Here is a 112998-nt window from a genome sequence, read left to right on the forward strand (position 1 = left end):
GTGGCGTGGCCGGGGTGAGCTTCTCGACGAGGTAGAGTCCGGATTCGTCGAGCTCCCCGGCTTCGCCGGGCTCCGGGAGCATCGGGCCCTTGGTGAACGCATGCGAACGCTGCGCAGCCAGGTACACGAGTGCGGTCTCTCCCGCGGTGATCAGTGGATCGAAAGGTTGCACCAGCACCCGATGGCCGTCGCGGTGCAGCGCCGCGGAATGAGCCAGCGCGCCGGCAGATTCGGTGAACCTGGCGGCGCCGCGACTACCACCGGCCACCGCCGGTTTGACGACCACCTCGCCGTCGGGGATTGTCACCGGGGCGCCCGGTGCGAACACCTCGGTGGGAACGATCGGGATCCCGGCGCGCTCGAGGTCGAGGAGGTAGGCCTTGTCGCAGTTCCATCTGACCACATCTGCCGGATTCATCAGTCTGCGAACGCTTTTGGTCCAGTCGAGGAATTCGTCCAACCTCTCGGGGTAGTCCCACGTGGCCCGCAGGATCACGGCGTCGGGGTCGTGGATTCCCGCGTCGTCCCACGGCAGCCACCTCGCATGGACACCGGCCCGCCCGAACGCTTCGACGAGCCCGTCGTCGTCACCGTCGCTGTTCGGAAGTTGTTGGCAGGAAGCGAGAACCACGCTGAGCCGCAGGTCGCCCGACTGATGGTGTCCGCTCACCGGTTCAGGCTAGCCGCGCCCCTGCCAGGGACGACAAAAACCCGATACCGGCGCCATGATCGGCGCTGGTATCGGGCTCTGGTGAAGCCGGACCCGCAGGTCGCTACTGACCTAGGCGGTCGGTGAGACCGTACCGCCGGTGAGGACGCGGTAGGCGTAGGTGCTGGAGATGACAACAATCGGTGCGGCCACCAGCAATCCGAGGCCACAGGTGATGACTCCCAGGACGATCAGTCCGGTGTTGGCGAGCGCCAGCAGGAACAGTGGGCCGACGTTCTTGGATGTCAGCTCGAAGCTCGCCTTGATCGCGGTCACCGCGTCCTGATCGCGATCGATTGCGAATGTGAGCGCAAACCAGGTCAGGAACATGATGATCAGGCCCGGGATGACCAGCAGGATGAAGCCGATCGAGGTGGCAATACCAACGACGATGGCGACGAGGAACACCGCGCCGAGGTTCCTGAAGTTGAAGAACGCGGCGACGTTCGGACGCCGACCGTCGAGTTCAGCAAGGGCGCCATTGGTGAGGGCGGCCTTGAAAAGTGTGCTGACGATGAACGACGCCAAGCTGCCGAGCAGGCTCATCACCACTGATTCGTCGTTGAAGCTGAAACCCGAGAATGCGAACGACACGAACAGGCTCACGACGAACGCCAGCAGGCAGATCGCGATCCAGGGACCGACATTCGCCTTGTACTTTTCCCAGCCGTAGCTGATCGCTGCGCCGACCGACAGTTGCGGAGGTCCGAAGCCGCCGACGGGGTAGCCGCCACCCTGCGGGGCGTACTGCCTGGGCGGAGGTGGTGGCGGGAAGCCACCTTGCGGGGGCTGATAGCCACCCTGCTGTGGGTACTGCCCACCTTGTGGGGGCTGGTAGCCACCCTGGGGAGGGTATTGACCGCCCTGTGGGGGCTGGTAGCCACCTTGCGGCGGATACTGGCCGCCCTGTGGGGGTTGGTAACTACCGGGTGGTGGGTACTGCCCACCTTGTGGGGGCTGGTATCCGCCCGGTGGCGGGTATTGGCCACCCTGCGGAGGTTCGGCCTGCCCCGGATCCTTTCCGAGGGGAACGTCTGGTTCGTTCCCGGGTGGGGGTGGGTTCTGCGTCATTTCGCAATCCTTCGACAATCCGTTGAGACTTCGGCACTAGTGTTCAACTGACCCAATCCCACCGGGTATGGGGTGTCAAGGACATCGGGGCCCGTTTGTCCAACGTGTGTCTGAACGTCACACGGCGACGATTGGGGACGTTTGGCGCCGGTGGTCGATGGGAACCCTGCTCGCATGACATTCACCGCACCTGGCCTCTCTGATGACGCTACAAAGAAACTGATCGCAGTAATGCAGGAACGACTCAGTGCGTTCAACGATTTGCATCTGACCCTCAAGCACATTCATTGGAATGTTGTCGGTCCAAACTTCATCGGTGTCCACGAGATGATCGATCCGCAGGTCGAGTTGGCTCGCGGATACGCAGACACTCTCGCCGAGAGAATTGCGACGCTGGGTGGATCGCCCAACGGCACCGCCAAGGCGATCGAGGAGGATCGCTCGTGGAAGGACTACTCGGTCGGTCGCGACACCGTCCAAGCCCACCTCGGTGCGCTTGATCTGGTGTACGTCGGTTTCATCACCTCGCAGCGCGAGGCGATCTCCATCGCCGGTGAGATCGATCCGGTCACCGAGGACATCTTCATCGGCCAGACCGCCGAACTCGAGAAGTTCCAGTGGTTCGTCCGGGCGCATCTGGAGAACGCGTCAGGCGAGTTGTCCAACGCAGGTGCGAAGACCGCCGCCGGGGCAGCGAAGAAGAGTCGCTGACCGCGTAGCCCGCACTCCGAACTCCTCAATCCCCGTCGGCACAGTGTGCCGGCGGGGTATTGTCCTGCCTCGAACTAGAACACGTTCTACATACTCGAGGGGAGACGCCAGAATGGCGAGTGTTGAGGAATTGCAGAAGGTTGTCGAGTCGTATGTCGACCTGGTTGCGAACGGAACGCCCGAACAGGTCGCCGACCTCTACGCCGACGGGGCGACCGTCGAAGACCCCATCGGGGCCGACATCCGGAACACCCGCGAGTCGCTGATCGAGTTCTACGGCGTGATCGCCGCGATGGACAAGGCCACCGCAGAAATCCATTGGACCAAGATCGCCGGTGACACCGCGGTGTTCGAGTTCACGTTGATCACCGAAACCGCCGGGATGTCGTTCAAGATCACCCCGGTCGACATCATGGTGTTCGACGACAACGGCAAGATCAAGACAATGCGCGCGGTCTGGCGGCCCGAGGACCTGCAGCAACTGTAGTTTCATGCGTTATCGGCAGATGTCTGTCGCCGGATTCGACTGGAACCTCATCGACGAGGGTTCCGGGCCGGCGATACTGCTCTGCCACGGTTTCCCCGGCCTTGCGTACAGCTGGCGTCATCAGGTCGAGCCGCTGGTGTCCGCCGGGTTCCGGGTGATCGCACCGGATATGCCGGGATACGGCGGCACCACCGCCCCGGCAGCCATCGGCGAGTACACATACACGTCCATCGGTACCCGTCTGATCGACTTGCTCGACGCCCTGTACGCCGAACGCGTGCTGGTGGTCGGCCACGACTTCGGTGCACCCACGACATGGACTTTGGCGCTCGAGCACCCGACTCGTGTTGCGGGACTGGTTCTGATGGCGATGCCGTACACGCCGGACCGGATTCCGATCAGGCCGTCCGATGCATTCACCGCCATGGCGCAGAAACACTTCTTCCACTTCGAATACTTCCTGCAGCCCGGACTCGCGGATGCCGAACTCGACGGCGCGCCCCGGGAGTTCTTGCACCGCATCCATCACGCGCTCTCGGGTTCGTACCGCTACCTCGACATCTGGCAGCACCCGGCTCATCACGACGACACCAGGCTCGGATACCTCGACGTCCTGCCGCAGGCTCCGCCCCTCCCGTGGTCGCGGCTGACGGCGGCCGAGATGGACGTCTATGAATGTGCTTATCGCCAAGCAGGTTTCACCGGCGGACTGAACTGGTACCGCGCCGCCGACCTCAACTGGGAACAGCAGGACATCGCTCCCCGGATGCTCGATGTACCCGCGATGTTTCTCTGCGGCGGCAACGACCCGGTTCTGACGATGGCGGGAACGGGAGCCATCACCCGGATGCGTCAGATGATGCCTCGGCTGCGGACGGTCGAAACATACGAGGGTGCCGGTCATTTCATCCAGATGGAACGTGCCGGGGAGGTCGGCGCGGCTTTGGTCCACTTCGCGAGGACTCTCGACTTCTGAAAAGCCAGGCCACCGATCAGATCGTGGGGTCGGGTCCAACTCGGCTACGACGAGGATCGGTGAAGATGCCACAGTGGGGGTCATGGATCTTGTCCGACACCTGAGGTTTTTTGTCGCGGTGGCCGAAGAGGGACATTTTGGTCACGCCGCCGCGCGTCTGGAGATGACACAACCCCCGGTGTCCCAGGGGCTGCGACGACTGGAAAAGGAACTCGGTGTCGAACTGATCCGCCGTGGACCGCAGGGAGCGGTACTGACCGGTGCGGGGCGCGAACTCCTGCCCCGTGCCCGGGTGTTGGTCGACGACGCGGAGCGGTTCGCCGGGGAGGCCCGGCGATTGCGGGAACACCGGGATGTCCTGCGATGGGGGTTGCCGTCGGATCTTGATCCGGCGATTGCTGCCCGGTGTTCGACGGCACTCGCCGCACTGGGCACCGATCGTGGGCATCGGATGGTCACGGGCACGGTAGTCGAGTTGATAGCGGATGTCCGGAAGGGACTGATCGATTTCGCCGTGGTCGAGCACCCCTGTGTCCGAGACGATCTGGAGGCGGGACAGGCCGTTCGCATCGAGCGGACGTTCGTGGTTCCGCAGGGCCATCCGGTGGCGTCGGCGGCGCGGCCATCTGTGCGGATGCTCGACGGGTTGGCGCTGGCGCATGTGCCGCGGGCCGCGAACCCGCCTGCCGTCGACCTGCTCCTGGACACACTCCACGTACGCGGGCTGGACGTCGAGGTCATGCCAGTCCGGACCTCGAGTGAGCTGATCGCCGCGGTGGCAGGTGGTCAGGCATTTGCGTTGGCGGTGGGTGTTGATCACCTCGGGCACATCGCCGGCATCGCGCCGGTTCCGATGATCCGCGAGGACGTGCCGCTACGACTGCTGGTGGTGCGGCGTGCGGGAGCCGATCACGACGCGATCGACGCGGTCGAATCCGCGTTGTGGAAGCTCTCCCGGTGATCTCCCGGGGTGCCGCGAGCGCCCGATCCCGGATCGGGGAGACCTTCGCCGATGCCGGTTGCGCGGGGTGGGTCCACGCCCGCACCATCGGCCGGGCACCGGCGCGCGAGTTCGCTTGGCAGGCAGACGATCCGGTGGTGATGGCATCGGTCTACAAGCTCCCACTCATGGTGGCGCTGTGCCGGAAGTCGGATCGCGAGGAGCTGGATCTGGGCGGGACGGTCACCGTCGATCCGCGTACATGTGCGGCCGGGCCGACGGGCATTGCCGCACTGCATGATCCGATCACGTTGAGTTGGCGTGATCTGGCGGTACAGATGATGGTGATCTCCGACAACGCCGCTGCCGATGTGATTCTCGCCGAGGTCGGTCTGCCCGCGGTTCGGGAGTTACTCCAGACGGCGGGTCTGGACGGGACGCGAGTGGTCGGTGGAATGGCGCAACTGCAGCAACAACTGGTGGCCGAGACCGGGGTGGACTCGGTCTCCGAGGCGTTTTCGGCGTTGGCGAACATCGACCGCGACGACACCATCAGCGCGTACGACCCGGCATTGGCCAGCGCCACCACACCTCGCGAGGCCACCCGATTACTCGAACTGATCTGGGACGACGGGGTGGCCTCACCGGTGATGTGCGACCTGATCCGCAAGACCATGCGTAAACAGGCGTGGCAGCAACGTATCTCGTCGGGTTTCCCGCTGGGGGTGGCAACCATTGCGGGCAAGACCGGAACACTCGGCGCCATCCGCAATGAGGTTGCGGTGGTCGAATACCCCGGCGAGCATCCGATCGCGGTCGCCGTGTTCACCCATGCCGCCCGATCGGAGATGTCACTCCCGACGGTGGAGGCCGCGATCGGACGGGCCGCCAGAATTGCGGTGACGGAGGTCCGGAGCCCACTTGTCTGACTGTCGCTGCGAGGCAAAGTGCCTGCTGCGCTGGTCAGCTCACGGCGAGGAGTTCGGCCATCTGCTCGTAGAATGCGGCAGGGTCTGTGGCCAGTGACGCCTTCACCATCGCGGTCCAGTCGTCGACGATCACCTCGATCGAGCCGTCGACCAGGCCTTCGAGTGAGCGACGGGGCACGTCGCGGGGATCGATCTTGGGCCCGTCGTAGCCGGCCGAGATGTCCGTGTCGGCAGCACCGAGGAGGACACCCTGTACGAGGGTGCCCTGAGCGGCGAGCTCGAGGCGCACGCCGTTAGTCATGTTCCATTCAGCTGCTTTGGCAGCGGAATACGAACCGGAACCGGGGGCGGCGAACCAGGACAGGGCAGACAGTACGTTCACGATTGCACCACCACCGTGTGCGGCGAGGACCGGGGCGAATTCCCGGATCACGCCCAGTGTTCCCCAAAAATGTGTGTCCATCTCCCGGCGAATCTCGGACAGGTCGCCCGTGACCAGCGGCGCGCCGGTCGAGATGCCGGCGTTGTTGACCAGGAGGGTTACATCCGGTGCGGCGGTCGCCGCCGTGACGACGGACTGATGGTCGGTCAGGTCGAGCCGCAACGGCACCACCCGGTTGTCGTCGAAATCGAGGGTCTCGATGCGGCGGGCCGTCGCGTACACCTTGCTTGCCCCACGCTCGAGCAGCTCGAGCACGAATTGACGGCCGATGCCACGGTTGGCTCCGGTAACGAGGGCGATCTGATCAGTGATGTCCATGGGGGCCTTGCTTTCTGAAAGAGTTCTGTGTGGTCGTCGGGTCGTATCCGGCCCGACTTCGGCTACTCTAAAACCTCACGTTGACGTCAAGGGCAAGTCGGCGAACGGGGATCACCCTTCAGAGAGGCGAACAGGATGCGGATAGGCGATGTCGCACACCGCGCAGGAGTCAGCACGAGAGCTCTCCGTTACTACGAGGAGCAGGGTCTTCTTGCTTCTGAACGTACTTCCAGTGGCCAGCGCACATATCCGGAGTCAGCCGTCGAGCGGGTGAAGTTGATCCAGCAGTTCTTTACCGCCGGTCTGTCGAGTCGAACGATCCTGCAGCTGCTGCCCTGTGTCGACACCGGCCTGGCCTCCCCCGAGGGCTTCGAGCTCCTCGCCGCAGAACGCGACCGCATCAGCGCCGCGATGGCAGATCTGGCTGCCGCACGCGATGCCCTCGACCGGATGATCGACATCGCGCACAACCCAACCCCTGAACATTGCCCCGCCCTCCGCGAGACCCCTTGGTTGCCATACGCCGCCGGCGCCACCACCGTTGTCTAGCTCCCGGATCGGGCGCGGCCAGTGGTCCTTGGCGACGCCGGGGGTGGGGCCGAACTGCGGTGATAGCAGAACGCTATCGCCCGGCGGAGTGTTGCGACCTTGTGGGCGGTGGGGCCGGGGTGGTTGAGTTCGCGGGCAATGAGTATTGATGAGCGCACCCGGCCCGGCCTTCGACGTGTGACCGCAGCGGTGCTGGTGGTCGTGGCGCTGGTTGCGGCGGCCTGCAGCTCGTCGGGGGACGATCCGGAAAGCAACTTCGAGGCTTTCGCGTCGGCGCTGCACGACAAAGACGTGGCCAAGGCGGCTGATCAGACCACCGATCCAGCTGTGGCCGGGGCGGCGATAGCGGACATGTTCGATCAACTCGGGGAAGAGGCCGAGGTCGATGTTGCGGTCGGCGACGTGGAAGCCGCCGGTGGTGATGGCCGATTGACCATGGCGTGGACATTCGGGCCGGGCAAAGACCTGACGTACGAGACGACCGGCCGATCCGTGGACACCGACGACGGCTGGCGACTGGAGTGGTCACCAACCCTGTTGCACAGCAACTTACGTCCGGCCACGCACTTTCAGTACTCCGACGACAAGGAACTTCTCACCCCGGTTGTCGACCGATCCGGCGCCGAACTGATGACATGGCAGACGGTCGGTGTGATCACGCTGGATCAGGCGGCAATCGGTGAGGGCTCGGCTGCGCTGGCCCGGATACTCGCCGGGATCGACCCCTCGATCACCGACGCGTCGATCCGGGCCGCGGCCGAACACCAGGGCGGTCCCACCGTCAACGTCGCAACACTGCGCGCCGATGATCTGGAAAGAGTTCGGGAACAGCTTGTTTCGGTAGACGGGGTCGAAGTCGCTGAGCAGGGGAAACTGCTCACCGCCGAGCGTGGGTTGAAGTCGCCGGTGCTGGCCGGTATGGAAGACCTATGGAATAAACGGATCTCGGCCGGGGCCGGGTGGTCGGTGCGGATCGTCGATGAAGACGGCAACAACGTCGATCAGCTCAAGACCGTTCGCCCGCAACAGGTGGAGCCGATCGGACTGACGCTGGACCTACGTTTACAGATATTGGCGCAGCGGGCCGTGTCGGCGCAGACCAAACCGGCAGTGCTGGTTGCCATCTCGCCGTCGACCGGCGGGATACTCGCGGTCGCGCAGAACGAGGCCGCGAACAAGGAGGGTCCGATAGCGCTTACCGGGCTGTACCCGCCCGGATCGACGTTCAAGACCGTGACAACCGCGGCGGCGTTGTCGTCGGGAACGGTGACGCCGCAGTCGCAGCTGCCCTGCCCGGGCCGCACGACCATCGAGGGCCGGACCATCCCGAACGAAGACGAGTTCGATCTGGGCTCGGTACCGCTGACCACCGCATTCTCACGCTCGTGCAACACGACGATGGCGACACTGTCGGACCGATTGGGAGCCGATGCGTTGCCTGCCGCTGCCGAACAGTTCGGAATCGGTGTGGACTTCGTTGTTCCCGGCATCACCACGGTCACCGGTCAGGTCGGCTCCGCGGATACTCCCGCGTTGCGGGTGGAGAACGGGATCGGCCAGGGAAGTGTCACCGTGTCGCCGTTCGGTCTGGCGGTGGCGGAGGCAAGCCTGGGCAACGGCTCGATGGTGCTGCCGGGCCTGGTGATCGGGGAGAGCACCACCGCCGACAAGACGCCATCGCCGCTGGATCCCGATGTGGTGGCGGCCTTGCGGACGATGATGCGTCAGACGGTGACGTCGGGAACCGCCGCGTCGCTGGCCGACATCGACGGTCTCGGCGGTAAGACCGGCACCGCGGAATACGGTGACAACACCCACGCGCACGGCTGGTTCGCGGGGATCAGCGGCGACATCGCCTTCGCGTCGCTGGTGGTGGGCGGTGACAGTTCGGGGCCTGCGGTGGCGGTGGCAGGCGACTTCCTGCGGCCGGCCGCCGAGGGCTGAGCCCCGTCAGCCCCGTCAGCCCTGTCAGTGACGGCCGGTGGGCTTGAGGACGATCTCTTGCGGATGGGCGTCGACCGGGGTGTTGATGGCGGCGACGACGGCCGCGGCCACGGTCTCGGGCCGCAGGTAGCGGGTCCCGTCGTAGTCGCCCCCGCTTTCCATGGCATTGAGTTCTTCCTGCATCTCGGTGTCGATCCGGCCTGGGAAGATCGACGTGACCCGCAGGGCGGGTTCCTCGAGACGGACCGCGTCGGCCAGTGCCCGCAGTCCGAACTTACTGGCCGCGTAGACCCCCCAACCGGCGTTGACCCGTTGGCCGGCACCGGAATTGATGAACACCACATGGCCACCGGCGTTGCGCAGGGCAGGCAGCAGCTGCCGGGTGAGTTCGGCGGCGGCGATAAGATTGACCTCGAGGACCCGGCGCCACTCGTCGGCGGGGGACTCCTCGACGGTGCCCCAGCTGATCACCCCGGCGCTGTGCACCAGCACGTCGAGTGAGCTGATCGCTTCGGTGGCGGCCTCGATCTCGTCGGGATCGGTCAGTTCGACCGGCCATGTGCTCGCACCGTCCAGAGACAACGCCATGTTGTCCAGGTCGGTGGAGGGCCTGCCGCCGAGCAGCAGGTCGTGGGTGGGGGCGAGTTGGCGGGCGATGGCCGCTCCCAGCCCGCGGCTGGCGCCGGTGATCAACGCGGTTGGCATGACCTCAACCTTAGTGCCGATGGACCAGACGCCCGGCGGGTCGGGCGACCAGGCCGGGCGCGAATGGAAGTCGGGGGTCAGAATGTGGAGCGTGGGATACTCCGGCTTCACGAACACACAGCTGTCCGCCCGCGCTGCGTATCTTCTGCGCGGCAACGATCTGGGGACGATGACCAGCGCGGCGCCGCGTCTTTATCCGCATATGTGGAGCTGGGATGCCGCCTTTGTCACGGTGGGTCTGGCACCGCTGAGTGTTGAGCGGGCCGTGGTCGAGATGGACACCTTGCTCTCGGCGCAGTGGGGCAACGGGATGATCCCGCACATCGTGTTCGCCAATGGTCGCGACGGTTACTTCCCCGGCCCGGCCCGCTGGGAATGCGCCGAACTCGCGTTCAATGCGCCGCGGGCACCACACACCTCGGGCATCACGCAGCCGCCCGTGCACGCGATCGCGGTGCAGCGGATCCTCGATCATTCCCGGCGGCAAGGTCGTACCACCCGGTCGATGGCCGAGGGGTTCCTCGATCGGCGCTGGGGTGATCTGGTGCGCTGGCACCGGTGGCTGGCGCATGCGCGGGATCCGAAGGGGCGCGGCCGGATCACGCTCTACCACGGCTGGGAGTCGGGGATGGACAATTCCCCGCGCTGGGATGCGGCCTACAACAACGTGATCCCGGGTCTCGATCTCCCGCCGTACACCCGAGCGGATCTGTCGCACGGCGCCGATGCGTCGATGCGTCCCACCGACATCGAATACGACCGATATCTGTGGCTGGTCGAGCAGATGAAGCGCGCCAATTACGACGACGCGATTCTTCCCGACGTGATGAGTTTCGCGATCGAAGACGTGTTCGTCAGCGCGATCTTCGCGGTCGCCTGTGACGTCCTGGCCACGATCGGCGAGGAGTATTCCAAACCGCTCGCCGATGTCCGCGACCTGCGGGCCTGGTCCGAACGCTTTCGCGCCGGGGTTGCGGCCTCGACGTCGGAACGCAACGGGGCGGCAAGGGATTTCGATCTTCGCGCGGATCGCTGGATCAACACCGAGACCATCGCGATGTTTGCGCCGCTGCTCTGCGGTGGTCTGCCCCGCGATCGCGAACGCGCTCTGTTGCGCCTGTTCGAGGGCCCACGCTTCTGCGGACACCCCGATCTGAAATATGCGGTGCCGCCGTCCACGTCACCCATTTCCGCGGACTTCAAACCACGGGAGTACTGGCGCGGGCCGGTCTGGCCGGTGATCACGTGGCTGTTCTCGTGGGCTTTTGCCCAGCGCGGCTGGCCCGAGCGGTCGGCACGTCTTCGAGAAGAAGGTCTGCGGCAGACGCAAGACGGGTCCTTTGCCGAGTACTACGAACCGTTCACCGGTGCGCCGCTGGGCAGCATGCAGCAATCATGGACCGCGGCAGCGGTCCTGGACTGGCTCGACTGAAACATCCCTCTGGGGTCTGGACACCACGGCCGCTGTCCGATTGAGTGGTTCAGATGACCTCTGAAGTCGACCCGCCTCCGGCGTCACCGGTAGCCGCGCCCGCCGGCGCCGAGGTGATCATCCTGGAATTGCCGACGGTCACGCTCAACGCCTTCGCGTGGGGGCCGTCCGACGGCCCACTTGCGCTGTGTCTGCATGGTTTTCCGGACACCGCCCACAGCTGGCGGCATCTGGGTCCACGGTTGGCGGCGGAGGGATACCGGGTCGTCGCACCGTTCACCAGGGGCTATGCGCCGTCGACGGTCGCGGCGGACGGCGACTATCACCTGGGTGCGCTGATGTACGACGCGGTCGAAATCCATCGGCTTCTCGAGGCCGACAACCGGGCGGTGGTCATCGGTCACGACTGGGGTGCCCTGACCTCCAGCGGGCTTGCCGCATACGGGGATTCCCCATTTGCCGCGGTGGTGTCGATGTCGGTGCCACTGGTCGGGGCCTTCACGTCCCTGTCGGACAACACGACACAGCTGATGAAACTGCTCGGCCGCCAGCTGTTCATGAGCTGGTACATGATGTTCGTCCAGCTGCCGCGTCTGTCGGAGCGCAGCCTGGACCGGCTGATCCCGCTGCTGTGGCGTCGCTGGTCACCAGGCCATGACGCAGGCAAGGATCTTCCGGCGGTCTTTGCCGCCTTACCGAATCGGCAGCACCGCAGCGCAGTGCTCGGCTACTACCGGGCGACGTTACGACCGGGTCGCAGCGCTGGCCGATATCACCGCATGCAGGCGGCCGCCTTCGGTGAGCCGCTGACACCGCTGCTGTATCTACACGGCGCCGACGACGGTTGCATGCAGGCCGGGTTTGCCGAGCGCGTCGAAAAGATCCTGCCACCGGGCAGTGAAGCCCGCATCGTGCCGGATGCCGGTCACTTTCTGCATCTCGAAAAGCCCGAAGTTGTGGGCGAGTTGATTGTCGACCATCTCCGCAGGATCTCTTGAAAGATTTGCGAGGAATTGTTTGACAGGTGGGCAGACAATTGATTGCCGAGGTCGCGCGGCCCTAGAATCCCTTGTGATGAGTACGCCTACGAAAAATCCGCGCGGTGATCGGCGTCCGGACAAGTTCGGCGATCGCCGCCGACAACTGGCGAAGTCGGCCTTACTGACACTTGCCCAACGCGGTTATGCCAACACGAGTTTGCGTGACATTGCAAATGATTCGGATTTCACCCACGGCGTCCTGCACTACTATTTCGCGGACAAAAACGAGCTCATGATCTTCGTTGTCCATGAATACAAGGTTGAATGCGTGACCCGATATGACGCAGCCACCGAGGGAGCCACCAGCGCCCCCGATCTGTGTATCCGGTTTGCCGCGGCGATGAAAGACTCTGTCGTCGAAGATGCGTCGATGCATCGGCTTTGGTACGACATGCGGGCACAGAGCCTCTTCGACGAGAGGTTCCGGCCGGCGGTCGGCGAGATCGAGCAGGGTCTGGAAGACATGACCTGGCGGGTTGTCACCCGCTACTGCGAGCTCGATCAGGCAATCCCGGCGTTGCAGTCACCGCAGGCCTACGCGCTGATCGACGGACTGTTTCAGCAGGCTCTGATTCGCTGGCTGGGCGGTGACGACACCGCCGGGGACTACCTGGCCGCCCAGGTGAGCGACGTGATGGAGAAACTCTTCACCTAGGGGTTTGTCGTGGGTTCGGTGTCGGGCTGGGGTGTGGGCGCAGGTGTGGCCGGGGGCGCCGCGGGTGCGGGCTTGATCTTCTGCTTCAGCTGGTAGGCCTTGATGAAGATCGCCCCGAGGATCTTCTGAATGCGGGTGGGTTCTTGCGGTTGTTCTGACACGTTGATTCGCTCCGTGGATAGTCGGCAATGGCGTGATCCGGTGCAGGGTGATGATTCACGCGTCGAACCCTGCCCCGGTCGACACACCAGGTACACGCCCCCACCCCGTAGATCCCTCCCCGTCGGATCCATGGAAAGGTAACCCATTCACGGCGCCGTGGATAGGCTTTCGCGTCCAGTTCTTCTGAAATGGGTCCCCGAGCGCGGGCCTGGTGTACGGCGTCAGATGCCGATCTGACCGCCGGTCTTCCAGACCGACACCACTGCCGGACGGGGCTGGCTGTCGCCACCGTCGGGCCAATGCGAATACGGTTTGTCGGCCGAGTAGTCGTCCTCTTCTCCCGGATGCTGGACGCACACGATGACCCGGTCGGTTCCGATGATCGGGCCACAGGTCTCGGAGCTGCGCGGGACGGTGAGGAATTGCTTTGTCTCACCCCGGTTCTCACCGGAGAGGGCGACGGCGAACAGGCCGTCGTTGTTGCCGAGGGCATTGCCGTCGGTGGACACCCACAGGTTGCCGTGCGGATCGAAGGCGACGTTGTCGGGGCAGGAGATCGGGCTGACCTTGGTTTTGTCGAAGCCACCGTAGTAGGTGTCGGCGGCTGCCGGATCGCCGCAGACCAGCAGCAGGTCCCAGGTGAAGTCGGTACCCGCGTGGTCGTCGGTGATCTCGATGATCTGGCCGTTCTTGTTCTTGTTGCGGGGGTTTGGTGTATCCGCTGCGGCCTTGCCATCGGTTCCGCGATCGCTGTTGTTGGTCAGCGCGCAGTACACCTTGCCGGTGACCGGATGCGCCTCGATGTCCTCGGGGCGATCCATCTTGGTCGGGTTGACCTTGTCGGCGGCCGCTCGTGTGAAGACCGCGACCTCTTCGGCGGTCATGCCGTCGACGCGCGACTGGGCGCCGTCGTCGGTCACCGTCAGCAGTGGGAACCATTTGCCGGTTCCGGCGAAAGAACCGGACGACGGTAGTGCGCCGCTGCCGTCGATCGACTTGGGTTCGTTGCCGCTCAACTGGGCGACGTACAGGGTGCCGGTCGACAGGATGCTCATGTTGTGGCGCATTGCCGCGGCACCGAGTCCGGGCTGAACCTTCTTGTCGGAGACGAACTTGTAGATGTACTCGAACTTCTGATCGTCACCGGTGTAGGCCACCACGGTGCCGTCGTCGGTGACAAAGATGTTGGCACCTTCGTGCTTGAGCCGTCCCATCGAGGAATGTTTGACCGGGGTGGACTCCGGATCGTGCGGGTTGACCTCCACGATGTAACCGAATCGGTTGCCCTCGTTGGGTTCTTGGGCCAGGTCGAATCGGGTTTCGTACCGGCCCCACTGGTGATAGTCGTCCTCGTCGTCGAATCCGTAGCGGTCCAGACGCTCTTTGGCGACCGGTTCGGTGACCGATGCCGCACCGGTGAAGTAGTTGTTGAAATTCTCTTCGCCGGAGACCATCGTGCCCCATGGGGTCAGGCCGCCGGAGCAGTTGCCGATCGTGCCGAGAATCGTTGTCCCGGTGGGATCTGCGACAGTCTTCACGAACTCGCTGCCTGCCGCCGGACCGGTGAGGGTGAACGGGCTCATCGCCGTGAGCCGTCGGTTGCGGTCGCCGACCACGGGTGTGAGTTTGCCCGAACCGCTTTCACTCTGGACCTCGACAACCGTGATCCCGTGGGCTGCCATCGAGATGCGGGCCTGCTGGTCGGTGGGTTCTTTCGGCTTGTAGCCCTTGAACATGAACTGTTCGGTTGTGTACTCCTGGTTGACCACCAGGTAGAAGTGACCGGCTTGGCCGTCGATGGGGATCAGCCCGGCAAAGTCGTTGTTGAATCCGAACTGCTTCTCCTGGGCTTCGGCGCTCTGGTTGTCGAAGTCGAACTCAGGGGCGCCGGGCAGCACCGGGTCACCCCACCGGATCACCACCGCCTGTTCATAGCCCTCCGGGATCACCAGGGCGTCTTCGACATTCGGTGCGACCGATGCGAAGTTCATTCCGGTGCTGCCGGTTTCCGCCGCGTTACCGACACCGGTTCCGGCGGCAGTGCTGCTGCTCGTGGCCGTCGACTTACCATCGTCGCCGCAGGCTGCCAGTGCCGAGGTGGCGCCGACCGCCACCACTGCGGCCGCTGAGCCACGCAGGATCGAACGCCGCGAGAGGGCTCCGCGGGCGATGTCACGGAAGTACGTGTTGTTGCTGGTGTTCGGGGGTTCATGCCAGCAGGCGTCACCACACTTGTAGTGGCAGGTCACCAGGGAACGCGCAGACGCCCCTTCGTGCTTGGTGGTGATTGTGAGCGGAATACGCACTGCGGGCTCCCCCAGATAGACAGACGTCGAGCAACCGGTCGAACGTTAGGCGGCGTAAACAACCGGTGTCCGAACCTGGGATGAATCAGTGGTTAAGTCTTGGCATCTGAGGTCTACCGTTGATGGACATGGGAGCAGATGGGTACGACGCCGTGGTTGTCGGATCGGGTCCGAACGGTTTGTCCGCGGCGCTGACCCTGGCCAAGACCGGCCGCAAAGTGCTGGTACTCGAGTCGCACCCCACGATCGGTGGCGGGACGCGGACGGCCGAACTGACCGAGCCCGGCTTTCACCACGACGTGTGTTCGGTGGTGCATCCGACCGGGATGGCTTCTCCGGCGTTCAATTCGATGGATCTGTCGCGGCACGGCCTGCAGTGGCTGGTGCCCGAAATCGGTCTGTCGCATGTGTTCGGTGACGGGACCGCTCTGCCGCTGTACACCGACCTCGCCCGGAGCAAGGAGTTCCTGGGCCGCGACGCTCGTGCCTGGTCGGCGACCCTGGGATACGCTGCCGCCCACTCGGAGGATCTGATCTCCGATTTCTTCGGCCCGTTCCGGATACCCCGGCACCTTCTGGCTGCCGCACATTTTGGTCCGCTGGCGCTGCTCAGCGCAGATGTGTTCAACCGGATCATGTTTCGGGATCCTCGGACGCGCACGGCATTCTCGGCGATCGCCACGCATGTGGTCAGACCGCCTGGTGAGGTCGCGACAGCGGCGGTGGGATTGCTGCTCGGGATGCTGGTGCATTCCGGCGGTTGGCCGTTGGCCCGCGGTGGTAGTCAGTCGATCGCCGATGCGCTTGCCGGTGCACTCCGCGAGCACGGCGGGCATATCGAGACCGACCATCCCGTCCACAAGTTCGACGACCTGCCGGATGCACCGCTGAAGCTCTTCGACATCGATCCTCGGCAGTTCGCCGGCATCATGGGTGACCGGTTGCCGACCCGCTATCGTCGTCGGCTTGCAAAGTTCCGGTTCGGGCCGGGCACTTTCAAGATCGACTACGCCCTGTCAGAGCCGATCCCGTGGACCGACCCCCACACCGGGTCGACGGTCACCTTCCACATCGCCGAAAACGAACAGCAGATCCGCGACAACGAGAAAGACGTGCAGGCCGGCCGGATCCCGAAGCGTCCGAACCTGATCGGTGGCACGCCGACCGTGCTGGATCCGACGAGGGCCCCCGCAGGCAAGCACGTGGCCTGGGCGTATTGCCACGTGCCGCACGGCAGCGACGTCGACATGACGGCGGCCGTGGAGGCAGAGATCGAGCGGTGCGCACCGGGTTTCCGAGACGTCGTACTGGCCCGGCACACCATGACCGCCAAACAGTATTCCGTCTACAACCCGAATTATGTAGGTGGCGACATGAATTCGGGCATTTCGGATCTTCGGCAGCAGTTCACCAGGCCGGTCGCTGCTCGGGTGCCCTACGCAACGCCGGTGAAGGGCGTGTTCCTGTGTTCGTCATCCACCCCTCCAGGCGGCGGTGTGCACGGAATGTGTGGGAAGTACGCCGCCGAAGCCGCGATCACCCAGGAGAATTCGGGCCGAAACTCAGGCAGACTGAATTCATGACCGCACCTATCCAGATCGCTGTTCAGCTGCAACCACAACATGCCCAGTACTCAGACATCCGCGACGCAGTTCTTCGGGCGGAGGATGCCGGGGTCGACATGGCATTCAACTGGGATCACTTCTTCCCGCTCTACGGTGAGCGCGACGGTGAGCACTTCGAGTGCTGGACGATGCTCGGCGCGTGGGCGGAGCAGACCTCGAACATCCAGATCGGTGCGCTGGTCACCTGTAACAGTTACCGGAATCCGGAGCTGCTCGCGGATATGGCCCGAACGGTCGACCACATCTCGGGTGGACGCTTGATCCTGGGAATCGGATCGGGCTGGTTCGAGCGCGACTACACCGAGTACGGATACGAGTTCGGCACCGCGGGTGGCCGGCTCGATGCGCTCGGCGAGGCCCTGCCGCGGATCAAGGACCGGTTCGGCAAACTCAACCCCGCACCGACCCGCGAGATCCCGATCCTGATCGGCGGGGGCGGCGAGAAGAAGACGCTCAAGTACGTGGCCGAGCACGCCCACATCTGGCATTCGTTCGTCGATGTGGAGATCTACCGCCACAAGGCGCAGGTCCTGGCCGGGCACTGCGCCGCGATCGGACGCGATCCGAACGAGATCGTCCGGTCGAGCGAGTTGTCCGCGGCCGAAAACCCCGAGGCCGCCATCGCGCTGGCCGAGAGCCTCGCCGATGAGGGCGTCACACTGTTCACCGTCGGAGTGAACGGCCCGGATTACGATCTGTCGCTGGTCACCGAGATGTGTGCGTGGCGAGATCGGCGCAACGGCGCGTAGCGTCGGCAACCGCGCAAGGTCGAACGCCCACCCCGGTCATACCGCGGGTGGGCATTCTTCGGCGATAATGGTCGCCAGACGTCAGATGAGCGTGTCGCCGCGGCATCTGGAGACGGATCCGGCGAGTCAGGTAGCGAGGTGAGATGCGGTGACCTACTGGTCGACATCGCACGCACGCCTGTTGCCCGAAGCCGAGTTCATCGCCGCCATCGGGCAGTCCGTCCAGGCTTCGGCGCCTCCCGGCGCCGTCGGCGCGAAGATCTGTTTCAGCTTCGCCGGAACCGCGACGCGGTACACGCTCACCTACTTCGGCCAGGTGCCGCCCACCCCGGTTCCGGCGCCGCCGGTTGCGCTGGAACTGGCCCGAGATCTGCGGGTGGGCCGCTACCAGGCCGGGCACGACGCCGCGCTCACCGTGGAGATCACGCTGAGCGCCGCACCACCGGTGGTTCACTACGATCACGGGGAGATGGGACCGATCGATGCGGGCCTGATCTTCGACCCGGACTCCTATCGGGATGACCTGCTCCGATACCCGAGGACCGCGCCGCAATGGCTGATCGACTACGTCGGTGGAATACCGTTGGCGCAGTTGCTGTCAGGGACGTACTTCCCGTTCCCGGGCCCGGGTTCGGTGCCCACGCATGCGACCGACCCGGCTTCGGCGGTGGCCATCGCACTCGACTTCATTCGCGTGCGGCGGGTGAACTTTGTCGGGCACAATCTGTATTCCCTGACCGCGCAACGTATTCAGGCCGGCTGGCGGGTCTTCACCCGGGCTCCCTCCGACCCGGCTCGGGCCGGTGGCCAGATGCGGTTGATCTTCCTCGTTGCCGACGACGGTGTTGTCGAGATACCCACGCCGGCAATGACTCCCGACGCGAACGAGTTGGCCTTCACCCAACGCGCTTTCCAGCGCGCACATGAGGCCAACCAGGTGCCCTCCGCCCCGACCCCGGTGCAGTACGGCGGTATTGCGGTCGCGAATCGAGGCGAACCCGAGTCCACCGCGGATGTACCGGGTGCACGCGAGGCCCAAACAGCGAGGGACAACCTGTGGCGCAGCGTCGGAGACATGTACGAACCGCTGCTCGCGCCACTTGACGCCGGCGGCGTGCTCTGGCCGGGCGGGACCCGGGCCTTTCGGGCGGTGCGGCGCGATCGAACCACGCTGCTCGCCACCGACGGACTGTCGGCACCGAGTCTGACCGGCGGCGGAACCAGCACCGCATATGGCCCGGTGGCGGGTGGCTCGATGCTCGGTGTGGGAGCGGAGTTCTTCCTGGAGTCGATCGAACCGGGGCTGCGGGCCGACGAGAGTGCCCGTGAGCATTGGCTTTTCGGGGTGCTGTCGGCGGTTGCCGAACGGGCGGCCACCGATGGTTCCGATTTTGTCGGCTCGATCACGGCCGCGCCCGAGGCCGTGTACGTCGAACTGGCAGGCATCACCGGTCCACGGGAATGGCTGGTGAACGGCACCGCAGGCGTCCTCCTTGGCAACAAGGGCTGGGGTGCACCAAGCGGTTTCGACACCCCGCTCGGACGCGTTGCACTGATCACGGTGACGGTCCTGCGCGCCAGCGAATCGGTGACCACGTCGGCCTGGCCGTCGGCGGCGGGTGAGATCTTCCGGCAACTCAATGCCCGTCGGGTCGGGCACTATTTCGACCCGGACCGCGTCGCGATCTATTAGGCGCGCACCCCCGGACGTCAACCCACTGGTGTGAGGCGCCCGTCGATCATCTCGACCACCCGATCGCAGTGGGAGAGGACGTCGTGATCGTGGGTCACCATGATGGTGGCAACGTTTGCGCGGTGCGTCTCTTCGGCGAGCACCTGCACCACCTCGTGGCTGCGCTTACGGTCGAGCGCGGCGGTCGGTTCGTCGACGAGTAGCAACGACGGCTCGGTGACGAGTGCCCGGGCGATACCCACCCGCTGTCGTTCTCCACCGGACAACTGACCGGGCCGCTTGTCGAGGCGGTGACTCATACCGACGGCCTCCAGCAGCGGGAGGGGATCGCGCCCCCGGCGCCCGGTGATCGTGGGCATCAGTCGCAGTTGATCGAGCGTGGTCAGCGACGGCACCAGGTTGGCGGTCTGGAATACGAACCCGATGTGGTCGCGGCGGATCTTCGTCAGCTTCTTCGCCGGAACCGTGCTCAGGTCGGTGCCGGCCAGGTGAACCGAACCCGTGGTGGGTACCGTCAGCCCGCCGGCAACCGCGAGCAGGGTCGACTTGCCGGACCCGGAAGGCCCGACAATGGCGACCAGCTCGCCGGGTGTGACCTGTAGGTTCACGTTGTTCAGGGCGGTGATGGAACTGTCGCCGTCGCCGAATGTCAGTGTGACGTCGCGGAGTTCGAGGCCTGTGGTGCGAGTGGTGGTCATCGGTTTTCCCCCAGGGCGGTGAGTGGATTGATGCGGGCGACTCGGATCACCGCGACGGCCGCGCCGAGTAGTCCCAGGACGATCAGCAGGACAGCGCCCTGGAGAATGGGCCCGGCTTGCATGGAGAAGGGCATCCCGGTTCCGCTGAGTCCGGATCCGAACCCGACCCCGATACCGACGCCCACGGCGACGGAGCCGAGAAGGACAAATGTTGCCTGCAGGATGCTGTCCCTGAGCAGGTACGGCGTCGAGGCTCCGAGTGCGCGTAGGAGCGCAAGTTCTCGCGTACGTTGCACGGTCCAGATCGTGAAGAAGGCGCCGACCACCAGCGCGGAGATCGCGTACAGGAACACGGTGATCATCGACATGGTCATCGTCTCCGCCGCGTATCCGGGTGAAGAATCGAACGAGTCCTCGAGGTCCTTTGACGACGTGCCGGCCGCGGTATCACCGGAAGTCAAGTCGGGCAGCTGGTTCGAGGTTCCTTCGATCGCGACCACACTGGCCTCGTCGTAGATTCGAGGGTCGAAAGAGCCGTCGGTGTCGGCGCCGCCGCTGTTGATCTCCTGCCAGGTGGTCAGGGGGACATAGGCGATGTCGACGTGGCCGAATGTGCGCTTGTCCGAGGTGAATCCGACAACATTGAGCTCGGTGCCGATGCGATCGATCGCGATGCGGTCGCCGATCTCGACACCCTCGTCGCGGGCAGTTGAGCTGACGATGATGTCGTTCGGTCCGGCGATGGCCGTGCCTTCGGCGGCGTCGGGTTCGAGAAATGAACCGGGAGTCACGCCGAACAGTGTCAGGTCGACGGGCGTGCCATCACTGTTGTGCGCATTGACAATCGAGTTGCCCATCAGTTCGGCGTGCTCGACGTCGGGCTGCTGCGCCCACGTCTCGGCCTGCGTCCGGGTGACAACCGACCGGGAGAACGCCGAGTCGGCTTTCGTGCCCTCGGCGAATGCAAATGCCTGTACCGGACTGCGCTGAAGGCCGGAGACACCATCGTCGACCAGGCCCGTGGACAATCCGGAAAGAATCACCATGAGGACCGAGATCAACGCAACGACCGCCCCCATCAACAAGAACCGGGTCCGGGCGTAGATCAGTTCGCGAATTGCGAGGAACATCGGAAAACTCCTTGCGGGTGAGCACCGACAAACGACGGCTCATATTGCCGTCGACCAGTCGGGTGACGTGGGGCAGTCGGAGCAGTCCGTCCGGGGCCCTTCCCGCACTGTCGATCCGAGAACGCGGCGTCCGAATTGTTCCGTCGAGCCACCTTACTACGGGCCGTAGTACTCGTCCGGGCCGGTTCTACCGGGTCACTCGTCGGACAGTCTCGACCGGTCGTGGGTACGTAGCGCCTCGCGGATGGCGTCGGTCTGGGCGGCCAAGAAGTCTCGGACGATGCGTGCGCGGGTGGCGACCATGTCGAAGCCGTGGAATGCGCCCGGGATCACGATGAACGTGCACGGCACACCGGCATCTCGCAGCCGCTCGGCATAGGTTTGGTCTTCCTCGAGGAAGAGATCGAGTGATCCGACGCCGATCCACGCCGGGGCCAGGCCGGTCAGGTCAGTGCGGCGGGCGGGGACCGCAATCTCGGGTGAGGCGTCGCCGAGATAACTGTCCCAACCGTATCGGTTGCTCTTCGCGTCCCAGAGCCGGTGGTTCTCATCGGGCGTGACCGAGCGGTTGTCGAGCATCGGATAGACCAGCAACTGCAGCATCGGGGTGATCTCGCCGCGGTCGTGGGCGAAGGCCGCGACGGTGGTGGCCAATCCGCCACCGGCGCTGGCACCGGCGACCACGATTCGGTCCGGGTCGACCTCGGGTCGTTCGGCAAGCCACCGGAGCGCGGCGTAACAGTCCTCCGCGGGGACGGGATAGGGGTGCTCCGGGGCGAGCCGGTACTCGACAGATGCCACCGTCGCGCCAACGGCGTCGGCGAAATGTCTGCAGGTGGCATCGTCCTGCGCCGCGGTGCCGATCACCATGCCGCCGCCGTGGATCCACAGGACCCCCGGTCCCGGGACCGCGGCCGGTTTGGTCGGCCGGAACAACCGCACGCTCACACCCGGTGCGATCTCGTGGACGGTGGCGGCGGAACTGCCGCGGATCAGTTTGGACAACCATCGGATCGCCGGAACCGTGCGGGGCCCGACCAGGTGCTGCGGTACCAGCAACGAGTGCAGGCGCAGGTCAGGGTCGAATGCCTCGCGATTTCGGATCCGGTTGATCATCATGTCGGATGCTATCTGGGCTCGGCCTCCGATCGTCTCGGTTTCGGCGTAACCCCCGTGACCGTCGACGCGGCTACGCCTAAAGTCGTGTGCATGACCATTGAGACCCCCGAAGCCAATCGCGACCTGATCAGCGTGGATGTCCCGACACACTGGTACAACCTGGCAGCGGAGTTGCCCGAGCCGATTCCGCCGCATCTGCATCCCGGCACGAAGGAGCCGGTAGGCCCCGACGATCTCGCGCCGTTGTTCCCGTCGGGGCTCATCGCGCAGGAGGTGTCGACGGAGACCTACATCGAGATCCCGGAACCGGTCCGCGAGATCTACAAGATGTGGCGGCCCTCCCCGCTGATCCGGGCCCGGCGTTTCGAGGAGGCGCTGAACACCAAGGCGCGGATCTACGTGAAGTACGAGGGCGTGAGCCCGGTCGGTAGTCACAAGACTAACTCCGCAGTGGCACAGGCCTATTACAACTCGGTGGACGGCGTCACCCGCCTGACCACGGAGACCGGTGCCGGTCAGTGGGGTAGCGCATTGGCCTTCGCGGGCGCGCTGTTCGGGATAGATGTCGAGGTGTGGCAGGTCCGGGCCTCCTATGAATCGAAGCCCTATCGCGGCTACCTCATCGAGACGTATGGCGGGACACTGCATTCGAGCCCATCGGAGCTGACCGAGGCCGGCCGCGCAATCCTGAAGGCGACGCCCGATACCACCGGCAGTCTCGGGATGGCGGTCAGTGAGGCCGTCGAGGCGGCGGTGAAGGATCCCGGTGCGCGGTATGCGCTCGGCAGCGTCCTCAATCATGTTGTGCTGCATCAGAGTGTGATCGGGATCGAAGCCGTTGATCAGCTCGCCCTGGTGGAGTCCGGCGGCGCCGACTACGTCTTCGGTTGTGCAGGCGGCGGTTCCAACCTGGCCGGTCTGGCGTTCCCGTTCATTCGTGAGCAGATCCACGGCCGGTCGAATCCGAAGATCATCGCCGCGGAGCCGTCCGCCTGCCCGTCGATCACCAAGGGTGAATACCGTTACGACCACGGTGATGTCGCGGGTCTGACGCCGCTGCTGAAGATGCACACGCTGGGTATGGACTTCGTGCCCGATCCCATCCATGCCGGTGGCCTGCGTTATCACGGGATGTCGCCGGCTCTGAGCCACACCGTTGAGCTCGGATTCGTCGATGGCATTGCGATCGAGCAGCAGGACGCGTTCGCCGCCGGCGTTCTGTTCGCCAGGACGCAGGGCATCGTCCCAGCGCCGGAATCGACCCATGCGATCGCCGCAGCTGTTGACCACGTCCGTGATTCGGACAAAGAAGAGGTCATCGTCATCGGCCTGAGCGGACACGGCCAGCTCGACCTGCCCGCCTACTCGGCGTTCCTGAACGGGACGATGTAGCAATCGGTGAACCGCGGGCGGGCTACCGGGTCGGAACGACCACCGCCCGCCCGCGGATCTTGCCTGCGTGGAGTCGTTCGTACGCGACGGGTGCGTCGGCCATGGCGAACTCTTCCACTGCGATCTCGATCGCGCCCCGACGGGCCAGTTCGACGACCTCGATCAGCTCGGGCCTCGTGCCCCAATTGACCACGCGCACCGAGACATCGAAGGGGACGGTGAGGTAGCCGACCGGCACTGCGCCGGTGCTCACGCCGACCATCGAGATTTCTCCGTCAACGGCGATCGATGACTGCGCGAGGTCGGCGGTGACCTGCGCGCCGACGAAATCGAAGGCGGCGTCGACCCCACGTCCGCCGGTGATGTCGCGGATGCGGTCGGCGGCCGCCGCGTCCGATGCGAAGGCGTGGTCGGCGCCGAGTTGCAGTGCGTGCTCGATGCTCTCGGGGGCGATATCGACCGCGACGATGCTCGCCTGTGTGAGCGCTTTGAGGAGTTGCACACCCACGTGGCCGAGTCCACCGACACCGATGACGAGCGCTGTTGTACCGGGTACCAGCTTCGGGATCGTCGGTTTCACAGCGTGATACGGCGTCAATCCGGCATCGGTGAGCGAGACGCTGGTGATGGGATCGAGGTCGCCCAGCGGCACCAGATGACGGCTGTCGTCGACGATCATGTATTCGGCCATTGCGCCGGGCCGGTAGATGCCGGGTGCCTTGATGCCGTGAATGCAGTTGTTCTCGCTGCCCTGCGCACACGGATAGCACAGTCCGCAGCCCCAGGGTCCGTATACGAGTACGGATTGCCCCACTTCGAACCCGGTGGCCCCCGGACCGAGTGCTTCGACGATTCCGGCGCCCTCATGTCCGAGAGTCAGTGGAAGTGGTTGGAACGCATACTGATCCGCAGGAGTCGACATTATGAACTCATCGGAGTGACAGGCTCCGGCGGCGGTCATTCGCAGGAGCACCTCGCCTGCGCCCGGTAAGGGCTTGTCGATCTCGACCACTTCGGGCCGGGCTCCGATTTTACGGTATTGCAAGGCTTGCATGGTCGTAGACCTCTCAGTCGACTCCCTCGCCGATCCACTTGACGAGCAAGTGTTGGAAATGCCGGAATTGACTTCCTGGTACCGGGCCAACGGAAGTTGCTCGGACTGCGTCGACTTCAGGGCCTTGATGCACCTTCGCCATATTGTAGGCGTCTTCGCCGCACCATTCGATTGCCTTCTGACATCGGGCATACGCCAAGAGCCGCACACCGGAGAAGGTGTGCGGCTCTTGGTTTGTGTCAGTTACTGACCGGGTCTGGTGACCTGGATCAGGCGTCTGCACCAATGATGAACGCTTCGAGCTGCTGGCGCGCGACGTCGTCGGCGAGCTGCTCCGGCGGGCTCTTCATCAGGTAGGCCGAAGCCGGCAGGATGGGTCCACCGATGCCACGGTCCTTGGCGATCTTGGCGGCGCGCACGGCGTCGATGATGATGCCTGCCGAGTTGGGGGAGTCCCAGACCTCGAGCTTGTACTCGAGGCTCAGCGGCACGTCACCGAAGGCGCGGCCTTCGAGGCGGACGTAGGCCCACTTGCGGTCATCGAGCCACGCGACGTGGTCCGAAGGTCCGATGTGGACGTTCTTGTCCTCGATCTTGTTGGCCAGGGCGCCGGTCAGGTTGGAGGTCACAGCCTGCGTCTTCGAGACCTTCTTGGACTCCAGGCGCTCACGCTCGAGCATGTTCTTGAAGTCCATGTTGCCGCCGACATTGAGCTGGTACGTGCGATCGAGCGTGACGCCACGATCTTCGAACAGCTTCGCCATGACGCGGTGGGTGATGGTGGCACCGACCTGGCTCTTGATGTCGTCGCCGACGATCGGAACACCGGCGTCGGTGAACTTCTTGGCCCAGACCGGGTCGCTGGCGATGAAGACAGGCAGGGCGTTGACGAACGCGACGTTGGCGTCGATGCAGCACTGTGCGTAGAACTTGTCGGCCTGTTCGGATCCGACGGGCAGGTACGAGACGAGTACGTCGACCTTGTTGTCCTTGAGGACCTGGACCACGTCGACGCCGTCGCCGTCGGCCTCGGTGATGGTCTCGCGGTAGTACTTGCCGAGTCCGTCCAGGGTGTGCCCGCGCAGGACGTTGACGCCGGTCGGCGGCACGTCAGCGATCTTGATGGTGTTGTTCTCGCTGGAGAAGATGGCGTCCGAGAGGTCGAAGCCGACCTTCTTGGCGTCCACGTCGAACGCGGCGACAAAGTTGACGTCGCGGACGTGGTACTTGCCGAACTTCACGTGCATGAGGCCGGGAACGTTGGCGTTCTCGTCGGCATCCTTGTAGTACTGCACGCCCTGGACCAGGGATGAGGCGCAGTTTCCCACGCCAACAATCGCCACGCGAATTGAATTGTTGTCACCCATGGTCGGGTTCCCCTTCTTTGTGTGGTGTTACTGAGGTTGTTTCGGGTTCTGCAAAGACCGTTTCCGAGGGCAACGGTCCGGGATTCCTCGACGTATTTGTCGAATCCTCGGTCCGTTCCGAGCCCTCGGCGGCGATGAGCTCGTTGAGCCAGCGGACTTCTCGTTCGCTCGACTCGAGACTCAACTGATGGAGCTGCTTGGTGTAGCGATCGACTGTGCGGTTCGAACGACCGACAGCCTCTCGGAGACCTTCGCGGCGTTCTTCCACTTGCCGGCGCCGACCCTCGAGGATGCGCATGCGAGCCTCGGCGGGAGTCCGGCTGAAGAATGCGAGGTGCACTCCGAAGCCATCGTCGGTGTAGTTCTGCGGGCCGGTGTCTGCGAGCAGTTCGGCGAACCGCTCCCGTCCCTTCGGGGTCAATGCGTAGACGCGACGAGCGCGTCGCTTCAGAGTCCCCGGTGCGCCCGAATCCTCAGCGATCAAACCGTCTGCCTGCATTCGGCGCAGCGACGGGTACAGCGATCCATACGAAAACGCGCGGAATGCGCCGAGCAGGCCGGTGAGCCGCTTGCGCAGCTCGTAGCCGTGCATCGGAGACTCGAGGAGCAAGCCGAGTACTGCGAGTTCGAGCATATTCGGTCACACCTCCATCCGACGTGTTTCAGAAACCTGTATGCCTGATGTTACACACGTATGTATCGCGCCGATATAACCGGTACCTCAAAGCGCGCTGACCTGCATCGATCACCTGTAAACCCGGCCGCCGAGCGGGTCGAGACCACCGTCGTGTGGGCCGAGACCATCGCAGAAACGGACAAGTTCGGCACGGTCGACAGCCAATTCGGTCCGCTCGATGGAGTGAGAATGGACTGCACTGAAAGTGACATCGCCGGACAACCACAACCGCGTGCTGGTTGGAGCCACGTACTCTTGACGAGTGCCGATGCAGCGACAGGTGGTGGACTACGCGTTACAGCGGAAGTCCCGGCTGGCCGAGGTCTACGCCGGGCGTACCGGTGTGGCCGAGGTCTGCGATGCCAGCCCCTATCTGCTGCGGGCGGCCAAGTTTCATGGCCTGACCAGCTCGGAACGATGCCCGATCTGCCGAAAAGAGCAGGTCACGATCGTTTCGTGGGTGTTCGGCGAGAAACTTGGACAGGTTTCGGGTTCGGCCCGTACAAATGAAGAGATTCAGCGCCTGGCAGCGAGCCAGGAAGAATTTTCGGTACATGTGGTGGAGGTGTGCCGCACGTGCAGCTGGAACCATCTGGTCCAGTCGTACGTGTCGGGATTGCCTCCGCGACCGCCGGTAAGGCGGACCCGCCGGGTTGCCGGCGCACGGGCATCGAACGACACGACTACCGGTGGATCCGCGAAGGCGGACGCCGATAAAGGCCCAGCAGGAATGGGCACTGAAGGTATGGAGAAGTATCTGTGAGCAACGGCCCTGACGGACCGAATCGATCTGGTTGGACCACCGGCAACGGTGACGCCAGGCAATCTGCGTCCCCCGGTCGGACACCGGTGCAAAAGAAGCGGGCCTGGCAAAAGGCTGCCGCGTGGGTCCTCGGACTCGGTGGTGCGCTGGTACCCGGATTCGTGGTGGTGATGGCAGCTGTGTTCCTTTTCACCTACGCCGATGTGGCAGTGCCCGCCCCGGGTGACATCAAGCAGAGCCAGGTCGCGACGGTGGTCGACACCAACGGGGGCGAGATCGCCAGGATCGTCCCAGCGGAGGGCAACCGCACCGACGTCCCCATCGAGGACATCCCGCTGGTGCTCCAGCAGGCCGTCATCGCCGCCGAGGATCGCGAGTTCGAAGAGAACGCGGGCTTCTCGATCAGTGGATACGGCCGTGCCGCGCTCGGCAAGATCACCGGCAACGAAAGTGCCGGCGGTGGGTCGACGATCACCCAGCAGTACGTGAAGAACGTGCTCACCGGTGACGAAGCCAGCTACCAGCGCAAGTTCCGCGAGTTGGCAATCTCCACCAAGATGGCCAACGAGTGGTCCAAGCCCGAGATCATGGCCGCCTACCTCAACACCATCTACTTCGGTCGTGGCGCCTACGGTGTCGCGGCGGCGTCAAAGGCATACTTCAACAAGGACATCCGCGACATCACATTGTCCGAGTCGGCAGTGCTGGCCAGCTCGATCCGGTCCCCTTCTTACTACGATCCGGCCACCAATCTCGAAGCAGCGCAGATTCGTTGGCAGTACGTGCTCGACGGCATGGTCACCACCAAGGCGATCACCAAGGACGAGGCTGCCGCCCAGCAGTACCCGAACGTGGTCGATCAGCAGGCGCAGACCGGTGATCCGGCCAGCGATGGACCCAACGGGCTCATCAAACGGCAGGTACTCGCCGAACTGGGTGGCCTCGACATCTCCGAAGACGAGATCCGTACCGGCGGACTGAAGATCAGCACGACCATCGACCCGCAGGTGCAGGCCGCAAACGTCGACGCGGCCAATGGTTCGCTGGACGGTGAACCGAAGGATTTGCGGACCGCGGTGGTGTCGGTCGATCCTCAAACCGGCGCTGTGCGGGGCTACTTCGGTGGCAACGACGGCAACGGATTCGACTACGCGCAGGCTGATCTACAAACCGGTTCGTCGTTCAAGGTCTTCGCGATGGTGGCCGCTCTCGAGCAGGGCATTCCACTGTCCAAGACATACAGTTCGGCGCCGTTCGAGTCCGGCGGCGTCACCATCAACAACTCCGATGGCACGTCGTGCGGTACCTGCAACCTGGCCACCGCGATGAAGATGTCGCTGAACACGGTGTTCTACCGGTTGATGATGGACCTCAACGGCGGACCCAGTGCCGTCGCCGATGCCGCGCACCGCGCCGGTATCCCGGAGACCCGGCCCGACGGCACCCCGACTTTGGAGAACCAGGACGGCACCGGCGTCGAAGGCGGTGTGGTGCTGGGACAGTACGACTCACGTGTCATCGACATGGCATCGGCGTATGCGACCCTGGCGGCATCGGGGATGTACCACACACCCCACTTCGTGCAGAAGGTCGAGAACTCGCAGGGCGACGTGCTTTTCGAGCGCAACGACGACCAGGGTGAACGCCGACTTCCGGCCGAGGTCGCCGACAACACCACGGCCGCACTCCAACCTGTCGCCGCGTACTCCAACGGCAATGCGCTCGATGGTGGTTCGCGACCATCGGCCGCCAAGACCGGCACCACACAGCTCGGCGACACCGGTATGAACAAGGACGCCTGGATGGTTGGCTACACGCCGCAGCTGTCCACCGCGGTCTGGGTCGGCACCGACAACGGCACCGAGTTGGTGAACTACAACGGCTCCACGATCTACGGTTCGGGGCTGCCCGCGCAGATCTGGCGCACGGCGATGAACGCCGCGCTCGAAGGCCGGCCGATCGAGGACTTCCCGAAGCCGGCTGCGGTTGGCGGTGTTTCGGGCATTCCATATGAGGCCCCGCCGACGTCCTCGACCACCTCCACCCGCAGTACGGCTCCGACGACCACGGAGCCGGAGACGACGACCTCTCGACCGGGTGTGACGTTGGCGCCGGGCATCGTGATCCCGCTGCCCGGCGGTGGTGAGGCCAGTGAAGAAACCGAGACCGAACCCGAACCCGAGGCGGAACCTGAGTTGCCGTCTGAAGAGGCCGGGCCGCCCACCAGGAATCCGTAGGCGGGGTCCGTGGCCACCGACGGAGATCCGGGGGGCTCTGCGGTGCCGACGGAACATCAAGGGCCAGAGCGGGACACACATGCCCGAGACGCGAACACCACCGACGCGAACACCACCAATGCGTTGAACCTGTTCGATGCGCCTGCGGAGTCGGCGACGGATCGCCGTGAGGTGACCACCCGCGAGCTGCCCAGCCGCACCGATCCCATCGTCGCGCCGGGCAGCATGGTGATCGGTGGCCCGATCGGCCTGCACGCTGTTGTCGGCCGGAGCCGAACCTGGACCCCGGTTCGGGTGTTGATGTTGATCGCACTGGTGTTCCTGGCGCTCGGTTGGTACGCCAAAGCCGGCTGTCTGCAGCAGGCCCCGGACTCCGAGACCGGGGTCATGGGCCTGGACTGGGACAACCACCGGCAATACACCGCAATGTGTTACGCCGACACCATTCCGCTGTACAGCGCCGAGCGGCTCGACCAGGGCGCGTTCCCCTACAAGACATCTTGGTATGAGGACGACGGGGCCGGCGGTCAGCAGCAGCGATTCATGGAGTACCCGGTCCTGACCGGCATGTTCATGTACGCGGCGGCGCAGACCGCACACGGTTGGGATTGGGCGCACGACAACTGGGGCGTTCCGGGGGCTCTGGACGTTGTCCTGTTCTTCAACCTGGTGGCGCTGGGCTTGGCCCTGTGCTGGTTGGTGACCATCTGGGCGACGGCACTGACTGCGCAGCGGCGGGTGTGGGCTGCGGCGCTGGCCGCGGCGTCGCCGCTGGTGATCGTGCACATCTTCACCAATTTCGACGCCGTCGCCATCGCGGCGCTCTCGGTCGCGATGCTGGCCTGGTCGCGGCGAAACCCGTGGCTCACAGGCATTTTCCTGGGTATCGGCATGTCGGCGAAACTGTATCCGGCGTTGTTGCTGATCCCGTTGCTCGTGCTGTGTCTGCGCGTGGGCAAGGTGCGCGACTTCTTGGTGACCGCGGCGTTGACCGCGGCGACGTGGCTGCTGATCAATCTGCCGATCATGGTCACCCACTTTCGCGGCTGGACCGAGTTCTTCCGGTACAACTCAGACCGCGGTACCGACCCCGACACCCTGTTCAATGTCATCTCCGCGATCACCGGTTACCAGTGGGGCAATCAGCCCGGTCAGTCGCCGACGTTGCTCAATGCCATCAGCATGGGCCTGTTCATCCTGGTCTGTCTTGTGGTGGTGTTCATCGGATTCCAGGCCCCGATGCGTCCGCGCCTGGCGCAGTTGATGTTCCTGACCGTGGCCGGGTTCTTGCTGGTGAACAAGGTGTGGAGTCCGCAGTACTCGCTGTGGCTCGTCCCGCTGGCGGTGCTGGCTCTACCGCACACCCGAATCCTGTTGGGCTGGATGCTGATCGACGCTCTGGTGTGGGTGCCCCGAATGATGTGGTATCTGTACAAGGAAACCGACGACGGGCTGCCCGAACAGTGGTTCCTGTCGGCGGTGGTGATCCGCGACGTTGCCGTGATCGGCCTCTGCGCGATGGTGATCTGGCAGATCTATCACCCCACCGCAGACCTGGTTCGACGTGGCCGTGGCTGGCGCAGCATCGTGGTCGACGATCCCGGCGGCGGCGTACTGGACAACGCGCCGGATCGGATGCCGTGGCCGCGCAAGGCAACCCGAACCTCGGTCGACAGCGAACCGCCCACCGAAGCGTTCGAGGTCGGTTCGCGGGCCTGACCCGCCGCGACCTCATCGGCGCAAGCGTTGCTCCAGAACCTTCTTGGCCGCGGGCCAGTCCTCGTCGGTCATCGCGTATTGGGCCGTGGTGCGCCACAACGACGGCCGCGGTCCGTTCGAGCGGGTCTCCTCGGCGGGTCCGGGCAGTGGCCGGTGTTTGCGTAGGAGCCCCTCAAAGGTGGTACCCAGTTTCGCGATCCCGGCCCGGGACTGGGCATTGCGTTCGTCGGTGTGCCAGACCACCCGGACCGCACCGAGTTCCTCGAAAGCCCGTTGCAGCAGCAGGAGTTTGGCCTCCGGGTTGACCGTTGTGCCCTGGGCTGTCGTCGAATACCAGGTGTGACCGATGGCGAGCGTCCAATTTGCGGGTTCGATGGCGTAGAAACTGGTGGACCCGACGATCCGGCCAGAGTCTTGGTCGAGCACGGCGAACGCCACCCGATCGGGAGTGTCGAGGGCGGTCTGGATGTATCGGGTGGCGCTGTCGGCGTCGGTCGGGACCGTCGTCCATTTGTAGGCGTCCTGGCGATCGACCGCCGCATACAGCGCGGAAGCGTCGGACAATACCAACGGGCGCAGGGTGACTCGAACTCCGGTCAGGACAGGGGCGGTGAACCAGCTCATGCCGGAACGGTAGTCTCCGGGACCTTCTCAGGTGAAGCGATTTTCGGCGGCACCCGCAGGGGCGCACCGACGAAGTGGTAGATCAGGATCAGCAGACACAGCGCGTGAGACCAAACACCGAGCTGCACGCCACCCATCACCCACCAGGTCATGTCGTCGCCGCGGGTGAGGATGCCGAACATCCGGAAGATGGTGAGATCGAGTGCCACATCGCCGATCAGATACAGCACGACGATCCGCCAGTCGACGGCGAGCAACACGAAGAAGGGCAGTATCCACAGTGTGTACTGCGGCGAGTGCACCTTGTGGAAGAGCATGAACGCGGCCAACATCGCCGCGCTGGTCCCGATCCATGGGAAGACGTTGCCCCGCTGCCAGTGCCGGACACCGAACCAGACGGCCGCGGCCATCCCGACGATGATCAGCAGCGGTGAGGCCACGCCGACGAGCGAGTTGTAAAGACTGCCCGGATCGTTGGGTCCGTCACCGGTCAGATGTCGAAGGCCCCAGTACCAAATGGAGTTGGTGTCCACGTCGGCCTTGCGCTTGCCCTGGAACGACAGGGAAGCCTTCCAGCCTTCGAAGCCCGCGACCATGAACGGCAACTGGACGGCGACAACCGTCGCGATCGCCACCCCGACCACCCCGCCTGCGCCCTTCCAATCGAGATCGGACTTGGATGACTGTTTGGCACCGATCGCCCGGGTCAGCACAAAGATGGCCAGCGGTAAGACGAATAGCCCCGGATAGATCTTGAGACAGAACCCGATCGACAGGACAAACGACGTCCACAAGGCGCTGGTCCGCAGCGACAGCCACGGCAGTCCGGTGCGGGGATTGATCCGCGCGCCGAAGATCATGATCGCGACCGCGACCACGGTGGTGGCGACGACCGGCAGCTCCCAGTTGTGGAACGCATAGAGAATCAGTGCCGGTGTTGCAGCCCACAGCAGCACCCACCAGCGCGCCAGTAGCGCGAGAAGGATGACGATCAGGACGCCGAACGGCGCGATGACCAGAGCCGACTGGAAGAGGAAGTCGGTATCGGTGTGCGCGCCGCTGGCACCGATGTACATCAGCAGTCCCGACAGAACCGGGTATTCGACAACGCCGCCGTACAGCACGCCGTTATCGGTGATGCCGCCGTGGATGAACGGGAAGATGTGGTTGTTGATATCGCGGCCGACCCAGAGGAACTGCAGGTCGGAGTAACACGGCATGACGATTTCGCCGGTTCCCACGGGCCAGTGGGCGCTGCGACCGGACGCGTCGAACGGTGCTCCGCCGCAGGTGGCCTTACCCAGATAGCCGAGCCACATGAACAGCGAGCTGATCACCAGCGAGATGAGCAGGATCAAAACCAGTTCGCCGCGACCCGAACTCAGGCGCATTCGCCAGGATGGTTTGTCGGGGGTCGTCAGCTCCCATGTCGAAGGGACCGGCGGCGAAGGCATGGGCTACAGGGTAGGAGATGGGTTGTCGCGTTGGCGTTGCCACCCATGGGGGTAGGGAGGATTTCGCTGGTCAGGGTCATCTGGGGTACCCTGGCTCGGTTGCCGACGCAGGCGACCCTCCTGCCACGGAACGTCCGTGGCCTACCTAGTCCATAGGAGGTGATGAGGTCTTATGCGTCATTACGAATTGATGGTCATCCTTGACCCCAACCTGGATGAGCGAACTGTTGCTCCTTCGTTGGATACTTTCCTCAACGTGATTCGCCAGGATGGCGGAAATGTTGCAGGCGTCGATGTCTGGGGCAAGCGCCGTCTTGCTTACGAAATCCTCAAGCACACCGAGGGTATCTACGCAGTCGTCGATCTGAACGCGGAACCGGCCACGGTTACCGAGCTCGATCGCCAGCTCAAGCTGAACGAATCGGTGCTCCGCACCAAGGTGATGCGCGTGGACGAGAAGGCCAAGGTGCGACGGGCGAAGATTGCTGCCAAGTTCGCTGCCAAGGCTGCGGCCAAGCCGCCGAAGGTAGCCAAGTAGCTACCCGGTGTTCCACGAGAACCAAAAGTTCTCCGCGAACGTCCTAGTGCGTGTCGGTGCCGAGTTCTAGGCTTCCTCTCAACAGGGGGCTCGCTCGGTGCACATCGACCCCAAACCACTGCGCAACCGCAACTGATCTCGGGAGATACACATGGCTGGCGATACCGTCATCACCGTCGTTGGAAACCTGACAGCCGATCCGGAACTACGGTTCACACCGTCCGGTGCCGCTGTCGCGAACTTCACCGTGGCTTCCACGCCGCGGACGTTTGACCGGCAGACCAATGATTGGAAAGACGGCGAAGCGCTGTTCATGCGGTGCAACATTTGGCGCGATGCCGCGGAAAATGTTGCCGAGTCTCTTACCAAGGGTTCGCGGGTGATCGTGTCCGGCCGGCTCAAGCAGCGGTCGTACGAAACCCGTGAGGGTGAGAAGCGAACGATAGTGGAACTAGAGGTCGACGAGATCGGTCCCTCACTTCGCTACGCCACCGCAAAGGTCAATCGGGCCTCGCGCGGCGGCGGAACAGGCGGAGGTGGCGGCAACTTCGGGTCCGGCGGCAGCGGCAGCGGTGGAAACCGTGGCGGTGGCGGCGGAGGTAACTCGAGTGCAGCTGCATCGAACGACGATCCGTGGGGCAGTGCTCCCGCGAGCGGATCGTTTGGTGGCGGGGACGACGAACCACCGTTCTGACGAACATTTCCAGACACCCATCGGGATGAAACCCGAGCCGTCTGAACATTTTTTGGAGTAAGTACACATGGCTGGAAAAGCTAAAGGCGGACGGAAGGTCCGTGGCGCAGAAAAGGTTGTCAAGGCCAAGGCCTGCACCTTCTGCAAAGAGAAGAACCTACTGATCGACTACAAGGACACCGCGCTGCTGCGTCGTTTCCTGTCGGACCGTGGCAAGATCCGCTCGCGTCGGGTCACCGGTAACTGCGTCCAGCATCAGCGTGACGTGGCCATCGCGGTGAAGAACTCGCGTGAAGTTGCCTTGCTGCCCTTCACTTCGACCTCTCGATAAGCGGAAAGGACCAAGAATATGAAACTGATCCTCACCGCAGAGGTTGAGAACCTGGGCGTCCCCGGCGACACCGTCGAGGTCAAGGATGGCTACGGCCGTAACTTCCTGCTCCCACGTGGACTGGCGATCGCTGCCACCAAGGGTGCAGAGAAGCAGGTCGAAGGCATCCGTCGTTCACGGGCTGCCCGCGAAGTTCGTGGCGTCGAGCACGCCAACGAGATCAAGCAGGCCATCGAAGGGCTCTCCGAGGTCAAGCTGGGTGTCAAAACCCACGACTCCGGCAAGCTGTTCGGTTCGGTGACCGCCAACGATGTTGTCGGTGCCATCAAGACCGCCGGTGGACCGTCGCTCGACAAGCGGAGCATCGCACTGCCCAAGGGGCACATCAAGGCCACCGGCAAGTACCCGGTCGTGGTCAGCCTTCACAACGACATCGTTGCGAAGTTCGACCTGACCGTGGCTGCTGCCGAGTAGTCAGCTTCTGTCTACGACAAACCCCCGGCCCTTTGGGTCGGGGGTTTGTTGTATCTCCGGGTATTGCGACGCCGGGATCAGACGGTGCAGAGCGGCCGGATCTCATTCGAGCCACCGGTGGTCGGTGAGGTCAGGATCAGGCAGGCGTTGTAGCCGCTGTCCTCGGCGACCTTACGGATTTCCTTCCATCCCTCGGCACTGACCGCCGGTTCACGGGACAGGATGAAGGCCGACGTGCGCGACGGGTTGCCGACAAACGCCCACGAGTAGTCGTCGGCGATATGGGAGACAACGTAATTGGTGGGTCCGCTCTTGGACTCCTGCGTCGGCACACCGGGGAAGCTGACATGCAGCTGCGCGCCGGTGACGGTGTCGTTGACGCGGGCGTTACCGACGATCCGGTTGTCTCCGCCTGTCCAGGTGATGCAGGTGTTCTCGACCCGGATGTTCGATGCGTCGATCAGTTGGTAGTTGGCCTTGGTGTCGCGGGCACAGATCAGGTTGAACGGCTGTGGGAGTGCGGCGATCTGGTTCCACTCACCGAGGTAGCGCTGGGTGTCGAGTTTGGCCACCGGCTTCAACGGCGGCGGGGCAGAGCTGATGTCTGCGGAGGCCGGCGCGGCGAAGGCGAGGGCGAATCCCATTGCCAGGGCGCCTGCCACGAGTTGGGTGATGCGACGAGTCGAGAACGTCATGGTTGTCGTCTCCTACTTCGGTTGCGGTTCTGATACAGGTTGTGGACGCGCTTGTGTATCCACATTGCCGGGCCACCAGATTCGTGGCCCGATCAGACTGAAGAGCGCCGGGATGACCACCGTGCGCACGAGGAAGGTGTCGAGCAGGATGCCGATGCCGACGATGATGCCGAGCTGGGTGAGTGTGATCAGCGGCAAGATGCCCAGCACGCAGAACACGGCTGCCAAAACGATTCCGGCACTGGTGATCACGGCACCGGTGGAGGCCACCGCGCGGATGATGGCATCGCGGGTCCCGTGCCCCGGGGTTTCCTCCCGGGCTCGGATCACCAGGAACATCGTGTAGTCGATGCCGAGCGCGACCAGGAAGAGGAACGAGTAGAGCGGCACGTTGTCGTCGAGGGCGGGGAAGCCGAAGACGTGCTCACTGATGAGGCTGCCCAGACCGATTGCGGCGACGGTGCTCAAGACCGTGGTGGCCACCAGGACCACCGGCGCCACCAGGGCTCGCAGGAACACGATGAGGATGACGAACACCACGGCCAGGATGAGCGGAATGATCAGGAAGCGGTCGCTTTCCGCGGCATTGCGGGTGTCGAGTGCTTGAGCGTCCGAACCGCCGACCAGCGCATCGGAGTCCGGGACGTCAGCGGTGGCCGAACGTAGATCGTCGATGATGTCGAAGGCCTGCTGTGATGCCGGTGCGGCATCGATCACCACCGACCACTTGGTCCATCCGGTCTCGGACTGCCCGTCCTCGGACGCAGACACCACACCGTCGGTGGCATCGAGAACACCCTGGATCTGTTGTGCGGTATCGGTTTTCGCGACGACTGTCGTCGGGTCGGCCTCGCCGGCCGGAAAGTGTTGCGCGAGTGCGTCGAATCCTTCGACAGAGTCGGCACTCACCCGGAACTGCTCGGTCTGCGACAGGCCGATCTGGGCGCCGGCCAGACCGAGTGAACATGCGATGAGCACGGTCAGGGCGACCGCCAACACCTTGATCGGATGGCGGGAGACGCCGCCGGCGATCCGGAACCACAGACCACCCTCGGTCGGAATCGGGTCACCGACCTTGGGGATGAATGGCCAGAACAGCCGAGTTCCGCAGAGCGCCAACAGCGGTGGGAGTACCAGGAGCGCGAAGAGGACAGCGACCACCAGGCCGGCGGCGGCCAGGGCGCCGAGGCTGCGGGTGCTCGGCAGGGTGGCGAGCAGCAGGGTCAACAACGCCAACACAACGGTGGCGTTGGATGCCAGGATCGCCGGGCCGGCGTGGCGCACGGCGTAGTGCAGGGCCACCCGGTGATCGGGTTCGGTGCGGAGTTCTTCGCGGTACCGCGAAATCAACAGCAGGGCGTAGTTGGTACCGGCGCCGAAGACGAGCACGCTGGTGATCCCGGCGGTGGATCCGTCGAACGACAGGCCGGTGAGTTCGGCCAGTCCGGTGCCGATCGAGTTGGCCACGCGGTCGGCGAAGGCGACGACGAACAGCGGAATCAGCCACAGGATCGGTGAGCGATAGGTGGCGATGAGCAAGATAGCGACAACCAGTGCGGTCACTGCCAGCAGGGTGATGTTGGCGCCGGAGAAGGCGTTGGCGGTGTCGGCGCCGAAGGCCGGGCCGCCGGTGACATAGGTCTTGAGGTCGGCAGGCAGACCATTGTCGGCGGCGCTGCGGAGCTCATCGACGAGGTCGGTGAGTTTGAAGCCGCTCAAGTCGGTGTTGACCGGGACGATCGAGATCGCGGCCATCCCGTCCGGTGAGGTGATCACGGGCGGTCCGGCCGGGGTATCGGCAGGTACGGAACGGTCGATGGCGAGCATGCGCTGGTATGCGGCCGCCACAGCTTGCTGATCGGCGGCGGTGAGCACGCCGCCGTCCGTGCGCACGGTCACCAGGACCGCGGGCGCCACGTTGGAATCGGGGAACTCTTCCAGGAGATCTTTGACCTGCGCCGAATCGGCTGAGGTCGGCAGCGAGGTGGGTGCCTCTTCGGCCGAATCGTTACCGCCGATCAAACCCATCGCGCCACCGGCGAGAATCAACACGACCAGCGCGACCAACCACGACCGGCGACCGGTCACGAGGGCAGCGAAGCGGTCCCAGCGGGTGCCAGAATGGATGGACTTGTCGATAATCGCCATTGCAAAACCGTCTCATATGTTCAACTATTGAGCAACTAAAGTATCTCGTTGTCGAGATGCTTTGACCGGAAGAAGGAACTTGTGTCCGAGCAACCGCCATCTGAGGATCCGCGTGCTGCGCTGGAAACTCAGATGTCCTCTGACCTGCGGCTGCTCAACGCCGAATCGGATCGGATCACCAGGGTTTTCGCCGGGCAGAACGATCTCAGCGCCAACGACTTCCGGGCATTGCTGCACGTGATGGTCGCCGACGCCGATGGTGAGCCGCTGACCGCCGGGGCGCTTGGCAAGCGGATGCAGGTGTCCGGGGGCGCGGTGACGCACCTCGTCGAGAGAATGATCGCGACCCAACACATCCGGCGGGCACCACATGAACGCGATCGACGGAAAGTGATGCTGCACTACGACGATCACGGCATGTCCGTCGCACGGGAGTTCTTTGCGCCACTCGGCCGACACATGCGGGACGCGTTCGCGGAGTTGCCCGACTCCGATCTCGAGGCTGCACATCGGGTCTTCGCGGCGATGGTTGCTGCCATGGAGGCCTACCAAGAGGACCTCGAAGATCCGAAATAGGCTGGTGCGCTCGTTATTTGAGAAAATGTTGTCAGCGTTGGTCTGCCGGTAGGAAGCGCGGATCAGAGTTCTTGTCATGGCGAGTGTCACCTGCCGGGTAGACGAACTTGAACCAGGTCTGCGTGACCGTGAACGCGCGGGGACCTGCGACGCAGGTGACACCGACGGGGCTCACGGCGCAGGTTGATCCCTCGACGGTGATCGACTGGCCGACGTCGAGGAGTGGCGCGCGGAACCCGCCTGTCGGCGTGGTTCGGTAGCTGGTGTTGGCCGGGACCCAGTAGGGGCCTTCTTGTCCGCCGGAGATGGCCACTCCGACTTTCCCCGGGGGTGCGGTTCGCGGATGTCCGCCGCAGCCGTTGAATGCGTAGCCGGGGCCCAGCGCACAGGCGCGACCGCTCGGGGTGACAAAGAATGTGCGCCCGTTGTCGGCGTAATCGGGGGAGCGGTAGGGCGATGGATCAATCGCTGCATAGCCGGATAGGTCCGGCACTTGGTGATAGTCGGGCGATGGTGCGGCCGATGCCATCGAGCCCGTTGTCAGAAGTGCCGCTGTCGCGGCACCTGCAATGACTGCTCCGAGTATTTTTCGCACGAACGCCTCCCCCGAATGGTCCCCGACACTTCATTCCACCACTATTGGGCCGATCACGTGGTCAGGTTCGGCGTCAAGCAAAAACGATCGCGAAGATCACTTTTGATAGGTCGCAAAACCAGTCGGATGTTTGCACCTCAGTGGTCTGCGCGTCACCCGTGATTCATCGTGAGCTAAACCGAACACGCCCGAAACCGGACATCCGGGGACACGCCGCGAGAACGCTATCCACAGTAACTAAAAGTCTTGAACAGCCCCTGAGCTGGGATGATCACAAATGTGACTTGAGTTATCCACAAGTTCCACACAGGGCGCTAACAAGATGTGGCGGATGGTGCACAGCTGGCTAACAGGCTGATCCACAGGTGCATTTGGCCGGATCCGCACCAGCCCTTAGTGTCTGCCGGAGTGTGTCGAATCGAGTCGGCTTCGGCATGGCGGTTCCGAGATGTCGGAGCGGCCTGCGAGACTTGAACCGAACAAACTAGCGAAGGGGTGGCATCTTGGCCGTCGTTGATGACCGCGGATATGCTCAACCCCAGGATCAGGCGCCACCGAGCGAAGATTTTGGTCGTCAACCCCCTCAGGACATGGCTGCGGAACAGTCCGTTCTGGGCGGCATGATGCTCTCGAAGGACGCCATTGCCGATGTCCTCGAGAAGCTGCGCCCGGGTGACTTCTACAAGCCCGCTCATCAGGCTGTGTACGACGCGATCCTCGACCTGTACGGCAAGGGTGAGCCGGCCGACGCGGTGACCGTGGCAGGCCAGCTGGACCGCATGGGCGAACTTCGTCGAGTGGGCGGTGCGCCGTACCTGCACACGCTGATCTCCACGGTTCCGACGGCCGCCAATGCCGGCTACTACGCCGAGATCGTCGCCGAGAAGTCGATCCTGCGCCGACTCGTCGAGGCGGGCACGCGCATCGTGCAGTTCGGCTACGCCGGCGCCGATGGCCAGGATGTGGCCGAAGTGGTCGACCGTGCGCAGGCCGAGATCTACGAGGTGACCGAGCGTCGCACCACAGAAGACTATGTTCCGTTGGAAGAGTTGCTGCAGCCGACGATGGACGAGATCGACTCCATCGCGTCGGCCGGCGGAATGTCCAAGGGCGTGCCGACCGGGTTCCACGATCTCGACGAGCTGACCAATGGGCTTCATCCCGGCCAGATGATCATCGTCGCCGCGCGACCAGGTGTCGGTAAATCAACGCTCGCCATGGACTTTTTGCGAAACTGCTCGATCAAGCACGGCATGGCCAGTGCCATGTTCTCCCTGGAAATGAGCAAAACCGAGATCGTGATGCGGTTGCTCTCCGCCGAGGCCAAGATCAAGCTCGGCGATATGCGCGCCGGCCGGATGAGTGATGACGACTGGACACGGTTGGCCCGGCGGATGGGTGAAATCTCCGAGGCGCCACTGTTCATCGACGACTCGCCAAACCTCACGATGATGGAAATCCGTGCCAAGGCAAGGCGTATGAAGCAGAAGCATGACCTCAAGCTTGTGGTCATCGACTACATGCAGCTGATGTCATCGGGTAAGAAAGTCGAATCCCGCCAGCAGGAAGTCTCCGAATTCTCGCGAAGCATCAAGCTTTTGGCGAAGGAGATCGAAGTTCCCGTGGTCGCGATCAGCCAGCTGAACCGTGGACCCGAGCAACGTACCGACAAGCGTCCCCAGGTTTCCGACCTTCGTGAATCGGGTTCGCTGGAGCAGGACGCCGACATGGTCATCCTGCTGCACCGGCCCGACGCCTTCGAACGCGACGATCCACGCGCAGGCGAAGCGGATATCATTGTGGGCAAGCACCGTAACGGTCCGACGGCGACGATTACCGTTGCGCACCAACTACATTTGAGCAAGTTCGTGGATATGGCGCGCGGCTGATTTCTGCCGCCATCGGGAAATGTCGAGCTGCAGTGCGGCTTCGGTCGTAAATTGCCTGCGCGGCAACTTGTTCGGCCCGGTTACCCACTGTCGGCGGCAGCCGCCCGGCCTCCGGTGTGTGATCCGTCGATGACGTCGAATTCGTTGCCTTCAGGATCGGCGAGCGTCGCCCACCGGATACCCAGGTCGACATCGTTGAGTTTCGTTGCGCCGAGGGAGATGAGTCGGGTGATCTCGGTGTCGAAGTCGGTGGTGGTGAGGTCGAGGTGCATCCGGTTCTTCACGGATTTGCCTTCGGGGACTCGGTGGAAGCTCATCCGCGGGCGATACGCGTCTGGCTCGGTCGCGAGTGAGGCGTGGTCTGCGCTGGCTCCATCGGCGACGGCACATTGCAGGACTTCGCCCCAGAAGGTGGCGATAGCGTAGGCGTCGTGAGCGTCGAAGCTGACACCGAGTACGTTGCTGGACATAATAGTTGGCTTCCTATCGCGAGTTCTGTCGGTCAGAGCGCTGGGATCAGGGGTGTGTCGAGCGAGGTGCGGTCACCGTCGTAGCCGCCCGCGAGTGCGGCCGTCACATCTTCGTGTGGTGTCCCGAGCCGGACAGCGCTGACGTCGTCGAGGCGCTGATAGTGCTCTTCGCTCAACTCCAACTCGAGCGAATCGAGGTATGCCTGCAGCTGTGAGAGGGAGCGTGGGCCGATGATCGGAATCAGTGCGGTGTTCGCCAGTGTGGACCGACGGCGTAGCCACGACATGGACACCTGAAGGGCGGTGCTGCCAATCGCGTCGGCGATGGCCAGCACGGCGTCGAGTACTGCCGCGTTGTGCCCTTCGTCCTCGACTCCGCCGGCGTGAGCATTGAGCCGACCTGTCTCGCCGCGTCGGTATTTGCCGGTGAGTAGTCCACCCGCCAACGGTGAATAGAGCAGCGCGCCAAGGCCGTGGGCCTGGGTCATCGGCAGTAGTTCCCGCTCGGCAGATCGTTCGGCGAGGCTGTATTCGGTCTCGATGCCGATCAAAGGTGCATGGCCCGCCAGCTCGGATCGGATTGCCGCCCCGGCTATCCGCCAGGCAGGGAAGTTGGAAAGCCCACCGTGCAGGATCTTTCCGGATCGGATCAAGTCGTCGAAGGTGTCGAGGATCTCGGCGACCGGCGTGACACCGTCCGGGAAGTGCGGCATGAACACGTCCACGTAGTCCGTCTGGAGTCGGCGAAGACTGGCCTCCAGGGAGCGGATCATGGTTTTCCGGCTGTTTCCAGTTGTGCCGGGGCCGGAATGGTCTTGTCGGAGACCTGTGTATTTGGTGATCACCACGAAATCGTCTCTATCGGTACCAAGCAGTTCGCCGAGGACGGATTCGGCCCGCCCGCCCTGGTAGACGTCGGAGGAGTCGAACGTGGTGCCGCCCGCAGCGACGAAGGCGTCGAAGATCGTGCGGGAGGCATCGGGTCGGTCAAGGGTCTCGACTGCGCCGAAGGTCGAGGTGCCGAGGGCATATTCAGACACCCGAAGTCCGCTGTGGCGAGAAAAGGTCTTGTAGCGCATGGTGGGCTCCAGAGGGTGTTCGGTACGATCTGTTCAACGTACCAAATAAAACGAGGGGTCACTCTTTTATGCCGAAGGTCACCCAAGCGCACCTCGACGCGCGACGTCAACAGATAGTGGACGCCGCCCGCGTTCGGTTCGCCAGCCATGGGTTCGCGCGAACGTCGATGGCGGACATCGTCGCTGAGACCGGCCTGTCCAACGGGGCGATCTACCGCTACTTCCGAAGCAAAGACGAGATCGTCATTGCAGTCTGTGAACAGGCGAGTGGCGCACTTCCTGACGCACTCAACGCCGAGGCGGTGCGGGATCTACTCGAGCACATGCGGACCATGTCCCGAGAGACCGGCCATGCCCGGTTGGTCGCCCAGATTTACGCCGAAGCCGCGCTGTCGCCGGCGTTAGCGGAGGTAGTTCGTGCCCAACTCGAAGAGCTGCGGACGGCGATCGCTGAACTCATCCCTGACAATCACCCGGGTGACCCGGCTCAGATCGCCGAAGCCTTTGTCGCAGTTCTCGTCGGTTACAGCGAACAACTAGCTGTCCGAGGCGATGTCGGCTCTGAGCCTTTCAGTGCCGCATTGATGGCGATTCTCGAGCACGGTACGTCTTGAACCGGGAGGAGGCAGTCGAACTGATGGCGGTCACTGAACCCAACCCGGTCGCCGGGTACACCGATGTCACATTTCGTTGGTACAGCGATGTTCCCGTGGTCGTCTCGCTTCATCTGACCGGCTATCCCGGTACGACCATCCACGGCGGTATCGGGCTGACGCTCACCGAGCCGGGCATATATGCGACGACGGTCCGACTTCCGGACGACGCATGTGTGAGTTACGGCTTCTTGGTCTTCGAATCCGTTGAAGCGCAACAAAAATTCTCGATCTACCAGGTCCTCGACAATCTCGTCTCCGACCCAGCCAATCCTGATGTGATTCGCCGTCCGTTCGGTATGCGCGGCTCGTCGTCGGTGCTGGAATTGCCGGGCGCGCGGACACACCCGGCGTGGCCGGACCCTGACCAGGATGCGAGATCAGAGGGTGAATCGGCCTATTCCATAGTGGAATCGGGTCGCACGCTGACGATTCTTCCCGGTGACGTGGATGGACCACTCTTGGTGATGTTCGACGGAGACCTGTGGGCCGACTCCGAATTCGGCTATCGCAGCGCAATGACCCAGCGCAACAGGGATGCAACCGGACCATCGCCGACCGCCATCCTCGTCAGCACACCCGACCGGCGCATTCTCGACAAGCGTGCGTTGATGACGCAATTGTTGACGCGGGAAGTACTTCCGGCACTCGAACGAGCCGGAATCAGATGGAAAGGGATCATCGTCGCCGGCCAAAGCTACGGTGGCCTGGCTGCGGCTGGTCTTCTCATCGACCTCCCCGACCTCGTCGACGCTGCGATCGTACAGTCGGGGTCCTTCTGGTTCGACGAAGAGAGCGAAACACGCGACTACGAGCGACCCGGGACGCTCACTCGGTCGCTCAAACGGATGGCCGGCACCCGCCTTTCACCAACCGCGTTGTGGTGCAGGTCGGAAACATCGAGGGCGCGATGGTCGATCAGTCACGGTGGTTCGCGGACGCGGCGAAGGACGCCGGAGGTGATGTGCACTTCGAAACCTACTCCGGCGGACACGATTACGCGTGGCATCGCCACGCAATCATCGACGCGATCGACCGTCTGTGCCCCTGACCGCACCGGTCACCGCGGCAGCGGTGTGAGACCGATCATCCGGCGGTCCGACGAAAAGATCCACCCGTCGTCGTACCGTTCGGTCGCACTGCCTGCTCACGAGTAACGGCCGGGCCGTTGGTCTCGGAGTAGCCATAACATTCTTCCGACGGCGCGGGTGTGCCCGGCGGAACGGGCGTGCTGATGCGGAGCCGCGGATCGCTGACGATGCGCACCAGATCGTTTGTGGTCAAGGGGATTTTGTCGCTGTGCTCCTGTTGTGTCGCTCCGAAGTTGTCGGTGGAGCTCGCGTGGATCAGCGACCCGTCCGCCACGTATGCCTGCGCTGACCGACTGAGGGTGCGAACACCATTCACTTCCCACCAGGTGTCGCGCACATCGACCACCACGCCGTCAGGCAAGGTTCGACGCTCGTCGAGATACCCTGCCACACAGGATGGAATCGAAGCTGAGCCTTGCTGCACTTGGACGGTCAGACTGCCCCTGGCGTCACCGTCGACCACCGACCCCGATGCAATGGTGCTCCCTTTGGGCTCGGCGTCAGAGTCGCCGAAGTCCGTGATCGGTTGAAAGACGAGCGACCGCTCTGGACTCGCAAACTCGATCTCTGCGCTGTCCGGCAATATCTCGGCAACCGCATTCGACATCGCGGTCGCCTTCGGCCCGCTGAACCAGGGAAATTTGGGGTTGTCGTAGGTCTGCTCAGCGCCTGTCATGACCGAGATCGCACTGTAGCCACCGGTCTCGTCAGGTTGTTCGACGACGTCGCATCCAGGGATGTCAGCCGTCAGGTCGACAGGTTCTTCCACCCTTTCGTATTCGACGGGCGCAGTGGGTTCGGCCTCTGTGGTCGACGTGGGCGGAGCCGTCGTCAATTCCGGTTCCCGCTCAGGTTGCAGAAATCCTGCCAGCACGATCCCGAGCGCAAGGACGGACACGATGACCAGCGCGAAGGTCCACGCTTCCTTCTTACGCGAAGAACTCTCGTCGTCCATCGGTCTCCCCCCGATCGTGGCCGCTACAGAAGCCATGTCGTCCAGACCAGCACGTTCGTTACTCGACGCCAGATCAGCGGGATTGAGGGCGTCAGTCGACTAGTCGACTACACGGGCTTTGGGTGGCGTGCGATGTCAGTCTGGGATGGAAGCCCGCCAGGCGGCGCCAGTGAACTTGCCGCACATAGAAGTGCATGGAGGACAGATGCCCGATCCCAGCCACACCTCGACCACCACTGCCCCGCCGAGGGACGTCTCCAACGCTGAACTCGTCCGGTGGTCATTGGGCCGCCTCAATGCCAAGGACATCGACAGCCTGCGTGGTTTCTGGACCGCCGACACCCTCGTGGACTTCCCAACCGGCACGTGTCGTGGAGCCGACGTGGTCGCCGCCTACTTCGAGCAGGTCTTCGCGGCCGTGCACGACTTCCACATGGAGGTCCTGTCGATCGCCGAGGCCGGCAAAGACGTCCTGGTCCATTGGCATTTGACCGGGCGTCACGCCGGAACTTTCGTCGGAGTGGCCGGAACCGGGCGGTCAATCGACTTCGAGGGTTTCGACCACTTTGTCATCGCAGATGGGAAGGTCGTCACAAACACTGTTCGCTACGACCAGATGGAGTTTGCTCGCCAGATCAAGATGCTGCCGCCCGATGGATCGATTGCGGATCGCGCGATGAAAGCCGCCTTCAACGCCAAAACTCGTGTGGCAGGGATGGTTCGCCGTCGCTAGCGCGAGCGGAATCATCGTCCAGAGTGTCTGTGGCGCAACGTTAGTCCCTCTGTAGTCCGATCGATTGAACATCTTGAGCCGAAGATAATCGCCGGGTCGGCGAATGTGTCTGTGCTGCAGTAGAACTGATCCAGGAATGGATTGGGGTCGTCTATGGGACAAGCGGCGAAACCCATTCGGCCCGTTGTTGTCACCCCCTGTTTTGTCTGAGCCGTCTGATATTCGTTCTCCAACAGATTTCCTGGAGAACAGAGGCAAAGAATGATGTCAAGAATCATGCGTCGCGCAGTGGTTGCTGTTGTTGCCGGCTCGGCGTTGGCCGGGGCACTTGGCCTTGCGGCGACCCCGGCACACGCACTCGGTACCGATCAGTACGACCGGGTGCGTTACATGCTGTGCTCGCCCGGTGTGGTCGACATCGACTACACCAACGCGTACGGCAATCACTCGGCCGAGAATCGGATCCGTTTGCCCAAACAGAAGAACGGCGCCCCGTGCGGCTTCTACGACTACACCGTGACAGACGAGTACGGAGGTTACGCCAGCGTCAGCATCGTTGATGAGGACGGCGGCCCCGTGTCGTGCACCATCTGGGTCAACGGACGCGTCGTGTCGAAGTCCAATGACGATTCGAGCTACTACAGCTACGCCAGTTGCTACTGAATTCGATTCCATACGACAGGTCCCGCAGAGCAGAAGGCGGCGGACGGCGGCTGCGGACAATGTGGTCCGCCGCCGCCGCGACGTCCTTCATCCCTGGTCACCAGCGCACGGAACCAGCTGCGTCCACAAATGTTCCCGACATGGCGTCGTCGGGGAGCATGGCGGCGCGGACAACCACCTCGGCCGCTTCGTCCGCGGTGAGCGGCGCCTGCGCCCTGCTATCGGGGGAGAGGTCGGTCTGGACATACCCCGGACACACCGACGTCACCTTGATCGGGGTGTCGACAAGCAGCTTCGACAAGCCGATGGTGATCGAGTTCAGTGCAGCTTTCGAGGCCTGATAGGCCGGCACGATCATCGAAAAGTACTGCGACTGTGGATCGTCCTGCTCTGCCAACGAGCCAACTGTGCTGGAGACGTTCACAATCCGTCCGGCATCGCTCCGCCGAATCAGTGGCAACATCGCCTCGATGACGTTGAGGACGCCCACGGTATTGACGGTGAAGGTTTGCGACGCACTTGCGGGATGGACGAAATTGACGTCACCGGGTTGAGTGGCCTCCGGCAGAATTCCGGCATTGTTCACCAACAGATCCAGATGTCCGTGCCGGTCGCGCAGATCGTCCGCGGCACAACGTGCACTCTCGAATGAACTGACGTCGAGGATCTGGCCCTGCGCGTCAAACCCTTGTGCCTGTAGCTCTTTGACGGCCGACGTCACCTTCTCGTGTGTCCTGCCACTGACTATCACCGTGTAGCCGGCCCGTCCAAGCGCTTCCGCAACGGCGAAACCCAGCCCACGGTTAGATCCGGTGATCAACGCAATCTTCGACATCATCTACTCCATGTGTTACCCGCCAACGATTTTGGCGATCTGGTCTGTGCCACTTGATCTTCACTGCAATGAACACTGAAGACTGGCGGGAATCAGACCTGGCATTGGACGACAGAGTCGAGGAGGGATTGGTGATCGGTTCTCCACGACCCCCGACCATGCCGACATGGGTGGTGCGAAAAGTCCGATTTTGGGGTCGGCGGTAGGGGTGAAGCACTGCGGGTGTTCGCTGATTTTCCCGTTGATCGGGCGGTTTTACTGTCGGCGCCGTGTCAGGATCGGTGGTGTGGCAAACCGGCCGTGCTCCGGCCACCCGGTTTGCGAAGTATGTCCGACGCCTGTTCCGGTGCACACCCGGAACCGGCAGAGACAGGAAGCACGGCTGCGCATATGGACGTGATCAACGAATTCATCAGCGCTCAGGCCAGCGCGCTATGGGTGTATCCGGTGCTGTTCGCGTTGTGCGTCATCGACGGGTTCTTTCCGCCGCTACCGAGCGAATCGGTCCTGACGACCCTGGCGTCGTTGTCCGGATCGACGGGCCGACCATATCTATGGCTGATCATCCTCCTTGCTGCCTTGGGCGCGATCATCGGCGACAACATCGCCTACACGATCGGCCGACGGGTCGGCGTGGAACGCTTCTCGTGGATGCGCAAACCCAAGGTGCGTGAGGCCCTCGGCAGGGCGCGTCACGGGCTCGACAAGCGCGGCGCGGTGATCATACTGACGGCCCGATATGTTCCGGTTGGTCGCGTTGCTGCCAACATGACCGCAGGTGCGACGCACTACCCCCGGAAGAAGTTTGTGCCCCTGAGCATCATCGCGGGTACCACGTGGGCGTTGTATTCGGGTCTGATCGGGCGGTTCGTCGGTGACCTTTTTGACAAACAGCCGCTGCTCGGTTCGGTCGTGTCGATCTGTCTCGCGTTGGTATTGGGTTTCCTCGTCGATCGCGTGGTCAAGAAGTTCAGGAAGTCGCGGAAAGTTGAACCCGCTGATCCCGATTTTGGCAATCCCCAAAAGGACACCACCTGAGCCGAATGCGAGCGATCGCCGGTTCCGGCGTTGACTTGCGCGAACGCGGTGTTCCGCTGGACTGAATTCCTGTGGTCCCCACCACATCCTGGTTCGTAGTCTCGGTCTATCCGAGGAAGGGATCCGGAAAATTGCAGTCTCTCACCTGCCACACCTGTGACGCTCGCGTGTTCATCGCGAAGTACAGCCCCGCTCACACGAGCCTTCAATGGACCATCGAGGCCTCCCAGGCGTGCCGGGAGATGGCCGCAGCCGCTGCTGTCGATTCCGGTGGCTATCTGCTGCGCTGCGAAGCCCTCGACCGCACGGTCGATGAAGCGGTGAAGGACGGCAAGATTCCGATGACCACGCGATCTGAGCCGCCGGTCTTGCCCCTTGCCGCAGAAGAAGTCTTCACCCCCCTCCGGTGACCACCGTTCCCGTTCAGCCTGTTTGACCTCCCTACACACCCCATTTGGAGAACCCATGACCGTCGAGCAAGAACGTATCGAGATCCGAAACATCGACACCGGCACCAATCCGACACGTTTCGCGCGTGGCTGGCATTGCATCGGATTGGCGAAAGACTTTCGTGACGGAAAGCCACACCAGGTCAAGGTCTTCGGTACCGATCTGGTCGTATTCGCCGACTCCACCGGCACGATCAACGTGCTCGATGCCTTCTGCCGACACATGGGTGGCAACCTCGCCCGGGGTGAGATCAAGGGTGACGCGATCGCCTGCCCGTTCCACGACTGGCGCTGGAACGGCAAGGGCCGTTGCGAGTCGGTTCCTTACGCTCGTCGCACCCCCAAGGTTGCTCGGACGAAGACCTGGACCACGATGGAACGCAACGGCGTTTTGATGGTCTGGAACTGCCCGCAGGGTTCCGAACCGCCTGCAGAGCTTGCGATTCCGGAGATCGAGGGTTACGAGGACGGACAGTGGAGCGACTGGACGTGGACGACGATCCACGTCGAGGGATCACACTGTCGTGAGATCGTCGACAACGTCGTCGACATGGCCCACTTCTTTTACGTGCACTACCAGATGCCGGAATACTTCAAGAACGTCTTCGACGGACACGTGGCCGGGCAGCACATGCGCTCATATGGCCGTGACGACATCAAGACCGGTGTGCAGATGGATCTTCCTGAGGCGCAGACAATCTCGGACGCCTTCTACTACGGCCCATCATTCATGCTCGACACGATCTACACCGTCGCCGATGGCTCCACCATCGAGTCCAAGCTGATCAACTGCCATTACCCGGTCACCTCGAACTCGTTTGTCCTTCAGTTCGGCACCATCGTCAAGAAGATCGACGGGATGACCGACCAGCAGATGGCCGACATGGCAACGCTGTTCACCGACGGTCTCGAAGAGCAGTTCGGGCAGGACATCGAGATCTGGAAGCACAAGACGCGTATCGAGAACCCGCTCCTCACCGAGGAGGACGGTCCCGTGTACCAGCTCCGTAGGTGGTACAGCCAGTTCTACGTCGACATCGAAGATGTGACCCCAGATATGACCGAGCGCTTCGAGTTCGAGGTCGACACGACCCGTGCCCTGGAGAACTGGCACAAAGAAGTCGAGGAAAACCTCGCAGCTCCCCAGGAGTGATGCCATGCCTTTCGGCTCTGCTGCGGATGGTGGCAGGGCCGAAAGGTCAGGTGTCGCGGTGGCGCATCCCGTCGACGAACACGGTGATCACGGTGCGGGCGAGATCGGCCAAGGTCTGCTCAGCGCTTGGCTGAAACCAGCGTGAGGCGTGCCAGAACGAGTCGTAGAGAAGTTCTTGAAAGACTTTGGGGTCGATGTCGGTGCGCAGGTCACCGGCGGCAACGCCTTCGGTGATGGCATCGCGCCAGGCAACCTCCATGGTGTCGGCGGTCGCCGCCATATCGGCCTCGACCACACGTTCACGCATGTACTCGCCTTCACGTCGCCAGATCGACGTGGCGCCGTGGTATTGCTCGCTGGTCTCAAGCGCGATCACGCCGAGCGCCACCAGGCGCTCGACAGGCGGTAGCTCGCGCGCCAGTAGGTCATTGCATCGTGCCGACAGATCTTCGATGTACTCGCGGATGAGCTCGGTGACGATTGCTTCCTTGGAGGGGAAGTAGTGGTACAGCGCGCCCGAATAGACACCTACCGCTTCGGCGATCTCGCGAATGGTGGTCGCGGACACACCTTTTCGAGCGAAGATCTTGGCCGAGCGGTCAAGTATCAGCTTCCTGCGTTCTTGCGGATCCACGGTGGTACCCCTGTCGGATTCGGGCGTCGGGTGCCCATGGCGCTGATTGTGCCATAGCCATTGATCAATCGATCAATGGCTCCGGTTGTTCAAATGTTCTGAAGGAGTATGCATGACTACTTCGTCTGATGGTCGTCCTGTTCAACCGGCCGTATTGGACGGCCACACCGCCATCGTCACCGGCGCCGGGCAGGGGATCGGGCGTGGCATCGCCCTTGCGTTGGCAGCGGCCGGAGCGCAGGTGGCGGTGGTCGGCCGCACGGAAGCCACCCTCGGTGCCGTGGCGGAGGAGATCATCACCCGCGGCGGTCGAGCGGCGGCGTTTGTCTGCGATGTGACCGACGGTGGCGCAATCGAAGCACTGGTGCCTGCGGTCGCCGGTGAGTTCGGTGGAATCACGTTGCTGGTCAACAACGCTCAGAGTCCGGCACCGGGATTGCTGCTGGACATCGACGAGGCGACGTATCGAGAGGGCATGGAATCTGGTCCGACCGCGACGTGGCTCATGATGCGGGCCTGCCATCGATATCTGAAGGGTGGCGGTTCGATCGTCAACCTTGGATCAGCGGCCGGCATTCGGTGGAATCCTTCTGGTACCGGCGCCTGCGCGGCGGCGAAAGAGGCGGTACGAGTGTTGACCCGGACCGCGGCGTGCGAATGGGCGTCCGACGGAATTCGTGTCAATGCGCTTCTGCCGCTGGCCAATTCCCGGTCGATGGAACAGTGGGCGCAGCACAAACCCGAAGCTGCCGCGGAATATCTCCGCACGGTCCCGCTCGGGCGGCTGGGGGATCCAGAGGCCGACATCGGTCCCGCCGCGGTATTCCTGTGCAGCGACGCCGCCCGATACATCACCGGTCATACCCTGGCCGTCGACGGCGGGCAAGCACTCGTCCGCTGACGTCGTGAGGCCGGGCCGCTCATCCGGCTTGACGTACAGATCCGTTCTCGCCCAAGGCCTGCCAGATTGCCCGCGCTGCCGTCCGAACGGGGGTCGCCAGGGTGACGGTGTCGACTCTGTTGACGGGCCCGGTGACCGACAGGGCGCCCACGCAGGTCCGGGTGTTGCCGATCGGGGCGGCCACGCACGCAACGCCGGGCACCGAATCTTCGCGTTCGTGTGCCACGTTGCGCTGCCGAATGTGGGCGATCTCGTGGCGTAGCCCGACACTGGTGCCCCCCGCCTTCAAGGACGCCACTGCCGATCGATTGCGCATCGGATCAACGCCGGAGTGTGCGATGAGCGCTTTGCCCAGTGCGGTGCGCAGGGCGGGTTGCCGCCCACCGATCCGGGACGGGAGTGCAACCGGGCCACAGCCGACTTTGTCGAGGTAGCGGACGTCATTGCCGTCGAGGACCGCGAGGTGAACGACGAGTCCGGTGGTGGCGTGAAGTTCATGCAGAACCGGGTGCGCGGCCCGGTGCAGGCTGTCTTGCTGTTGGGCGAGCGCGCCCCACTCGAACATCGTGCGGCTCAGACCGTATGACTGCCCATGCCTGCTCACCCAGCCGAATTCGACCAATTGGGACAGCAACCTGTGAGCCGACGAACGTGGTAGGCCTGTGCGGCAGGACAACTGGGACAAGGTGAGCTCGTTACCGTCACGGAACTCATCGAGCAGACCTGCCACGCGGTCGATGACAGCCGGGGAAAAGTCGTCGCCGTTTCTCACGTAAACCTCCATCGGTCAGCAGGCCGGGACTGTGGCCTACAAGCGCGTGGCAATTCTATTGATCAAGCGCTCAATCAATGTGGATATGACGATAGCAGGACTGTGACGTGGGTCAAAGTGAATTGGTGATGTGCGTCTCCGACCATGCGCTTTCGGGTGCGGATTTGTGACGCGCCGGGCTCAGATGGAGAGCGTCGAGGCCACCAGGTCGGCGGCCCGGGCCAGGTCGCGGTCGGCACCTTCCGGTGTTCGTCCGGCCGGCCCGGTCAGCGACAGCGCGGCGATCTCGCCGTGGTGCGCATCGAAAGCGACGGCGACACAATGCACTTGCTCGCCTCTGTTGCCGTCGAAAATGCGTTCTTCGGCGGCGGGCTCATGGCCGTCGCGGTGGGCCAAAAGAGCGACGCCCTCGGCGGTTTCGTGTGCGGGCCGGCGTTGCCCGACATGGGTGGGAAGGGCGCTCGCCGCCCATCTGCCGCCGACCTTTTCGAGGTAGAGAAGATCGTCGCCCTCGAGAACTGCCAGGTGAACCGCCATTCGGGTGTGCTTGTGCAGTTGGTACATACTCGCGCGGGCGGCCTGGTGGATCCGGTCATGGCTCTGCGCCAGGGATCCGAGTTCGGTCAGCTTCGGGCCCAGCTGGTAGCTGGTTCCACGGCGACTTATCCAGCCGACCTCTACGAGTTGCAGGAGCATTCGATGGGTCGACGATCGCGGAAACCCGGTGCGTTCGGCCAGTTCGGTGAGCGTCAGACTGCCGGATTCTCGAAACGGCTCGAGCAGCAGAAGTACTCGTCCCATCACGGTCTGGGGTCGTTCGTGGTCTGTGGGGGGCAAGGGAACTCCGAAGCAAAAGGAATCATTGATTGATCGGACAATCAATGACCGGATAGTACTGCAACGCTGTCTGAGTGGCGAAGGGGTTCCTCGCTCTCGGGTGGCGGGTGAACGCAGAGAAGCACCGCGACGAGGGTCACGGTGCTTCTCTGTTGCATGTCTTCTGACCGGCGGTGAGAGGGGGTCAGCCGGCTGTCGGGATGAAAGCTTTCAGCGGCTCGGAGCCCGACTGATCATGGCCCCAGTAGGCGTCGGCGGTGATCTCCTCGGACGTGTAGAACCGTTCGTCGACGAGCATGCCTTCGGTTCCGAACTCGAGATCCCAGCCGCCCGGCGCCCGCACGTAGAACGAGATCATCTTGTCGTTGGTGTGGCGACCCAGTGTCGACGAGATCGAGAACTTTTGCTGGTTGACCCGATCGAGCGCCTGACCGACCGCGTCAAGGGTGTCTACCTCGGTCATCAGGTGTACCAGGCAGGGCTCTTCGGTCGGCGGGGCCGGGCACAGCGCGAGGCTGTGGTGGCGCTGGTTGATGCCGAGGAATCGCACCCGGGCCAATCCCTCCTCGTCGAGCCGGATCGAGCCCCGGGGCAGGAATCCGAGTACCTGCGTGTAGAACTCGTATGACTCGGCGAACTTCGCGGTAGGCAGCACCACGTGGCCGAGGCCGTGTCCGCCCGTCACCCAGCGGCCGGCAAACGGCGTCACAACCGGGCTGTGGTCGAGAACGGGACCGTAGAACACCTCGAGGCGGGTTCCGGCCGGGTCGTCGAACGCGATGACCTGTTCGGCATCGAGATACGAACTCTCCCTGCGCGACAACACCTCAACGGTGCGTCCGGACTTCTCTACGGCCTGCTGTACGCGCTCGAGTGCGAACTCGTCACGCACCTCCCAGCCGACGGCGAGTGCCTTGTCGGAATCGCCGGGGAGCACCGAGATGCGCGAACGCCGTTCGTCGACTCGGGCATACAGCGCGTCCGGCTCGGGGCCGCTGCCGACGGCCATGCCGAGGCCGTCGATGAGCAGTTCGCGCCAGCGCGCCACGTCCTGCGTCTGGATTCTGAGGTAACCGAGACCCCGAAGTTCTGTCATGGCTTCCGTCCTTGAAATATGAAGAGGGTCAGATCATTGCGCGGTATGCGCCCTGCGGGTCGCCGCCGAGCTGAGCGAGTGCGGCAGCGTGGTAGGTCATGCCGGGCACGTGGATGGCATGGGTCAGACCGACATGGGCATCACGCCAGAACCGCTGCATCGGGGTCTTCGTATGCACCGCAGCGCCACCGGCACGTGCGAATACCTCGTCCATCGCACGCACCGCCCGCCATGCGGCCGCGATCTGGGTACGTCGGCCGATTGCACGTTCCTCGAAACCGATTTCTTCGCCGCGATCCGTCTTGTCCCAGAAACGGTCGACCGTCTCGAGCAGCGACAGTCGGGCAGCGGAGATCTCGGACGCCGCCTCGCTGATCGCGAACAGGACGTACGGGTCCTCTTTGATGGGCACGCCGGTGACCTGGACACGTTCCTTCTGCGCTGCGATGTAGCAGGCCAGCGCGCCCTCGGTCATGCCGATCAGCGATGACGTGATGCCCAGGGGGAAGATGCAGGAGAACGGGAAGCGGTACAGGGTCTCGTCGCGTCCCGCGTGGCGCCACCCGTTGCCGCTGAGCACGATGTCGGCGTCGAGCGTTCGGTACTCCGGTAGGAATGCATCCTTGACGATCAGATCCTTTGAGCCGGTGCCCCGCAGACCGATGACGTTCCAGCTGTCCTGGTCGATCTCGTAGTCCGAACGGGGCAGCACGACGTGCAGAACTTTGTCGGTGCGGTTGCCGTCCTTGTCGCCGACGGCAGCACCGATCATCACCCAGCCGCAGTGGTCGGTGCCGGACGAGAACGACCAGCGGCCGTTGAGGATGTACCCACCGTCAACCGGGACCGCGACACCCATGGGCGCGTACGGCGACGCCATCCACATGTCGTTGTCCGCGCCCCAGATCTCTTCCTGGGCTTTGGGATCGAAGAATGCGAGTTCCCACGGATGGACGCCAACGATGCCGGCGACCCAGCCCGTCGCACCGTCGAGAGCACCGAGTGCCATGGTGGTTTCGGCGGCTTCACGGGGGTGCCCCTCAAATCCGCCGTATTCCTTCGGCTGGAACATGCGGATGATGCCGGAATCACGCAGGTGCTTCGCGGTCGTGTCGGTGAGCCGCATCAGCGACTCGCCTTCGGCGGCGCCCGCGCGGATCTCGTCCGCGTGCTGCATGATTCTGTCCAATACCTGGCCCATGGCGTGACTCTTCCTGGAAATTCGGCCCATGACGAGCCGGGGACTGCGTGGGGATTTCTCCACGGAACTGACAAGACCTGCACGCACTGTGCAGGTGTGGTGTGACCAACATTCCCAGCGAGACAGTGATGGTGCACCTACGTTTCCGTTGAGCGGGACGTCTGGGGTGCGGTCGGGTCGATAGCGGTAGAACGAGATGTACCGGCATCACCTGTGGATGCCTGCAACTTCGGAAGGACTGACATGACCGACACCGCAGACCTGGTGGCTTCCCTGCTCGAGCGCGTGCAGACCCTCGAAGACAAGGCGGCCATCCACGAGGTGCTCACCGCCTACGGTCCGGCCGTCGACGCCGGTGACGCCGATGCGGTCGGTCGCTTGTGGGCGGACGATGCCGTCTACGACATCGACATCCGGGTGATGGAAGGACGCGACGCGATCACCGAGATGGTGCGCACCAGGCCCCATCAGGACTACATCAACGAGGGCTGCGGGCATCTTCTCGACCCCGTCCATATCCGTGTCGACGGCGACACTGCGGTGGCGACGTGCCACTCGCTGCTCCTGCGTCGCAATGTTGGCGAGGATTCGTTTCGGGTCTGGCGCGTCACCGCGAACCGCTTCGACCTCGGGCGAATCGATGGTCGGTGGCTGATCCGCCGCCGCACTGCGCGATTGCTCGACGGCAGTGCCGGGGCCCGCGAGTTGCTTGCCCGCGCTTCGCAGGGCTGAGCTCGTGGAAGAAGGTCACCCGACCTCAACACAGTGGAAGCTGTTGGTACACAACGATTGTTGCTGATCTGGCATCTCGTTCAGCGGAATCGCTACTGTGGACGTTGGTAGTGCCCTGGCAACGTCGTCGTCCATGACTGCAGACGCGAGCTATGAACAGAGCCGACGGGAACTCGAGACGAGCCTCGGAGTGCTTCGCTACCACGAGGCCGGTGACGGACCGCCGCTGTTGTTGCTCCACGGATCGGGCCCCGGGGTCACCGGATGGCGCAACTACCGCGGAGTGCTCGCCGAACTGGCGGAGCATTTTCGTTGCCTGGTACTCGAATTCCCCGGCTTTGGTGTGAGTGACCCCGTCGACGGGCATCCGATGGTGATGGCCGAATCCGCCGTCGGCGTCTTCCTCGACGGACTCGGTCTCGGTGCCGTCGACATCATCGGCAACTCGATGGGTGGCATCGTCGCAACGAAGGTCGCGATCTCCGAACCCGAGCGGGTCGGCAAGCTCATCACCATCGGCGGCATGGGCAAGAACATCTTCTCGTCGGGGCCCAGCGAGGGCATCAAACTACTGATGGAGTTCACCGACAACCCCACGCGGGAAGGCATGATCCGCTGGCTCTTGTCGATGGTCCATGATCGCGGACTGGTGACGCCGGAACTGATCGACGAGCGCTGGGAGCTTGCGACCGAGCCCACCACGCTGGAGATCGCACGACGCATGTACAGCAGCAAGGCATTTGCCGCGACAATTGCGGCGAACAACTCCGCCGACGCGGTGCCGTATTGGGCGCAGCTGCAGAAGGTGAAAGCGCCGACTCTGCTGACCTGGGGCCGCGACGACCGGGTCAGCCCGGTGGACATGGCCGTCCTACCGATGCGTGACATCCCGAACGCCGAACTCCACGTGTTCCCGAACTGCGGGCACTGGACGATGATCGAGGCCCGCGAGGCCTGGCTCTCTGCGGTGCTGGCCTTCCTGACACGGGCGTAGGCATTTGTCCGAGATTGCCTGAAAGGGCAGACTTTGTGATTTCGTGCCAAATTCGCTATCGAAATTGCCTCTGGTGCTGTTCAATTGCAAAGCAATTGGTCGCGACGTCCAGGGTTGTCTGTGGCCTGTGATCGAGGGGTAACGATGGCTGAATCAACCCCAGGCCAGTACAAGACGCTCCGGCTGGCGTTGGCGATGCGCGGCGGTGTGAGTCTGGCCGTCTGGATCGGGGGCGCGGTCGCAGAACTTGATCTGTTCCGACGCGCGTGCAACGGCGCGTTGCAGGAGGATGGTTACCCCAACTGCGCGACGGAAAGCGAAGGGCAGCGCGAACGGGCGAAGATCTACGCAGATCTGTTGCGCAGGACCCAATTCGAGAATGTCGAGATCGACATTCTCGCGGGTGCAAGTGCCGGTGGACTCAACGCAATTCTTCTGGGGCTGGCCCAAAGTCGAGGTGTGGTCATGGACCGCGTGGTTCACGACACCTGGATCGAGAAAGGTGGGATCTGGGAACTTCTTCGCGGGCGAGGTCGAGGGGGCGTCCAGTCGATTCTCCGAGGAGACGAGCGTCTGCTCGCCGTTATCGAGGAGGCGCTCGCGAAGATCGGCCGGTCCGGTGCCCAAGCCCCGAATAACCACGATGACACGACAGCTGGTACCAATCCTGTTGTTGGTCAGCACTTGTCAGTGGAATTGGCGGCGACATTGCTCGAGGATCGATCCCAACCGCACCGCAGCAATGCGACCGGATTCTCGTTCACTCGTCGTCCCGGCGGATTGGGGACGCCATACTCGACGATTCCGAGTCTCGGGGACACGGGCGCGGATGTAGACATTGCGCTCAGTCGAATGGCCCTGGCTGCCCGGTCCACCTCATCCTTCCCTGGTGCGTTCGAACCGGCAACGGTCTATTCATGCGAGGATGAACAACAGAGTCCGAAACCAGATATGGCGCGGTGCTTTCCGTTTGCCCGTCCCGTCCCGGACAGCCCTGACGCCGCGAAAGATCTGGATGGCGACACGAAGTATCTGCCGTTCGATGTGGTGGACGGTGGCATTTTCGACAACATTCCGATCGACCGTGCAATCCGCGCGATACAGCGCGCGCCGGCATCGCAACCCACCGAACGCCGGCTCGTCTATCTCGACCCTGAGCCGCCGTCGAATAGGCAGGCACACCTCGCCCCGTCGACCGCGAGAACGGACCGTGGATCCGCCGCGTCGTGGATACCTGTCATCCGTAAGTCGATGGCGCTCAAACAACGCTCCGAGCGCGCCGGTGATGAGCTGGCATTGCTTCGTGCCCACAATGATTCGGTACTGGAGCTGCGAAGTCGACTTGCCGCTTTCGCGGCGCTGTTGGGCACGGCTGAGGGCGCCTGCCCTTCCGTGAGTTCCGACCGCTACCGGCAATGTCGAATCGGAGTGGATGCCGGCAGGTTTGCGCGGGTGCTGTCGGATCCATGGTCTGAGCTCTGCCGGCCGCCGCGAGTATCCGCGGACTATGGAGTCCTCACGTCCTCAGACCTGCTGCAGCTGAAGTCCAAGTTGGCCAGGGAGTACAAAACAAGGGCGGTTGCAGCTGATTTGGAGCGAGACGTCTATGCGATCCTCGATGCGGCCCGCGTCCTTTTGGCATGGGTACATGGGATTGAAGCATTGGCGGCGACTGTTTCAAGCGCGCCGGCGACACATGCGCTGTTGCCGCGTCTCTCCCAGCGGAAGAAGGGCCTATACCGCTGTATCGCGTTGGCTTTCGAGGCGCGACTGCGAACGGTCGATGAAGAGGTGGCTGTGACGCTGAGGTCTGGTGCGAGCACTCCCGAGGTCGGATGGGAGCCCACTCAAAACTCTGAGGCGTATTGCCTGAGTGGACGGCTGGAGAGTAGTTGGCAGAAGCAGAAGGAACTCACTGTGCCGAAGACCCTTCTGGAGAAGGTCGGCTCGGGTACTTCCGACGACTTCTATGTGGGTCTCGGTTCCTGGCCGAGGATGGGTGAATCCACCGGACAATCGTCCGGCCCACAGATTCCATTCCTGGACCAGGGCTGGCACTGGCTCGAAAGTGCACGAGTGGCGATCCAAAGCGAGACAGAAGAACCCATCGACGCGATCCTTCACAGTCCAACGGTGAGCGGACGAGCTCGGACGGCTTGGAAGGAGTCGGTGTTCCCGTACCTCTACGCGGACTGCCCACTCGACGCCAACATTGTCGAAGTCGGAAAGATCTTCGCGGTGACGGGTATTCCGTCGACGGTGTCGATAATCGAATACGACGAGATCACGAGCGACGAGACACCAACGATTGACGTACCCACGCTGTACGCCGCCGCGCGCGCGAAGCATCTCGGCCAGTGGCTGCGAAAACTCCCGGACGAATCGGTGATGAAGAGCATCATCGGCGACAAGGCCGGCCTCATGAACGCCGACACCAAACTGGCAGGCAACGCCCTTTCGCGGTTCGGCGGATTCTTCAAATGGACGTGGCGTGAAAATGATTGGCAGTGGGGACGTTTGGACGCCGCCTCCGGCATCGTCAAGATTCTGGAGAACGCCAGAAGTGACCGATTGACTGATGACGGGCCGGAAGGGGTTGCGGATGACCCTCTCTCCGACAGGATCTCCCACCTGCAATCGTCGATCTTGGTTGACTCGAAGCTCGATGCGCCACCGCAAACCGGCGAAGAACCCCTCGTGCAAACAGTGGGGAGTGACACGCTTGCTGCGATCAGTCACCGCTATCGGTTTGCACTGGCGTCCAGGGTATTGCCGCTCGCGATACGCGCCTGCCTTCCCGGAACGGAATCGCGGTGGTCGTTCGGCGGAATCGCCACCCGGATTGCATTGATTATCGCCAAGCTCGTGGGCATCGTGGCTGTACTGGTGGCAGACCCGCTACGCCTGGTGTGGGCGATCGTCACGATTCTCGCCGCCGCCACCCTCATGGGGGCAGGTACCACGTCGCGGGGAGTCCAGACGGTCTTCTACGGGATCATCATCGTTGCCGGCGTATTCATGTGTATCCGTGCCGGATTGGCGAGCAGTAGGTGGAGAAGTCTCCGGTCGCGCCTTGGCGGGATAGACGAACCCCATGTCGGCAAACCCGAATCCGGCGACTGGATCAAGTTGGCAGAAGCGGCCGACCAGCCGTCGTACCGGCGATGGTCGATGGGGATCGGGATCGTACTTGCTTGTATCGCCACCTATTTGCTGGTCGGCTCGTATGCGAGCTGGATACGCGACTTCGGAATCCGGACCAGTCTTGAGACATTCATTGTCGCGCTGGTCGCGATCGGAGCCGGGCAGCATTGGCTGAATCAGCGGGCATACCGACTGCGGCCACCATCGCGCACTCGACGGTTTGACAAGTTCGGGTATCGCCGTCTCGCGAGCTACCTGGCGATCGTGGCTGCGATCGGAGTTGCTGTCGCAGCCCATTATCTGGCCGACGGTGATGAGCACTTTCCGGATAGTTGGGGATTTGACGGAGTCGACAACAACCTCTTTGTCGCGGCGGCCGCTGGTGCAATACTCGCGGCTCTGTCGGTGTGGGGATGGGTGGCCGGCCGGTGGGCGACGTTGGTCATCGCAATCTGCGGCCTTCTCTCACTGGGCGCCCAACACCTGCTGGACAACAGGTGGAAGTTGGTAGATGAGTGGGCGGTCTGGGATCTCTTGCCTGCCGCGGTGTGGATTGTGTTCCTCGGTCTCATCGTCGGATGCCTGCCCGCCCGTGGGACGAACTTCGGGGAAACGCCTTCGCCGCACTCGGTTCCAGAGGAATCGGCAACACCGCAAACCGCTGCAGCGCCGGGGTCAGATCTAGGCGACGTCCTGAACAAGCGCAATTGCGAATCCGTCCCAGCCCTTGACGCCCACCGTTTGTAGTGCGGTGGCATCGAGCCGAGGGTCGGTGGCAAAGAGATCCAGTACCTCACGACTGGCGACCACCCGTTCGTCGTCCTCGGTCGGGTCGGCGATGGCGCCGGCACGGACGACGTTGTCGACGACGATGACGGTGCCCGGCCGCGACACCCGCAGCGCGGCGCGCACGTAGTTGCTGTTGTTCGGCTTGTCGGCGTCGATGAACACGAGATCGAACGGGGCGTCCGCGGGGAGGGTGGGCAAGATGTCCAGTGCCGCGCCGACCTTGATCTCGACGCGTTCGCCGACCAGGGCGCGGTCGACGTTTGCCCGGGCCACTTCGGCGTGGTGTGGCTCGTATTCGAGTGTGATGACACGTCCGCTGCCGCCAACTGCCCGCGCCAGCCAGACGGTGCTGTATCCGCCGAGTGTTCCGATCTCGAGGATCCGCCGGGCACCGATCGCTCGTGCGAGCAGGTGCAAGAACTTGCCCTGGACGGGTGCGACATCAATCGCCGGTAGCTGCGCCTCGGCATTGGCTTCGATGACGGCGTCGAGGGCCGGATCATCTCCGATCAGGACGTTACTCAGGTACAGGTCGGCGAGGGCCCAGTTCTCGGTCATGTTTTCAGTGTGCCGCTTCAAGAAAGGGTTTGCCCATACTTCTGGCCAGACTGCGCGTAGGTCTACCGATCACTGAACTAGGGTTGGCCACAAGCCCGAGGGAGGTGCGCATTGCCGGACTCGGCGAATGAGAATCCCGCTGCTGCGCGCCGGGGGCGCCCCCCACGCATCAGTCGTGAGGGCATCATCCGGGCCGCACGCACCCTGCCGCAGGACACCATGACGATGCAGGCGGTTGCCGATGTGTTGGGCGTCGACCGTAAAGCTCTCAGCTACCACGTGAACGATCTCAACGGCTTACGTGAGCTGGTCGCCTTCGATGTGTTCGAGTCCGAGTTGAGCCGGGTGGAATTACCGACCGGCGCCGACTGGCGCGAGGTGATCCGGCGGTATGCCAGTGCCATGCGCGATGCGGTTGTCACGGTCGGTGCGCTGGCGATGTACATCCGCCTACCGGGCGCAGGCGGTGTGCGCACGCTGGCTCCGATCGAGCGGGTGTTGCAAACCCTGGTCGATGCCGGTTTCGGCGTCGATGAGGCGGGCCGGATCCTCGCGTTGCTGACCGAGGTGGCCTACTCGACCGGGCGGGACACGTTGCAGGCCAACGACAGCAAGATCCATCCTGACGTACCCGATGTGGCCCGCACTTTGACGAGCGCCCCGGACACGGATTTTCCCGTGCTTCGCAGCTTGGTGACGGCCAGGCAGAGTGCAGGGTCCGGCGACGGCCAACTCGAGTTCGATCTGGCCGTGATCATCGCCGGTCTGGAGCACCGCCTGGCGGTGATCGGTTCCTCCGCCTGACCTAGTTTTCCCCGATCGGGAAAAAGATTCCGAAAATGCGCCGCGGTGTGCGTCGTCCCGTGTAGTCATGGTGGAAACGCCGGACTTGAATCGAGGCAGCTATGCCACCGAAGAACCTCACACCTCACCGTGTGGTCCAGTGGACCACCGGCAACATCGGAATCGAAGCCGCAAAGGCGATCGCCGCAAACCCCACACTCGAACTCATCGGCTGTTTCGCCTGGTCTCCGGACAAAGTGGGACGCGATGTCGGCGAACTCTGCGGGATGGCGCCGCTGGGTGTCACGGCAACAAGCGACGTCGACGCACTGTTGGCGCTGAAACCTGACGTGGTGGTCTACAACCCCATGTGGATCAACGTCGACGAACTGGTCACGATCCTGTCGTCCGGCGCCAACGTCGTCACCTCGGCGTCGTTCATCACCGGCCACAATCTCGGGGAGGGCCGGGACCGGATCCTGGAGGCTTGCGACGTTGGCGGATCGACGATCTTCGGCTCCGGTGTGAGTCCGGGCTTCGCCGAACTCCTCGCAATTGTGGCGACGAATGCCTGCGACCGGGTCGACAAGGTCACCATTGCCGAAGCCGCGGACACGACCTTCTACGACTCACCCGACACGGAGCGGCCGGTGGGATTCGGCACTCCCATCGACGATCCGGATCTGGCTCCGATGGCCGCCAACGGAACCGCGATCTTTGCCGAGGCGGTCCGCCTGGTCGCCGATTCGCTCGGCGTCGAACTCGACGAAATCGTCTGTGAGGCAGAGTATGCGCACACCACGGCCGACGTGGATCTGGGTTCGTGGACGATCCCGGCGGGGTGTGTTGCCGGCGTGTATGTGAGTTGGCAAGGGCGCGTGGGTGAGACGACGCTGATCGACGTGAACGTGCGATGGCGCAAGGGCCAGACCCTCGAACCTGACTGGCAAATGGGCGCCGAGAGCTGGAAGATCACCATCGACGGCCGTCCGACGGTCAACATGAGTATCGGTTTCCTTCCGCCGCCGTACTACGAAGCCGAAACCATGGCCGACTTCCTCAAGCTCGGGAACATCATGACCGCGTTGCCGCCCATCCACGCAATCTCCGCCGTTGTCGCCGCTGCCCCGGGGATCGCCACCTACAACGATCTCCCGCTGACTCTTGCCCGCGGTGTTGTACCGAGCAACGTCACGGCGTGAACTGATTCGCCGGGTTCCGTGGACGGCAGCGAAATGGACGTCGACAGGGGTCATTGTGGGTGTCCCAGTTGGGCTTTCGTCTACCTCTCTGGAATGCGCATCTGCGGTGCCGATTCGGACGCCTGCTGGTGTAGGGCAGAGAGGTTCATCCTCCGATGACGTCGGACGGTCCGGTCGCCGGGGGTACGTTGGCGGGTAGGACTGTTCGATGTCGACGGGAGTGCCGGTAATGCGTTCGATTGTCAGAACCGCCAGCGCGGTCACCATCACGGCCGTGGTCGGCTCGATTGCATCGAAAGACACCAATTCGAGTTGGTATCGCCGATTGTCGAAGCCCCCATTTCAGCCACCGGCAATAGTGTTCCCGATCGCGTGGACGGCTCTGTATACCGATGTCGCAATCAGTTCGGCGGCAACGATCGACGCATTGAACGACGACATGCGCCACATCGACGCGGCTGCCTTCGAACGTGCGTTGATCGCGAATCTGATCCTGAACGGCGCCTGGACCTGGGTGTTCTTCAAAGCGCACCGTACCGGCGCTGCGACCTTGACGGCCGCGGCGCTCGCCGCCAGCAGCGTCGATCTGGTCCGCCGTGCCGCGCCGGCATCGTCGAGCGCGGCGGCGGCACTGGTGCCTTATGCCGGTTGGTGTGGCTTTGCGACGGTGCTGTCCGCCGCGATCTGGCGCCGTAACCGCTGAATCTCCGGGTCGGATCTCAGATAAGGCCTTGCGCGATCATCGCGTCGGCAACATGGGTGAATCCGGCGATGTTGGCCCCGGTTGCGTAGTTGCCGGGGACACCGTAGTCGTCGGCGGTGTGCAGGCAGGTGTCGTGAATGTTGCGCATGATCTCGGCGAGACGCGCCTCGGTGTGCGCGAACGACCACGAGTCCCGTGACGCATTCTGTTGCATCTCGAGCGCACTGGTCGACACACCGCCGGCATTGGCGGCCTTGCCCGGGGCGAACCGTACGCCGGAGTCGGCAAACAGGCGGGTCGCCTCGGGTGTGGTTGGCATGTTTGCGCCCTCTGCGACGATGGTGCAACCGCCTGCGATGAGGGCCTTCGCATCGTCGGCCTGGAGCTCATTCTGGGTCGCGCAGGGCAGCGCAATGTCGACCGGCACATTCCAGATGGTGCCGTTGGTGCTGAATGTGCTTCCACCGCCGCGGATTTCGGCGTACTCGGCGATACGACCGCGCCGGGTCTGCTTGATGTCTTTGAGCAGATCGAGGTCGATGCCCTTGTCGTCGACGACGTATCCGCTCGAATCCGAGCACGCGATGACGGTGCCGCCGAGCTGATGGATCTTTTCGATGGCGTAGATGGCAACGTTGCCCGACCCGGATACTGCAACACGCTTGCCGTCGAACGACTCACCTGCCGCCTTCAGCATCTCGCCGACGAAGAACACCGTGCCATACCCGGTGGCCTCGGTACGTACCTGCGAACCGCCCCACGACAAGCCCTTGCCGGTCAGCACACCGGATTCGTATCGGTTGGTGATGCGCTTGTACTGACCGAAGAGGTATCCGATCTCGCGGCCGCCCACGCCGATGTCACCGGCGGGGACGTCGGTGTGTTCGCCGATGTGCCGATAGAGCTCGGTCATGAACGACTGGCAGAACCGCATGACCTCGGCGTCCGAACGGCCTTTCGGATCGAAGTCGGAGCCGCCCTTACCGCCACCGATCGGTAGACCTGTGAGGGCGTTCTTGAAGATCTGTTCGAACCCGAGGAACTTGACGATGCCCAGGTAGACACTGGGGTGAAACCGCAGACCACCCTTGTACGGTCCGAGTGCGGAGTTGAACTCGACCCGGAAGCCGCGGTTGATCTGGACCTGCCCGGCATCGTCGGTCCAGGGCACGCGAAAGATGATCTGGCGTTCAGGCTCGCAGAGCCGCTTGATGATGGCGGAGTCGGTGTACTGCGGGTGCCTGGCGACCACGGGGCCGAGACTGTCGAGCACCTCTTTGACGGCTTGGTGGAACTCGTCCTCGCCCGGGTTGCGGGCGATCACTTCGTCGTAGAGATCCTGCAGTTTCGTGTCGATCATCAGAAATCGTGCTCCTTCATGCGCGGAGCATCGCGAGACGGTTTCCCGCGGTGCGGCGGGCTGTAGTCGTGCGGTAGCGCCGGGAGACAGCCTATCGATCGACAGGTACGTGTTGTTTCGGGGTTACCGCCCGGATCCCGAGGTCAGGGTGCGACGAACCCTCCGACGCCGGGAAGTGAGGGCTGACCGGGGCGGTAAAGGTGGCCGGCCGGTCACGGTATTCGTGGCTATCGCGGGAAGTAGACGACCTGGTTGGCGAACAAGGAATCGGGTGCGGTGATGTGGTTCGCGGCGGCGACAACCCCGATCCAGGTATCCAGATTCGCGCTGCCGTATTCGGTCTCGCACAGCGTGTGAAGCGTGTCGCCGGCAACATGGGCGCGCCGATTCAGGCCGGGTCTGATCAGGACCTGCCCGAGAGCGAGTATCGCGTTGTGCGGCAGTTGATTTGCGTGTGCGAGCATGATCCGCAAGTGGTCGTCGCCGTACCAGCGGAAGGCAAGCTCGTGCAGATTGTCGCCGGTGACGACGGTGTGGTGGCCGGGATTGGCGAGGTCGGGAATGAGTAACCATGACCCCGGTTGAATCGGCCGTTGCGCGACCCCGTTGATCATCTCCCAGATCAATTGCGTCGCGGTGTCGGTGGTGCCGTAGTAATTCTGCGTGATCGCCTGCCGGGCCGCGGAGCTGTCGGGGGTCGAGAACCTGTGGCGAAACGTCACGTAGGGAACCTCTAGTTGTTGCCCGATGCTGATGACATTCGGGTCGGCCAGATGATTCTGGCGGGCGATCACCGGGTAGAGGGTCCCGTCGCCGTACTCGCGCTGCGTAATGGCGAAGAGGGTGTCGCCGGGTTGGACGTTGTAGGTCTTCATCGTTTCCTCGCTCGTCGGCGTGTTGTGGGTCCGGATGGGCCTGGTGACAACTCTCGTCCCAGGGGCTCGGTGTGTCATGCGTACTCGACTTTCCGATTCGGTCGCGCCTGGTAGAGGGTTCCTCTCGCAAACGAGAATGACGTTCTGATAACCTGCAGCAAGTTGCGCATCACTACGTCGAAGGGCTTTGCGAACCATGTCGGACAATCAGCTGGAGTCGTTGGCTTCCAATGCCTTCGAGAACCGCACCGTGCTCATGTCCGGTGGCAGCCGCGGTATCGGTTTGTCGATCCTGCTCGCGCTGGCCGCGCGGGGCGCCAACATCGTGCTGCTGGCCAAGACCGATGTGCCACATCCCAAGCTGCCGGGCACGATTCATACCGCAGTCGACGAGATCAAGGCCGCGGGCGGAAAAGCTGTCGGAGTGGTCGGTGATGTGCGCGTCGACGACGACGTGCAGCGCGCAGTCGCAACTGCCGTCGAGACCTTCGGTGGCATCGACATCCTCATCCACAACGCCAGCGTCATCAACGAGGCCGGGACCGCTGACCTGCCGCTCAAGCGCTACGACCTGATGCAGGGCGTCAATGTCCGCGGAATGTTCTCGCTGACCCAGGCGGCCCTGCCGCATCTGGCCAAGTCGCCGAATGCGCAGATTCTGTCCATCGCGCCCCCGCTCAACATGTCGCCGCACTGGCTGGGCAAGTTCCCCGCGTACACACTCTCGAAGTACGGCATGACAGTGTTGGCCCTCGGCTTCGCGGCCGAGTTCGCAGATCAGAAGATCGCCAGCAACTGCCTGTGGCCCGAGACGACCATCGCCACCGCCGCGGTGAAGAACCTTCAGGCCGATCCCGAGGCCGCGCTGCATGCGCGTGAGCCGGAGGTCATGGCCGATGCCGCCACGCTGATCTTGGCGCGGCCGTCCTCGGTCACCGGTGAAGTCCTGATCGATGCGGACGTCCTCAAGGGCGCGGGGGTCACCGACCTCTCGACGTACGGCGGCACCGAACCCCTCGATCTGGACTTCTACATCGACGCCTGAATGGCGGACGTCTGACCCGGCTCAGCCGACAACAATCCGGGCGATCTCGATTGCCTGCTCCTGCAGGGTCTCCCGGAGTTCTTGCGGGCCTTCGATCTCGACAGCGATCAGGGCATCGTCCACACACACGGTGAGCTCACCTTCGGCATCGGTCGAGTTCCCGAAATCGCCGGGCTGCCACCACGCTTGATTGCCGAGGCCGGCGACGGGAGTCACCGGGTGGATGTGGTCGGATGGCTCGATACATTGCACTGCGTTGTCGCTGAACTGTTCTGCAAAGGACAGGTCCAGATCGACTTCGATCGTATTGGCATCGGTTTCTGATTCGACGGATTCGAAGCTGCACCCGACGGTTTGGTAGTTGATGTCGTCGATGGTGCTGTTGGCGCCGCTCGACGGTATCGGCGTGTCGAACTCGGTGCCGAAGATCTGCGTCAGATCGTCGGAGGTCAGACCCGCGCAGTCGGCGCGAAGGTTGCCCTCGCCGACGGGTGCCACGGTCGCGTCGGCGGAATCCGGAATCGGCGACGCCGATTCGGTCGTCGCCGACTGGGTTGATGATGCGGTCGTACTTCGGTCAGCTGATTCATCGGAGTCGTCGGAACAACCGGCCAGCAGGGATACCGTGACCCCGGCCGCGAATATCGCTGCCAGACTTCGTCGCATGTTGCGCTCCTCACGTCCTTCGTAGGCCTTATGCGTTGCGACACTAGGCGAGCGAGGGCGGCGGTGGGAACGCATATCGCACGATGTCCGGCATACGCACGACGTGCGGGTAACTTTGCCCTATGTCGCTGCTCGATAGCCTGGTGTCCGCGGGAAAGCTGCCGCTGACGTTGGCGTTTGTCGGATTTCTGATGACGTTCATCATCACCCGAATCATCACGAGGATGATCCGCGCGGGCCGGGGACCGTTCCGCGACAACGTGTCCGGTGGCGTTCACATCCATCACGCGGTGCCCGGCATCGTCCTGACCATCGCCGGCGCGTTCACGTCGGTTGGCGTCGACGGAGCGTCGCCGGGAGCAGAGATCAGCGCGGTGATGATCGGGGTCGGAGCCTCTCTGGTACTCGACGAGTTCGCGATGATCCTTCGCCTGCAAGACGTCTATTGGTCCAAGCAGGGCCAGCTTTCGGTTCAGGTGGTGACGATGACCTGCGCGGTCCTCGGCCTGTTTCTGCTCGGGCTCAATCCGCTCACCGAAGACAGTGGTTTCGGGGCAGGCCATGTGGTCCTGCTGGTGATGGCAGCGGTCCACATTGTCGCGCTGCTGATGTGTGTCGAAAAGGGCAAGTACTCCACCGCAGCCGTCGGGGCTTTCATTCCGCCGCTCGCCTGGTTTGCGGCGCTGCGTATCGGGCGCCCGGAATCACGCTGGGCGCGTAAGCACTATGGACCGGAGGAGATCGAACGCGCTCGGCAGCGGGCCGAGAGGTTCGATCGTCGTTTCGGTCATTGGGGTTTGGGTCTGGAAGATCTGGTTGCAGGCAAGCCCACCGAGACGTCGAGCCAATAGGTCTCGGTCAGACCCTTTCGAAGATCGCTGCCAGACCCTGGCCACCGCCGATGCACATGGTCTCCAGGCCGTACCGGGCGTCGCGACGCTGCATCTCGCGGGCCAGTGTTGCCAGCATCCGGCCGCCGGTTGCGCCGACGGGATGGCCGAGCGAGATACCCGAACCGTGCACATTGGTGCGTTGGTGATCGTCTGCGCTGAACTTCCATTCCCGCATCACAGCGAGAGCCTGTGCGGCGAATGCCTCGTTCAGTTCGATGAGGTCGATGTCGGACAGCGTGAGTCCCGCTTTGGCGAGCGCTTTCTCGGTTGCCGGGACCGGCCCGATGCCCATCAGCTTCGGTTCTACGCCGGCCACGCCCCACGACACCAGCTTGACCAAGGGGGTCAGACCCAGTTCTGCGGCCTTCTCGGCGGTGGTCACGATGCTCAGCGATGCGGCGTCGTTCTGACCGCTGGCATTACCCGCGGTGACGGTGGCATCGGGATCCTGTTTGCCCATGATGGGGCGCAGTTTGGACAGCGACTCAACAGTGGTGTCGGCGCGCGGATGCTCGTCGGTGTCGATCAGCTGGTCGCCGGATCGGGACGACACCGACACCGGCACGATCTCTTCGGCCAAGATGCCTGCCTGCTGTGCGGCGACGGCTCGGGTGTGGGAAGCGACCGCGAGTTCGTCCTGTTCGAGTCGGCTGATGCCATATTCGCGCCGCAGGTTCTCGGCGGTCTCGATCATGCCGCCTGGCACCGGGTAGAAGCGGCCACCGGCGGTCGACCGGGCCCGGACCAGGCTGTCGTGCATCGAAATGCCGGACCGTGCGCCGCCCCAACGCATGTCGACGGAGTAGAACGAGGCGTTGCTCATCGATTCGGTGCCGCCGGCCACGACGAGTTCGTTGTCGCCGTTTCCGACCTGGAACGCTGCCTGGATGACCGCCTGCAGGCCCGATCCGCAACGGCGGTCGATGTGCATGCCGGGAACGGTCACCGGTAGGCCCGCGTCCAGGGCCACCACCCGACCGATCGCCGGCGCCTCACTGTTGCCGTTGCAGTGACCGAGAATGACGTCGTTGATCTCGCCCGGTGCGATTCCGGTCCGCTCCAGCAGACCCTTCATCGCGGCGACACCGAGATCGACAGCGGTGAGCGACTTGAACATTCCGCCGTAACGGCCGATCGGGGTGCGAATCGGCTCGCAGACAACAACCTCGCGCATGTGCCTTCCCTTCCCCTTTTCAGACCCATAATGCAAGGTGGACCCATGACCTTCTGCACTGTGCCTACCGCCCGATGAGCCCGGAGAGCAAACCCCAGGCGTTACCGTTGGCGGGTTTACGAATCATAGAGGTATCCAGCTTCGTCGCAGCACCTCTTGCCGGAATGACCTTGGGATCGCTTGGCGCCGAGGTGATCCGCGTCGACCCGATCGGCGGTGCCGCGGACTATCGGCGCTGGCCCGTCACCGAGGACGGCGAGTCGATCTACTGGGCGAACCTGAATCAGGGAAAACGGTCGCTGGCCGCGAACTTTCGTGATCCCGAGGCGACCGCGCTGATCCGAGATCTCATTCTCGAAGCGGGGATTGTGGTCACCAACGCGGCGGGCCGGGACTGGCTCGACTACGACGAGTTGGCGCAGGCCCGGCCCGACCTGATCCACGTACAGGTGCTCGGTCGCGCGGACGGGCGCGGCGCAGTCGACTACACGGTCAACGCGGCGATGGGCTTTCCGCTCGTCACCGGCCCGACTGCCCTCGGCACACCGGTCAACCATGTGCTGCCGGCATGGGATGTGGCCTGCGGTTTGTATGCGGCCCTGTCGGTGACAGCTGCGGTGCATCGCCGTGCGAGCACCGGGGAAGGGGCACAAATTGTGTTGCCCCTCGAGGACGTTGCGCTGGCGACGATCGGACACCTCGGCTACCTGGCCGAGGTGCAACTCGGTGGACCGGACCGGCCCCGGGTCGGCAATTCTGTGTACGGCACCTACGGCAGTGATTTCCGCACCGCCGACGGCGAAACGATCATGGTTGTCGCGGTCACCCCGCGACACTTCCGCGACCTCGCCGAGGTCACCGGCACCGCCGACGCCGTAGCCGCATTGGAAACGGCACTGGGCGTGGACTTTCGCAAAGACAGTGATCGATTCCGCCACCGCGACGTCTTGAGTGGTCTGTTCTCGATCTGGTTCCTGGATCGGACCATCGATCAGGTGGAGAAGGAGCTGAGCACAACCGCTGTGCTCTACGAGCGCTACCTGACCTTCGCGCAGATCGCGGCCGATCCCCGCGTCACCGACAATCCGATGTTCCAGCAGGTCGATCAGCCGCGCATCGGCTCTTATCTCGCGCCGACCACCCCGATGTCGATCGACGGACAGTACCCGGCGGCCCGGCCTGCGCCTGCCAACGGCGATGACACGGCTTCCGTGCTCATCGAGTGCCTGGGTCTGAGCGAGAACACAATTGCCGACCTCGAGGCGCGCGGGGCCATCCGGGTGTCGACCCCCATCGCCACGAAGGAAACGTAGATGACGCGCCTGGCGCAGACCCACGACCTCACCGAGGTGCAGGCCGACATCTTGTCCACCGTCCGCGATTTCGTGGAGCGCGACATCATCCCCAATGCGCAGGCGCTCGAACAGTCCGACACCTATCCGCAGGCGATTGTCGACACGATGCGCGAGATGGGTCTCTTCGGGCTCATGATCCCGGAAGAGTATGGCGGACTGGGGGAGTCGCTGCTGACCTATGCGTTGTGCGTCGAGGAGTTGGCGCGCGGCTGGATGAGTGTGTCCGGTGTGATCAACACACACTTCATCGTGGCCTACATGATCCGCCAACACGGGACGCCGGAGCAGAAGGCGCATTTCCTTCCTCGGATGGCGACAGGTGAAGTGCGCGGAGCCTTTTCGATGTCCGAACCCGAACTCGGGTCAGATGTCGCCGCGATCCGTACGCGGGCCCAGCGCTCCGGGGACGGCTACGTCATCAACGGCCAGAAGATGTGGCTCACCAATGGTGGCAGTTCCACCCTGGTTGCCGCCCTGGTCCGCACCGACGAGGGCGCGGCCAAACCGCACGACAACCTCACCACTTTCCTCATCGAGAAACCCGCCGGATTCGGTGAGGTGGCACCAGGTCTCACGATCCCCGGCAAGATCGACAAGATGGGGTACAAGGGGATAGACACCACGGAGTTGTTGTTCGACAACTATCGGATCTCCTCCGACATGGTCCTCGGGGACAAGCCGGGCGGGGGCTTTTATCAGATGATGGACGGTGTCGAGGTCGGTCGCGTCAATGTCTCGGCCCGCGCCTGCGGCGTGGCGATCAGGGCGTTCGAGCTTGCTGCGAAGTATGCCCAGCAGCGCAGCACCTTCGGCAAGCCCATCGTCCAGCACCAGGCGATCTCGTTCTCTCTGGCGGAGATGGCGACCAAAGTCGAAGCGGCACATCTGATGATGGTCAACGCGGCCCGGCTGAAAGACTCCGGTGAACGTAACGACGTGGCCGCGGGGATGGCGAAATACCTGACGAGCGAGTACTGCTCCGAGGTGACGCAGGCCAGCTTCCGTATCCATGGCGGCTACGGATACTCGAAAGAGTACGAGATCGAACGCCTCATGAGAGAGGCTCCGTTCCTGCTGATCGGCGAAGGCACCAGCGAGATCCAGAAGACGATCATCAGCAAGGGCGTGATGCGCAGCTACGCGTTATAGGGGTCAGTGCGCGTCAGCGAGCTCTCGGTGTGCTGCCGCCCGGAGCCGTCGTCGGCCCACAACCAGCCGATACGTCTTCTCCAACAACGATGATCGGGTCTGCTCGGGGTCCATCAGTTCGTTCTCGGCGAAGGGGCTGTCCTCGCCGTCGACGATGTCGTGATCGAACTCGACAAGGGTCCTGCCGTCACCGCGCATTGCGTCGATGGCGGCGGCGAGTCCGGAGTGGTTGTTGATGGCAGCTTGAAGTTCGTCGACGTCGACGTCGAGATGTTCACTCAGCAGCCGATTCCGGACTCCGCGGATCGCAATGCGGTTCTCATTCGATTCGGGGAGGTCGGGATCGATCTCGACGGCGAGGTCACATTCGCTGTCGAAGCCCATCGACCGATTGTTGAGATTGGATGACCCCACGCGCAGCAGACGGTCATCCATCACCAGGACCTTGGCGTGCACGTAGATCGGCTCCCCGTCCGCGGTGACCGGATGGTATGCGCGGAAACGCTTTTCGGTGTCGGCCTGCCACAGGAACTGGAGGAGGCGGTGGCGGGCACCGTCCATCGCCTGCTGTTCGAGCCAGCTGTCGGCATGTCGGGGCAGGACTATCACGATCTCGGGTCCTCCGCTTTCGCGCAGGCGCTTCTCCAGGGCCTCGGCGATGGTCCGCGACGCGAGGTACTGACTCTCGATGTAGAGGTAGTCCCGGGCGGCGGCTATGGCTGCGAGATAGAGAGATTCGATCTCGCGCACCTCGTCCCGGCCCGGGATCTCCGGCAGTGTCCGCGCCACGGCCACGTCGACCGATTCCATGGTCGGGACCAGTGTGTCGGGCCAATAGGTGTCCCCGACGTCGGTCACCTGCTCGAGGGTGCGCCCGGTTGCTGCCAGCCATCGGGCCCGTGCCATCTCGCCGACCACTCGGGCCGCATCTCCGTCAACGGCGGTGGTCGCGTCGTGCCAGGGCCCATAGGTCTTGCCGTTGGGCTTTGTGCGGCGATCGTTCTGATCGAGGTGGTCGGAGGTGTCCCACCGGTCGACGGTCATGTCGATGCCGCCACAGAACGCGATCTGATCGTCGATCACCAGGATCTTTTGATGATGTGCCGCGCCAACCGGGTGCACCAGATCGTTCTCGAACTGCAGAGCGGGGTCGGTGAGCCAGTTCTGAATGAAAACCGGCGCCATCCCCCTGTTGATCGCACCCAACCCCAAGCTCCACTTGAGGAGGTTGATATTGAGCCCAGGTCGGTTCTGCGGCAACCACTTCAGAAAATCGCCGAGAGTATTGGGTCCGTCGAGGGTCTGGCCTTCGGGCTCGAACTGGATCCGGGTGTCAAAATCCCACCCGATCAGAATGATTCGGCTGCGTGCCTGCAACATCGCGGCCTTTGCATGCCTGAAGTAGTCGGCCGCGTCGATGATCACAGCGAGTCGATCAGCCTCGGCGATCTTCCAGCAGGTCTCATCGGGCACAAGCACAGGCTTGTCACTGCTCACGGGGGACCCTCGGCTTCTTCGACGGATTAGCGTTCTAGAAAGTAGCACGTCGAACAGTGTGCGCTGAATGTTCGAACAAACATTCGACATGCAGCGGCATCGCGAGTAGGCTCACTGGCAAGATTTCGGTCAGATGTGCTGGGGGGCAAGATGACTGAAGATTCTTCTGATGAGATTCCGGTTGATTCCTCTTCGATTCCGATGTTGGTGCGCAAGTACCTCGAGTTGGAGTTGATACTTGCCGATATCAACGATTGCTCATCGGCGGATGTGTCCGATGCGGTGTTGGCCGAAAGTTGGCGGAACTGACCGGCGACGAATCTGATATCCCACATGATCCTGGCGCCGACGATCCCCATTCCATCGAATAGTAGTGCAGGTGAATGTGTTGGAGATCAGTGGTCGTGTATGGGCGCGGATGAGGCCGGCGCTCAGCGCTCGCTGTCGAGCATCGCCATATGGGCTTCGTCGTAGCGCCCGCCGGCAGCGGCGTCAGCCGGGACAGCGGCCTCGATGTTGTCGAGTTCCGCCTTGGTGAGGTTGAAATCAAGGGCGGCAAGGGAATCGTACAACCGTGTCACCTTCTGGGTGCCGATGATCGGGACGATGTCATCACCCTGGGCGAGTACCCAGGCGATCGCGAGCTGTGCGACGCTGACGCCGCGTTGGTCGGCGATCGTCGCGAGTGCATCGACGAGTTCGAGGTTCTTGGTCAGGTTGTCGCCCTGAAAACGTGGGGTGTGCGCTCGATAGTCGTTGGGGGCGAATGTGGCTCCGGCCCCGACCGAGTTGCTCAGCAGGCCGCGCGACAACACGCCGTAGGCGGTGATCCCGATACCGAGTTCACGGGTGGTCGACAGTATTTCGGATTCGATGCCGCGGGACATCAGCGAGTACTCGATCTGCAGGTCGACAATGGGATGCACTGCTGCAGCGCGTCGAATCGTGTCGCTGCCCATCTCGGACAGGCCGATGTGGCGGATATAGCCGGCGTCGACCATCTCGGCGATGGCGCCGATTGTCTCTTCGATCGGGACTGCCGGGTCGAGGCGGGCCGGGCGGTAGATGTCGATGTGATCGACCCCGAGTCGGGTCAGCGAATACGTGAGGAAGTTCTTCATCGCAGCCGGTCGGGTATCGAACCCGATGAATTCGCCGTCAGGAGAACGGAGTCCGCCGAACTTCACACTGAGCTGCACGTCGTCGCGATCACGTTCGCGCAGCGCCCGGCCGATCAACATCTCGTTGTGGCCATTTCCGTAGAAGTCACCGGTGTCGATGAGGTTCACGCCTGCATCGATCGCGGCGTGAATGGTGGCGCTGGACGACGCGTCGTCGCTGGGGCCGTACATACTGGACATACCCATCGCACCGAGGCCGATGCGGGAGACCGATGGTCCTGTTTTGCCGAGGGTTACCTGTTGAATGTTCATGCCCCCAGCCTGGACGGTTTGCGCGGCCGGTGGCAGAGACCGGTTATCGGGGGACCGCCGGTCCCTGGCTCGCGAGGCCGCGAACGGGCAGAGTTGTCCTCGTGAGCACACGTATGGACCGCGACGAGCTGGCCGACTTCCTGCGCCGCCGCCGCGCGGCGCTCGTCCCCCGTGACGTGGGACTGCCCGAAGGCGTTCGCCGTCGCACACCGGGACTTCGTCGTGACGAGGTGGCCGTCCTGGCCGGCATGTCGACCGACTACTACACCCGGCTGGAGCAGGCCCGAGGCCCGCACCCGTCGACGCAGATCGTCGCGTCGATGGCGCGCGCTCTGCGTCTCACCGACGACGAACGCGATCACCTCTATCTGCTGTGCGGACATGCGCCACCGCCGCGCGTCGGTGGCGATTCCCATGTCGGTCCCGGTCTGTTGTACCTACTCGACAAGCTCGACGACATCCCGGCCTGCGTGATCTCAGAACTCGGCGAGACGCTGGCACAGAACCGGATGAACGTGCTGCTTGGCGGCGATCGATCGGCAGTGACCGGACTGGACCGCTTCTTCACCTGGCGTTGGTTCACCGATCCTCAGGCCCGCAGGCTTTTCAACCCGGAGGACTGGGAGATGATGGGTCGCAAGCACGTCAGTGACCTGCGCGCCGTCGCCGCCAAGCGAGGCGACGACGCGGTGGTGGCGGGACTGGTGGGAGCTCTGCAGGCCGCCAGTGAAGAGTTCGTCGAATTTTGGTCAGAACATCGGGTGGAAATCCGGACCAGTGCCGTGAAACGGTTCATCCACCCCGAGATCGGTGAGATCGCCGTGCAATGCGAAACGCTGGTCACCCAGAACGCGGACCAACATCTGCTTGTCTATTTCCCGCAGCCGGGCACGCCCGCCCGTGAACGTCTCGAACTGTTGTCGGTGATCGGCACCCAGGCCATGACCGGAGGCCGTTGACGCCGGTTGTCGCATTTCTTCAAGACACAGCCGGTGATCGTGGGGAAGACTCGATGGCATGACCACCTCAACTGTTGACCTACTCCGGCCGGTCCTGGCCGACCTCGCGGTCGTCGTCGCGAACACCGACGGCCACGACACCGCGCCCACGCCGTGTACCGAACTCGATGTCGCACAGTTGCGCAACCACGTTGCGGGCTGGCTGAGCACTTTCGCATCCGGATTCGCCGATGCCGATGGCCGGGCACAAGCTGGTGGGGCCCAGGTACCGCAGGTGGCGGGGCCTGCCGCCGAGGTGATCGGTTCGGCGGCAGCGCAACTCGACGCAGCCGTGCGAGCAGGCGCCGACCAACGCCCGCTCTACCTCGGCGAGCACCCGATGCCTGGGGACATGGCGATGTCGATGATCCTGTGGGAGTACGTGGTTCATGGCTGGGACCTCGCGGTGGCAACGGGCCAGGTATGGGACCCCGCACCCGAGGCTGCGGCAGTGTCGGCGGCGTTTGCGCCCAACATGCTCACCCCGGACTATCAGGGTCCCGGTAAGACTTTCGGCCCGCGGGTCCCGACGGCCGAAGGTGCTTCGGACCTCGAGCGACTACTGGGACTCTCCGGCCGCGACCCCTCCTGGCAGCCACCGCGCTAAGCGTGTGGACACCCGGGCTGCTGACCGGGCGGCGGTAGAGTCGTTGGGGTGAGTACCCCATTGACTGCCCCTGTTGTTGCCGCCGGACTCGTCGGCGGATACGCCACCGCTCGATACAGCGGGCGTCGTGAACTCGGCGGCGTCGTGCTTGCCGCGGCAGGTGGCTGGTGCGCCACCCGGTGGTACCAGGAGAAAGGCCCGGTCGTGGCCGGATCGCTGCTGGCCGGCTACCTGGTCGCCTTTGGTGCGTCGCATCCGCTGGCCAAGAAGATCGGTGCCTGGCCGTCGGTGTTCGCCGTGACCACAGCGGCTGCAGGCGCGGCCTACGCTGTCGCCGATCGCTGAGCAGACCCACCGACAACGTGATGAGCCGCTGATGTCGGGCATCACGATCACCGTTGTTGTCATCGCGGTACTGGTGGTGGCGATTGCCGTTGTGGCGCTGCGGGTTCGGACACGCCCGACCCTGACGACACCCGCCGAGCGGGCGGTACACGCGACCCTGCACACCGCGTCACTGGCAGCCAGGCCCTTGCGGCGTGGTTTGAATGCCGACTCGGCCGCGCAGGCCGCACCGCATCTGCAGAGTCTGACCGCTGCCGACGCACTGGGCATCGCCGACGCCGACGGTGTGGTCCTGGCCTGGACCGGATCTCACGAGCGGCTCGCAACCGAGTTCGCGAACGCCTCGGTTCGAGCCGCCGCCGAAGGGCGCCGGATCCTCATCAAGGCCTCCGAACTCGATGAACCCGGTGTCCGGGCGCTGATCGTGCAACCGATGCCTGCCGACGGCGCCGGATCGGTGGGCGTGATCGGTGTGGTCACCCGAAACCAGCCGGGACCGGGCATGCTGTCGGCGATCACCGAGGTGGCCCACTACGCGGGCAACCAGATCGAGTTGGCTGACCTCGATGCCTCTCGTGCCCGCCTGGACCGGGCCGAGGTCCGCGCACTGCGGGCTCAGATCAGTCCGCATTTCATCTACAACGCGTTGGGCACCGTGGCGTCGTTTGTGCGGACCGACCCCGATCAGGCCCGCGAGCTCATCCTGGAGTTCGCCGACTTCACCCGGTACTCGTTTCGCGCGGCAGGCGAGTACACGTTGCTCGCCGACGAACTACGCAACATCGACCGCTATCTGACGCTGGAACGCGCCAGGTTCGGGGGGTCGCTGTCGGTCAAACTGCAGGTCTCTCCCGAGGTCCTCAACGTGGTATTGCCTTTCTTGGCGTTGCAGCCGCTGGTGGAAAACGCGGTACGGCACGGTATTTCGAGTAAGCCAGAGGGTGGGACGGTCACCATCATCGCGGCCGACGAGGGTACGGATTGCGTGATCAGCGTCGAGGACGACGGCATCGGGATGGATCCGGAAATCCTGCGGTCCGGTGATCTCGACGCGATCGTCACCGGAACCGGCGGGCCCAGCGCCACGGAGAGCGCCCACGTGGGTCTGGCCAACGTCGACGACCGGTTGCGCGCGGCGTTCGGTAACGATTACGGACTGGTGGTCGAAACGGCGCCCGGCGCCGGAACCAAGGTGAGCATGCGGGTACCGAAGTTCCGGCCGGGTATCTCGGTCTGAATCGCCCCGCCACCTTGGGGTTGACTTCGAGTGCGCTCTAACTCTTACGCTGCATCCTATGAAGAAAGACGATGCGCCGACTGAAGTCGATCCCCATGGTCTGACGGTCGCGCAGATGGCGCTGGTGACCGGCGTATCGGCGCATACCCTTCGTTATTACGAACGTGCCGGGCTGATCGAATCCGTCGGCCGAAATCCTGGGAATCAGCGCCGGTATTCGGAGGCGGATGTGGAGTGGGTGAAGTTCCTGCTCCGACTCCGTGAAACCGGGATGACGATCTCGCGGATGCGTGTGTACGCCGAACTCCGTGCGCAAGGCGATGGAACTGTCGCCGCCCGGCTCGAGCTACTCGAAGTCCACCAAGCGGGGCTGCGAGAACAGATTGCGACCCTGCGGCAGCACGAGAAGGCACTCGAATCAAAAATCGCGATCTACCGCAACGACCTGGCCGCCGCGTCCGGCGACCGCAACGACAACGATGCAGGAGACACCCATGAATGACGCCACCACGCGCGAACAACGGTACGACCATGGACGATCGGTGCTCGACGCGATCGACGGAGAAGCCGGCGTGAACGTGATCGATTCGCTGAAAGATGTTGCGCCAGAACTCGCACACCAGGTCGTGGCATGGGGGTTCGGCGACATCTACTCGCGACCCGGTCTCGAACCGCGCGACCGCCAGCTCGTCACCCTCGGGATGCTCACAGCGCTCGGCGGATGCGAGCCGCAACTCGACGTCCACATCAATGCATCACTCAACGTCGGTCTGTCGCCGCACCAGATCATCGAGGCGCTGCTGCATTCGGCTGTCTACTGCGGATTTCCGCGCGCGCTGAACGCCACCCTCACCGCGAAGAAGGTCTTTGCCGAACGTGGGCTACTGCCGATCTCCTGATCGTGTCGGATCCGATGTCAGCTTTGGACACTGGATGTTTCCCTCGTTTGGTTGCGCTCGGCCACGATCTTCCTGATCGCAGCCTTCTGGACCTTGCCGCTGGGTGTGCGGGGGAATTCGTCGAGTTGGTGAAGCTCCTCGGGCCACTTCTGTTTTGCCAGACCGGATGTGGTGAAATGCGCCCGTAGCTCGTCCAGCGTGGGCATCGCTGCGCCCGGCTTGAGTCGCAGTACCGCGGCGGTGTGTTCACCGAGTCGGGCGTCGGGCGCGGAGACCGCCGCTGCTTCGGCGACACCGGGTAATCCGAGAAGCTCCTCTTCGACCTCTTGCGCGCTGATGTTCTCGCCACCGCGGATGATGACGTCGTTCTTGCGGTCGGTGATCGTCAGACTGCCGTTCTCGTCGAGGATCCCGATATCGCCGGTGTGATACCAGCCGTCGGAGTCAAAAGCGTTGGCCGTCAACACGTCGTCGGTGTATCCGATGCAGAGATCGGGGCCGCGGGAGAGGATCTCGCCGTCGGGTGCGATCTTCAGCTCCACGCCTTCGAGCGAGCTGCCGTCGGTCTCCGTACGTTTGGTGACCGAGTCGGTCGTCTTCGACCCGGTGATGGAGGGGTGTTCGGTGCTGCCATAGGAGCGGTAGGCGGTGACGCCGAGTTCGGTCAGTCGGCGGGTGAAGGTCAACGGGACGGTGGCGCCACCCAGGCCGGCGTAGGGCATGAACTCCAGATGCGCGGGGGTGAAGTCGGGATGATCGAGCACACTGGTCACGAAATATGGTGCACCACCACCGACTTTCAGCTTCCGCTCGGTCATCAGCCGGAGCACCACGGCCGGATCCCAGACGTCGATCAGGTGAATCGGATATCCCTCGAGAATCGGGATCAGAAACGCACTGACCATTCCGATGAAGTGACCGATGGGTGCGCCGGTGATCTGCGGTTGCCCGTCGCGTGGCCAGCGAGCGGCCAGCTGCCGGGTTTCACAGACCAGGGTCTGGTGACTGTGGATCACACCCTTGGCCTTACTGGTGGTTCCGGACGTGAACGCGATCAGCGCAGGCGCGGCCGGGTCGGCCTTGACGATCCCGGCCATCGGCTCATCCGCGAGGAGTTCGTCGAAGTTCGCTCCGACAACACCGACGACCGGGACATCACGATAGAGGTCCGGCTCGTAGGTCATCTTCCCGAAGCCCTCGGCGGTGATCACCACCTTGGGCTTGGTGGTGGCGATGATGTGCGCCATCTCCTTGGGGCCGTAGAAATGGACCACGGGCACGATGACCGCTCCGAGGAACGACGTCGCCCAGAAGGTGGCGCCGGCCTCCATCCAGTTCGGCAGCTGCGCGACGACCACGTCGCCCTCGCCGACGCCGCGATCACGGAGTCCGGCGGCCAGCCTGCGGGCGATCAGCTCGACATCGGCAAAGGTCCCCACGTACGGGTGGGTCGCGGAGTGCACTTCGAATGCGAGGTGGCCGCGGTCGGCCAATCCGTGACCGGCCAGCTCGCCGATGGTTTCTTCGGTCCACCAACCGTCGTCTCGGTACCGTTTTGCCAGTTCGTCGGGGATATGTCTCATCGAGTGCTACTTCCTGACGTGTCGATACTCAAGTGCGACCCGCATCTTGACAGCGGGCGATTATGACGTAGATCATACGAAGCAAGCTAGGTTTTCAAATTAGAGAATAGCGTTTCCGTGCTGTGCTGATGGTGCGAATGCTGTTCTGGGATCGGTATTTTTCGTAGCGAGGAGTTGTCAGGTGGATATCCAAGAGGTTGTCGACAGGCTGGAAATCGAGCAGCATTTGACGAATTACGCGAAGGCGGTCGACTCCGAGGATTGGGATTTGTGGCGCTCGCTCTATACCGAGGATGCGCGCGTCGACTACTCCGCAGTCAGTGGCCCGACGGGCAATCCGGCGGAGATCTCCGCATGGCTGGAAGCCTCGATGAAAATGCTGCCGATGAAGCAGCATTTCATCACCAACATCGACTACACGATCACCGGTGATACCGCCGAGGTGCGGGCGATGTTCTACAACCCGATGCTCCTGCCTGGTCAAACCGAAAAGAGTGACTGCGGCGGCTGGTATCGCCACAAGCTTGTGCGGACGTCAGAAGGGTGGCGCACGTACGACTTCCAGGAAGAGGATGTCTGGTTCAGTGCCACGATGAGGGCGGGGGCCGAAGCGCATCGCGCTGCGTCGGCGAAGGGCTGAGATAGCCATGGGTGAACTCGACAACACGGTCGCCCTGGTCACGGGTGCGGCACGAGGGCAGGGCCGTAGCCACTGTGTGGCGTTGGCCGAAGAGGGTGCCGACATCATCGCGATCGACATCTGCGCCGACATCGACTCCATTCCGTATCCGTTGGCCACGAAAGAGGATCTCGACGAGACCGCCCGACTGGTCACCGAAAAGGGTCGCCGGATTTCGACGTATACCGCTGACGTGCGACAGCTGGCCGACCTCGAGGCTGCTGTCGCGGGCGGTGTCGCGCAACTCGGCGAGATCGACATCGTCGTCGCCAATGCCGGTGTGGTCGCGCTTGGGATCGCCGATCCGAAAAACGAGCAGCTCTACCGCGACATCGTCGAGACGAATCTGTTCGGGGCCTGGAACACGATCGCGGCGACCGTGCCGTCGATCATCCGTAAAGGCCGGGGCGGATCGATCGTCCTGACCAGTTCGGTCCAGGGTCTGATCGGACGCGGTGGTGACGGGAGCGCGGCCGTGTTCGGATACGCCGCGTCCAAACACGGGATCGTTGGTTTGATGCATTCGGCGGCAAACGCGTACGCGGCGCACAACATCCGCGTCAACACGGTCCATCCGACCGGGGTTGCGACACCGATGGTCATGAACGAGTACATGGCAAAGATGCACGCGGAGCAGGGCAGTCCGTCGTCCATGGGCGGGAACATGCTGCCGGTACCGATGGTCGAAGCCGAAGACATCACCAACGCTGTGATGTGGCTGGTGAGTGAGAAGGCCCGATACGTCACCGGCGTCGCGTTGCCGGTGGATGCCGGATGCTCGGCCATGTAGTTCCGCCGCGTTGGTGGGTTTGAGGAGGAGCGTACGTGGCACGATAGACCCTGTTGTGTCACAGACGAACAAGGATTCCGCGCCCACGAAACGGCCGGCACTGACAGTGCTGGCCGTCGACGACGAATGGCCGGCGCTCGACGAGCTCGCGTATCTGCTGCAGGCCGAGGACGCGGTGGCCGAGGTGCTGACGGCCGGTGACGCGACCACCGCATTGCGGTTGATCAAGGATCGTCCCGACAGTATCGACGCGGTGTTCCTCGACATCAACATGCCGGGTCTCGACGGACTCGAACTGGCCGGGGTGCTGGCAGCTTTTGCCAACCCGCCTGCCGTGGTGTTCGTGACCGCGCACGACGATCGGGCGGTGGCCGCGTTCGACCTCGGGGCGCTCGACTATCTCCTCAAACCGCTACGAGCGCAGCGTCTTGCAGAGGCGGTCCGGCGGGTGGTCGAGCAACGGGAGACATCCGATTCGGACCTGGGCTCGCAACCCGGTGTCATCGAAGATCCGGACGAGGTGATCCCGGTCGAGATGGGTGGTTCGACCACACTGGTCAATCGCTCGGACGTGGCCTGGGTGGAAGCCGAGGGTGACTACACCCGGCTGCACACCGCAACCGGATCCCATCTGGTTCGTATCCCCATCTCGGCGCTCGAAAGCCGTTGGGCACGCGCCGGATTCCTGCGCGTTCACCGTTCATACCTGGTGTCGTCGTCGCTGGTCACCGGTATCCGCACGGTTGGATCCGGCATGGTTGTCCTCCTGCGGCCGGGGCCGGATGCGGCGGTGGTGGAGTTGCCGGTGAGCCGGCGGCACACTCGGGAACTCAAAGACCGCCTTGTCCGTAGCCCCAGACAGGACCGGCTCACCCGATGACAACCGCCGGAGAAGGCCCGCCGCGGCCGCGGGAGCGGGTCGTTCTCGCAACGCGGCGAGGGGCGCGCACCGTCCGTACCCGGGTGGAGGTCCAAGAGCAGACCGAGGTCGGCGACGCACTCATCCGTGGGCTGATGCGCGCACAGCTGGGGCTGGCGTTGCGACTGGCCGCGCCCACCCTGCTGCTGCTGTGTTCGATACCGGTGTTGATGAAGATTTTTCCGGGACTGACCGAGGTGTCGATCTTCGGGATCCTGTTGCCCTGGTGGATCCTTGGATTTGCCGTGTATCCGCTGCTGCTCGGCGTCTGCTGGATCTACAACCGTCTCGCCGACCGAAATGAAGAAGAGTTCGGCGACCTGGTCGACGACTGAGATCCCACAGATGCAGACGATATCCGGACAGTCGGTGCCGGTCCCGACACTCATCGCACTGGTTGTCGCAGCGGTGGCCACCGTCGCCATCGGAGCCTACGGAGTCCGCCTGGCCCGCACGACATCCGACTTCCTGGTTGCCTCCCGCAGCGTCGGACCCAAATGGAACGCCGCGGCCATCTCCGGCGAATATCTCTCTGCTGCCTCATTTCTCGGCGTTGCGGGACTGATTGCAAAGTACGGCGCAGACGCACTGTGGTATCCGATCGGCTTCACCGCGGGCTATGTCGGCCTGTTGTTGTTCGTGGCGGCTCCGCTCCGCAGGTCCGGCGCCTACACCGTCCCTGATTTTGCTGAATTCCGGTTGCAGTCCAGGCGTTTACGCAAGCTGGCGACTGCGGTTGTGGTCCTCATCTGCATCCTATACATGGTTCCGCAGTTCCAGGGCGCGGGTCTGACACTCAACATTTTGCTGGGTGTTCCACCATGGGTCGGCGCGGTGGTGGTCGCGCTGATCGTGATCGCCAATGTTGTTGGCGGCGGGATGCGTTCGATCACCTTCGTGCAAGCTTTTCAATACTGGCTCAAACTCACCGCCATCGCGGTGCCTGCCGTTGTCCTGGCGATCCACTTCTACGGCGTCGGCAATGATCATGGGTCCGAAGCGCCACCGACGGTGTCGACGGCAACGACTGTCGACGTCACGACCGACGTTGTCGTCACCGTGGCAACCCCATTGCAGGTGAATGTGTTCGGGGGGGTCGACGACGTCGCCGTGTCCGGACCTCTGATGTTGCAGCCGGGCGAACACACGTTGAGCGATGGGACCGAGCTCGAACTCGCCGCTGGATCGGCCGTACCGGTGGTCTCCGGCGCGCCGTCGACGCACAGTGAATGGGCCACCCCGGGATGGGGTTTCGGCGGGGAGCACCCGATGTTCCAGGTTTTTTCGCTGATCATCGGGATCTTCCTGGGCACCATGGGGCTCCCGCACGTGCTGGTGCGCTTCTATACGAATCCGGATGGCAGGGCTGCCCGGGCGACCTCACTGGCGGTGGTGGGTCTGCTCGGGGTGTTCTATCTGTTCCCCACCCTGCTCGGTGTTTTCGCGCGTTTTTGGGTACCGCAGCTGCTCATCACCGGGGCGTCGGACGCCGCTGTGCTGTTGCTGCCGGGCTCGGTGTTGTCGGGTATCGGTGGCCAGTTGCTGGCGGCGCTGGTGGCTGCAGGCGCCATCGCAGCTTTCCTCGCCACGTCGTCCGGCCTGCTCGTCAGCGTGGCCGGCGTCCTGAGTACCGACGTGCTGCGCGGACGGGTCCGTGACTTCCGTGTCGCCTCCGTGCTGGCCGGGTTGCTTCCCCTCCTGTTGGCCGTCGGGGTGACGTCCATCGACCTGTCCCGCACCGTCGGTCTCGTGTTCGCTGTCGCCGCCTCGACGTTGTGTCCGTTGCTGGTGCTGGGCATCTGGTGGCGCGGACTCACCGCGGTGGGCGCGGCGGCAGGACTGATCGTCGGTGGTGTTGTCGCCGGTGGCGCCGCCCTCGCGACATCGGTCGGCGGCGTCGATGACGGCATGCTCGACGGCTGGCCCGCTGTGCTGATCGGTTATCCCGCGGCAGTCAGTGTGCCGTTGGCGTTTGCCACGATGGTGCTGGTCAGCAAGTTGACCGCCGATCGGGTCCCGGCTGATGTCGGGCGGTTGCTGACCCGTCTGCACGCCCCGGAGGGGTTGGGAGTCGGGCGCGATCGCGAGGTGGGTCTGGAGCTCGGGGAGGATCGCTGACCCGAGCGACCCGGGGGGATCGGCCGCAGTGTCGCGGCGAACATCCTCCGCTCGTGGCTGGAATCCAGATAATTGACACACGATTCTGTCCCTGAAATGCACCATATAGTGGGTCGATTGCCCCCTTAGATTCAGAGGTGTCACCGAGAAAAGATCGGTGACCCCAATGACTTTGAGGAGCGAGAAATGAACTTCGACAATGCAGCAAAGCCCGTGCTCGTCCGTGCGCACCAGGCTGAGGCATTGCAGGACGGCGCGACCAGTCGGATCACCCTGCTTGCCGACTCGAACATGACCGGTAGCGCACTGACCGCGAATCGTGCGACGTTCCAGAAGGGTTCGCCGGGCGCGCCCGCACACTTCCACACCCTGGCGACCGAGATGTTCTTTGTGCTGAGCGGCACCATGCGGATCCTGGTCGACGACGAGGTCGTCACTCTCGGACAGGGAGACTTCCTGACCGTTCCGCCGACCGTGCCCCACGCGTTCGCTCCGGCCCCCGATTCCGAGGCCGAGATGCTCGTTGTCTTCACGCCGGGAATGGACCGATTCGACTACTACCGACTGCTCGAACGCGTGTACCAGGGTGAGGCCTCGCTCCAGGACATCCGGGACAGTTCGGAGCGGTTCGACAACCACTACTTCGAAAGTCCGGTCTGGCAGCAGGAACTCACGCGTCGCTGAGCCTTGATCCGTCCCTCCCGAGAGTAGAGGTATCCGCTATGTCCTTCATTGCCCTGAGCAAAACCGAGGTCGCACCGCGTCGTCGACTGGGCCTCACGCTGGCCCTCCTTGCCTTCGCTCAGCTGATCATTTCGATCGACTACAACATCGTCTATGTGGCCCTGCCCGACATCGCGTCGGACCTCGGGTTCTCCGCCCAGAATCTGCAGTGGGTGATCAGCGCATACGCTGTCGCCTTCGGAGGCTTCCTGCTGCTGGGCGGACGGGCGAGTGACCTGTTCGGGCCGCGCCGGATGTTCGCACTGGGGTTGATCCTGTATTCGGTGTCCTCGCTGCTCGGTGGGCTTGCGACCACACCGGCAATGCTGATCGCGGCGCGGGCGGGCCAGGGTATCGGCGGGGCACTGCTCTTTCCTGCGACCCTGACACTGGTGTCGACCAGCTTCGCCGAAGGGCGCGAACGCAACTTCGCCTTCGCGGTATGGGGCACAGCGGGTGGCAGCGGCATGATTCTCGGCTCGTTGCTCGGCGGAGTTCTGACCCAGACATTCGGCTGGGCCGCAGTGTTCTTCGTCAATGTGCCGCTGGGCTTGATCGGTGCGCTGCTCGCCTTCCCGCTGATCGCCCGCGACGCGCTGCGTGTTGCACGCCGTTCGCTTGATCTGGCGGGGGCACTGACCTCCACCGTCGGGATCACCGCAATCGTCTTCGCCCTCGTTCAAGGTCCGGAGTCCGGCTGGGGCTCTGCGACGGTCGTGGGGACGGCCGTCCTGGGCGTAGCCGTGCTTGCGCAGTTTGTCGCGATCGAGCGTAGGGCGGACGATCCTCTGCTGCCGCTACGGCTGCTGCGGGACCGCGACCTGACCATCGGCAGCCTGATCACGTTTCTCTATATGGGCACGTTCGGCACGCTTCTGTACTTCCTGACCGTCTACTTCCAGAGCGTGCATGAATACAGCGCCATGCAAACGGGTTTCGCATTCCTTGTTCCGATGATCGCGATCGCGATCGGCTCGCAGACTGCGGGGCGGCTGGCAACCCGCTGTGGTATCCGGCCGGTCATGATCGGCTCGCTGGTCGTGGGCGGGGTGGGCGCCGCGATCGTCGGCGCAACCATTTCGGTCGACGCCTCCTACCTCACAGCGGTTCCCGGACTGATGCTCCTCGGCATCGGCCAGGGCGCGGGCTACACCCTGATGTTCGGTGCGGCCACGCGGAACATTGCGGCGGCCAACCAGGGAATCGCATCGGGGATCGCCTCCACGAGTCAGCAGATCGGTGGGGCGATGGGTCTGGCGGTTCTTGTCGCCGTGGCCAACTCGGGCCTGGACGGCACGGGCGGAAACGCGCTGCGGTCCGCGACCGTCGATGGCCTGCAGACCGCGATCTACCTTGCGGCAGGCGGGATCGCGCTGACCGCACTGGTTGCGCTGGGATTGCGCACGACGAGCCGCTGACGGGCGACTTACGGACACAGGTTCGGATACTCCGTGCGAAACAGGTTGCGCTGCTGAATCTTTTGATGATGGCGTAACCGAATGTAAGCCCCGTGCCGTACCCGGTGCGGGGTTCACGGCGTTGGCGGCAGGATCTGGCAGAGTGCGGCAAGCGCAGCGGCGAATGCAGCATCTGATGGGGCCGCATAGCCGACGACAAGGCCGTCGAATGCGGGCGCGGCATCGGGATGCCGGAAGTCCGAGAGACCGTCGAGTGCGATGCCTTGCCAGACTGCGGCCTTGACCGTCGACGCCTCGGTGCCGGGCGGAAGTCGCAGAACGGCATGGAGTCCCGCGGCGATACCGGTGGTTTCGATGTGCGGTGCCTGCTCGGCAAGCGCCGCTGCCAGCCGGTTGCGACGGTTACGGTAATGGTGGCGCATCTGTCTGACGTGGCGGTCGTACTCTCCGGAGATGATCAGATCGGCGAAGGTGAGCTGGTCGACGACGCTGGTCCAGCGTTCGCGTTGGCCCTTGATCGCCAGGACGGATTCGATCAGCCGCTCCGGCAACACCATCCAACCCAGTCGCAGCGCGGTCGAGATGCTCTTACTGGCCGACCCGACGTAGAGGACGTGGTCGGGATCCAGCGCCTGCACCGCGCCGACCGGTTCGCGGTCGTACCTGAACTCGCCGTCATAGTCATCCTCGATCACCACGCCGCTCCGTGCTCGCGCCCATTCGACCGCGGCGTGACGGCGCTCCGGATCGAGCGGTCCACCGACAGGGAACTGATGCGCGGGGGTGAGCAGCACCGAGCGAACCCCGCGGTGCCCGTCCAGTTCGGTTGTTCTGGCGCCGTATTCGTCGAGGCCGAGCGGCACGGACCGGATACCGTGGGCCACCAGCAGTGCGCGATGGAATGCCAGGCCGTACGCCTCGACCGCGAGCGTCCCCCGCAGCACGCCGCCGCCGAACAGCAGGCGCAGCGCATCGGAGAATCCCGCGCAGATCACGATGTGTTCGGGTTCGGTGCGTACGCCCCGGACTCGGGCGAGATAGCCTGCGAGCGCGGTTCGTAACTCGATCCGGCCTTGAGGATCGCCCGGACCGAAGGCGCTGTTGGGTGCGCTATTGAGCGACCGGCGGGTCGACGCAGCCCACGCTTTCCTCGGGAAGCGCGAGGTGTCCGGTTGGCCCTGCTGGAGGTTGTGCACCGGCGCGGTGGTCCCGGTGGCCGGCCTCTTCGGCACACGCTGGCGTGTGACCCGTGCGGTGCGCTCTGCAACCCGCGTGCCCGAACCCTGTCGTGCGGTCAGCCACCCCTCGGCGACCAATTCAGAGTATGTGGCGGCGACAGTATTCCGTGCGATGCCGAGATCTGCCGCAAGTGATCGATAGGGCGGCAACTGTGTTCCCGCAGCCAGCCGTCCCTCCTGGATCGCCCCGCGCAATGCCGCGGCGAGAACAACGCGGCGCGAACCTGCTCCGCTCAGCTCCAGATGAAGATCAGAACCAAGGCGTTCGGCAACATTGACCCATGACTTCGACATCTGAATGCACCTCTCGGGCGGGCTATTGACTCTCTAGATTAGAGATCATGACCAACACCACCGCGTCCCGAGTCGACTTCGCCGCTGCAGCCCCGAAAGTCTTCAAAGCGTTGATCAATTTCGACGCCGCTGCCCGCGAGGGCCTCGACCCCGCGCTGGTCGAACTGATACAGATCCGGTCGTCCCAGCTCAACGGCTGCGCTTACTGCCTCCATATGCATGTGAGCGACGCTCGGAAGGCGGGCGAGGACGATATGCGCCTGCATTTGGTTGCGGTCTGGCGCGAGGCGAAGCTCTACTTCTCAGCAAAGGAACTGGCCGCGCTCGCGCTGACCGAGGCCGTGACCCAGATTACCGGCGGCGTACCCGACGAGGTGTACGAGGAGGCTGCCGCGCTGTTCGACGAGGCGGAGATGGCGCACATCCTTGCGATCATCTTCACGATCAACACCTGGAACCGGGTCGCGATCAGCACCGGCAAGGTCGCCGGTCAGTAGACGCCGAACAGCACTGCGTCCGGCGCGTGATCGAATTGAGCGCAGCCTTCGATGCCTGATAAGCGGGCGCGACCATCGAAAAGTACTGTGACTGTGGATCTTCCTGTTCGGCCAACATCACCTTCTCGTGGGATCGGCCGCTGATGATCACCGTGTAGCCGGCACGGCCCAGCGCTTCCGCCACGGCGAAACCCAGTCCCCGGTTGGATCCGGTGACCAATGCAATTTTCGACATGGTTGAACTTCCGTCGCGCCCCGTTCAATGACGTGCGAGCGCGCCAGGCGGTCTCCTTGGTCGTGGACCTGGACGCGATCAACGAGGTGGTCTATGAGGGCGATGGCCAGGTCGGGCAATTTCATGGGCGTCGACGATCAGCAACTCAGTGACGCGTTGGATGTCGGCTGCAACGCCGTGACAGTCGAGGAGCGAAGGGCCGCATACCAAACCGCGCAGGAGCGGCTGGTCGTTCTTGCCCTGGGGCTCTGGTACGTCCGGGCAACACCCTCGATCATGTCGGGCAACGACGTCCACGGACTGCAGATGTATTCCCTCGGTTCATCTTTGCCCGAGGAGCTCTGGATCACGAGCTAGTGTCGCGAGCCGGCAGCGGTACCTGTTGGCGACCACGACTTACGAGAATCGATTCGCGATCGCCGAAGCGATGTCGTCGGGCGCGTCTTCGGGAACCTGAGCGGCGCCATCGAGCCGACATCCTCGATGTCTGTCGCCAACGCCGGCCCGCTGACCGGAGCGATACTCTCTGAAGCCAGTTCCAGCGACACCATCGGCGGAGACCAGGACGCTGCCACCATCTGTGCACTGTGGCCACTGGCTTTCAGCCCCGGCTCAGGGCCCCACTTATCTCCAGGACCACGCTGACCTGTACTTGTCCGACTATCAGCGGGCTACTCTCGCTGGCCAGCTCTCGGTCGTTGTCACCGGACGGCCAGGCTGAGAGGGAACGTCACGCCGGTGAGCTCTTCGGAGACGGTCCACAGGCGCCGCTGGACCACTCGGTCGTGCGAGTCTGGGCTGGACGTGACCAGTTCGGGATATACCCGGATCGCCCTGCGGTTGCCGGGGCCGTAGTACTGCCCGCCGACGACGGCCGGATCGGTGGCTGCGCGCAGGGTGGGCAGGGCGCCGATGGCGGCCTTCTGGGTGAGCAGTGGTGCGAGCCCGGTGAGGGGCAGACGGAGCGCGGTGGGCAGGTTGCGGGCGAGTCCGGTGTTGGACGGGCCGGGGTCGGCGGCGACTGCGATCGTGGTGTCGTGCGGGGCGAGCCGGCGCTGCAGTTCGTACGTGAACATCAGGTTGGCGAGTTTGGCCTGGCCGTAGGCGGCGATGCGGCTGTATGAGCGCTCCCACTGCAGGTCATCGAAGTTGATGGCGGCCCGGATGCGGTGGCCGATGCTGCTCACCGTCACGACGCGGGAGCCGGGGACGGGCAGGAGCCGGTCCAGCAGCAGGCCGGTCAGGGCGAAGTGGCCGAGGTGGTTGGTGCCGAACTGCAGCTCGAAGCCGTCGGCGGTGGTTTGGCGCGGGGTGTGCATCACGCCCGCGTTGTTGATGAGTAGGTCGATGCGCGGGTGGGCGGCGCGTAGGTCGGCCGCGGCGGAGCGGACCGAATCCAGTGAGGTCAGGTCGAGGGCCTGGACGGTGACGTCGCCGTTGATGCGGGCGGCTGCCTGCCTGCCCTTCTCGATGTTACGGACGGCCAGGACCACCGTCGCCCCGCGTTCGGCGAGCATTCGCGCAGTCTCGAAGCCCAGCCCGGTATTGGCGCCGGTCACGATCGCCACCCGGCCGTGCTGCTCGGGAATGTTTTGGTCGTTCCAGTTGCTGCTCATGACGTACTCCTTAAGAAACCATCGGTCTGTTGTGGAATAAACATAAAAGACCGGCGGTCTCCTGTCAAGGGACCGACGGTCTTTAATTCCCCCAACGGACCGGTGGTCTTTAAGCTAAGGTCAAACCGTGACATTTCAGCGGGCACGCAGCGAGGAGCAGCGCGAGATACGTCGCAGGGCGATCCTGGACACGGCGGCGGCGATGCTCGACGAGATGCCCGTGGCCGAGGTGAGCCTCAACGAGCTCAGCCGGCAGGTGGGCCTGGCCAAGTCGAACGTCTTGCGGTATTTCGAGTCGCGCGAGGCGGTCTTGCTCGAACTGCAGGACGCCTTCATGGGGAGCTGGCTCGCCGAGCTGGCGGACGAACTGGACGCGGGCGTCGAGGCGCAGGCCACGCCGGACGTGCGAGCAGGTCAGCTCGCCGAGATCCTCGGCCGGTCACTGTCGGAACGGGTGGTGCTCTGCCACCTCTTCGGCGCGCAGGGTGCTGTTCTGGAGCGAAACGTCTCGGTCGAGGTGGCCAAGCAGCACAAGCGTTCCTCCCTCACCAGACTCGCCGACATGGCCGATCTCATGCGTCTTCACCTGCCAGAGCTCGGCGATGGCGCTCAGATGTTCTGCTTTACGAGCCTGATCTCGGCGGGCGCGCTGTCGGCGTACGTCCCGACGCCACCGAGCCTCCTGACTGTCTACGCGGACGAACCCGCCCTCGGCATACTTCATCCGGAGCTAGACGAAGCCCTGCGGTCATCCTTCACTGCGACGCTCGTCGGCGTGCTGCCGCGCGCCTGAATGCCCCGGGCTATTACGTGCAGCTCGAGACTGACCGTTCGTCGCACAGCGCGCACGACTTCATGGCCACCAAAGTGCGGGGAAACATCAACATCGTTCTCAGGCAGTTCATTTCGACGTTTGTAGTCACGGCCGTCTCTGTGTGATTCGCCAATCGTGACCTCGATCCGCGCGGTTGTCTGGCGGCGGTCCGCTTGCGAAAAATGCAGTGCCGCAACAACTATGGTGATCGCACTAGGAAAGGGGAGTGGAGTCCGACGGCTTGAGAACCGCGGTCAGATAATGGGTGCCTTCGGGGGATGGGGTGAGCCGACCGTAGCGGTCTTGCAGATCGGATTGACCTTGAATGATTGTCTGCCAGTTCATGTGGTGGAGCTGGCTGGTGGTGTCGCGGTCGGTACGCCCCGTGGTAGCGGTGTCGGGCGCGCCGACAAGCGTTTTGAGTTTCTGGTACCGCTCGGACGTTGATTGTGTTGGTGCCGTTGCGAGTTGGGCGATCTGAGCAAGCCGGCTGCCCGGAGCCGAGAGTTCGGTGATGGTCGTGAGCACGCTCCTGACGACGTCGTCGGATAGGTAAGGCAGCACGCCCTCTTCCAGCCAGGCGGTCGGAACGTCCTGGCGAAACCCGGATGCGAGCAGGTCATGCTCCCACTGTCCGCGTAGGTCGGTGGCAACGGTGTGTCGCAGTCCGGGTCTGGGGGCCTGGACTTTCGCCAGTACCTGTTCTTTGAAGTCGAACATCGGTGGGAGATCGATTTCGAAGACCGGTATGTGCGCCGGAAGCGGCAGTCGAAAGGCGCGTGTGTCCAGGCCTGCCCCCACGATGACGACCTGCTCGCACCCTTGCTCGCAGGCCGCGAGCAAGAAGTCGTCGAAGAATTTCGTGGCCAGAACGCGATCATCGTAGAAGTCGTCAACGAGTTGTCGCATCCGCTCCCACGTGTCGACAGCGTCCTCGGGCGCGTCCTGGTCGAAGAACGCTGTCTCGGCGGCCTCAGCGAAAAGCTGTGCGTACGGATCTGCGAACAGAGCATCCGCGCGTACCGTTTCGCGCGCGCGGATCAACGCCACTCCGATCGCAGTCAGCCCAACTCCAGCCAGTGAATCCGGCAGACCTCTATCCATGGACTCAATCCTCCCCAGTCGGTTCTCTGAGGAATGTAGCCCTCGTACCGGCGTTTCGATTCGTTTTCCACATCGTGGTGATGCCGGAGGAGCAGGAGTGAATCAATCGCAGATCGTGCTGAACAGAACTCCATCGTTTGCCGCCTACAGTGGCCGGATGACGGCTCAATGCATCCTGATGATCAGTGGCAGCGTCCGTGAGGGTTCAGTTAACGCTGCGGTGGTCGCGACGGCGGCCGCGGTGGTGCCCGAAGGCACCACCGCGGTGACCTATGCCGGGCTGAGCGATCTGCCGCATTTCAACCCCGACCTCGACAACGACTCCCCGCCGCCGGCCGTGATCGAGCTGCGTCGCCTGATTGACGAGTCGACTGCGCTGCTGTTCAGCACACCGGAGTACGCCGGCGCTATGCCGGGGGCGCTGAAGAACCTGCTGGAGTGGACCGTCGGCGGTGTGGAGACGACGCAGAAGCCAACCGGGTGGATCAACCCGTCATCGATCCACAACCGGTCCGTCGGAACGTACGCGTCGCTGCGCACCGTGCTCGAGTACACCGACGCCCGAATCATCGATGCAGCCTGCGTCAACGTGCCGATCCCACGAGCGTTGATCGGTGCGGACGGTCTCGTGGCCCCGAGCCCCGAGCGCGAGGCGATCCGCAGCGCCGTGGCTGCGCTCGTCGCCGGCACCTAGAAACGTTCCGATCGCGTCGGCAGTCCCCACGCGGCTGATCCCGGTTCGGGGCGCGGCCGCTTACCGTTCGTCGCTCAGAATCGACCGTTCGTCGCACAGTTCGACAGCTCACCGTGTGACTGCGACCACACCATATTCATGTGACCTGGACCTCAATAACGTCTCCTGACAGGTTCTCTCACTCGTTTATGTCAGGAGTCTCCCGTGACCACATCAGACCTGAGCCCGGATAGGTCGCCCGAGCGACCGGCTCCGGACGCACAGGCGTTCATCGACATGCAGGCAAGTCCGGAGTTCCAGGATCTGCGCCGTCGACTACGCGTGTTCGTCTTCCCCGTGACGGGCTTCTTCCTGGCCTGGTACATGCTCTATGTCCTCGTCGCCACGTACGCGCACGACTTCATGGCCACCAAAGTGTGGGGCAACATCAACATCGGCATCATCTTCGGTCTCGGGCAGTTCGTTTCGACGTTTGTCATCACGGCCGTCTACGTGCGATTCGCCAATCGTGACCTCGATCCTCGCGCCGCGGCCATCCGCGAAGAGCTGGAAGGACCGGTCAAATGACCATTCTCGCCGCGGATACCGCTTCGGTAGGTAACCCCGCACTCAACATCGCCATCTTCGTGGCCTTTGTCGTCATCACCATGACGATCGTCATCCGGGCCAGCAAGACCACCAAGAAGGCCTCCGACTTCTACACCGGTGGCGGCCAGTTCTCCGGACCGCAGAACGGCTTTGCGATCGCAGGCGACTATCTGTCGGCCGCATCGTTCCTCGGTATCGCAGGCGCCATCGCCGTTTACGGTTACGATGGCTTCCTCTACTCGGTCGGTTTCCTCGTTGCCTGGCTGGTGGCTCTGCTCCTCGTTGCCGAATTGCTGCGCAACACCGGCCGGTTCACGATGGCCGATGTTCTGAGCTTCCGACTCCAGGAACGTCCGGTCCGGATGGCCGCGGCGCTGTCCACCCTGACGGTCTCGCTGTTCTACCTGCTGGCCCAAATGGCCGGTGCGGGTGGACTTGTCGCCCTGCTACTGAACATCGACGGCAAGTTCGGTCAAAGTATTGTGGTCGCCGTGGTCGGCGTCCTGATGATCGCCTACGTCCTCATCGGCGGCATGAAGGGCACCACCTACGTCCAGATGGTCAAGGCGGTTCTCCTCATCGCCGGTGCAGGCGTCATGTTCTTCCTCGTGTTGTTCGCGGTGAAGGGCAACTTCTCGCAGTTGATCGCCGATGCGCAGGCCACCGTGAGTGGGTCGGCAAACGAGGCGGTCGCGAGCCGTGACATCGCTGCTCCCGGTGCAAAGTACGGCATCAGCGAGATGTCGAAACTCGACTTCATCTCGCTGGGCATCGCTTTGGTTCTCGGTACCGCTGGTCTGCCCCACGTCCTGATGCGCTTCTACACGGTCCCGACCGCCAAAGAGGCGCGTCGTTCGGTCACCTGGGCGATCGGACTCATCGGCGCCTTCTACCTGTTCACCCTGGTTCTCGGTTACGGTGCCGCCAAATCGGTTGGCCCGGACAAGATCCTCGCCGCACCGGGCAAGGAGAACTCAGCCGCGCCGCTGTTGGCATTCGAGCTCGGCGGCACCATCTTCTTGGCCGTGATCTCGGCGGTGGCCTTCGCGACCATCCTCGCCGTGGTTGCCGGACTGGCCATCACCGCCTCCGCCTCATTCGCTCACGACATTTATGCCAGTGTCATCAAGCGCGGCAAGGCATCTGAGGAGCAGCAGGTCCGGGTTTCGCGGATCACCGTTGTGGTCATCGGCCTCGTCTCGATCGTGCTGGGCATCCTGGCCATGGGGCAGAACATCGCCTTCCTGGTGGCCCTGGCCTTCGCGGTTGCCGCCTCGGCCAACCTGCCGACTTTGCTGTTCTCGCTGTTCTGGAAGAAGTTCAACACCACTGGTGCGCTTTTCAGCATCTACGGCGGCCTGATCACCTGCATCGGACTGATCGTGATCTCACCAGCTGTGTCCGGCAAGGCGACCTCGATGTTCCCCGATGCGAACTTCGACTTCTTCCCGATGTCGAACCCGGGCATCGTCTCGATTCCCGCCGGCTTCCTGCTGGCCGTGATCGGCACCTACGTCGGGCGTCGCAAGCAGGAGAACGCAGCGAAGCAGGCCGAGATGGAGGTTCGCTCACTCACCGGGGTCGGCGTCGAAAAGGCGGTCTCGCACTGACCTGAAAACCTCGATGATGTGCGGTTTTGGCGGTCCCGTCCTGGGAGTTTGTTCGCCAGAACCGCACATCATTGTGTTAAGCCGGTGTTACTTGGGTACTCGGGGGGGATGAGTACTTACACGACCACAAATCCGACCACCGGCAAGACCGAGCGGGAGTTCGAGAGCCTTACCGCGGCGGGTGTCGAAGACGTACTGAGCCGTTCGATGGCGGCGTTTGAGCCGTGGCGGGCCACCAGTCCGGCCGAACGCGCCGCAGCACTGGCCCGGACCGCTGACCTGTACGAACAGCAGGCCGACAAGCTGGCGCAGGCCATCACCACGGAGATGGGTAAACCGACAAAACAGGCGCTTGGCGAAGTGCAGTTGGCTGCGGCGATCTACCGCTACTACGCGGAGCACGGGCCGGACCTGCTCAAGAGCGAGAAGCTCGACGTCGGCGGGGCGGACGAGTCGATTGTTCAGAAAGAACCGGTCGGTCCGCTCGTGGGTGTCATGCCCTGGAACTATCCCTACTATCAGGTTGCCCGGTTTGTGGCTCCGAACCTGATGGCGGGCAACACGATCATTCTCAAACATGCGTCGATCTGTGCCGGGTCGGCTCAGCTGATGGAAGAGAAGCTTCACGAGGCGGGCGTACCGACCGACGCGTACATCAACGTCTTTGCGTCCAGTGACCAGGTTGCCGACATGATCGCCGATACCCGCGTCCGGGGAGTGTCGTTGACGGGCAGCGAAGCGGCGGGAGCCTCCGTCGCCGAGACGGCGGGGCGGAATCTGAAGAAGGCGGTACTCGAGCTCGGTGGGTCCGATCCCTTCATCGTTCTCGAGACCACCGATCTGGAGAACACGGCGCGGACCGCGGCCAAAGGTCGATTGTCGAACGCGGGCCAGGCATGTAACAGTCCCAAGCGTTTCATCGTGCGCGACAAAGACTTCGACACATTCGTCGCGACGGTCACCGCGGAGTTCGAGTCGGCCACGGTGGGTGACCCCTCACATCCCGACACCGTGGTCGGGCCGCTGTCGTCGGTCAATGCCCGGGACACAGTGGTCGATCAGGTCAAGAAGGCCGTATCGCAGGGCGCCAAGTTGCACACCGGCGGTGAAGCGGTCGATGGAGATGGCGCCTTCATGCGTCCGGCCGTGCTGACCGGGATCACCAAGGACATGGACGCCTACTCCGAGGAGATCTTCGGTCCTGTCGCGATGGTCTACTCCGTGGCGTCGGAGGACGAGGCGGTGAAGCTCGCCAATGACGTCGACTTCGGCTTGAGCGGTTCGGTCTGGGGCTCCGACCTCGACAAGGCCCGCGACATCGCCGATCGCCTCGAGGTCGGTATGGCGTACATCAACGAGCACGGAACAACGTTGCCGGGCTTGCCTTTTGGCGGCGTCAAGCGCTCCGGGTTCGGTCGAGAACTCGGACGTTGGGGGATGGGCGAGTTCGTGAACACCCGCCTCCGCCGGACATCCAGCCGCTAGACCCCTATCGAAGGCGGGTGCACCGGTCAGTCGGCGACGTCGGCCACCGCTTCGGCGATGGCGAAACAGGATGTGAGCCCGGGGGATTCGATGCCGAACAGATTCACCAACCCGGTGACTCCGTGCTGTGCGGGGCCCTGGATCAGGAAGTCGGCGGCCGGTTCGCCCGGGCCGGAGAGTTTCGGCCGGACACCGCAGTAGGCGGGCGTGAGCGAGTTGTCGGGTAGCGCAGGCCAGTACCGGCGTATCTCGGAGTAGAAACTGTCTGCTCGGGTCGGATCGACCCGGTAGTCAACACGGTTCACCCATTCGACGTCCGGGCCGAAACGGGCCTGACCGCCGAGGTCGAGGGTCAGGTGTACGCCCAGTCCGCCGTCGACGGGGATTGGATAGACGAGTCGCGAGAAGGGCACCTTGACGCCGGTCGGAGTGTAGTAATTCCCCTTGGCGTAGTAGCGCTTCGGAAGGTGCTCGGCAGGAAAGCCATCGAACTGCGCCGCAACATCCCACGCGCCCAACCCGGCACTGTTGATCACTGTGCCGCAGGAGATCTCGGTGTCATCGATGGTCAGGACGATCGACGAATCCTTGCCTGTCCCGGCAACCGATCCGCCCATCACGGTGCTGCGCAGCACCGTGGTTGCGCCGGATTCTTCGGCATCACGCCGCAGGGCACTCATCAGTCCATGGCTGTCGACGATCCCGGTGGACGGTGACAACAGTGCCCGTCCGGCCTGCAAGTCGGGTTCGAGGTCGGAGAGTTCGTCCGTGTGGACCATCCGAAGATCGTTGACGCCGTTGATCTCTGCGGCAGCGGCAATGCCCAACAAGCGGTCGAACTGATCGGCATCGGTTGCCACGATGAGCTTGCCGATCCGGTGGTGATCAACACCGTTGTCGGCGCAGTAGGCGTAGAGCTTGTCTCGGCCGGTCGTGCAGTAGCGTGCCTTGGCGCTGCCGGCGGGATAGTAGATACCGGCGTGGATGACCTCGGAGTTCCGTGAACTGGTTTCCGACCCGATCAACTCGGACCGTTCGATGATGAGTACCTCACGCCCGCTGCGGGCGAGCTGCCTGGCAATGGCCAAACCGATCACACCGGCACCGATCACCACACAATCGATGTACTCCACCGCTCACCTCCGAGGCCTCGTTCAACGCAGATACGCTCCACGCACCATGACGCATGGAGCGTATCGGCGGACGATTCAGCGAGCAGCGGTTGTGGACCCTTCGATGTCGGTGGCGTCGCTGGGCAGCTCGACCGGGGACGGCTGTGGCTGGAAGCGAGGAACGCACGCTGTGAACGCAAAAGCGAGGAGTGCGGTTCCGGCGGCCAGCAGCATGGTCACCTTGAATGCGTCCGCGGACGGCACGTCGAACCCGCCGGACGAGATCGTCATCTGAGCCAGGATCACGCCGACGATGGCGCTGGCGAAGGATGTTCCGAGCGAGCGCATCAGCGTGTTGAAGCTGTTGGCAGCGCTGGTCTGCGACATCGGGACGGCACCCATGATCAGCGCGGGCATGGCGCCATAGGCCAAACCGGTGCCGATGCCGATGATGATGCCGACGATGATGATCTGCCAGACGGTGCTGAGGGCAAAGGCCCCGAGGACGTATCCGGCAGCAACAACAAGGGCACCGATCATCAAGGTTGTCTTGGGGCCTCGCGAGTTGGTGATCCGCGCCGACACGGGGGCCGCGAGCATCATCACCACACCGAATGGGGCCATCGCCAGGCCGGTCATCAGAGTGGATTTGCCCATCCCGTACCCGGTGCTCTCGGGTAGCTGGAGTACCTGCGTCAACACCAGCGTCATGGCGAACATCGCAAAGCCCAGGGCAACCGATGCCAGGTTGGTGAAGAGCACCTGTCGGCCGGCGGTGACCCGCAGGTCGACAAGTGGCAGCTTGGTCCGCAGCTCCCACCAGCCCCAGACAGCGAACGCGATGACCGAGAGCGCTGCCAGCGTCAGGGTTGTGCCACTGGTCCAGCCCCAGTCGGAGCCCTTGGAGATCGCGAGCAGTAGGGCGATCAACGCGGTCGAGAGCGATGCGGCGCCAACGTAATCGAAGCTGCCGCCGCTGCGGACGTCAGATTCGGGAACGAACACCAGGACCAGCATGGTGGCAAGTACAGCGAGTGCACCGGAGATCCAGAAAAGGAAGTGCCAGTTGGCGTATTCGGCGATCAGGGCCGAGATGGGCAGGCCGAGTGCACCGCCGATGCCGAGCGAGGCACTCATCATGGCCACCGAGCTCGCCAACTTCTCTTTGGGGAGTGCATCGCGCATCAGGCTGATTCCCAGCGGGATCACCGCTCCCGCCAGACCCTGCAACACCCGACCGAGAAGCAATGGGATCAGGCTGTTGCTCAGCGCGGCGACGACGGAACCGAGGACCAGGAGCATCAGGCTCAGCAGCAGCAACCGGCGCTTGCCGAACATATCTCCGAGTCGACCCATGACGGGTACTGCGACGGTGCCGGTCAGCAGGGTGGCGGTGACGGCCCATGCGGTGTCGGACGGTGAAGCGTCGAGGAGTTTGGGCAGTTCGGGGATGATCGGGATCATCACGGTCTGCATCAGGGCCGCGACCACACCGGAGAACGCCAGGATCGCCACGATAGGCCCAGGCGGCGGAGCCTTGGTGGTGTCGCCGGCTACGGGAACGTGCATGTAACGCCTCCAGAGAGATTCAGGTTCGTGGGCGCGTGAGTACTAAAGCAGCCGACTGATTGAACTTAAAGCGTATGACTCAATCGGTCAATGAACCTGGCGGTGATGCACCACACAGCAAGAAAGGGAGGGGGATAGACTTTCGCAGTAGTCACGACAGTGATGGAAAGGCTTGTTGCTCAAGCCTTTGGTGGTGGCAATTCGCGACCGAAAGAGAACATGACCACATCTGAGCGCCCGCGTGTATTGATCGTCGGCGGAGGTTTCGGCGGACTGAATGCCGCCCGAAAACTACGGCACGCCGACGTCGACGTCACCCTGCTGTCCCGCGGAACAAGTCATGTCTTTCAGCCGCTGCTCTACCAATGTGCGACGGGCGTGCTGTCCGAGGGCTCGATCGGCAGTCCGCTGCGACACCTGTTGCGGCGGCAGAAGAATACCCATGTGGCACTGGGTGAAGCGACGGCGATCGACGTCGACACCCGAACGCTGACGGCCTGCCGAAGCGATGGGTCGATGTTCGATCTGCCCTACGACCACCTCGTGGTCGCCGCCGGGATGCAGCAGGCCTATCACGGGCACGACGAGTACATCGATTGGGCGCCGGGCATGAAAACGCTGGACGACGCCTTGACCATCCGCCGCAAACTGGTCACCGCATTCGAGATGGCCGAGTCACTTCCAACCGCCGAAGAGCGAGCGCGCTGGCTGACCTTTGCGGTGGCCGGTGGTGGACCGACCGGTGTGGAAATCGCCGGTCAGATCCGTGAATTGGCCCTGCATGCCCTGACGAACGAGTTCCGGTCGATCGATCCCTGCGAGGCCAGGGTGCTGCTGTTCCACAGCGGTGACCGGGTCTTGCCCTCCTTCGACAAGAGACTGTCGAAGAATGCACAGCGCACGCTGGAGCGGGTCGGTGTCGAGACCCACCTCGGGGTTCATGTCACCGAGATCGGTCCCGGTTATGTCGAGACGACCACCAAGGCGGAGCCGAAAACCACGAGTCGGTATGAAACACAGACCGTCGTCTGGACTGCCGGTGTGGAGGCCGTGCCTTTTGCCAAGGCGCTCGCCGCGGCGTTGGGTGTCCCGCAGGACCGGTCCGGGCGCATCGCCGTCGAACCGGACCTGACGGTCCCCGGACATCCGAACATCTGGGTGGTCGGTGACCTGATGTCCCGCGACAAGTTGCCCGGTGTGGCAGAGGTCGCGATGCAGGGCGGACGGTACGCGGGCAAGCTGATCGCTGCGGAGGTCGCATCGGGCGGCGCCGCCACGCGGACGCCGTTCAAGTATCGAGACCTGGGCAGTGCGGCATATGTCGCGCGGGGCCACGCGCTCGTTCAGGCCGGGCCACTTCATCTTTCGGGACGCCTGGGTTGGTTGTCGTGGGGGGTCATCCATATCGTCTTCTTGGCCGGAGCTCGCAATCGTATTGGCACGCTGCTGAACTGGGGTGCGACGCTGGCCACCGGATCGAGGCGGGAGCGGGCCGTCACGTTCGGTGATTCGCGCATCGCACGGAACACGTACTTCACCAACGCCAGGAAGAATGCGAGCTGACCGGATGCTGAACAAGGTTCGGCCACAATGCGACTCAGAGTGCCGCCGTACCCATCGTCGCCAGCATCAGTCCGAACAACAACCATCCGGCGCCCTGCCAGATCGTCCAGGTGCCACCGCGCTTCCACACCCGGTAGCCCTCGATGAAGGCGCCGATGCCGCCCAGGAGCAGTATCGCGGTTGAACCCGCACCCCAGAGCAGGCTGGAAGGGTCGATCAGAAGGTCGGCAGCCAGCCAGATTGCGGCCAGGGCGATCACCACGATGACGTATTTGGCAGCGGCCCGGAATGTCGGGGGATCGTTCCAGCGCTTTTCGACGTCATTGGTCACGGTGGCCTCCCTCTCTGTGAACTCACGGTTGCTTCACACTCTGTGAACTGTTCCGGTGGTACCCGGAATGAGTCGATTTCATGCAAGCTTCGAGCTCGGCAGGCGGATCAGGCAACTGCGCGCTACTTTGCACAAGCAACTACACCCCACCAACGCCGGGAGCCATCAGTGTCAGAGCAGATCGTCGACAAGAACGCCGCCGGACTCGATGTCCGGCAGTACCACATCGGGGTGGCTCCGGGTGAGGTCGGAACAGTTGCGTTGTTGCCGGGTGATCCGTTCCGGGTGCCCTTTGTCGCAGAGTTTCTGACCGATGTGCGTGACATCGCCCATAATCGCGAACACCGGACGATGACGGGTTACTACAAGGGCAAACTGATCACCGCGACGTCGACGGGGATGGGTTGCCCATCGACTGCCATCGCGGTGGAGGAACTGGCCAGGGTCGGTGTCACTTCGCTTATCCGCGTTGGGAGTTCGGCCGGCCTGCAGCCGGGTATCGCGCCGGGTGATCTCCTGATCAGCGAGGGTTCATTGCGCAATGACGGAACCACCGCGGCGTATGTTCATCCGGGTTTCCCTGCGGTACCGGATATTTCGATCGCAGCAGAACTGCGGCGTGCTGCCGAGGCCATGGCGGCGCAGCGCGGCGGCTTTCGGGTGTACTCCGGCATCAACGCCACCGACGATGCGTTCTATGCGGAAGGCCCGGAGTGGATTTCCCAGTTGTCGCGGATGGGAATCCTCAACGTCGAGATGGAGAGTTCGGCGCTCTACGTCGTCGCGAAGCTGCGAGGTCTGCGCGCCGGCATGGTGTGTGCCTGCTCGAGCAACCTCGTCGACGGTGTCAGCGTCTACGGAGATCAGAAGGCCGCGCTCAAGGACGGTTGGATGCGCAGCATCGAGGTTGCCCTCGATACTGCTGTTGCGCTTGACCTTTGACGGACAAGGCCCGGTGCGGTCAGCTTTCCGGCCGCGTCGGGTACTTCGCCATGAGATCACGGGCCGCCTGCTTGTCGCCGTTCATGGCGACCACCAGATCGTCGATCGAGTTGAAGTTCTCCATGCGGCGCACGAGTGTTGTCAGCTCCGCGATCGCGTGGGCGCCGTACAGATCCTCTTCGAAGTCCATGACGTAGGCCTCGACCGTGCGGGTACGACCGTCGAATGTCGGGTTGTTGCCCACCGAGATCAGCGCAGGCAGGTACGTGCCCGGGCGTAGACGGCCACGAGGCGGCTCACCCTCTGCCAGCCCGAACCAACCGAAGTAGACGCCGTCCTCGGGGATCCGACTCTCGTCTTCGGTGCGGATGTTCGCGGTCGGGAAGCCCATGGGCGCTCCGCGTCCCTCGCCACGCACGATCTCGCCCGCGGCGTAGCCGAGAAGTTCGTCGGAGTTGCTGGTCACTGCACTATCCCTTCGTGGGGTCACAAGTCGCGGGTCGGACACCGCGTGGTGCGGCGACCAAATGCTGTCTTCGAGCGTAGACGGGTCCGTACAGGTACCGGTGATCTGGCTGTCGAGATGTGGGGGGTTTCATCCCGCGGGAAGACCAAAACTCGCGGCGACTCAAACCCGTGGCTAGGTTGTCGTGGTGACATAGCGTCACCTACGGCTGCAGAATCGCTGGTCTACGGCCGATGAACCCCCCGCCACGATGAAGTCTGGAGCTGACCGCGTTGTCTGAAGCAGGATCGTTGAAGGTCTCGGTAGTTGTCGGAAACCCCAAGCCGCAGTCGCGGACCCGGACGGTCGCCGAAGCGCTGGTGCCTGCGCTGCTCGAGCCGGGATCGTACGAGGTCGATGTCATCGAACTCGCCGACCTGGCAGATGAGTTGTTCCAATGGGGTTCGGAAAAGGTCACCGCAGCAAAGACTTCGGTCGCGGCCAGCGACCTGGTCATCTTTGCCACACCCACCTACAAGGCCTCGTACACCGGACTGCTGAAGGCATTCCTCGATCAGTACGGCACAGATGGCCTCAAAGGAGTGGTGGCGATACCCGTGTTCACCGGTGGGGACCTGACGCATTCGCTGGCACCACAGACAACGCTGGCACCCTTGCTCCTGGAATTGGGTGCCGCGATCCCGGGCCGTGGTCTGTACTTCGTCATCGACGATCTGCCCGAACTCGACAGCTTCATCGCGCAGGCGGCCGCCGACTATTCTGCCGTGTTCGCCTCGCTGTCGTCGGTGGCCGGCTCGGTCCGTCCGGCCCTGAAAACTGCGCAATAGCGACCTGCCGAGGGCTATGCGCCCTCGATAGGTCATCAGGGGCGAAGTTGGGGGTTGCCCGGTTGCACTGCCTACTTCGCTCCCAGGTGGGACGATCGACGATGTGTCCGGACTCGAAGCGGCCCTCGGGGTCAAAGCAGCCAAGAAGGTGCCGCCCCATGTCGTGGTGTTGTTCGGTGCCACGGGCGATCTGGCGCGCCGAAAACTGTTGCCCGGCTTGTTTCATCTGTTCATGTCGAAACTGGCGCCGCCAATGCGGATCGTCGGGACCTCGCTCGATGACATCGACACCGAGGAGTTCCGGGCAGTCGCGGTCAAGGCCTGCAGCGAGTTCTCCAGCCGGGTCTTCACACCCGAAGCAGCGGCGGAGTTCGCCGAGACCCTGACCTATGTGCCGCAGAGCGCAGGCGCTGAAGCGCTCGCCGCACAGGTGCGGCAGGAGCTTTCGGTGATGGGAACCGACGCCCACATGCTGCACTACTTGAGCGTGCCGCCGATGGCAGCGATGGCCGTGCTCGAGATGCTGCATGAAGCGGATCTGGTGAAGAAGTCCCGCGTGATCATGGAGAAACCGTTCGGTACCGACCATGACAGCGCTGTCGCGCTCAATGCCTCGATCCACAAGTGGTTCGGGGAGGATCAGATCTTCCGTATCGATCACTTCCTCGGTAAGGAAGCGGCCCAGAACATCCTGGCCTTCCGGTTCGCCAACGGGTTGTTCGAACCGATCTGGAACCGAAACTTCATCAATTACATCCAGATCGATGTACCCGAGAAGCTGGCGCTCGAAGGACGGTCGCACTTCTACGAATCCACGGGCGCGTTCCGGGACATGGTGGTCACCCATCTCTTTCAGATCCTCGCCTTCGTTGCGATGGAACCACCGACCGCGTTGGCGCCCGGACCGATCGGTGAGGAGAAGAACAAGGTTTTCCGGTCGATGCTGCCGCTTGATCCCCGAAACGTGGTGCGCGGTCAGTACACCGGCTATCGCGATGAACCCGGTGTCATCGCCGAGTCGCAGACCGAGACCTTCGTGGCGCTCAAGGCTGAAATCGACAACTGGCGGTGGGCCGGGGTCCCGTTCTACCTGCGAACCGGCAAGGGGTTGGCCGATGGACAGCGCATCATCTCGATCGCGTTCCACGAGCCACCGAAGAGCATGTTCCCGGACGGATCGGGTGTGGGGCAACAGGGTCCGGATCACCTGACGTTCGACCTCGCCGACGAGTTCAAGGTGTCGCTCTCGTTCTACGGCAAAAAGCCGGGTCCGGGCATGAAGCTCGACAAGCTGAGTCTGCAGTTCGCGATGCACGAAACCGAGCAGGCCGACCTGGTGTTGGAGGCCTACGAACGTCTCATCCTTGATGCGATGAAAAACGATCACACACTCTTCACCACGGCGGAGGGCATCGAACGGTTGTGGGATGTCTCGGCGCCGTTGCTCAACGATCCACCCCCGGTCCGCAGTTACAGTCAGGGATCATGGGGGCCCAACGCGATCCATCAGCTCATCGCACCGCACGCCTGGCGGTTGCCGTTCGAACGGATCTGGCGCAACAAGAAGGAAGGCTGACGGTGTCTGACCATCAGTTCTCTTCAGCCGCATACTCTTTCATCAGTACGCGTTCCTTGGTGACATTCGGGTACCAGATCCTGACGACCACCGCGCCGACGAGCACAACGAGGATGGCCGAGGCGTAGGCCAGAAAGTCGCCGTCCACAAACGCTTCTCGCGCAGCCGACAGGATTTCGGTAGCGTTGTCGGGGTAGCGTTCCGCGAGATCCTCGGCACTGGAGAACGATTTGGTGAGCGCCGCCTGAGTCTGGTCGGTGATGGTGTCGGCATCGGGCGATCCGGCGATCTGCTTCGTCAGGTTGTGCGCATAGCCGGCGGTGAGGATCGCACCGAGAATCGATTGCATGATCGCCCCGCCGAGATCGCGCTGCAGGTCGGACATGCTCGAGGCCATTCCGGCTCGCGACAGCGGAACAGAACCGGTCAGCGAACGCGACGCGGGCGTTCCCGCGATACCCACCCCGACACCGATGCAGATGTAGACCAACGCGACCTGCCAGTAGTGCGCACTCTCGCTCCACATCGTCATGGCGAAGACCATGCCGAGACCGATGAACGCGAATCCGACCAGCAGTGTGGTGCGCGATCCGAGGTTCTCGACCATCCGCGCGGACAGGGGAGCAACGACCACCATGGAGGCGGCGGCCGGAAGAACCGAGGCGCCTGCCGCGAGGGTCGAGTACTCCAAAACGTTCTGCAGGTACTGCTGCCCGATATACATCGCGCCCATCAGGGTGCCGAACACCACGATGCCACCGATTGCGGCGACCCAGAAAGTCGGGCGGGCAGCGATCTTGAGGTCGAACAGTGGGTTGGCGGCGCGGTGTTGTCGGAAGAAGAACGCGATGGCTGCGGCCAGTGCGATGGCCGCCAGGATTGCGGTGATCGTCCCGGCGCCTGCCATCGGGAGAAAGTTCAGCGCCAGCACCATGGCGCCGATGAAGGCGATGGACAGGACGCCGCCGAGGTTGTCGACCGGGTCCGTGGAGTCACCGTTGTCACCGGGTACCAACTTGAGTGCAGCGATGAGCGCGATGACGGCCAGCGGCAGGGTGACGAGGAAAACCGAGTGCCAGCTGAACACCTCGAGCAGCCCACCGGACAGGACCGGACCCAGTGCGGTGATCGCACCGCCGAGCGCGGACCAGGCCGCGATGGCCTTTGTGCGGCTCGGGCCCTGCCACAACGCGGTGATGATGGCCAGGGTTGTCGGATAGGCAAGGCCCGCCGCGATACCGCCGAGGAGGCGCCCGGCAAACAAGATCTCGATGTTGGGGGCCAGCCCGGCGATGAGTGATGCCGGAATCGACAGGCCCATGCCGATGATGAGCATCCGCTTGCGGCCATGCCGGTCGCCGAGGGCTCCGAAGTACAGAACCGAGGCGGCCAGGCCGAGGGAATAGCCGACGGCCACCAGGTTCAAGCCGGTGGCGCCTGCGTCGAAGTCCTTACCGATATCCGGCAGGGCGACATTGGCGACAGCGAGATTGATGTTGGCAACACCGGCAACCAGAATCAGTGTTCCGAGCACAACTTTCGCGCGCGGAGGGGCCTTGTCGGCAACCGGTGAGGTCAAGGGTCCTCCTCCATCGGCGGACGTACAGCATGAGTACCGAATTGAGTGCTGAATGCGTCAAGCCGTCAAAGAGTATCGCGAATCAGTCGCGCAGCCTGGGCTAATCGATTTCAGCGCAGCGCGCTCGCAACGATATTCGCGAGCTCGAGCGGTGCATCGCTCTGCACCGAATGCCCGGCACCGTCGACGGTGAAGACCTCCATGCCGGGCCGATGCCGCCGCAATGTGTCGACGTCGTCGTCGGCAACAAACGGCGAGAGGCCACCGCGGACGAGCGTGATCGGAGTATTGCTGTCGGACAGATCTTTCCACAGTGGCTCGGGTTCGATGGACTTACGGAACCGGTCGTAGCGCCATCGCCAGCGGCCGTCGTCGGTCTGCCGGGTGTTGTGGATGACACCACGCCGGATCGAAGATCTGGGACGGTTCGGGGCGGCCGCGGCGGTGAGGTTGATCAGCTCATCGAGATCGTCGAACGTGTCCGGGCCGCTGACCAACGCAACGGTGCCACGCTCCTTGTTGCTGAGGTTCTCCACCCGTTTGGGTGATTCCGGGCTGACATCGACGAGGATCGCGCGTTTGATCAACCCGGGGTACCGGGCGCTCGCCGAGATGGTTGTGAGTCCACCCAACGACATCCCCACCACCAATTCGGCCTCCGGAGCGAGGGCACGAATCACCGGTCCCACGGCTTGGGCATTGACATGGGGGCGGTAGTCACCGTCCTCGCGCCACTCCGAATGGCCGTGACCCGGAAGGTCGATGGCCAGAGCCGGTACCCCGAGAGCCAGCAGAACGCTGTCCCAGGTGTGGGCATTCTGGCCACCGCCGTGTAGCAACACCACCCGTGGCGACGCGGTGCCCCAGCGCAGGGCACTGACGGTCCGGCCGTCGACAACCGTGTCGATCCGGGTCACCGGTGGGAGCGGATCAGATTCCAGGCCAAGCTCTTCGGCGTTCTCGGGCAGTAGGTCGAACTCAGTGGGCATAGGTTGTCCTCTTCCGGTCTGGTCTGCAGAGAAGACTACGGACCAGACCGTGGCAACAGAGGTATTCGGGGACAAACAGTGCCCTTTTGCGCTGGCGCGCGCGAAATTCCGGCCGGAAGGAGGCAGGTCAGTCGGTGCGGTTGCGCAGTTGTTCGACCCAGTCCGTGGGAACTCGGCCTTCCGGTCCGGGTGTGGACTGGTCGGCGGGCCGAGAGTGTGGGGGAGCGAGCTCGGGTCCGTCGTAATAGTCGTTGCTGGAGTAGTCCCAGAACCAGTCCTCGCCCGGTTCAAATGACTGGATGATCGGATGCCCGGTCTGCGTGGCATGGGCGGATGCATGACGTGAAAGGGAATCGTCGCAACATCCGATGTGTCCACATGCCGCGCATCGACGGAGATGAAACCACCAGCCTCCGGTGTTGTCGCAGTCGAGGCAACCCGGCCCGCTTGGTGGCACCTGGGGATCGATGGATGGGGTCGTCATAGATCCCATCCAAGACCAGCTTTGCCGATCATGCACGCGGTGCAACGAGATCGGTTGTCGGCAAATGGTTTTGATCAAGCGTTGGTGGATGCGCTCTCGCGCCGAGTGATCATTTCGAGTTCGATCTGGGTACGTGTGGACGTCGGCCGGCGAACGGCATCGAGGGGTGCGTACGGCGAGGTGTGGTTCTGGTACGCCGCAATGATTCCGGCCACTACAGCCGGTCCGATGATTACCAAAAGTTCCATGGCAGTAACTATCCGTTCAATAACTTCCTGCCAACAGTGGCAGAATTGCCAGCCTTGGCAAAGTTTCTGCCAAGGCCTATGTGGGCGGAGATTGTGCAGGTCAGGACAGTGTTGCTGCGATCAGCCGCTGCGGCAACTGATTTATAGCGGTCTGCCCCCGCGCATCAACTCGAGCTCGCCGAGGTAGGCCGCTGTCGCGATGAGCGGACGCGCCTCGTCGATGCCCAAGCCGTTTTTCTCGTAGTCGGTGCGAAGCGCGGCGACCATTGCGGCCGCGATTCGGCTCAGATGGTCCCGGGTGTGCTCGTCGGCGGTGTTGACGGTGTCGACGGTGACCCGGGCGGCCTGGATATCGATGACCGTGCACATGTTCGGTCCGGTTGCAGCCGGGTGTGAGGTGGGTGTGAGGTCGGCGATGGAATCGGCGACGATGCGTAGCCGGATGGATCGTCCCACCGCGCTCACCATCGGCGTACGACGTTCGACGGCTGTTCCTGATTCGGAAAGATATTGGCGCGCTGCATCATCGGATGCTCGGTAGGCGATCAGGCTCTCCGTTCGCAACTCGGTGACAGCGGCTTCGGTGGCGGTTGTCGAGCCCGTGATCATCCTGGTCGTGGCAGCTCTGAGATAGCGGGCGTGGACGGCAATGGAGTAGTTGATGGCGGCGTGGGCCGTTGCCGCGACGCCGCGCGGCCACATCACGATTCCCGCGACGACGGCAACGGCGCAGCCGATCGCCACATCTTCGACTCTGATCAGTCCGATCTTCCAACCGCTGGGACCCAGCACGTTGAAGAGGGTCACGATGAACACCGTGAATGCCGCCTGGCCCGCGGCGTACGAGATCACCTTGGGGATGTAGGCGGCGCCGAACACCGCAATCGGCAACGCGGTCCACAGGGCGATCTCACTGGTGCCGATGGCGGTGATGATGAGCGCTCCGACCAGAAACCCGACTACGGTACCGAGCACCGAGCGCAGCACATTCGAACCTGTTGCCAGTGCACTGGTGCGCAGTACTGACAGGGCGCCGAGGACCACCCAGAATCCGTGTTGCACAGGCACTATCTGTATGAGAGTGACAGCGGCCGCGAGACCGACACCGGTGCGCAACGCATTTCGCGCGATCACCGAGTGCTTGACCAAGGTCGACGAAATCGACATCCGCGTCGACTGATACTCGGGTAGCACCGAATCGGCTGCCCCGGTGGACGGTAACTGTCGGCCGAGAATCTTCTGCAACATCGGTCGCGCGTCGGCGGCCGATGCCCACGCCACGGTGCGGCCGATCAGTGCGATGGTGCTGCAGCTGGTGTGGATTTCGAGCAATCTCACGCCGTCCGCCTCGGCTTCGGCGTCACTGGGATCGGCGAGAAGGACGTCGAGGTTCGTGCCGAAACGGTTGTGCATCAACGATCTCAGGTGGTTGGCGGCGTCCACCAGTTCAGTGCGCGCGCCCAATCCGACCTGTCGGCCGTCTGTCGCGAGTATGTCGGCCGCCAGCTGTAGCACCTGGACAGAAGGTCCGCGCAGGTCATCGGACAGCTGCACTTTGCGCCGGATCACCTGAGTGGTCAGCCATTCGAGGTCGTCCACCACCCTGATGATCGCCCGACTGCCTGCAGACAGGCCGGCGGGCCGGGCATTGGTGCCCAGGTAGGCCTGTCGAAGTCGATCCATCAGAGCGTCGACGTCGACTGTGGCCGGCTTCGTCGCGGTGGTGTCGGGACCACATGCCAAATAGTCCGCCAATCCACTGCACACCAGGCGCGCGCGGTTGCGTAGCTCGTTGTGGTGGCGCGGCGGCAGCAGGAACAGGACTGCCGGGATGCCGAATACGAGGGCAAGGGTCCAGCCAAGCAACCGATCCGTCAGCGCGCCCCCGGGGGTGGCGACCGGAACGACAAAGAGCAACAGTGCCGATCGCTGCGCCGCCGAGAAACTGGAACCGAGGATCGCGGTAGACGACACCGCCACGCCCACCACAAACATCGACAGCGAGGCCAGCCATCCGGGCTCGGCGAGCACCGTGGCCGCACTGATGAAGGCATAGCCCACAACGGCCAGACCGCAGTAGCTCACTGCCCGACGGGTGCGACTGCCCGGAAAATCGACGAGAATGAGGAGCGCAACCGAACCGAAGATCGCGAACTGTGACGTTTGCGCGTCCCCGAGGTGTATCGCGACCGCCGCGGTGACCGGAATGACCAGTGCCGATCGAATCGCGCGCCGTAGCGCGTCGAAATCGGGATCACGCCTACCTGCTGCAGCGACGAACCTCGAGCTCAGC

Annotated in this window: 112 protein-coding genes and 2 pseudogenes (2 of these 114 only partly in view); 67 read left to right on the top strand and 47 right to left on the bottom strand. The window is 63.5% G+C overall.

The features are described 5' to 3' along the window. Both AC1TPF_RS03625 and AC1TPF_RS03630 read right to left on the bottom strand, forming a co-directional pair. Positions 1–670, bottom strand: the 5' portion of a protein-coding gene (locus AC1TPF_RS03625; RefSeq protein ID WP_482142656.1) for an ATP-grasp domain-containing protein. It extends 245 nt beyond the left edge of the window; the window shows 670 of its 915 coding nt (coding positions 1–670); its start codon is at positions 668–670; the stop codon falls past the left edge of the window. Between the two features lie 111 nt (positions 671–781). Beyond that, positions 782–1780 carry a DUF2189 domain-containing protein gene (locus AC1TPF_RS03630; RefSeq protein WP_482142658.1) on the bottom strand — a complete coding sequence of 333 codons (999 nt, stop codon included), beginning with the start codon at positions 1778–1780 and terminating at the stop codon, positions 782–784. Positions 1781–1930: 150 nt separating this feature from the next. On the opposite strand from AC1TPF_RS03630, the gene dps reads away from it, so the two are divergent. The 5 genes from dps to AC1TPF_RS03655 all read left to right on the top strand — a co-directional run bounded on the left by dps (position 1931) and on the right by AC1TPF_RS03655 (position 5823). After that, entirely contained in the window at positions 1931–2491 is a 561-nt protein-coding gene (gene dps, locus AC1TPF_RS03635) for a DNA starvation/stationary phase protection protein Dps (protein ID WP_482136465.1), read from the top strand. Between the two features lie 112 nt (positions 2492–2603). Then, positions 2604–2978, top strand: a complete 375-nt coding sequence (locus AC1TPF_RS03640; RefSeq protein WP_482136464.1) for a nuclear transport factor 2 family protein — start codon at positions 2604–2606, stop codon at positions 2976–2978. A gap of 4 nt (positions 2979–2982) precedes the next feature. After that, positions 2983–3954: an alpha/beta fold hydrolase gene (locus AC1TPF_RS03645; RefSeq protein ID WP_482142660.1), complete on the top strand. Its 972-nt coding sequence runs from the start codon at positions 2983–2985 to the stop codon at positions 3952–3954. A gap of 82 nt (positions 3955–4036) precedes the next feature. Beyond that, complete coding sequence (locus AC1TPF_RS03650; RefSeq protein ID WP_482142662.1) at positions 4037–4915, top strand: LysR family transcriptional regulator; 879 nt, start codon at positions 4037–4039, stop codon at positions 4913–4915. Beyond that, on the top strand, positions 4897–5823 hold the full coding sequence (locus tag AC1TPF_RS03655; protein WP_482142663.1) for a serine hydrolase: 927 nt from the start codon (positions 4897–4899) through the stop codon (positions 5821–5823). Before AC1TPF_RS03650 ends, AC1TPF_RS03655 begins: the two co-directional genes overlap by 19 nt. Before the next feature lie 34 nt (positions 5824–5857). On the opposite strand, the gene AC1TPF_RS03660 is transcribed toward AC1TPF_RS03655, so the two are convergent. Beyond that, entirely contained in the window at positions 5858–6583 is a 726-nt protein-coding gene (locus tag AC1TPF_RS03660) for an SDR family oxidoreductase (RefSeq protein WP_482136460.1), read from the bottom strand. A 135-nt stretch (positions 6584–6718) separates the two neighbouring features. On the opposite strand from AC1TPF_RS03660, the gene AC1TPF_RS03665 reads away from it, so the two are divergent. Continuing rightward, positions 6719–7132 (top strand): MerR family transcriptional regulator, encoded by a 414-nt coding sequence (locus AC1TPF_RS03665; RefSeq protein ID WP_482136459.1) that lies wholly within the window; start codon positions 6719–6721, stop codon positions 7130–7132. Positions 7133–7270: 138 nt separating this feature from the next. Then, positions 7271–9076, top strand: coding sequence for a penicillin-binding transpeptidase domain-containing protein (locus tag AC1TPF_RS03670; RefSeq protein ID WP_482142665.1), 1806 nt, complete (start codon positions 7271–7273; stop codon positions 9074–9076). 24 nt (positions 9077–9100) lie between these two features. Here the strand turns inward: AC1TPF_RS03670 and AC1TPF_RS03675 are convergent, their stop codons facing one another. Next, positions 9101–9781 carry an SDR family oxidoreductase gene (locus AC1TPF_RS03675; RefSeq protein WP_482142667.1) on the bottom strand — a complete coding sequence of 227 codons (681 nt, stop codon included), beginning with the start codon at positions 9779–9781 and terminating at the stop codon, positions 9101–9103. Positions 9782–9872: 91 nt separating this feature from the next. Between AC1TPF_RS03675 and ggh the strand changes: the two genes are divergently transcribed. From ggh to AC1TPF_RS03690, 3 genes are all read left to right on the top strand, one after another. Next, positions 9873–11213, top strand: coding sequence for a glucosylglycerate hydrolase (gene ggh / locus AC1TPF_RS03680; RefSeq protein WP_482137290.1), 1341 nt, complete (start codon positions 9873–9875; stop codon positions 11211–11213). Between the two features lie 53 nt (positions 11214–11266). Beyond that, on the top strand, positions 11267–12211 hold the full coding sequence (locus tag AC1TPF_RS03685) for an alpha/beta fold hydrolase (RefSeq protein ID WP_482136456.1): 945 nt from the start codon (positions 11267–11269) through the stop codon (positions 12209–12211). 76 nt (positions 12212–12287) lie between these two features. Continuing rightward, entirely contained in the window at positions 12288–12908 is a 621-nt protein-coding gene (locus AC1TPF_RS03690; protein WP_482136455.1) for a TetR/AcrR family transcriptional regulator, read from the top strand. Here AC1TPF_RS03690 and AC1TPF_RS03695 read toward each other — a convergent pair. Together AC1TPF_RS03695 and AC1TPF_RS03700 are read right to left on the bottom strand one after the other, a co-directional pair. Next, positions 12905–13069 (bottom strand): hypothetical protein, encoded by a 165-nt coding sequence (locus AC1TPF_RS03695; RefSeq protein ID WP_482136454.1) that lies wholly within the window; start codon positions 13067–13069, stop codon positions 12905–12907. The genes AC1TPF_RS03690 and AC1TPF_RS03695 overlap by 4 nt on opposite strands. A 222-nt stretch (positions 13070–13291) precedes the next feature. Next, positions 13292–15376 carry a PhoX family protein gene (locus AC1TPF_RS03700; protein WP_482142668.1) on the bottom strand — a complete coding sequence of 695 codons (2085 nt, stop codon included), beginning with the start codon at positions 15374–15376 and terminating at the stop codon, positions 13292–13294. A 128-nt stretch (positions 15377–15504) separates the two neighbouring features. Here AC1TPF_RS03700 and AC1TPF_RS03705 point away from each other — a divergent pair, with 128 nt between their 5' ends. From AC1TPF_RS03705 to AC1TPF_RS03715, 3 genes are all read left to right on the top strand, one after another. Next, on the top strand, positions 15505–16959 hold the full coding sequence (locus tag AC1TPF_RS03705; protein WP_482142670.1) for a phytoene desaturase family protein: 1455 nt from the start codon (positions 15505–15507) through the stop codon (positions 16957–16959). After that, a complete protein-coding gene (locus tag AC1TPF_RS03710) occupies positions 16956–17750 on the top strand; it encodes an LLM class F420-dependent oxidoreductase (protein WP_482136451.1) in 795 nt (264 codons plus the stop codon). Before AC1TPF_RS03705 ends, AC1TPF_RS03710 begins: the two co-directional genes overlap by 4 nt. 148 nt (positions 17751–17898) lie before the next feature. Then, positions 17899–19443 carry a hypothetical protein gene (locus tag AC1TPF_RS03715; protein ID WP_482142672.1) on the top strand — a complete coding sequence of 515 codons (1545 nt, stop codon included), beginning with the start codon at positions 17899–17901 and terminating at the stop codon, positions 19441–19443. A gap of 17 nt (positions 19444–19460) precedes the next feature. Here AC1TPF_RS03715 and AC1TPF_RS03720 read toward each other — a convergent pair whose 3' ends face one another. From AC1TPF_RS03720 to AC1TPF_RS03730, 3 genes are all read right to left on the bottom strand, one after another. Next, complete coding sequence (locus tag AC1TPF_RS03720) at positions 19461–20141, bottom strand: ABC transporter ATP-binding protein (RefSeq protein ID WP_482136449.1); 681 nt, start codon at positions 20139–20141, stop codon at positions 19461–19463. Beyond that, positions 20138–21271: an ABC transporter permease gene (locus AC1TPF_RS03725; RefSeq protein ID WP_482136448.1), complete on the bottom strand. Its 1134-nt coding sequence runs from the start codon at positions 21269–21271 to the stop codon at positions 20138–20140. The genes AC1TPF_RS03720 and AC1TPF_RS03725 overlap by 4 nt, the downstream gene beginning before the upstream one ends. Before the next feature lie 195 nt (positions 21272–21466). Continuing rightward, the gene (locus AC1TPF_RS03730) at positions 21467–22387 is read right to left on the bottom strand and encodes an alpha/beta hydrolase (protein ID WP_482144018.1); all 921 of its coding nucleotides are present in this window, start codon (positions 22385–22387) and stop codon (positions 21467–21469) included. Positions 22388–22480: 93 nt separating this feature from the next. Here AC1TPF_RS03730 and AC1TPF_RS03735 point away from each other — a divergent pair, with 93 nt between their 5' ends. Next, complete coding sequence (locus AC1TPF_RS03735; protein ID WP_482136447.1) at positions 22481–23782, top strand: TrpB-like pyridoxal phosphate-dependent enzyme; 1302 nt, start codon at positions 22481–22483, stop codon at positions 23780–23782. A 22-nt stretch (positions 23783–23804) separates the two neighbouring features. On the opposite strand, the gene AC1TPF_RS03740 is transcribed toward AC1TPF_RS03735, so the two are convergent. From AC1TPF_RS03740 to AC1TPF_RS03750, 3 genes are all read right to left on the bottom strand, one after another. Next, positions 23805–24836, bottom strand: a complete 1032-nt coding sequence (locus AC1TPF_RS03740; RefSeq protein ID WP_482142673.1) for an alcohol dehydrogenase catalytic domain-containing protein — start codon at positions 24834–24836, stop codon at positions 23805–23807. Positions 24837–25105: 269 nt separating this feature from the next. Then, the gene (locus AC1TPF_RS03745; RefSeq protein WP_482136445.1) at positions 25106–26203 is read right to left on the bottom strand and encodes an inositol-3-phosphate synthase; all 1098 of its coding nucleotides are present in this window, start codon (positions 26201–26203) and stop codon (positions 25106–25108) included. Continuing rightward, positions 26196–26837: a PadR family transcriptional regulator gene (locus AC1TPF_RS03750; RefSeq protein WP_482136444.1), complete on the bottom strand. Its 642-nt coding sequence runs from the start codon at positions 26835–26837 to the stop codon at positions 26196–26198. The genes AC1TPF_RS03745 and AC1TPF_RS03750 overlap by 8 nt, the downstream gene beginning before the upstream one ends. A gap of 310 nt (positions 26838–27147) precedes the next feature. On the opposite strand from AC1TPF_RS03750, the pseudogene AC1TPF_RS03755 reads away from it, so the two are divergent. The 3 genes and pseudogenes from AC1TPF_RS03755 to AC1TPF_RS03765 form a co-directional block, all read left to right on the top strand. Continuing rightward, a pseudogene (locus AC1TPF_RS03755) lies at positions 27148–27537 on the top strand (DUF5318 family protein); the annotation flags it as partial. 191 nt (positions 27538–27728) lie between these two features. Further along, positions 27729–29879: a transglycosylase domain-containing protein gene (locus AC1TPF_RS03760; protein ID WP_482144020.1), complete on the top strand. Its 2151-nt coding sequence runs from the start codon at positions 27729–27731 to the stop codon at positions 29877–29879. 123 nt (positions 29880–30002) lie between these two features. Continuing rightward, positions 30003–31598, top strand: a complete 1596-nt coding sequence (locus tag AC1TPF_RS03765; RefSeq protein ID WP_482144021.1) for a glycosyltransferase family 87 protein — start codon at positions 30003–30005, stop codon at positions 31596–31598. A 12-nt stretch (positions 31599–31610) separates the two neighbouring features. Here AC1TPF_RS03765 and AC1TPF_RS03770 read toward each other — a convergent pair whose 3' ends face one another. Together AC1TPF_RS03770 and AC1TPF_RS03775 are read right to left on the bottom strand one after the other, a co-directional pair. Next, on the bottom strand, positions 31611–32222 hold the full coding sequence (locus AC1TPF_RS03770) for a GNAT family N-acetyltransferase (protein WP_482142675.1): 612 nt from the start codon (positions 32220–32222) through the stop codon (positions 31611–31613). Next, positions 32219–33676: a hypothetical protein gene (locus AC1TPF_RS03775; protein ID WP_482142677.1), complete on the bottom strand. Its 1458-nt coding sequence runs from the start codon at positions 33674–33676 to the stop codon at positions 32219–32221. The genes AC1TPF_RS03770 and AC1TPF_RS03775 overlap by 4 nt, the downstream gene beginning before the upstream one ends. Positions 33677–33848: 172 nt before the next feature. Between AC1TPF_RS03775 and rpsF the strand changes: the two are divergent. The 4 genes and pseudogenes from rpsF to rplI form a co-directional block, all read left to right on the top strand. Further along, a pseudogene (gene rpsF, locus AC1TPF_RS03780) lies at positions 33849–34124 on the top strand (30S ribosomal protein S6); the annotation flags it as partial. Between the two features lie 241 nt (positions 34125–34365). Next, entirely contained in the window at positions 34366–34908 is a 543-nt protein-coding gene (locus tag AC1TPF_RS03785) for a single-stranded DNA-binding protein (protein WP_482136441.1), read from the top strand. 67 nt (positions 34909–34975) lie between these two features. Continuing rightward, entirely contained in the window at positions 34976–35239 is a 264-nt protein-coding gene (rpsR, locus tag AC1TPF_RS03790; protein ID WP_020106984.1) for a 30S ribosomal protein S18, read from the top strand. 18 nt (positions 35240–35257) lie between these two features. Continuing rightward, positions 35258–35713 carry a 50S ribosomal protein L9 gene (gene rplI, locus AC1TPF_RS03795; RefSeq protein WP_482136440.1) on the top strand — a complete coding sequence of 152 codons (456 nt, stop codon included), beginning with the start codon at positions 35258–35260 and terminating at the stop codon, positions 35711–35713. Positions 35714–35790: 77 nt separating this feature from the next. On the opposite strand, the gene AC1TPF_RS03800 is transcribed toward rplI, so the two are convergent. Both AC1TPF_RS03800 and AC1TPF_RS03805 read right to left on the bottom strand, forming a co-directional pair. After that, complete coding sequence (locus tag AC1TPF_RS03800; protein ID WP_482142678.1) at positions 35791–36408, bottom strand: lipocalin family protein; 618 nt, start codon at positions 36406–36408, stop codon at positions 35791–35793. Positions 36409–36420: 12 nt separating this feature from the next. Continuing rightward, a complete protein-coding gene (locus AC1TPF_RS03805) occupies positions 36421–38556 on the bottom strand; it encodes an MMPL family transporter (RefSeq protein ID WP_482142680.1) in 2136 nt (711 codons plus the stop codon). A 132-nt stretch (positions 38557–38688) separates the two neighbouring features. Here AC1TPF_RS03805 and AC1TPF_RS03810 point away from each other — a divergent pair, with 132 nt between their 5' ends. Continuing rightward, the gene (locus AC1TPF_RS03810; protein WP_482142682.1) at positions 38689–39132 is read left to right on the top strand and encodes a MarR family winged helix-turn-helix transcriptional regulator; all 444 of its coding nucleotides are present in this window, start codon (positions 38689–38691) and stop codon (positions 39130–39132) included. A 31-nt stretch (positions 39133–39163) separates the two neighbouring features. Here AC1TPF_RS03810 and AC1TPF_RS03815 read toward each other — a convergent pair whose 3' ends face one another. Then, positions 39164–39727, bottom strand: coding sequence for a hypothetical protein (locus AC1TPF_RS03815; RefSeq protein WP_482142684.1), 564 nt, complete (start codon positions 39725–39727; stop codon positions 39164–39166). Positions 39728–40230: 503 nt separating this feature from the next. Between AC1TPF_RS03815 and dnaB the strand changes: the two genes are divergently transcribed. Further along, on the top strand, positions 40231–41616 hold the full coding sequence (gene dnaB, locus AC1TPF_RS03820; RefSeq protein ID WP_482136435.1) for a replicative DNA helicase: 1386 nt from the start codon (positions 40231–40233) through the stop codon (positions 41614–41616). 80 nt (positions 41617–41696) lie between these two features. Here dnaB and AC1TPF_RS03825 read toward each other — a convergent pair whose 3' ends face one another. Both AC1TPF_RS03825 and AC1TPF_RS03830 read right to left on the bottom strand, forming a co-directional pair. Next, a complete protein-coding gene (locus AC1TPF_RS03825; protein ID WP_482136434.1) occupies positions 41697–42086 on the bottom strand; it encodes a VOC family protein in 390 nt (129 codons plus the stop codon). Positions 42087–42118: 32 nt separating this feature from the next. Next, the gene (locus AC1TPF_RS03830; protein ID WP_482142685.1) at positions 42119–43126 is read right to left on the bottom strand and encodes an aldo/keto reductase; all 1008 of its coding nucleotides are present in this window, start codon (positions 43124–43126) and stop codon (positions 42119–42121) included. Between the two features lie 107 nt (positions 43127–43233). Here AC1TPF_RS03830 and AC1TPF_RS03835 point away from each other — a divergent pair, with 107 nt between their 5' ends. Both AC1TPF_RS03835 and AC1TPF_RS03840 read left to right on the top strand, forming a co-directional pair. Further along, positions 43234–43779, top strand: a complete 546-nt coding sequence (locus AC1TPF_RS03835; protein WP_482142686.1) for a TetR/AcrR family transcriptional regulator — start codon at positions 43234–43236, stop codon at positions 43777–43779. Between the two features lie 23 nt (positions 43780–43802). Continuing rightward, complete coding sequence (locus tag AC1TPF_RS03840; protein WP_482142687.1) at positions 43803–44975, top strand: enterochelin esterase domain-containing protein; 1173 nt, start codon at positions 43803–43805, stop codon at positions 44973–44975. Here AC1TPF_RS03840 and AC1TPF_RS03845 read toward each other — a convergent pair. Then, positions 44905–45864: a hypothetical protein gene (locus AC1TPF_RS03845; protein WP_482142689.1), complete on the bottom strand. Its 960-nt coding sequence runs from the start codon at positions 45862–45864 to the stop codon at positions 44905–44907. The two genes, AC1TPF_RS03840 and AC1TPF_RS03845, sit on opposite strands and share 71 nt — an antisense overlap. Positions 45865–46069: 205 nt before the next feature. Here AC1TPF_RS03845 and AC1TPF_RS03850 point away from each other — a divergent pair, with 205 nt between their 5' ends. After that, the gene (locus tag AC1TPF_RS03850; protein ID WP_482142691.1) at positions 46070–46597 is read left to right on the top strand and encodes an ester cyclase; all 528 of its coding nucleotides are present in this window, start codon (positions 46070–46072) and stop codon (positions 46595–46597) included. Positions 46598–46873: 276 nt separating this feature from the next. Further along, positions 46874–47260 carry a hypothetical protein gene (locus AC1TPF_RS03855; protein WP_482142693.1) on the top strand — a complete coding sequence of 129 codons (387 nt, stop codon included), beginning with the start codon at positions 46874–46876 and terminating at the stop codon, positions 47258–47260. 97 nt (positions 47261–47357) lie between these two features. Here AC1TPF_RS03855 and AC1TPF_RS03860 read toward each other — a convergent pair whose 3' ends face one another. Further along, positions 47358–48095 (bottom strand): SDR family NAD(P)-dependent oxidoreductase, encoded by a 738-nt coding sequence (locus tag AC1TPF_RS03860; protein ID WP_482142694.1) that lies wholly within the window; start codon positions 48093–48095, stop codon positions 47358–47360. 390 nt (positions 48096–48485) lie between these two features. Here AC1TPF_RS03860 and AC1TPF_RS03865 point away from each other — a divergent pair, with 390 nt between their 5' ends. The 3 genes from AC1TPF_RS03865 to AC1TPF_RS03875 all read left to right on the top strand — a co-directional run bounded on the left by AC1TPF_RS03865 (position 48486) and on the right by AC1TPF_RS03875 (position 50735). Then, positions 48486–49133 (top strand): DedA family protein, encoded by a 648-nt coding sequence (locus tag AC1TPF_RS03865; RefSeq protein WP_482142696.1) that lies wholly within the window; start codon positions 48486–48488, stop codon positions 49131–49133. Between the two features lie 131 nt (positions 49134–49264). Next, positions 49265–49543 carry a hypothetical protein gene (locus tag AC1TPF_RS03870; RefSeq protein WP_482142697.1) on the top strand — a complete coding sequence of 93 codons (279 nt, stop codon included), beginning with the start codon at positions 49265–49267 and terminating at the stop codon, positions 49541–49543. A 55-nt stretch (positions 49544–49598) separates the two neighbouring features. Then, positions 49599–50735 (top strand): 3-ketosteroid-9-alpha-monooxygenase, oxygenase component, encoded by a 1137-nt coding sequence (locus AC1TPF_RS03875; protein ID WP_482136422.1) that lies wholly within the window; start codon positions 49599–49601, stop codon positions 50733–50735. A 46-nt stretch (positions 50736–50781) separates the two neighbouring features. On the opposite strand, the gene AC1TPF_RS03880 is transcribed toward AC1TPF_RS03875, so the two are convergent. Beyond that, a complete protein-coding gene (locus AC1TPF_RS03880) occupies positions 50782–51369 on the bottom strand; it encodes a TetR/AcrR family transcriptional regulator (RefSeq protein ID WP_482136421.1) in 588 nt (195 codons plus the stop codon). 112 nt (positions 51370–51481) lie between these two features. On the opposite strand from AC1TPF_RS03880, the gene AC1TPF_RS03885 reads away from it, so the two are divergent. Beyond that, positions 51482–52270, top strand: coding sequence for an SDR family NAD(P)-dependent oxidoreductase (locus tag AC1TPF_RS03885; protein ID WP_482142699.1), 789 nt, complete (start codon positions 51482–51484; stop codon positions 52268–52270). Between the two features lie 19 nt (positions 52271–52289). Here AC1TPF_RS03885 and AC1TPF_RS03890 read toward each other — a convergent pair whose 3' ends face one another. The 4 genes from AC1TPF_RS03890 to AC1TPF_RS03905 all read right to left on the bottom strand — a co-directional run bounded on the left by AC1TPF_RS03890 (position 52290) and on the right by AC1TPF_RS03905 (position 56176). Next, positions 52290–53042 (bottom strand): IclR family transcriptional regulator, encoded by a 753-nt coding sequence (locus AC1TPF_RS03890; RefSeq protein ID WP_482142700.1) that lies wholly within the window; start codon positions 53040–53042, stop codon positions 52290–52292. A 180-nt stretch (positions 53043–53222) separates the two neighbouring features. Further along, positions 53223–53879: an IclR family transcriptional regulator gene (locus AC1TPF_RS03895; RefSeq protein WP_482142702.1), complete on the bottom strand. Its 657-nt coding sequence runs from the start codon at positions 53877–53879 to the stop codon at positions 53223–53225. 184 nt (positions 53880–54063) lie between these two features. Then, positions 54064–54975, bottom strand: a complete 912-nt coding sequence (gene bphC / locus AC1TPF_RS03900; protein ID WP_482142704.1) for a biphenyl-2,3-diol 1,2-dioxygenase — start codon at positions 54973–54975, stop codon at positions 54064–54066. 28 nt (positions 54976–55003) lie between these two features. Next, positions 55004–56176 (bottom strand): acyl-CoA dehydrogenase family protein, encoded by a 1173-nt coding sequence (locus AC1TPF_RS03905; RefSeq protein ID WP_482142705.1) that lies wholly within the window; start codon positions 56174–56176, stop codon positions 55004–55006. A 243-nt stretch (positions 56177–56419) separates the two neighbouring features. Between AC1TPF_RS03905 and AC1TPF_RS03910 the strand changes: the two genes are divergently transcribed. The 3 genes from AC1TPF_RS03910 (at position 56420) to AC1TPF_RS03920 (ending at position 61793) form a co-directional block, all read left to right on the top strand. Then, positions 56420–56908: a nuclear transport factor 2 family protein gene (locus AC1TPF_RS03910; RefSeq protein ID WP_482142707.1), complete on the top strand. Its 489-nt coding sequence runs from the start codon at positions 56420–56422 to the stop codon at positions 56906–56908. Positions 56909–57041: 133 nt separating this feature from the next. Beyond that, positions 57042–57902: an alpha/beta fold hydrolase gene (locus AC1TPF_RS03915; protein ID WP_482142709.1), complete on the top strand. Its 861-nt coding sequence runs from the start codon at positions 57042–57044 to the stop codon at positions 57900–57902. A gap of 144 nt (positions 57903–58046) precedes the next feature. After that, the gene (locus AC1TPF_RS03920; protein ID WP_482142710.1) at positions 58047–61793 is read left to right on the top strand and encodes a DUF3376 domain-containing protein; all 3747 of its coding nucleotides are present in this window, start codon (positions 58047–58049) and stop codon (positions 61791–61793) included. Here AC1TPF_RS03920 and AC1TPF_RS03925 read toward each other — a convergent pair. Beyond that, positions 61728–62393 (bottom strand): O-methyltransferase, encoded by a 666-nt coding sequence (locus AC1TPF_RS03925; protein WP_482142712.1) that lies wholly within the window; start codon positions 62391–62393, stop codon positions 61728–61730. The two genes, AC1TPF_RS03920 and AC1TPF_RS03925, sit on opposite strands and share 66 nt — an antisense overlap. A gap of 111 nt (positions 62394–62504) precedes the next feature. On the opposite strand from AC1TPF_RS03925, the gene AC1TPF_RS03930 reads away from it, so the two are divergent. From AC1TPF_RS03930 to AC1TPF_RS03940, 3 genes are all read left to right on the top strand, one after another. Further along, positions 62505–63197, top strand: coding sequence for a TetR/AcrR family transcriptional regulator C-terminal domain-containing protein (locus tag AC1TPF_RS03930; protein ID WP_482142713.1), 693 nt, complete (start codon positions 62505–62507; stop codon positions 63195–63197). Positions 63198–63298: 101 nt separating this feature from the next. Next, positions 63299–64378 carry an NAD(P)H-dependent amine dehydrogenase family protein gene (locus AC1TPF_RS03935; protein WP_482142715.1) on the top strand — a complete coding sequence of 360 codons (1080 nt, stop codon included), beginning with the start codon at positions 63299–63301 and terminating at the stop codon, positions 64376–64378. Between the two features lie 229 nt (positions 64379–64607). After that, positions 64608–65081, top strand: coding sequence for a TspO/MBR family protein (locus AC1TPF_RS03940; RefSeq protein ID WP_482136409.1), 474 nt, complete (start codon positions 64608–64610; stop codon positions 65079–65081). Positions 65082–65097: 16 nt separating this feature from the next. Here the strand turns inward: AC1TPF_RS03940 and gdhA are convergent, their stop codons facing one another. Then, positions 65098–66441, bottom strand: a complete 1344-nt coding sequence (gene gdhA, locus AC1TPF_RS03945) for an NADP-specific glutamate dehydrogenase (RefSeq protein ID WP_482136408.1) — start codon at positions 66439–66441, stop codon at positions 65098–65100. A 227-nt stretch (positions 66442–66668) separates the two neighbouring features. Continuing rightward, positions 66669–67316 carry a LysM peptidoglycan-binding domain-containing protein gene (locus tag AC1TPF_RS03950; protein ID WP_482136407.1) on the bottom strand — a complete coding sequence of 216 codons (648 nt, stop codon included), beginning with the start codon at positions 67314–67316 and terminating at the stop codon, positions 66669–66671. Positions 67317–67512: 196 nt separating this feature from the next. Here AC1TPF_RS03950 and AC1TPF_RS03955 point away from each other — a divergent pair, with 196 nt between their 5' ends. Next, positions 67513–68361, top strand: coding sequence for an SDR family oxidoreductase (locus tag AC1TPF_RS03955; RefSeq protein WP_482142716.1), 849 nt, complete (start codon positions 67513–67515; stop codon positions 68359–68361). Between the two features lie 21 nt (positions 68362–68382). Here the strand turns inward: AC1TPF_RS03955 and AC1TPF_RS03960 are convergent, their stop codons facing one another. Then, positions 68383–69027 carry a DUF3558 domain-containing protein gene (locus AC1TPF_RS03960; protein WP_482142717.1) on the bottom strand — a complete coding sequence of 215 codons (645 nt, stop codon included), beginning with the start codon at positions 69025–69027 and terminating at the stop codon, positions 68383–68385. Positions 69028–69149: 122 nt separating this feature from the next. Here AC1TPF_RS03960 and AC1TPF_RS03965 point away from each other — a divergent pair, with 122 nt between their 5' ends. Continuing rightward, positions 69150–69878, top strand: coding sequence for a hypothetical protein (locus AC1TPF_RS03965; RefSeq protein ID WP_482142718.1), 729 nt, complete (start codon positions 69150–69152; stop codon positions 69876–69878). Between the two features lie 7 nt (positions 69879–69885). Here the strand turns inward: AC1TPF_RS03965 and AC1TPF_RS03970 are convergent, their stop codons facing one another. Beyond that, positions 69886–71094 (bottom strand): acetyl-CoA C-acetyltransferase, encoded by a 1209-nt coding sequence (locus tag AC1TPF_RS03970; protein ID WP_482142720.1) that lies wholly within the window; start codon positions 71092–71094, stop codon positions 69886–69888. A 74-nt stretch (positions 71095–71168) separates the two neighbouring features. On the opposite strand from AC1TPF_RS03970, the gene AC1TPF_RS03975 reads away from it, so the two are divergent. Then, positions 71169–72407 carry a CoA transferase gene (locus AC1TPF_RS03975; protein WP_482136402.1) on the top strand — a complete coding sequence of 413 codons (1239 nt, stop codon included), beginning with the start codon at positions 71169–71171 and terminating at the stop codon, positions 72405–72407. Further along, a complete protein-coding gene (locus AC1TPF_RS03980; RefSeq protein WP_482142721.1) occupies positions 72408–73598 on the top strand; it encodes an acyl-CoA dehydrogenase family protein in 1191 nt (396 codons plus the stop codon). A gap of 3 nt (positions 73599–73601) precedes the next feature. Here AC1TPF_RS03980 and AC1TPF_RS03985 read toward each other — a convergent pair whose 3' ends face one another. Then, positions 73602–75095 carry a phospholipase D-like domain-containing protein gene (locus tag AC1TPF_RS03985; protein WP_482142722.1) on the bottom strand — a complete coding sequence of 498 codons (1494 nt, stop codon included), beginning with the start codon at positions 75093–75095 and terminating at the stop codon, positions 73602–73604. Between the two features lie 150 nt (positions 75096–75245). Between AC1TPF_RS03985 and AC1TPF_RS03990 the strand changes: the two genes are divergently transcribed. Next, positions 75246–75404 carry a hypothetical protein gene (locus AC1TPF_RS03990; RefSeq protein WP_482142724.1) on the top strand — a complete coding sequence of 53 codons (159 nt, stop codon included), beginning with the start codon at positions 75246–75248 and terminating at the stop codon, positions 75402–75404. A 122-nt stretch (positions 75405–75526) separates the two neighbouring features. Here the strand turns inward: AC1TPF_RS03990 and AC1TPF_RS03995 are convergent, their stop codons facing one another. Beyond that, positions 75527–76528, bottom strand: a complete 1002-nt coding sequence (locus tag AC1TPF_RS03995; protein ID WP_482142725.1) for an aldo/keto reductase — start codon at positions 76526–76528, stop codon at positions 75527–75529. Between the two features lie 113 nt (positions 76529–76641). Here AC1TPF_RS03995 and AC1TPF_RS04000 point away from each other — a divergent pair, with 113 nt between their 5' ends. The 6 genes from AC1TPF_RS04000 to AC1TPF_RS04025 are packed head-to-tail and all read left to right on the top strand — an operon-like array spanning position 76642 to position 80614. Beyond that, entirely contained in the window at positions 76642–77487 is an 846-nt protein-coding gene (locus AC1TPF_RS04000; protein ID WP_482137286.1) for a helix-turn-helix transcriptional regulator, read from the top strand. 58 nt (positions 77488–77545) lie between these two features. Then, complete coding sequence (locus tag AC1TPF_RS04005; RefSeq protein ID WP_482142726.1) at positions 77546–78133, top strand: TIGR03086 family metal-binding protein; 588 nt, start codon at positions 77546–77548, stop codon at positions 78131–78133. A gap of 48 nt (positions 78134–78181) precedes the next feature. Continuing rightward, positions 78182–78478, top strand: coding sequence for a hypothetical protein (locus tag AC1TPF_RS04010; protein WP_482136396.1), 297 nt, complete (start codon positions 78182–78184; stop codon positions 78476–78478). A gap of 31 nt (positions 78479–78509) precedes the next feature. After that, positions 78510–79715 (top strand): sensor histidine kinase, encoded by a 1206-nt coding sequence (locus AC1TPF_RS04015; RefSeq protein ID WP_482136395.1) that lies wholly within the window; start codon positions 78510–78512, stop codon positions 79713–79715. A 58-nt stretch (positions 79716–79773) separates the two neighbouring features. After that, positions 79774–80217, top strand: coding sequence for a MerR family transcriptional regulator (locus AC1TPF_RS04020; RefSeq protein ID WP_482142728.1), 444 nt, complete (start codon positions 79774–79776; stop codon positions 80215–80217). Further along, positions 80210–80614: a carboxymuconolactone decarboxylase family protein gene (locus AC1TPF_RS04025; RefSeq protein ID WP_482136393.1), complete on the top strand. Its 405-nt coding sequence runs from the start codon at positions 80210–80212 to the stop codon at positions 80612–80614. Before AC1TPF_RS04020 ends, AC1TPF_RS04025 begins: the two co-directional genes overlap by 8 nt. Before the next feature lie 17 nt (positions 80615–80631). On the opposite strand, the gene AC1TPF_RS04030 is transcribed toward AC1TPF_RS04025, so the two are convergent. Next, positions 80632–82197: an AMP-binding protein gene (locus AC1TPF_RS04030; RefSeq protein WP_482142730.1), complete on the bottom strand. Its 1566-nt coding sequence runs from the start codon at positions 82195–82197 to the stop codon at positions 80632–80634. A 181-nt stretch (positions 82198–82378) separates the two neighbouring features. Between AC1TPF_RS04030 and AC1TPF_RS04035 the strand changes: the two genes are divergently transcribed. The 7 genes from AC1TPF_RS04035 (at position 82379) to AC1TPF_RS04065 (ending at position 88844) form a co-directional block, all read left to right on the top strand. Next, entirely contained in the window at positions 82379–82837 is a 459-nt protein-coding gene (locus AC1TPF_RS04035; RefSeq protein ID WP_482136391.1) for a nuclear transport factor 2 family protein, read from the top strand. 7 nt (positions 82838–82844) lie between these two features. Further along, positions 82845–83666 (top strand): mycofactocin-coupled SDR family oxidoreductase, encoded by an 822-nt coding sequence (locus AC1TPF_RS04040; protein ID WP_482142732.1) that lies wholly within the window; start codon positions 82845–82847, stop codon positions 83664–83666. A gap of 106 nt (positions 83667–83772) precedes the next feature. After that, positions 83773–84546: a LytR/AlgR family response regulator transcription factor gene (locus tag AC1TPF_RS04045; RefSeq protein ID WP_482144022.1), complete on the top strand. Its 774-nt coding sequence runs from the start codon at positions 83773–83775 to the stop codon at positions 84544–84546. After that, positions 84543–84920 carry a DUF485 domain-containing protein gene (locus tag AC1TPF_RS04050; RefSeq protein WP_482142734.1) on the top strand — a complete coding sequence of 126 codons (378 nt, stop codon included), beginning with the start codon at positions 84543–84545 and terminating at the stop codon, positions 84918–84920. The genes AC1TPF_RS04045 and AC1TPF_RS04050 overlap by 4 nt, the downstream gene beginning before the upstream one ends. A gap of 10 nt (positions 84921–84930) precedes the next feature. Next, positions 84931–86703: a sodium/solute symporter gene (locus AC1TPF_RS04055; protein WP_482142735.1), complete on the top strand. Its 1773-nt coding sequence runs from the start codon at positions 84931–84933 to the stop codon at positions 86701–86703. A 186-nt stretch (positions 86704–86889) separates the two neighbouring features. Further along, positions 86890–87387, top strand: a complete 498-nt coding sequence (locus AC1TPF_RS04060) for a cupin domain-containing protein (RefSeq protein WP_482142736.1) — start codon at positions 86890–86892, stop codon at positions 87385–87387. A gap of 38 nt (positions 87388–87425) precedes the next feature. Next, the gene (locus AC1TPF_RS04065; protein WP_482142738.1) at positions 87426–88844 is read left to right on the top strand and encodes an MFS transporter; all 1419 of its coding nucleotides are present in this window, start codon (positions 87426–87428) and stop codon (positions 88842–88844) included. Between the two features lie 113 nt (positions 88845–88957). Here AC1TPF_RS04065 and pdxR read toward each other — a convergent pair whose 3' ends face one another. Beyond that, positions 88958–90376, bottom strand: a complete 1419-nt coding sequence (pdxR, locus tag AC1TPF_RS04070; RefSeq protein WP_482142739.1) for a MocR-like pyridoxine biosynthesis transcription factor PdxR — start codon at positions 90374–90376, stop codon at positions 88958–88960. Between the two features lie 47 nt (positions 90377–90423). Between pdxR and AC1TPF_RS04075 the strand changes: the two genes are divergently transcribed. Next, positions 90424–90873 carry a carboxymuconolactone decarboxylase family protein gene (locus AC1TPF_RS04075; RefSeq protein ID WP_482142741.1) on the top strand — a complete coding sequence of 150 codons (450 nt, stop codon included), beginning with the start codon at positions 90424–90426 and terminating at the stop codon, positions 90871–90873. Here the strand turns inward: AC1TPF_RS04075 and AC1TPF_RS04080 are convergent. Further along, positions 90845–91108, bottom strand: coding sequence for an SDR family NAD(P)-dependent oxidoreductase (locus AC1TPF_RS04080; protein ID WP_482142743.1), 264 nt, complete (start codon positions 91106–91108; stop codon positions 90845–90847). The two genes, AC1TPF_RS04075 and AC1TPF_RS04080, sit on opposite strands and share 29 nt — an antisense overlap. On the opposite strand from AC1TPF_RS04080, the gene AC1TPF_RS04085 reads away from it, so the two are divergent. Continuing rightward, a complete protein-coding gene (locus tag AC1TPF_RS04085) occupies positions 91093–91260 on the top strand; it encodes an ABC transporter substrate-binding protein (RefSeq protein WP_482142745.1) in 168 nt (55 codons plus the stop codon). The two genes, AC1TPF_RS04080 and AC1TPF_RS04085, sit on opposite strands and share 16 nt — an antisense overlap. Beyond that, positions 91202–91465 (top strand): hypothetical protein, encoded by a 264-nt coding sequence (locus AC1TPF_RS04090; RefSeq protein ID WP_482144097.1) that lies wholly within the window; start codon positions 91202–91204, stop codon positions 91463–91465. The genes AC1TPF_RS04085 and AC1TPF_RS04090 overlap by 59 nt, the downstream gene beginning before the upstream one ends. A 344-nt stretch (positions 91466–91809) precedes the next feature. Here AC1TPF_RS04090 and AC1TPF_RS04095 read toward each other — a convergent pair whose 3' ends face one another. Continuing rightward, the gene (locus AC1TPF_RS04095) at positions 91810–92724 is read right to left on the bottom strand and encodes an SDR family NAD(P)-dependent oxidoreductase (protein WP_482142747.1); all 915 of its coding nucleotides are present in this window, start codon (positions 92722–92724) and stop codon (positions 91810–91812) included. 127 nt (positions 92725–92851) lie between these two features. On the opposite strand from AC1TPF_RS04095, the gene AC1TPF_RS04100 reads away from it, so the two are divergent. After that, positions 92852–93517 (top strand): TetR/AcrR family transcriptional regulator, encoded by a 666-nt coding sequence (locus AC1TPF_RS04100; protein ID WP_482142749.1) that lies wholly within the window; start codon positions 92852–92854, stop codon positions 93515–93517. Positions 93518–93751: 234 nt separating this feature from the next. Here the strand turns inward: AC1TPF_RS04100 and AC1TPF_RS04105 are convergent, their stop codons facing one another. Next, entirely contained in the window at positions 93752–94642 is an 891-nt protein-coding gene (locus AC1TPF_RS04105; protein ID WP_482142751.1) for an SAM-dependent methyltransferase, read from the bottom strand. 97 nt (positions 94643–94739) lie between these two features. On the opposite strand from AC1TPF_RS04105, the gene AC1TPF_RS04110 reads away from it, so the two are divergent. The 4 genes from AC1TPF_RS04110 (at position 94740) to AC1TPF_RS04125 (ending at position 99019) form a co-directional block, all read left to right on the top strand. Then, complete coding sequence (locus tag AC1TPF_RS04110) at positions 94740–95336, top strand: NADPH-dependent FMN reductase (RefSeq protein ID WP_482136383.1); 597 nt, start codon at positions 94740–94742, stop codon at positions 95334–95336. A gap of 204 nt (positions 95337–95540) precedes the next feature. Next, positions 95541–95903 carry a DUF485 domain-containing protein gene (locus tag AC1TPF_RS04115; protein WP_482136382.1) on the top strand — a complete coding sequence of 121 codons (363 nt, stop codon included), beginning with the start codon at positions 95541–95543 and terminating at the stop codon, positions 95901–95903. After that, positions 95900–97534, top strand: a complete 1635-nt coding sequence (locus tag AC1TPF_RS04120; protein WP_482136381.1) for a solute symporter family protein — start codon at positions 95900–95902, stop codon at positions 97532–97534. The genes AC1TPF_RS04115 and AC1TPF_RS04120 overlap by 4 nt, the downstream gene beginning before the upstream one ends. Before the next feature lie 108 nt (positions 97535–97642). Continuing rightward, the gene (locus AC1TPF_RS04125) at positions 97643–99019 is read left to right on the top strand and encodes an NAD-dependent succinate-semialdehyde dehydrogenase (protein ID WP_482136380.1); all 1377 of its coding nucleotides are present in this window, start codon (positions 97643–97645) and stop codon (positions 99017–99019) included. 26 nt (positions 99020–99045) lie between these two features. Here AC1TPF_RS04125 and AC1TPF_RS04130 read toward each other — a convergent pair whose 3' ends face one another. Together AC1TPF_RS04130 and AC1TPF_RS04135 are read right to left on the bottom strand one after the other, a co-directional pair. Continuing rightward, positions 99046–100152, bottom strand: coding sequence for an NAD(P)/FAD-dependent oxidoreductase (locus tag AC1TPF_RS04130; protein ID WP_482136379.1), 1107 nt, complete (start codon positions 100150–100152; stop codon positions 99046–99048). Positions 100153–100227: 75 nt separating this feature from the next. Then, positions 100228–101700, bottom strand: a complete 1473-nt coding sequence (locus tag AC1TPF_RS04135; RefSeq protein ID WP_482142752.1) for an MFS transporter — start codon at positions 101698–101700, stop codon at positions 100228–100230. 219 nt (positions 101701–101919) lie between these two features. Between AC1TPF_RS04135 and AC1TPF_RS04140 the strand changes: the two genes are divergently transcribed. Then, a complete protein-coding gene (locus tag AC1TPF_RS04140; protein WP_482142753.1) occupies positions 101920–103263 on the top strand; it encodes an NAD(P)/FAD-dependent oxidoreductase in 1344 nt (447 codons plus the stop codon). 34 nt (positions 103264–103297) lie between these two features. On the opposite strand, the gene AC1TPF_RS04145 is transcribed toward AC1TPF_RS04140, so the two are convergent. After that, complete coding sequence (locus tag AC1TPF_RS04145) at positions 103298–103594, bottom strand: hypothetical protein (protein WP_482142754.1); 297 nt, start codon at positions 103592–103594, stop codon at positions 103298–103300. Positions 103595–103762: 168 nt separating this feature from the next. On the opposite strand from AC1TPF_RS04145, the gene AC1TPF_RS04150 reads away from it, so the two are divergent. Continuing rightward, positions 103763–104536, top strand: coding sequence for a nucleoside phosphorylase (locus AC1TPF_RS04150; RefSeq protein ID WP_482142755.1), 774 nt, complete (start codon positions 103763–103765; stop codon positions 104534–104536). Positions 104537–104555: 19 nt separating this feature from the next. Here the strand turns inward: AC1TPF_RS04150 and AC1TPF_RS04155 are convergent, their stop codons facing one another. Further along, positions 104556–105002 (bottom strand): riboflavin kinase, encoded by a 447-nt coding sequence (locus AC1TPF_RS04155; protein ID WP_482136374.1) that lies wholly within the window; start codon positions 105000–105002, stop codon positions 104556–104558. A gap of 272 nt (positions 105003–105274) precedes the next feature. Here AC1TPF_RS04155 and AC1TPF_RS04160 point away from each other — a divergent pair, with 272 nt between their 5' ends. Next, on the top strand, positions 105275–105829 hold the full coding sequence (locus AC1TPF_RS04160) for an NADPH-dependent FMN reductase (protein WP_482136373.1): 555 nt from the start codon (positions 105275–105277) through the stop codon (positions 105827–105829). Between the two features lie 103 nt (positions 105830–105932). Further along, positions 105933–107405 (top strand): glucose-6-phosphate dehydrogenase, encoded by a 1473-nt coding sequence (gene zwf, locus AC1TPF_RS04165; RefSeq protein ID WP_482142757.1) that lies wholly within the window; start codon positions 105933–105935, stop codon positions 107403–107405. Between the two features lie 13 nt (positions 107406–107418). Here the strand turns inward: zwf and AC1TPF_RS04170 are convergent, their stop codons facing one another. The 5 genes from AC1TPF_RS04170 to AC1TPF_RS04190 all read right to left on the bottom strand — a co-directional run. Beyond that, entirely contained in the window at positions 107419–108984 is a 1566-nt protein-coding gene (locus AC1TPF_RS04170; RefSeq protein ID WP_482136371.1) for an MFS transporter, read from the bottom strand. Between the two features lie 110 nt (positions 108985–109094). Further along, positions 109095–109973 (bottom strand): alpha/beta fold hydrolase, encoded by an 879-nt coding sequence (locus AC1TPF_RS04175; protein ID WP_482142758.1) that lies wholly within the window; start codon positions 109971–109973, stop codon positions 109095–109097. 127 nt (positions 109974–110100) lie between these two features. Beyond that, positions 110101–110457, bottom strand: coding sequence for a UBP-type zinc finger domain-containing protein (locus AC1TPF_RS04180; RefSeq protein WP_482136369.1), 357 nt, complete (start codon positions 110455–110457; stop codon positions 110101–110103). A gap of 74 nt (positions 110458–110531) precedes the next feature. Then, positions 110532–110705 carry a hypothetical protein gene (locus AC1TPF_RS04185; protein ID WP_482136368.1) on the bottom strand — a complete coding sequence of 58 codons (174 nt, stop codon included), beginning with the start codon at positions 110703–110705 and terminating at the stop codon, positions 110532–110534. A 141-nt stretch (positions 110706–110846) separates the two neighbouring features. After that, positions 110847–112998, bottom strand: the 3' portion of a protein-coding gene (locus tag AC1TPF_RS04190; RefSeq protein ID WP_482136367.1) for an FUSC family protein. 20 nt of this gene lie beyond the right edge of the window; 2152 of the gene's 2172 nt are visible here — the last part of the coding sequence; the start codon falls outside the window, past its right edge — the gene reads right to left on this strand; the stop codon is at positions 110847–110849.

Source organism: Williamsia sp. Y853 (genome assembly GCF_056786495.1).

Bases quoted from the DNA above. Each gene is read 5' to 3' on its own strand.
- AC1TPF_RS04125 (WP_482136380.1), top strand. From the start codon at position 97,643: ATGAGTACTTACACGACCACAAATCCGACCACCGGCAAGACCGAGCGG.
- AC1TPF_RS04080 (WP_482142743.1), bottom strand. From the start codon at position 91,108: ATGTCGAAAATTGCATTGGTCACCGGATCCAACCGGGGACTGGGTTTC.
- AC1TPF_RS03735 (WP_482136447.1), top strand. From the start codon at position 22,481: ATGACCATTGAGACCCCCGAAGCCAATCGCGACCTGATCAGCGTGGAT.
- pdxR (WP_482142739.1), bottom strand. From the start codon at position 90,376: ATGTCGAAGTCATGGGTCAATGTTGCCGAACGCCTTGGTTCTGATCTT.
- AC1TPF_RS03725 (WP_482136448.1), bottom strand. From the start codon at position 21,271: ATGTTCCTCGCAATTCGCGAACTGATCTACGCCCGGACCCGGTTCTTG.
- AC1TPF_RS04135 (WP_482142752.1), bottom strand. From the start codon at position 101,700: ATGCACGTTCCCGTAGCCGGCGACACCACCAAGGCTCCGCCGCCTGGG.
- AC1TPF_RS04075 (WP_482142741.1), top strand. From the start codon at position 90,424: ATGACCAACACCACCGCGTCCCGAGTCGACTTCGCCGCTGCAGCCCCG.
- AC1TPF_RS03750 (WP_482136444.1), bottom strand. From the start codon at position 26,837: ATGCTCGAACTCGCAGTACTCGGCTTGCTCCTCGAGTCTCCGATGCAC.
- AC1TPF_RS03710 (WP_482136451.1), top strand. From the start codon at position 16,956: ATGACCGCACCTATCCAGATCGCTGTTCAGCTGCAACCACAACATGCC.
- AC1TPF_RS03665 (WP_482136459.1), top strand. From the start codon at position 6,719: ATGCGGATAGGCGATGTCGCACACCGCGCAGGAGTCAGCACGAGAGCT.
- AC1TPF_RS04095 (WP_482142747.1), bottom strand. From the start codon at position 92,724: ATGAGCAGCAACTGGAACGACCAAAACATTCCCGAGCAGCACGGCCGG.
- AC1TPF_RS03740 (WP_482142673.1), bottom strand. From the start codon at position 24,836: ATGCAAGCCTTGCAATACCGTAAAATCGGAGCCCGGCCCGAAGTGGTC.
- AC1TPF_RS03835 (WP_482142686.1), top strand. From the start codon at position 43,234: ATGCCGAAGGTCACCCAAGCGCACCTCGACGCGCGACGTCAACAGATA.
- AC1TPF_RS04005 (WP_482142726.1), top strand. From the start codon at position 77,546: ATGACCACCTCAACTGTTGACCTACTCCGGCCGGTCCTGGCCGACCTC.
- AC1TPF_RS03980 (WP_482142721.1), top strand. From the start codon at position 72,408: ATGACGCGCCTGGCGCAGACCCACGACCTCACCGAGGTGCAGGCCGAC.
- AC1TPF_RS03920 (WP_482142710.1), top strand. From the start codon at position 58,047: ATGGCTGAATCAACCCCAGGCCAGTACAAGACGCTCCGGCTGGCGTTG.
- AC1TPF_RS04000 (WP_482137286.1), top strand. From the start codon at position 76,642: ATGGACCGCGACGAGCTGGCCGACTTCCTGCGCCGCCGCCGCGCGGCG.
- AC1TPF_RS03810 (WP_482142682.1), top strand. From the start codon at position 38,689: ATGTCCTCTGACCTGCGGCTGCTCAACGCCGAATCGGATCGGATCACC.
- AC1TPF_RS03785 (WP_482136441.1), top strand. From the start codon at position 34,366: ATGGCTGGCGATACCGTCATCACCGTCGTTGGAAACCTGACAGCCGAT.
- AC1TPF_RS03800 (WP_482142678.1), bottom strand. From the start codon at position 36,408: ATGACGTTCTCGACTCGTCGCATCACCCAACTCGTGGCAGGCGCCCTG.
- AC1TPF_RS04015 (WP_482136395.1), top strand. From the start codon at position 78,510: ATGTCGGGCATCACGATCACCGTTGTTGTCATCGCGGTACTGGTGGTG.
- AC1TPF_RS03965 (WP_482142718.1), top strand. From the start codon at position 69,150: ATGTCGCTGCTCGATAGCCTGGTGTCCGCGGGAAAGCTGCCGCTGACG.
- AC1TPF_RS03940 (WP_482136409.1), top strand. From the start codon at position 64,608: ATGCGTTCGATTGTCAGAACCGCCAGCGCGGTCACCATCACGGCCGTG.
- AC1TPF_RS03705 (WP_482142670.1), top strand. From the start codon at position 15,505: ATGGGAGCAGATGGGTACGACGCCGTGGTTGTCGGATCGGGTCCGAAC.
- AC1TPF_RS03855 (WP_482142693.1), top strand. From the start codon at position 46,874: ATGCGTCGCGCAGTGGTTGCTGTTGTTGCCGGCTCGGCGTTGGCCGGG.
- AC1TPF_RS04030 (WP_482142730.1), bottom strand. From the start codon at position 82,197: ATGAGACATATCCCCGACGAACTGGCAAAACGGTACCGAGACGACGGT.
- AC1TPF_RS04090 (WP_482144097.1), top strand. From the start codon at position 91,202: ATGAGGGCGATGGCCAGGTCGGGCAATTTCATGGGCGTCGACGATCAG.
- AC1TPF_RS04040 (WP_482142732.1), top strand. From the start codon at position 82,845: ATGGGTGAACTCGACAACACGGTCGCCCTGGTCACGGGTGCGGCACGA.
- AC1TPF_RS03825 (WP_482136434.1), bottom strand. From the start codon at position 42,086: ATGTCCAGCAACGTACTCGGTGTCAGCTTCGACGCTCACGACGCCTAC.
- AC1TPF_RS03690 (WP_482136455.1), top strand. From the start codon at position 12,288: ATGAGTACGCCTACGAAAAATCCGCGCGGTGATCGGCGTCCGGACAAG.
- AC1TPF_RS03630 (WP_482142658.1), bottom strand. From the start codon at position 1,780: ATGACGCAGAACCCACCCCCACCCGGGAACGAACCAGACGTTCCCCTC.
- AC1TPF_RS03950 (WP_482136407.1), bottom strand. From the start codon at position 67,316: ATGAAGACCTACAACGTCCAACCCGGCGACACCCTCTTCGCCATTACG.
- AC1TPF_RS03805 (WP_482142680.1), bottom strand. From the start codon at position 38,556: ATGGCGATTATCGACAAGTCCATCCATTCTGGCACCCGCTGGGACCGC.
- AC1TPF_RS03720 (WP_482136449.1), bottom strand. From the start codon at position 20,141: ATGACCACCACTCGCACCACAGGCCTCGAACTCCGCGACGTCACACTG.
- AC1TPF_RS03685 (WP_482136456.1), top strand. From the start codon at position 11,267: ATGACCTCTGAAGTCGACCCGCCTCCGGCGTCACCGGTAGCCGCGCCC.
- AC1TPF_RS03875 (WP_482136422.1), top strand. From the start codon at position 49,599: ATGACCGTCGAGCAAGAACGTATCGAGATCCGAAACATCGACACCGGC.
- AC1TPF_RS03960 (WP_482142717.1), bottom strand. From the start codon at position 69,027: ATGCGACGAAGTCTGGCAGCGATATTCGCGGCCGGGGTCACGGTATCC.
- rpsR (WP_020106984.1), top strand. From the start codon at position 34,976: ATGGCTGGAAAAGCTAAAGGCGGACGGAAGGTCCGTGGCGCAGAAAAG.
- rplI (WP_482136440.1), top strand. From the start codon at position 35,258: ATGAAACTGATCCTCACCGCAGAGGTTGAGAACCTGGGCGTCCCCGGC.
- AC1TPF_RS04180 (WP_482136369.1), bottom strand. From the start codon at position 110,457: ATGACGACCCCATCCATCGATCCCCAGGTGCCACCAAGCGGGCCGGGT.
- AC1TPF_RS03670 (WP_482142665.1), top strand. From the start codon at position 7,271: ATGAGTATTGATGAGCGCACCCGGCCCGGCCTTCGACGTGTGACCGCA.
- AC1TPF_RS04020 (WP_482142728.1), top strand. From the start codon at position 79,774: ATGAAGAAAGACGATGCGCCGACTGAAGTCGATCCCCATGGTCTGACG.
- AC1TPF_RS03990 (WP_482142724.1), top strand. From the start codon at position 75,246: ATGACTGAAGATTCTTCTGATGAGATTCCGGTTGATTCCTCTTCGATT.
- AC1TPF_RS03915 (WP_482142709.1), top strand. From the start codon at position 57,042: ATGACTGCAGACGCGAGCTATGAACAGAGCCGACGGGAACTCGAGACG.
- bphC (WP_482142704.1), bottom strand. From the start codon at position 54,975: ATGACAGAACTTCGGGGTCTCGGTTACCTCAGAATCCAGACGCAGGAC.
- AC1TPF_RS03935 (WP_482142715.1), top strand. From the start codon at position 63,299: ATGCCACCGAAGAACCTCACACCTCACCGTGTGGTCCAGTGGACCACC.
- AC1TPF_RS03770 (WP_482142675.1), bottom strand. From the start codon at position 32,222: ATGAGCTGGTTCACCGCCCCTGTCCTGACCGGAGTTCGAGTCACCCTG.
- AC1TPF_RS03865 (WP_482142696.1), top strand. From the start codon at position 48,486: ATGGACGTGATCAACGAATTCATCAGCGCTCAGGCCAGCGCGCTATGG.
- AC1TPF_RS03640 (WP_482136464.1), top strand. From the start codon at position 2,604: ATGGCGAGTGTTGAGGAATTGCAGAAGGTTGTCGAGTCGTATGTCGAC.
- AC1TPF_RS03645 (WP_482142660.1), top strand. From the start codon at position 2,983: ATGCGTTATCGGCAGATGTCTGTCGCCGGATTCGACTGGAACCTCATC.
- gdhA (WP_482136408.1), bottom strand. From the start codon at position 66,441: ATGATCGACACGAAACTGCAGGATCTCTACGACGAAGTGATCGCCCGC.
- AC1TPF_RS04120 (WP_482136381.1), top strand. From the start codon at position 95,900: ATGACCATTCTCGCCGCGGATACCGCTTCGGTAGGTAACCCCGCACTC.
- AC1TPF_RS03860 (WP_482142694.1), bottom strand. From the start codon at position 48,095: ATGTCGAAGATTGCGTTGATCACCGGATCTAACCGTGGGCTGGGTTTC.
- AC1TPF_RS03925 (WP_482142712.1), bottom strand. From the start codon at position 62,393: ATGACCGAGAACTGGGCCCTCGCCGACCTGTACCTGAGTAACGTCCTG.
- AC1TPF_RS03995 (WP_482142725.1), bottom strand. From the start codon at position 76,528: ATGAACATTCAACAGGTAACCCTCGGCAAAACAGGACCATCGGTCTCC.
- AC1TPF_RS03775 (WP_482142677.1), bottom strand. From the start codon at position 33,676: ATGCCTTCGCCGCCGGTCCCTTCGACATGGGAGCTGACGACCCCCGAC.
- AC1TPF_RS04065 (WP_482142738.1), top strand. From the start codon at position 87,426: ATGTCCTTCATTGCCCTGAGCAAAACCGAGGTCGCACCGCGTCGTCGA.
- AC1TPF_RS03885 (WP_482142699.1), top strand. From the start codon at position 51,482: ATGACTACTTCGTCTGATGGTCGTCCTGTTCAACCGGCCGTATTGGAC.
- AC1TPF_RS03730 (WP_482144018.1), bottom strand. From the start codon at position 22,387: ATGATCAACCGGATCCGAAATCGCGAGGCATTCGACCCTGACCTGCGC.
- AC1TPF_RS03845 (WP_482142689.1), bottom strand. From the start codon at position 45,864: ATGGACGACGAGAGTTCTTCGCGTAAGAAGGAAGCGTGGACCTTCGCG.
- AC1TPF_RS04050 (WP_482142734.1), top strand. From the start codon at position 84,543: ATGACAACCGCCGGAGAAGGCCCGCCGCGGCCGCGGGAGCGGGTCGTT.
- AC1TPF_RS03850 (WP_482142691.1), top strand. From the start codon at position 46,070: ATGCCCGATCCCAGCCACACCTCGACCACCACTGCCCCGCCGAGGGAC.
- AC1TPF_RS04055 (WP_482142735.1), top strand. From the start codon at position 84,931: ATGCAGACGATATCCGGACAGTCGGTGCCGGTCCCGACACTCATCGCA.
- AC1TPF_RS04105 (WP_482142751.1), bottom strand. From the start codon at position 94,642: ATGGATAGAGGTCTGCCGGATTCACTGGCTGGAGTTGGGCTGACTGCG.
- AC1TPF_RS03910 (WP_482142707.1), top strand. From the start codon at position 56,420: ATGACCGACACCGCAGACCTGGTGGCTTCCCTGCTCGAGCGCGTGCAG.
- AC1TPF_RS04175 (WP_482142758.1), bottom strand. From the start codon at position 109,973: ATGCCCACTGAGTTCGACCTACTGCCCGAGAACGCCGAAGAGCTTGGC.
- AC1TPF_RS04025 (WP_482136393.1), top strand. From the start codon at position 80,210: ATGAATGACGCCACCACGCGCGAACAACGGTACGACCATGGACGATCG.
- AC1TPF_RS04085 (WP_482142745.1), top strand. From the start codon at position 91,093: ATGCAATTTTCGACATGGTTGAACTTCCGTCGCGCCCCGTTCAATGAC.
- AC1TPF_RS03905 (WP_482142705.1), bottom strand. From the start codon at position 56,176: ATGGGCCAGGTATTGGACAGAATCATGCAGCACGCGGACGAGATCCGC.
- AC1TPF_RS03675 (WP_482142667.1), bottom strand. From the start codon at position 9,781: ATGCCAACCGCGTTGATCACCGGCGCCAGCCGCGGGCTGGGAGCGGCC.
- AC1TPF_RS03975 (WP_482136402.1), top strand. From the start codon at position 71,169: ATGAGCCCGGAGAGCAAACCCCAGGCGTTACCGTTGGCGGGTTTACGA.
- AC1TPF_RS04060 (WP_482142736.1), top strand. From the start codon at position 86,890: ATGAACTTCGACAATGCAGCAAAGCCCGTGCTCGTCCGTGCGCACCAG.
- AC1TPF_RS04185 (WP_482136368.1), bottom strand. From the start codon at position 110,705: ATGGAACTTTTGGTAATCATCGGACCGGCTGTAGTGGCCGGAATCATT.
- AC1TPF_RS04140 (WP_482142753.1), top strand. From the start codon at position 101,920: ATGACCACATCTGAGCGCCCGCGTGTATTGATCGTCGGCGGAGGTTTC.
- AC1TPF_RS03970 (WP_482142720.1), bottom strand. From the start codon at position 71,094: ATGCGCGAGGTTGTTGTCTGCGAGCCGATTCGCACCCCGATCGGCCGT.
- AC1TPF_RS03660 (WP_482136460.1), bottom strand. From the start codon at position 6,583: ATGGACATCACTGATCAGATCGCCCTCGTTACCGGAGCCAACCGTGGC.
- AC1TPF_RS03650 (WP_482142662.1), top strand. From the start codon at position 4,037: ATGGATCTTGTCCGACACCTGAGGTTTTTTGTCGCGGTGGCCGAAGAG.
- AC1TPF_RS03840 (WP_482142687.1), top strand. From the start codon at position 43,803: ATGGCGGTCACTGAACCCAACCCGGTCGCCGGGTACACCGATGTCACA.
- AC1TPF_RS03745 (WP_482136445.1), bottom strand. From the start codon at position 26,203: ATGGGTGACAACAATTCAATTCGCGTGGCGATTGTTGGCGTGGGAAAC.
- AC1TPF_RS03955 (WP_482142716.1), top strand. From the start codon at position 67,513: ATGTCGGACAATCAGCTGGAGTCGTTGGCTTCCAATGCCTTCGAGAAC.